96 protein-coding genes and 1 riboswitch (2 of these 97 running past the window's edge) are annotated in these 115343 nt (G+C 28.3%); of the genes, 13 read left to right on the top strand and 83 right to left on the bottom strand.

Features of this window, described 5'->3' with window-relative positions:
• Window positions 1-742, top strand: the 3' portion of a protein-coding gene (locus ACQPUY_RS09765) for an aldehyde dehydrogenase family protein (protein ID WP_430841005.1). 740 nt of this gene lie to the left of the window's left edge; the window shows 742 of its 1482 coding nt (coding positions 741-1482); its start codon lies beyond the left edge, outside the window; it ends in the stop codon at window positions 740-742.
• Between the two features lie 85 nt (window positions 743-827).
• Here the strand turns inward: ACQPUY_RS09765 and ACQPUY_RS09770 are convergent, their stop codons facing one another.
• From ACQPUY_RS09770 to ACQPUY_RS09810, 9 genes are all read right to left on the bottom strand, one after another.
• Window positions 828-1439, bottom strand: a complete 612-nt coding sequence (locus ACQPUY_RS09770; protein ID WP_430841006.1) for a nuclease-related domain-containing protein — start codon at window positions 1437-1439, stop codon at window positions 828-830.
• A 373-nt stretch (window positions 1440-1812) separates the two neighbouring features.
• On the bottom strand, window positions 1813-2301 hold the full coding sequence (locus ACQPUY_RS09775; protein WP_430841007.1) for a CarD family transcriptional regulator: 489 nt from the start codon (window positions 2299-2301) through the stop codon (window positions 1813-1815).
• A 126-nt stretch (window positions 2302-2427) separates the two neighbouring features.
• Complete coding sequence (locus ACQPUY_RS09780) at window positions 2428-3324, bottom strand: GNAT family N-acetyltransferase (protein WP_430841009.1); 897 nt, start codon at window positions 3322-3324, stop codon at window positions 2428-2430.
• Window positions 3325-3465: 141 nt separating this feature from the next.
• Window positions 3466-4083 (bottom strand): YdcF family protein, encoded by a 618-nt coding sequence (locus ACQPUY_RS09785; protein WP_430841011.1) that lies wholly within the window; start codon window positions 4081-4083, stop codon window positions 3466-3468.
• A gap of 173 nt (window positions 4084-4256) precedes the next feature.
• Window positions 4257-6176, bottom strand: a complete 1920-nt coding sequence (locus ACQPUY_RS09790) for an ABC transporter ATP-binding protein (RefSeq protein WP_430841012.1) — start codon at window positions 6174-6176, stop codon at window positions 4257-4259.
• Complete coding sequence (locus ACQPUY_RS09795) at window positions 6166-7902, bottom strand: ABC transporter ATP-binding protein (protein WP_430841014.1); 1737 nt, start codon at window positions 7900-7902, stop codon at window positions 6166-6168. The genes ACQPUY_RS09790 and ACQPUY_RS09795 overlap by 11 nt, the downstream gene beginning before the upstream one ends.
• A gap of 85 nt (window positions 7903-7987) precedes the next feature.
• Window positions 7988-8419, bottom strand: a complete 432-nt coding sequence (locus tag ACQPUY_RS09800; protein WP_430841016.1) for a MarR family winged helix-turn-helix transcriptional regulator — start codon at window positions 8417-8419, stop codon at window positions 7988-7990.
• A 447-nt stretch (window positions 8420-8866) separates the two neighbouring features.
• Window positions 8867-14686: an InlB B-repeat-containing protein gene (locus ACQPUY_RS09805; protein WP_430841017.1), complete on the bottom strand. Its 5820-nt coding sequence runs from the start codon at window positions 14684-14686 to the stop codon at window positions 8867-8869.
• 517 nt (window positions 14687-15203) lie between these two features.
• Window positions 15204-16001, bottom strand: a complete 798-nt coding sequence (locus ACQPUY_RS09810) for a DUF368 domain-containing protein (RefSeq protein ID WP_430841019.1) — start codon at window positions 15999-16001, stop codon at window positions 15204-15206.
• Window positions 16002-16152: 151 nt separating this feature from the next.
• Here ACQPUY_RS09810 and ACQPUY_RS09815 point away from each other — a divergent pair, with 151 nt between their 5' ends.
• From ACQPUY_RS09815 to thiT, 5 genes are all read left to right on the top strand, one after another.
• Window positions 16153-17874 carry an ABC transporter ATP-binding protein gene (locus tag ACQPUY_RS09815; RefSeq protein ID WP_430841021.1) on the top strand — a complete coding sequence of 574 codons (1722 nt, stop codon included), beginning with the start codon at window positions 16153-16155 and terminating at the stop codon, window positions 17872-17874.
• 11 nt (window positions 17875-17885) lie between these two features.
• A complete protein-coding gene (locus tag ACQPUY_RS09820) occupies window positions 17886-19619 on the top strand; it encodes an ABC transporter ATP-binding protein (protein WP_430841023.1) in 1734 nt (577 codons plus the stop codon).
• An 825-nt stretch (window positions 19620-20444) separates the two neighbouring features.
• Window positions 20445-21791, top strand: a complete 1347-nt coding sequence (locus tag ACQPUY_RS09825) for an MATE family efflux transporter (RefSeq protein ID WP_430841025.1) — start codon at window positions 20445-20447, stop codon at window positions 21789-21791.
• A 236-nt stretch (window positions 21792-22027) separates the two neighbouring features.
• Window positions 22028-22597, top strand: a complete 570-nt coding sequence (locus ACQPUY_RS09830; protein ID WP_430841027.1) for a serine/threonine protein kinase — start codon at window positions 22028-22030, stop codon at window positions 22595-22597.
• Window positions 22598-22744: 147 nt separating this feature from the next.
• Window positions 22745-22846: riboswitch (TPP riboswitch) on the top strand.
• Window positions 22847-22907: 61 nt separating this feature from the next.
• Window positions 22908-23552, top strand: a complete 645-nt coding sequence (gene thiT / locus ACQPUY_RS09835) for an energy-coupled thiamine transporter ThiT (RefSeq protein ID WP_430841029.1) — start codon at window positions 22908-22910, stop codon at window positions 23550-23552.
• A 108-nt stretch (window positions 23553-23660) separates the two neighbouring features.
• On the opposite strand, the gene pulA is transcribed toward thiT, so the two are convergent.
• From pulA to ACQPUY_RS09865, 6 genes are all read right to left on the bottom strand, one after another.
• The gene (gene pulA / locus ACQPUY_RS09840) at window positions 23661-26519 is read right to left on the bottom strand and encodes a type I pullulanase (protein ID WP_430841031.1); all 2859 of its coding nucleotides are present in this window, start codon (window positions 26517-26519) and stop codon (window positions 23661-23663) included.
• Between the two features lie 247 nt (window positions 26520-26766).
• Window positions 26767-27735: a flippase-like domain-containing protein gene (locus ACQPUY_RS09845; RefSeq protein ID WP_430841032.1), complete on the bottom strand. Its 969-nt coding sequence runs from the start codon at window positions 27733-27735 to the stop codon at window positions 26767-26769.
• Between the two features lie 199 nt (window positions 27736-27934).
• Window positions 27935-30610 (bottom strand): immunoglobulin-like domain-containing protein, encoded by a 2676-nt coding sequence (locus ACQPUY_RS09850; protein ID WP_430841033.1) that lies wholly within the window; start codon window positions 30608-30610, stop codon window positions 27935-27937.
• Between the two features lie 59 nt (window positions 30611-30669).
• A complete protein-coding gene (locus ACQPUY_RS09855) occupies window positions 30670-36654 on the bottom strand; it encodes a M60 family metallopeptidase (protein ID WP_430841034.1) in 5985 nt (1994 codons plus the stop codon).
• 1325 nt (window positions 36655-37979) lie between these two features.
• Window positions 37980-38396, bottom strand: a complete 417-nt coding sequence (locus ACQPUY_RS09860) for a hypothetical protein (RefSeq protein ID WP_430841035.1) — start codon at window positions 38394-38396, stop codon at window positions 37980-37982.
• A gap of 18 nt (window positions 38397-38414) precedes the next feature.
• The gene (locus ACQPUY_RS09865; RefSeq protein WP_430841036.1) at window positions 38415-38753 is read right to left on the bottom strand and encodes an arsenate reductase family protein; all 339 of its coding nucleotides are present in this window, start codon (window positions 38751-38753) and stop codon (window positions 38415-38417) included.
• Between the two features lie 144 nt (window positions 38754-38897).
• Between ACQPUY_RS09865 and ACQPUY_RS09870 the strand changes: the two genes are divergently transcribed.
• The gene (locus tag ACQPUY_RS09870) at window positions 38898-39911 is read left to right on the top strand and encodes a hypothetical protein (protein ID WP_430841037.1); all 1014 of its coding nucleotides are present in this window, start codon (window positions 38898-38900) and stop codon (window positions 39909-39911) included.
• Window positions 39912-39958: 47 nt separating this feature from the next.
• On the opposite strand, the gene ACQPUY_RS09875 is transcribed toward ACQPUY_RS09870, so the two are convergent.
• The gene (locus tag ACQPUY_RS09875) at window positions 39959-41164 is read right to left on the bottom strand and encodes a DUF6398 domain-containing protein (protein WP_430841038.1); all 1206 of its coding nucleotides are present in this window, start codon (window positions 41162-41164) and stop codon (window positions 39959-39961) included.
• Window positions 41165-41390: 226 nt separating this feature from the next.
• On the opposite strand from ACQPUY_RS09875, the gene ACQPUY_RS09880 reads away from it, so the two are divergent.
• Window positions 41391-41993, top strand: coding sequence for a GerMN domain-containing protein (locus ACQPUY_RS09880; RefSeq protein ID WP_430841039.1), 603 nt, complete (start codon window positions 41391-41393; stop codon window positions 41991-41993).
• A gap of 95 nt (window positions 41994-42088) precedes the next feature.
• Here ACQPUY_RS09880 and ACQPUY_RS09885 read toward each other — a convergent pair whose 3' ends face one another.
• The 3 genes from ACQPUY_RS09885 to purB all read right to left on the bottom strand — a co-directional run bounded on the left by ACQPUY_RS09885 (window position 42089) and on the right by purB (window position 45184).
• A complete protein-coding gene (locus ACQPUY_RS09885; RefSeq protein WP_430841041.1) occupies window positions 42089-43333 on the bottom strand; it encodes a hypothetical protein in 1245 nt (414 codons plus the stop codon).
• 98 nt (window positions 43334-43431) lie between these two features.
• Complete coding sequence (locus ACQPUY_RS09890) at window positions 43432-43599, bottom strand: hypothetical protein (RefSeq protein ID WP_430841043.1); 168 nt, start codon at window positions 43597-43599, stop codon at window positions 43432-43434.
• A gap of 154 nt (window positions 43600-43753) precedes the next feature.
• On the bottom strand, window positions 43754-45184 hold the full coding sequence (gene purB, locus ACQPUY_RS09895) for an adenylosuccinate lyase (RefSeq protein WP_430841044.1): 1431 nt from the start codon (window positions 45182-45184) through the stop codon (window positions 43754-43756).
• A gap of 158 nt (window positions 45185-45342) precedes the next feature.
• On the opposite strand from purB, the gene ACQPUY_RS09900 reads away from it, so the two are divergent.
• Window positions 45343-45561: a DUF378 domain-containing protein gene (locus ACQPUY_RS09900; protein WP_430841045.1), complete on the top strand. Its 219-nt coding sequence runs from the start codon at window positions 45343-45345 to the stop codon at window positions 45559-45561.
• 170 nt (window positions 45562-45731) lie between these two features.
• Here the strand turns inward: ACQPUY_RS09900 and ACQPUY_RS09905 are convergent, their stop codons facing one another.
• The 37 genes from ACQPUY_RS09905 to ACQPUY_RS10085 all read right to left on the bottom strand — a co-directional run bounded on the left by ACQPUY_RS09905 (window position 45732) and on the right by ACQPUY_RS10085 (window position 87844).
• On the bottom strand, window positions 45732-45992 hold the full coding sequence (locus ACQPUY_RS09905; protein WP_136004919.1) for an HPr family phosphocarrier protein: 261 nt from the start codon (window positions 45990-45992) through the stop codon (window positions 45732-45734).
• A gap of 189 nt (window positions 45993-46181) precedes the next feature.
• Window positions 46182-46442 (bottom strand): stage V sporulation protein S, encoded by a 261-nt coding sequence (locus ACQPUY_RS09910; RefSeq protein ID WP_016206312.1) that lies wholly within the window; start codon window positions 46440-46442, stop codon window positions 46182-46184.
• A gap of 178 nt (window positions 46443-46620) precedes the next feature.
• Window positions 46621-48162: a ribonuclease Y gene (rny, locus tag ACQPUY_RS09915; protein WP_430841047.1), complete on the bottom strand. Its 1542-nt coding sequence runs from the start codon at window positions 48160-48162 to the stop codon at window positions 46621-46623.
• A gap of 306 nt (window positions 48163-48468) precedes the next feature.
• Window positions 48469-49515 carry a recombinase RecA gene (gene recA, locus ACQPUY_RS09920; RefSeq protein WP_430841048.1) on the bottom strand — a complete coding sequence of 349 codons (1047 nt, stop codon included), beginning with the start codon at window positions 49513-49515 and terminating at the stop codon, window positions 48469-48471.
• 171 nt (window positions 49516-49686) lie between these two features.
• The gene (pgsA, locus tag ACQPUY_RS09925) at window positions 49687-50277 is read right to left on the bottom strand and encodes a CDP-diacylglycerol--glycerol-3-phosphate 3-phosphatidyltransferase (RefSeq protein WP_430841159.1); all 591 of its coding nucleotides are present in this window, start codon (window positions 50275-50277) and stop codon (window positions 49687-49689) included.
• On the bottom strand, window positions 50261-51598 hold the full coding sequence (gene rimO / locus ACQPUY_RS09930) for a 30S ribosomal protein S12 methylthiotransferase RimO (protein WP_430841050.1): 1338 nt from the start codon (window positions 51596-51598) through the stop codon (window positions 50261-50263). The genes pgsA and rimO overlap by 17 nt, the downstream gene beginning before the upstream one ends.
• A gap of 84 nt (window positions 51599-51682) precedes the next feature.
• Window positions 51683-54070, bottom strand: a complete 2388-nt coding sequence (locus ACQPUY_RS09935) for a DNA translocase FtsK 4TM domain-containing protein (RefSeq protein ID WP_430841052.1) — start codon at window positions 54068-54070, stop codon at window positions 51683-51685.
• Between the two features lie 149 nt (window positions 54071-54219).
• Window positions 54220-54957, bottom strand: coding sequence for a ClpP family protease (locus tag ACQPUY_RS09940; protein ID WP_430841053.1), 738 nt, complete (start codon window positions 54955-54957; stop codon window positions 54220-54222).
• 46 nt (window positions 54958-55003) lie between these two features.
• Window positions 55004-56206 (bottom strand): aspartate kinase, encoded by a 1203-nt coding sequence (gene dapG / locus ACQPUY_RS09945; protein WP_430841054.1) that lies wholly within the window; start codon window positions 56204-56206, stop codon window positions 55004-55006.
• Between the two features lie 18 nt (window positions 56207-56224).
• Entirely contained in the window at window positions 56225-56551 is a 327-nt protein-coding gene (locus ACQPUY_RS09950) for a YlmC/YmxH family sporulation protein (protein WP_430841056.1), read from the bottom strand.
• 66 nt (window positions 56552-56617) lie between these two features.
• Window positions 56618-57925, bottom strand: a complete 1308-nt coding sequence (locus ACQPUY_RS09955) for a M16 family metallopeptidase (protein ID WP_430841058.1) — start codon at window positions 57923-57925, stop codon at window positions 56618-56620.
• A 133-nt stretch (window positions 57926-58058) separates the two neighbouring features.
• Window positions 58059-60167 carry a polyribonucleotide nucleotidyltransferase gene (locus ACQPUY_RS09960; RefSeq protein ID WP_430841060.1) on the bottom strand — a complete coding sequence of 703 codons (2109 nt, stop codon included), beginning with the start codon at window positions 60165-60167 and terminating at the stop codon, window positions 58059-58061.
• Window positions 60168-60247: 80 nt separating this feature from the next.
• Entirely contained in the window at window positions 60248-60511 is a 264-nt protein-coding gene (gene rpsO, locus ACQPUY_RS09965) for a 30S ribosomal protein S15 (RefSeq protein WP_136004902.1), read from the bottom strand.
• Between the two features lie 130 nt (window positions 60512-60641).
• Window positions 60642-61565: a bifunctional riboflavin kinase/FAD synthetase gene (locus ACQPUY_RS09970; RefSeq protein ID WP_430841061.1), complete on the bottom strand. Its 924-nt coding sequence runs from the start codon at window positions 61563-61565 to the stop codon at window positions 60642-60644.
• Window positions 61566-61576: 11 nt separating this feature from the next.
• Window positions 61577-62455, bottom strand: coding sequence for a tRNA pseudouridine(55) synthase TruB (truB, locus tag ACQPUY_RS09975; protein ID WP_430841063.1), 879 nt, complete (start codon window positions 62453-62455; stop codon window positions 61577-61579).
• The gene (locus ACQPUY_RS09980; RefSeq protein ID WP_430841064.1) at window positions 62455-63432 is read right to left on the bottom strand and encodes a DHH family phosphoesterase; all 978 of its coding nucleotides are present in this window, start codon (window positions 63430-63432) and stop codon (window positions 62455-62457) included. The genes truB and ACQPUY_RS09980 overlap by 1 nt, the downstream gene beginning before the upstream one ends.
• Window positions 63432-63782 carry a 30S ribosome-binding factor RbfA gene (gene rbfA, locus ACQPUY_RS09985; protein WP_430841066.1) on the bottom strand — a complete coding sequence of 117 codons (351 nt, stop codon included), beginning with the start codon at window positions 63780-63782 and terminating at the stop codon, window positions 63432-63434. The genes ACQPUY_RS09980 and rbfA overlap by 1 nt, the downstream gene beginning before the upstream one ends.
• A 17-nt stretch (window positions 63783-63799) precedes the next feature.
• Window positions 63800-65845, bottom strand: coding sequence for a translation initiation factor IF-2 (infB, locus tag ACQPUY_RS09990; protein WP_430841067.1), 2046 nt, complete (start codon window positions 65843-65845; stop codon window positions 63800-63802).
• Between the two features lie 15 nt (window positions 65846-65860).
• Window positions 65861-66175 (bottom strand): ribosomal L7Ae/L30e/S12e/Gadd45 family protein, encoded by a 315-nt coding sequence (locus tag ACQPUY_RS09995; RefSeq protein ID WP_430841069.1) that lies wholly within the window; start codon window positions 66173-66175, stop codon window positions 65861-65863.
• Entirely contained in the window at window positions 66168-66431 is a 264-nt protein-coding gene (rnpM, locus tag ACQPUY_RS10000) for an RNase P modulator RnpM (RefSeq protein ID WP_430841071.1), read from the bottom strand. Before rnpM ends, ACQPUY_RS09995 begins: the two co-directional genes overlap by 8 nt.
• A 12-nt stretch (window positions 66432-66443) precedes the next feature.
• Entirely contained in the window at window positions 66444-67541 is a 1098-nt protein-coding gene (gene nusA, locus ACQPUY_RS10005; protein WP_430841073.1) for a transcription termination factor NusA, read from the bottom strand.
• A 16-nt stretch (window positions 67542-67557) separates the two neighbouring features.
• Window positions 67558-68016, bottom strand: coding sequence for a ribosome maturation factor RimP (rimP, locus tag ACQPUY_RS10010; protein WP_430841075.1), 459 nt, complete (start codon window positions 68014-68016; stop codon window positions 67558-67560).
• A 256-nt stretch (window positions 68017-68272) separates the two neighbouring features.
• Window positions 68273-72607: a PolC-type DNA polymerase III gene (locus tag ACQPUY_RS10015; RefSeq protein ID WP_430841076.1), complete on the bottom strand. Its 4335-nt coding sequence runs from the start codon at window positions 72605-72607 to the stop codon at window positions 68273-68275.
• 128 nt (window positions 72608-72735) lie between these two features.
• On the bottom strand, window positions 72736-73785 hold the full coding sequence (gene ispG / locus ACQPUY_RS10020) for a flavodoxin-dependent (E)-4-hydroxy-3-methylbut-2-enyl-diphosphate synthase (protein ID WP_430841077.1): 1050 nt from the start codon (window positions 73783-73785) through the stop codon (window positions 72736-72738).
• A 13-nt stretch (window positions 73786-73798) separates the two neighbouring features.
• Entirely contained in the window at window positions 73799-74818 is a 1020-nt protein-coding gene (locus ACQPUY_RS10025) for a M50 family metallopeptidase (RefSeq protein WP_430841079.1), read from the bottom strand.
• 12 nt (window positions 74819-74830) lie between these two features.
• Window positions 74831-75991, bottom strand: coding sequence for a 1-deoxy-D-xylulose-5-phosphate reductoisomerase (gene dxr / locus ACQPUY_RS10030; protein ID WP_430841080.1), 1161 nt, complete (start codon window positions 75989-75991; stop codon window positions 74831-74833).
• A gap of 24 nt (window positions 75992-76015) precedes the next feature.
• On the bottom strand, window positions 76016-76972 hold the full coding sequence (locus tag ACQPUY_RS10035) for an AI-2E family transporter (RefSeq protein WP_430841081.1): 957 nt from the start codon (window positions 76970-76972) through the stop codon (window positions 76016-76018).
• Window positions 76973-77255: 283 nt separating this feature from the next.
• The gene (locus ACQPUY_RS10040) at window positions 77256-78050 is read right to left on the bottom strand and encodes a phosphatidate cytidylyltransferase (RefSeq protein ID WP_430841082.1); all 795 of its coding nucleotides are present in this window, start codon (window positions 78048-78050) and stop codon (window positions 77256-77258) included.
• A 16-nt stretch (window positions 78051-78066) separates the two neighbouring features.
• A complete protein-coding gene (locus ACQPUY_RS10045; RefSeq protein WP_430841083.1) occupies window positions 78067-78828 on the bottom strand; it encodes an isoprenyl transferase in 762 nt (253 codons plus the stop codon).
• Window positions 78829-78883: 55 nt separating this feature from the next.
• Window positions 78884-79441, bottom strand: coding sequence for a ribosome recycling factor (frr, locus tag ACQPUY_RS10050; protein WP_430841085.1), 558 nt, complete (start codon window positions 79439-79441; stop codon window positions 78884-78886).
• Between the two features lie 9 nt (window positions 79442-79450).
• Window positions 79451-80167 (bottom strand): UMP kinase, encoded by a 717-nt coding sequence (gene pyrH, locus ACQPUY_RS10055; RefSeq protein WP_430841087.1) that lies wholly within the window; start codon window positions 80165-80167, stop codon window positions 79451-79453.
• Between the two features lie 69 nt (window positions 80168-80236).
• Entirely contained in the window at window positions 80237-81148 is a 912-nt protein-coding gene (gene tsf / locus ACQPUY_RS10060; RefSeq protein WP_430841089.1) for a translation elongation factor Ts, read from the bottom strand.
• Window positions 81149-81231: 83 nt separating this feature from the next.
• Entirely contained in the window at window positions 81232-81933 is a 702-nt protein-coding gene (rpsB, locus tag ACQPUY_RS10065) for a 30S ribosomal protein S2 (protein WP_430841091.1), read from the bottom strand.
• A 223-nt stretch (window positions 81934-82156) separates the two neighbouring features.
• Entirely contained in the window at window positions 82157-82933 is a 777-nt protein-coding gene (gene codY, locus ACQPUY_RS10070) for a GTP-sensing pleiotropic transcriptional regulator CodY (RefSeq protein WP_430841093.1), read from the bottom strand.
• 198 nt (window positions 82934-83131) lie between these two features.
• Entirely contained in the window at window positions 83132-85222 is a 2091-nt protein-coding gene (gene topA, locus ACQPUY_RS10075) for a type I DNA topoisomerase (RefSeq protein WP_430841094.1), read from the bottom strand.
• Window positions 85223-85264: 42 nt separating this feature from the next.
• Window positions 85265-86305 carry a DNA-processing protein DprA gene (gene dprA, locus ACQPUY_RS10080; protein WP_430841095.1) on the bottom strand — a complete coding sequence of 347 codons (1041 nt, stop codon included), beginning with the start codon at window positions 86303-86305 and terminating at the stop codon, window positions 85265-85267.
• 12 nt (window positions 86306-86317) lie between these two features.
• Window positions 86318-87844, bottom strand: coding sequence for a YifB family Mg chelatase-like AAA ATPase (locus tag ACQPUY_RS10085; RefSeq protein ID WP_430841096.1), 1527 nt, complete (start codon window positions 87842-87844; stop codon window positions 86318-86320).
• 105 nt (window positions 87845-87949) lie between these two features.
• On the opposite strand from ACQPUY_RS10085, the gene ACQPUY_RS10090 reads away from it, so the two are divergent.
• Window positions 87950-88321 carry a YraN family protein gene (locus ACQPUY_RS10090; protein WP_430841097.1) on the top strand — a complete coding sequence of 124 codons (372 nt, stop codon included), beginning with the start codon at window positions 87950-87952 and terminating at the stop codon, window positions 88319-88321.
• A 1-nt stretch (window position 88322) separates the two neighbouring features.
• On the opposite strand, the gene ACQPUY_RS10095 is transcribed toward ACQPUY_RS10090, so the two are convergent.
• From ACQPUY_RS10095 to pta, 19 genes are all read right to left on the bottom strand, one after another.
• On the bottom strand, window positions 88323-89138 hold the full coding sequence (locus ACQPUY_RS10095; protein ID WP_430841098.1) for a ribonuclease HII: 816 nt from the start codon (window positions 89136-89138) through the stop codon (window positions 88323-88325).
• Between the two features lies 1 nt (window position 89139).
• Window positions 89140-90003 (bottom strand): ribosome biogenesis GTPase YlqF, encoded by an 864-nt coding sequence (gene ylqF, locus ACQPUY_RS10100; RefSeq protein ID WP_430841099.1) that lies wholly within the window; start codon window positions 90001-90003, stop codon window positions 89140-89142.
• Window positions 90004-90121: 118 nt separating this feature from the next.
• Complete coding sequence (gene rplS, locus ACQPUY_RS10105) at window positions 90122-90472, bottom strand: 50S ribosomal protein L19 (protein WP_430841100.1); 351 nt, start codon at window positions 90470-90472, stop codon at window positions 90122-90124.
• A 113-nt stretch (window positions 90473-90585) separates the two neighbouring features.
• Window positions 90586-91299: a tRNA (guanosine(37)-N1)-methyltransferase TrmD gene (gene trmD / locus ACQPUY_RS10110; RefSeq protein ID WP_430841101.1), complete on the bottom strand. Its 714-nt coding sequence runs from the start codon at window positions 91297-91299 to the stop codon at window positions 90586-90588.
• Window positions 91289-91786: a ribosome maturation factor RimM gene (rimM, locus tag ACQPUY_RS10115; protein ID WP_430841102.1), complete on the bottom strand. Its 498-nt coding sequence runs from the start codon at window positions 91784-91786 to the stop codon at window positions 91289-91291. Before rimM ends, trmD begins: the two co-directional genes overlap by 11 nt.
• 183 nt (window positions 91787-91969) lie before the next feature.
• Complete coding sequence (locus tag ACQPUY_RS10120) at window positions 91970-92209, bottom strand: KH domain-containing protein (protein WP_066893819.1); 240 nt, start codon at window positions 92207-92209, stop codon at window positions 91970-91972.
• A 47-nt stretch (window positions 92210-92256) separates the two neighbouring features.
• Window positions 92257-92502, bottom strand: coding sequence for a 30S ribosomal protein S16 (rpsP, locus tag ACQPUY_RS10125; protein WP_066893821.1), 246 nt, complete (start codon window positions 92500-92502; stop codon window positions 92257-92259).
• Between the two features lie 33 nt (window positions 92503-92535).
• Window positions 92536-93888, bottom strand: coding sequence for a signal recognition particle protein (ffh, locus tag ACQPUY_RS10130; RefSeq protein WP_430841103.1), 1353 nt, complete (start codon window positions 93886-93888; stop codon window positions 92536-92538).
• A gap of 19 nt (window positions 93889-93907) precedes the next feature.
• Complete coding sequence (locus ACQPUY_RS10135) at window positions 93908-94237, bottom strand: putative DNA-binding protein (RefSeq protein WP_430841104.1); 330 nt, start codon at window positions 94235-94237, stop codon at window positions 93908-93910.
• Between the two features lie 230 nt (window positions 94238-94467).
• Entirely contained in the window at window positions 94468-95382 is a 915-nt protein-coding gene (gene ftsY, locus ACQPUY_RS10140; protein WP_430841160.1) for a signal recognition particle-docking protein FtsY, read from the bottom strand.
• Between the two features lie 16 nt (window positions 95383-95398).
• The gene (gene smc / locus ACQPUY_RS10145) at window positions 95399-98962 is read right to left on the bottom strand and encodes a chromosome segregation protein SMC (RefSeq protein WP_430841105.1); all 3564 of its coding nucleotides are present in this window, start codon (window positions 98960-98962) and stop codon (window positions 95399-95401) included.
• A 186-nt stretch (window positions 98963-99148) separates the two neighbouring features.
• Window positions 99149-100186: an elongator complex protein 3 gene (locus ACQPUY_RS10150; protein WP_430841106.1), complete on the bottom strand. Its 1038-nt coding sequence runs from the start codon at window positions 100184-100186 to the stop codon at window positions 99149-99151.
• Window positions 100179-100877, bottom strand: coding sequence for a ribonuclease III (rnc, locus tag ACQPUY_RS10155; RefSeq protein WP_430841107.1), 699 nt, complete (start codon window positions 100875-100877; stop codon window positions 100179-100181). The genes ACQPUY_RS10150 and rnc overlap by 8 nt, the downstream gene beginning before the upstream one ends.
• A 126-nt stretch (window positions 100878-101003) precedes the next feature.
• Entirely contained in the window at window positions 101004-101234 is a 231-nt protein-coding gene (gene acpP / locus ACQPUY_RS10160) for an acyl carrier protein (protein WP_430841108.1), read from the bottom strand.
• 76 nt (window positions 101235-101310) lie between these two features.
• Window positions 101311-102312, bottom strand: a complete 1002-nt coding sequence (gene plsX, locus ACQPUY_RS10165; protein WP_430841109.1) for a phosphate acyltransferase PlsX — start codon at window positions 102310-102312, stop codon at window positions 101311-101313.
• Between the two features lie 55 nt (window positions 102313-102367).
• Window positions 102368-102553, bottom strand: coding sequence for a 50S ribosomal protein L32 (rpmF, locus tag ACQPUY_RS10170; RefSeq protein ID WP_008678357.1), 186 nt, complete (start codon window positions 102551-102553; stop codon window positions 102368-102370).
• Window positions 102554-102555: 2 nt separating this feature from the next.
• Window positions 102556-103065: a YceD family protein gene (locus tag ACQPUY_RS10175; RefSeq protein WP_430841110.1), complete on the bottom strand. Its 510-nt coding sequence runs from the start codon at window positions 103063-103065 to the stop codon at window positions 102556-102558.
• Between the two features lie 201 nt (window positions 103066-103266).
• Complete coding sequence (locus ACQPUY_RS10180; protein WP_430841111.1) at window positions 103267-104463, bottom strand: acetate kinase; 1197 nt, start codon at window positions 104461-104463, stop codon at window positions 103267-103269.
• A gap of 28 nt (window positions 104464-104491) precedes the next feature.
• The gene (gene pta, locus ACQPUY_RS10185) at window positions 104492-105493 is read right to left on the bottom strand and encodes a phosphate acetyltransferase (RefSeq protein WP_430841161.1); all 1002 of its coding nucleotides are present in this window, start codon (window positions 105491-105493) and stop codon (window positions 104492-104494) included.
• Window positions 105494-105715: 222 nt separating this feature from the next.
• Here pta and ACQPUY_RS10190 point away from each other — a divergent pair, with 222 nt between their 5' ends.
• The gene (locus ACQPUY_RS10190; RefSeq protein ID WP_430841112.1) at window positions 105716-106921 is read left to right on the top strand and encodes a nucleotidyltransferase; all 1206 of its coding nucleotides are present in this window, start codon (window positions 105716-105718) and stop codon (window positions 106919-106921) included.
• A 46-nt stretch (window positions 106922-106967) separates the two neighbouring features.
• Window positions 106968-108155, top strand: a complete 1188-nt coding sequence (gene ylbJ / locus ACQPUY_RS10195; RefSeq protein WP_430841113.1) for a sporulation integral membrane protein YlbJ — start codon at window positions 106968-106970, stop codon at window positions 108153-108155.
• On the opposite strand, the gene ACQPUY_RS10200 is transcribed toward ylbJ, so the two are convergent.
• From ACQPUY_RS10200 to ACQPUY_RS10225, 6 genes are all read right to left on the bottom strand, one after another.
• Window positions 108141-108677, bottom strand: a complete 537-nt coding sequence (locus tag ACQPUY_RS10200; protein WP_430841114.1) for an ATPase — start codon at window positions 108675-108677, stop codon at window positions 108141-108143. The two genes, ylbJ and ACQPUY_RS10200, sit on opposite strands and share 15 nt — an antisense overlap.
• A gap of 24 nt (window positions 108678-108701) precedes the next feature.
• Window positions 108702-109175 carry a pantetheine-phosphate adenylyltransferase gene (gene coaD / locus ACQPUY_RS10205; RefSeq protein WP_430841162.1) on the bottom strand — a complete coding sequence of 158 codons (474 nt, stop codon included), beginning with the start codon at window positions 109173-109175 and terminating at the stop codon, window positions 108702-108704.
• Between the two features lie 16 nt (window positions 109176-109191).
• Window positions 109192-109746, bottom strand: a complete 555-nt coding sequence (gene rsmD, locus ACQPUY_RS10210; RefSeq protein WP_430841115.1) for a 16S rRNA (guanine(966)-N(2))-methyltransferase RsmD — start codon at window positions 109744-109746, stop codon at window positions 109192-109194.
• Window positions 109747-109810: 64 nt separating this feature from the next.
• Window positions 109811-111841 carry an ATP-dependent DNA helicase RecG gene (gene recG, locus ACQPUY_RS10215; RefSeq protein ID WP_430841116.1) on the bottom strand — a complete coding sequence of 677 codons (2031 nt, stop codon included), beginning with the start codon at window positions 111839-111841 and terminating at the stop codon, window positions 109811-109813.
• An 85-nt stretch (window positions 111842-111926) separates the two neighbouring features.
• Window positions 111927-113570, bottom strand: a complete 1644-nt coding sequence (locus ACQPUY_RS10220) for a DAK2 domain-containing protein (protein WP_430841117.1) — start codon at window positions 113568-113570, stop codon at window positions 111927-111929.
• An 11-nt stretch (window positions 113571-113581) separates the two neighbouring features.
• Window positions 113582-113929, bottom strand: coding sequence for an Asp23/Gls24 family envelope stress response protein (locus ACQPUY_RS10225; protein ID WP_430841118.1), 348 nt, complete (start codon window positions 113927-113929; stop codon window positions 113582-113584).
• Window positions 113930-114167: 238 nt separating this feature from the next.
• Here ACQPUY_RS10225 and rpmB point away from each other — a divergent pair, with 238 nt between their 5' ends.
• Complete coding sequence (rpmB, locus tag ACQPUY_RS10230; protein WP_008678335.1) at window positions 114168-114359, top strand: 50S ribosomal protein L28; 192 nt, start codon at window positions 114168-114170, stop codon at window positions 114357-114359.
• A 234-nt stretch (window positions 114360-114593) separates the two neighbouring features.
• On the opposite strand, the gene ACQPUY_RS10235 is transcribed toward rpmB, so the two are convergent.
• Together ACQPUY_RS10235 and rpe are read right to left on the bottom strand one after the other, a co-directional pair.
• A complete protein-coding gene (locus ACQPUY_RS10235) occupies window positions 114594-115229 on the bottom strand; it encodes a thiamine diphosphokinase (protein WP_430841119.1) in 636 nt (211 codons plus the stop codon).
• Between the two features lies 1 nt (window position 115230).
• A protein-coding gene (gene rpe, locus ACQPUY_RS10240) for a ribulose-phosphate 3-epimerase (protein ID WP_430841120.1) crosses the window boundary here: on the bottom strand, window positions 115231-115343 show its end. 535 nt of this gene lie beyond the right edge of the window; 113 of the gene's 648 nt are visible here — the last part of the coding sequence; the start codon falls outside the window, past its right edge; it ends in the stop codon at window positions 115231-115233.

Below are 115343 nucleotides of genomic sequence, written 5' to 3' on the forward strand. Positions count from 1 at the left end.
ACCAGCTACATTAGAACTTGGTGGGAAATCAGCTAATATATTCTTTAGTGATGCAGATATGAATATTGCTTTAGAAGGAATTCAATTAGGTATATTATTTAACCAAGGTCAAGTTTGTTCTGCAGGATCTAGAATATTTGTACAAGAAGATTTCTATGATGAATTTATAGAAAAGGCTGTTGAAGCTTTTGAAAAAGTTAAGGTAGGTAATCCGCTAGATCCTAATACTCAAATGGGAGCTCAAATTAGCGAAGCTCAACTAAATAAGATTCTTAAGTATATAGAAATAGGTAAAAAAGAAGGCGCTAAAGTAATAACTGGAGGAGAAAGATTTGTTGAAGGTGATGCAAAGAATGGTTACTTTGTGAAACCTACTTTGTTAGTAGATGTAGATAATAACATGAGAGTTGCTAAAGAAGAAATCTTTGGACCAGTAGGTGTAGTTATTAAATTTAAGATAGAAGAAGAAGTTATTGCAATGGCCAATGACAGTAACTATGGATTAGGTGGTGGTGTATTTACACGTGATATAAATCGTGCTATAAAAGTTGCTAAATCTATAAGAACTGGTCGTGTATGGGTTAACACATATAACTCTTTCCCTGCTGGAGCAACCTTTGGTGGATATAAGGAATCTGGAATTGGTAGAGAAACTCATAAGAGTATTTTAGATGCTTATACTCAAAAGAAAAATATCTTAGTTAATTTATCTGAAAAACCTGGCGGAATGTATGTAAAATAATCTATATAATGAATTTTTTATAAATTTAGTTTTTAAAAAGGACAGCAGATAGTTTTGTATAAAAATAAAACTATCGCTGTCCTTTTTATGATATATTTTTAAGTATTCTTTTCACGTGTTTTTTTCTTGCTCTAAAACTATTAATATTTCCTTTTCTTATATAATCATATATTTCTCCTACTTCTTCTTTAGAAAGTTTTATATCTGATTTATATTTTCTTATAAATCTTTTTAATTTTCTTAATTGAATTACTGGAGTTTCACTATTAATTTTCTTCAGCTCAGACTTATTAGTAAAAACAATTACTGAAATGAAAATATTCTTTCTTTTAAGATATCTTTCTAAAGCTTTTATATGTCCATAATTTTGTCTTATGGGGTTATAGAATTTATTTTTTCTTTTATTTATACTTTGAGTCCAATATCTAGAATATTCTTCTCCATATATCTCACCACTATAGTCCTTTGTTTCAATAACAAATATTCCTTTTTTCCCTATTAATATATGGTCAATTTGGCTTGTTCCATTTTCTCCTTTTATCATAATATCATTCAAAAGCTTGTATCCTTTAATTTCACTTAATATGTTACTAACTTCTTGCTCACCTAAATTTAATTTAGCATAATGATTTCTTTGTTTTGATAAAATAAATATTATTATTGATATTATTCCTATTACTATTAAATTCAATAACATTTATGTTCTCCTATTTATCCTTTGTTTTTTCTATTTATAAGATCCATTCTATATATAATTTTAATTTTTGTAAATAACTATGATTTTTTTATTATTTCTAATATCATTTACGAGTATATTATTTAAGAGTTATTTGATCAAAAAAAGAGTTGATTATATTTATCATCCCAACTCTTCCAACTACTTTTAGTTTAATAGGGTTAATTCTACTAATTTTAGGTATGATTTTAAATAGTTTTATTAAATGTAAATAAATTTGAATGGATATATTGACTTTAAAATATCTGTAACAAAACAATTCTGTATCAGTCATTTTAAACAAAGACATACTTATAAAATCTTAAAAGAATTTTAAAACATACTAAGTTACATTTTAAATATTATTTTTAATATAATCTCCTACGTCATCTATATTAATTCCTAGCACTATTGCAACTTCTTGATATAACTGTTTTCTAGCAATAATCATAATATCTTCGTCTGTTTTGTTAAGTTTTTTACCTAAAGATATCTTCTCATTTTCTTCCAATTTTATAGAGTTTATAACCTTAATAATATCTTCAGCATTGCCACGTTTAATTATATCTCTATACTCTTGAGCTCTTTTTCTTGAATCTTCTATTTCAATAGTCTCATTTCTAGAGATTCCCTCTATTAAATTTCTAACTTCACTTTTACTCATAAGTTCTCTCATCAATATTTTATTATTATTTACTGGAATTTTTATTGTCATTCTGCTATTGTAAACTGGAGATAGAATATAATACTCTAACTCTTGATTTTTTAAAGACATCATTTCTATATCTTCAATCTGACACACCCCATTTGATCCATATACAACGTAATCATTTATCTTAAACATATTACTTCCTCCTTATGTAATTAATTTCATTTAAAAAGTAGTCCCTATAGTAAAAGACCTAAAGGAACTACATACTGTATATACATTATACCACAAAATCCTTAATATTTCTAATAATATGAATATTTAAATATTTATATTGTAATAATTCATAATAGATTGCTCTTTAAATCCACAATTTTTATATAAATTCAAAGCCTTTTTATTTCTAATTTCAACATCTAATTCAACATCATATATTTTATCTTTATTTAAATTATTTAAAGCTTCCATTAGAGCTGATTTACCATATCCATTGCCTCTAAATTCAGGAATAATTCCAAAACCACTAATAAAAGCTGAATTTAAATCTTTACTTACCTTTATCTTTCCAATTATTTTATTATTAAGGGTTATCAAATAAGTAATTATATTATTCTTTTCTTCATCTTCTGGCATAATTAATTCTTTCCATACGTCCCCAAAGAATATTTTATTTAAATTATTAATATCATCTATATTTTCATTTTTAATCTTAATTAAAGATATTAATTTATTTACTTTTTTTATATTGCAATTATTACATTTCATTCTGCATTCAGAAAAAGAATAAACTGCATTTTTATTATTTATAAATTTTATAGCAGAATATGATCTATCATCACAAAGAAGTAATATCTCATCAAAATTTCTTTTTTTACATTCATCTAAAGCTATATCAATAAGCTTATTAAAAACTCCTATTCTCCTAAAATTAGGATGAACAACTCCATTTATTTCAGCAGTATTACCTCCAAAATTTGAAATCCCTAAATATCCTATTAATTTGTCATTAATATAATATAAAAATTCATTAATCTCATTTGTATTATTTTCAAAATCCTTATTTATATTGTTTCTATAGTCTAATTCCAATTTCAAATTAACTTTATCTTCATTAATGGATATATCTTCTAATTCTTCTATTTCTTCTTTATCATTTTCGTCTATATACTTTTTTAAAATAATTTCTTGTGAAAATATCTTTTCTTTTATATCCCTCATAAATTATCTCCCATCTCATATTTAAATATCATTCTCTCTCATTAGCTTATATCTTTAAATTTACTATGTTATACCATATTATATATTAAACATTAATTCGTCCTTACTAATTTTATTAATTATGGACTATTTTATACTTATTTAAGAACTACTATTATACATCATATTATTTAGTATATCTTTAAATTGCCATCCACACCTTTCTAATTCTCCTAATACTAAATCAATTCCTTTCTTGCTTTTATACCAATTATCTTTTGATATATTATCTATATCTACTGTATGAATAATAAATTTAGTATCTTGATATAGAGACTCATAATACATAAGGCATCGTCTAGAGTGATATGACTTACAACATATAATTGCTTTATTAATTTCTATACCTAAAGAATCAGTTAATCTTTTAGAAAAAATAGCATTTTCATAGGTAAAGGTAGCTTTATCTTCTTTAAGTAAACTACTTTCTTTAACACCATTTCTAATTAAAACGTCTTTTAAAAATTCCCATTCTGTTTTGTATCCCTTATTATATAAATTGCTTTTGGATTTAGGCTCTTTAAAATATCCAATATTAATACCAAATGCCCCAGACGGTAATATTAAATTGCTATATCCATCATTCCATAACTTAGCAGCTTCTTCAGCTACTTCTGGATAGCTCCCTCCAGGAATAAATATAATATCTGCTTTTTCTAATTTATCTTTTACAAATATAAAATCAGTAATGTCATTAATATATTTTAACTTACTCTTCATTATTAAATCTCCCTAAGAATACCATTAATTAAATTATATCATATTTGTTATTTTTTATATTATTTATATCATTTACGAGTATTTTATTTAAAATATAACTACTAATTAATATATAAAAAAGTGTTAGAAAGATTATATTTATCTTTCTAACACTTTAACTTTAATTTTATATTTTATTCTAATTCAAAGGCCCCTGTATATAATTGATAGTACTTTCCTTTTTTATCAATTAAATCATCATGATTTCCACGCTCTATTATTCTTCCTTGTTCTAGAACCATAATTACATCTGAATTCTTAACTGTTGAAAGTCTATGAGCTATAACAAATACTGTTCTACCTTCCATTAACTTATCCATACCATCTTGAACTATTGCTTCTGTTCTTGTATCTATACTTGAAGTTGCTTCATCTAGTATTAATACTGGTGGATTGGCTATTGCAGCTCTAGCTATTGCAAGTAACTGTCTTTGTCCTTGTGAAAGATTTGCTCCATCTCCAGTTATTTTTGTATCATATCCATTAGGTAAATGCTTTATAAATGTATCTGCATTTGCTAATTTTGCAGCTGCATGTACTTCTTCATCAGTTGCATCTAATTTACCATATCTAATATTATCTGCTATTGTTCCAGTAAATAAGTGAGTGTCTTGAAGTACTATACCAAGTGATCTTCTTAAATCATCTTTTTTAATTTTATTAATATTAATTCCATCATATCTTATTTTTCCATCTTGGATATCATAAAATCTATTAATTAAGTTTGTTATAGTTGTTTTACCAGCACCTGTTGCTCCAACAAAAGCTACCTTTTGCCCTGGCTTTGCAAAAAGAGTTATATTATGAAGAATTGTTTTCTTTTCATTATATCCAAAATCAACATCATCAAATACCATATCTCCAAGCATTCTAGTATAAGTGATAGTCCCATCACTATGTGGATGCTTCCATGCCCATACTCCAGTACGTTCATTTACTTCTTCTATATTCCCATTTTTATTTATCTTAGCATTAACTAATGTAACATATCCATCATCAACTTCTTGCTTTTGATCTAGCATTTCAAATATTCTTTCTGCTCCTGCAAGCGCCATTATAACTGAATTAAATTGTTGTGACATTTGACCTATTGGTTGATTTAAAGTTCTTGTAAGTTGAAGAAAAGATGCTAATGATCCAATTGTAAATCCGCCAACTCCTCCTATTGCTAAAACTCCACCGAATATTGCTGTTAAAACATAATTTATATATCCAAGATTACCCATTATAGGCATTAAAATATTAGCAAAGGTATTTGCTTTATCTGCACTATCTCTAAGCATTTCATTTAATTCATCAAACTGAATTTTACTTTCTTCTTCATGACAAAAGACTTTTACTACTTTTTGTCCTTCCATCATTTCTTCTATATATCCATTTATTTTCCCTAAATCTTGTTGTTGCTTACCAAAGTACATAGCACTTTTTCCGCCTATATTTTTTATTGTTTGAAACATTACAAATATCATAAATAAAGCAACTAAAGTTAAAGGAATACTTAAAACTATCATAGATATAAATACACTAATAACTGTAATTACAGATGAAATAAGTTGTGGTAAGCTTTGGCTTATCATTTGTCTTAATGTATCTGTATCATTTGTATAAAGACTCATCACCTCTCCATGTGGATGAGTATCAAAATATCCTATCGGTAGTTTTTCCATATGTTCAAACATATCATCCCTTATTTTTTTAAGACTACCTTGTGCTATAAATACCATCATTCTACTATAAAGATAAGTTGATAAAGTTCCAGTATAGTATATAACCGCCATAAAGCCTAATATTTTTAATAATGGCATAAAACTAGGATTACTTTGTCCTAAAAATGGAGTTATATAATCATCTATTAATGTCTTTAAAAATAATGTGCTTGCTACAGTTGCAAGTGAACTTACTAATATAAGAAACATTACTAATATAAATTTGAATTTATATTCTTTAAATACATAATCTAAAAGTCTTTTTAAAGTTTTCATTGGATTTTTACTTTTTCTCATAGGCCCTGGTCCCTTTGGTCCAAAATTATTTTTCTTATTATTAGACTTCATCAATACCAGCTCCTTTCATTTGTCCTCTATATACATCTTTATATATTTCATTGTTTTCTAATAATTCTTTATGAGTACCAATTCCATCTACTTTTCCATCATCTAATACTATTATCTTATCTGCTTCTTCTACCGAAGAAATTCTTTGTGCAATTATTATTTTAGTTACATTTGGAATTGATTCTTTAAAGGCTTTTCTTATTAAAGAATCTGTCTTAGTATCTACTGCACTTGTTGAATCATCTAAGATTAATATCTTAGGATTTTTAAGAAGAGCTCTAGCTATAGTAAGTCTTTGCTTCTGACCTCCTGATACATTTGTACCACCTTGTTCTATATAAGTATCATATTTATCTGGTAGATTTTCTATAAATTCACTTGCTTGAGCTGCATTACATGCATTAATTATTTCTTCATCAGTAGCTTCTTTATTACCCCATCTTAAGTTCTCTTTAATAGTACCTGAAAATAATACATTTTTTTGAAGAACCATTGATACAGCATTTCTCAAAGTTTCTATATCATACTTTTTAACATCTACTCCTCCAACTTTAACACTACCACTTGTTACATCATAAAGCCTTGGTATTAATTGAACTAGAGTAGATTTTGCACTTCCTGTTCCACCTATAATTCCTATAGTTTCACCTGATTTAATTTTTAAATTTATATTATCTAAACTTAAATTTTCATCATCATCGCTATAGCTAAAGTTTACATTTTCAAATTCTATTGACCCATCTTTAACTTCAAATATAGGGTTTTCTCCATTCTTTAATGTACTTTCTTCTTCTAGAACTTCAACAATTCTTTCTGCTGATGATTTAGCCATTGTTACCATAACAAGAACCATAGATATCATCATAAGACTCATTAGTATATTACCTGCATAAGTAAATAAGCTCATAAGCTCACCAGTTGTCATAGTATTTGAAACTATAAATTTCGCTCCAAACCATGAGAACAAAAGAATTATTGTGTACATAGTAAATTGCATAACTGGTGCGTTTAATATAATTAACTTTTCTGCTTTTAAAAATTTATCATATAAGTTCTTTGAAGCCTTATGAAATTTATTAATTTCATGCTCTTCTCTTACATATGCCTTAACTACTCTTATTCCAGTTAAGTTTTCTTGAACACTAGCATTTAAATCATCATATTTTCTAAACACCCTTTTAAATATTGGATGTGCATTAGATATAATTAAATATAACGCTATTGATAAAAATATTATTGCTCCTAAGAATATTAATGCCATATTAAAGTTTATATAAAAACTCATAATCATAGCTGATATAAGCATAAATGGTGCTCTAACAAAAGTTCTTATTATCATAAGATAAGCATTTTGAACATTTGTAACATCTGTTGTTAATCTTGTAATAAGTCCTGCTGTAGAATACTTATCTATATTTGCAAAAGAAAAATCTTGAATATTATAAAACATTCCTTTTCTTAGATTCTTAGCAAAACCCGTTGAAGCTTTTGCACCAGTTCTTCCAGCCGCTGCACCAAAACTTAATGAAATGAAAGCCATAACTAACATTAGTATTCCAACTATTGTTACATACTTCATATCCCCTTTTTCTACTCCATTATCAACTATCATTGCCATTAAAACTGGAATAATAACTTCCATTATTACTTCTAAGGCTATAAATATAGGGGTTATTATTGAGTCTTTTTTATACTCCCCAATATAGCTGGCTAATTTTTTTATCATATTATTCCTCCTTTTGTATAAAATAAACTATAAATTAATTATAAATATATTTTGTTAGAACCCTAACAAAATATATAAATAAAAACTAATCACTTATTTTTTTAGTTAATCTTTCTAAAATAGAAATAAAATTATTTAATTCTTCTTCTGATAAATTTTTTTCAATAATTTCTTCTATTTCCTCAATTTCTTTATAAACTAATTTATGAACTTCTATTCCCTTATCAGTCATAATAATCTTTTTAAGCCTTGCATCCTCTGATACACTTACTCTCTTTATAAGCTCATTCTTTTCCATTAACGAAAGAACACTAGTTACAGATGAACGTCTAATATCAAATTCTTCTTCAATAGTTTTTTGAAATATATCTATTTTAGAAGAATTGTTATTTATAAAGCCTAAAATTTTTGCTTGCATACTACTAATCCCATATTCTAAGCCTACTTTTCCTATTCTTCTTTTAATCTTATGTGAAAGTATATTAATTTTTCTTCCAATATGCTTAACTTCACTCATTATTATCACCGCACTTTTGTTAGACTTCTAACTAATTATATATGTTATTTTTTTTTAAGTCAATAAACTTATATAAATTATATTCTCCAGAAAATAATATAATTATTAAGTCTAGAATTCGATTATCCTTATAAATATTAGAATCTTTACTTAATAAATCTAAATATATCAAAAAGAAAAATCACCCTATACCAAGATAAAGTGATTTTTACATATTAAAAGGATAAGTATGTTAACTAAAGCATATTTTCTTTTATTAGTTATTAAAATTTCTAATGACTTTTAAAAGAATTTATTAATATTAATATTATCATATTTTAATTATATTTATATTAAAGACATGTTAAAAATATTTAACGTACTTAAATCTTTTTAATTATACATATGATTTAACTTTTACTATTTTACTTAACTAATCCTATATATTTTATCTATTGAAATATAATATTATTTATATACTTTTTTTCTTAAATCCCAAAAGCAAACAAATCCAAGTAATAATATTATAAATGCAAAACTCATCATATTTAGTGCATCTCCAGTTTTAGGCAGGCTATCTTCTACTTCTCCAGTTTCTTCTCCATTTGGATTCGAAGGAATTACCAGCCCTTCTTTTTCTTTGAAGTTTGCAACTAATGTGACATCTTCGGTTACTGTAAATTTATAAGAAGATTCTCTACTCACCTCTTCACCTTCTATCGTCCAGTTTACAAATTCATATCCCTCATTTGCAGTTGCAGTAACTAATGTTTCTTTTCCTTGAAGTATATTTCCTCCACCTGTTACTACTCCAGCATTACTATTATTTGACTCTACTTGCACTTTACACTCTACAACTGGCACTTCTTTTTCTTTGAAGTTTGCAACTAATGTGACATCTTCACTTACTGTAAATTTATAGGAAGATTCTCTACTCACTTCTTCCCCTTCTATCGTCCAGTTTACAAATTCATATCCCTCATTTGCAGTTGCAGTAACTAATGTTTCTTTTCCTTGAAGTATATTTCCTCCACCTGTTACTACTCCAGCATTACTATTATTTGACTCTACTTGCACTTTATACTCTACAACTGGCACTTCTTTTTCTTTGAAGTTTGCAACTAATGTGACATCTTCGCTTACTGTAAATTTATAAGAAGATTCTCTACTCACTTCTTCCCCTTCTATCGTCCAGTTTACAAATTCATATCCCTCATTTGCAGTTGCAGTAACTAATGCTTCTTTTCCTTGAAGTATATTTCCTCCACCTGTCACTATTCCAGCATTACCATTATTTGACTCTACTTGCACTTTATACTCTACAACTGGCACTTCTTTTTCTTTGAAGTTTGCAACTAATGTGACATCTTCGCTTACTGTAAATTTATAAGAAGATTCTCTACTCACTTCTTCCCCTTCTATTGTCCAGTTTACAAATTCATACCCCTCATTTGCAGTTGCAGTAACTAATGCTTCTTTTCCTTGAAGTATATTTCCTCCACCTGTCACTATTCCAGCATTACTATTATTTGACTCTACTTGCACTTTATATTCACTTCTATTAGAAAGTTTAGTTGTAAATTTTGCATTTCCAAAGCTTATATGATCATTATAATCTACTTCACCTTTATCAGCATACAACATAATTTCCTTTGCATTTTTTACATCTAAAGAAACAAATTTCATTTTATCTGTTGAAGTCATCTCTCCTGAATTAAATTTCTCTTTTCCATCTATAAAAATTTTAATTGTTGCACGAGCCTCTGTTCCTTTTTGACTACCATCAATTCCTAAATACATTTCTAACTTATCAAAATCAAGATTTTCAATGTTATAATAAATTTTTGATGTAGCGTGAGTTCCAATTCCAATTTCAAATGGAATTATTTTATCATCTTCACCTATTAAAGTGATTCCAACATTACCTCCAACATCCTTATCCTTTTGTATTGTACCCCATCCAGAAAATGAATTATCTTCCCAATTCATACTAGACAGTGCAACACTTTCTATCCCAGCTAATGTAACTAAATAAACTTTTTTAACTTTTTTATCTGGAGACAAAACTTCAATTTCAATATTGTTTTCTCCAATAAACATGTCAATATCTTGCGTTAATGTTCCTTCTCCTAAATATATTTTTCCATTAGCTTTAAGACTTATTTGTGAATTTTTTTCTTGTGCTTTTAAATTTATAGTTATATTCTTATTTGATACATTACCTTTATATTCAGTAATATTAGGATCAAAGCCTTCTTCTAAATTAACGCCTGCTCCAAAATCTAAAGATTCTAAATTTGCATTATCAGCTTTTGGAATCTTTATATCAATTACATAAATTTTTTTGGGGCTTGATGTCTCAGGATCAACAATAATAGCTATTTTATTGCTTCCTTCCTTAACATCAATTTGAGATTTATTAGAATCTATCCAATTTCCATTTGAATTAAACATAACTTTAGCCCTTGAAGGTATGCCAATTGCTTCTACTAAAACAGATTTTGTTCCTTTTTCCGCTATATAAGTATAATTCGATTTATCTGGTTTAAATTCTTTTAACTCTTCTCCATCTATTTTGATATTATTTATTACATTAGTACTATCACCTGTACGAATAATTATGAAACGATATTCTCTAAATGAAATACCATCAACTGCTTGCACATTTGCTTCAATTACATTTAATCCTGATTTTAATGAAATATTTTCTTTACTAAAATCTGATTTTTTATTATCTATTTCTTCACCATTTACTATTACTTTAATATTGGCATTACTATCTTCTGTAGAAAAGCTTAAATTTACATTGTCTTGTTCAATAGTTGCTGTTGTAAAGTAATATTTATCATTTTTATCAAATTTATTAAAATTCCCAACTCCAATTATATCTGCACTTTTTAGATAAGAATTAGCACTACTTAATTCACTTACTTCAGTATCTTCATTTTCATTAAGAACTTTAATATAATTTGATGATTCTACTGCTTTACCATATATTCCTGAATTTGATTTTGGAATTACTACTGCCTTAATATACATATTATTATATTGGCTAGGAATGCTTATATTGTTTCCATGTAAATCTCCTACTAACTCATAAACTCCATCTGGTACTTTTGAAATAGCCCATCTTACAATGCTATCTCTTTCTTCAGATGATGATATAAAATCATATTGAGCTGAAACTACATTTCTTTCTTCATTATAGTTCAGTTTAATATTCTCCACACTTGGTGCAACTCCTATTTCAGTAAAAGGTTTATTTTCTCCATCAATCTTTAATTCACTAAATTCAAAAGGAGTATTTGTACCATTTCCACTTGCTGCAATGATTCCTATTTTAAAATCATTTCCTAGTCCACTATTTGTAACCCTTCTAATTTCTATCCAATTAACATAATCTTCACTATAGTATCCTATAAATTCATTACCTTTCTTCTCTAATTTATAGTATATTTCTTCAGCATCAATATTAGATTTTGGATTATCTTCATTTGGATTTCCTTTTTCTTCATTAACTACATGAATTTTTGGCGATCCATTAGCATGCTTTCTTTCAACAGACACATAATTATCATTGTCATTATAAAAAATTAATCCTGATTCATCCCAGCCACTTTTTGTTTTACCTTTTACTTTTAATGTAACTGAAACATTAGTTAAATCCTTATCTACTTCTGTAGCAATAATATTATTTGTTGTACCTGTAGACCATAAAGAACCACTTTGGGCTAAAAGCTGAATCTTATCTTCTCCTAAAATACTCCACTTTTCATTATTAGGATTAATTACAGTAAAATCTGAAGCTAAAGTTAATTTATTATCTTGAATGACTAATAATTTTCTTGATTCTAAACCATTAACTGTAGTTGCAATAACTTCTACTACTCCATTTTTATTTGTTGTTAATTCTCCTGTTTTAGTAATAGTAGCTGCATCAGTAGCTTGTCCAGTTTTAGAATCAACAACAGACCATGTAATTTCTTTTGATGCATTTTCCGGAGCTACATTTGCTATATAATTTATTTTATCACCTATATTAGCATTTTCTATATCACTATTTATACTAATATAATTAGGATAATTTACTCCGCTACCATCACTTACTTTAAAAGAAATAACATTAGATTCAAATTTACGTCCCCCTACGATTCTATAAGCTATCACATCTGCATTTCCTTGTCCCACTGCTATTACTTTACCACTATTAGAAACTGTAATAATATTTTCATCAGTACTTTCATAATAAATCTTACCAACAGGATTTAATAGATTTGTACTGCCATTTAAAACTATATTCTCTTTTTCTTCTATTTCTACATCATTACTATTCATATTGGATAATGAGGCATTTAATTTTAAACCACCATCATAAGAATTATTTTTTAATAATACATTCTTACAGCCATTAAATGAATATAAATTACTATTTAAAGATGCCCCACTAGAAGTTTCGTTTATCGTTACGCTTTCACCTACTTTTAAATCAGTATCTTCACTTTTTAAACTAACTTCTATATTAGGATCTAATCTATAAATCTCATTATTTTCAAAAGTCAAATTATTCACACTTTTTGCACCTAATACACTTGTATCTACCATATAAAATTTATTATTAGATATATTAATATTTTCATGAACTGTTTTATCAGTTGATACATTTGGGTTAGTTGGATAGATATATATTACTGGTTGTGTTACCGTCCCATTTCCAGAGCGTTTAAATATATTATTATGAATTGTAACATCTCTTACTGGTCCTGACTCATACCAACCTTGCGCATCATTTGAAATATATATAGCTGCCATACCCATACCATCAAAAATATTATTTTCAATAACTATAGGCTTTCTAGTTGTTACTAAAATTCCACGTGTTGGTGTTTCCTTAAATATATTATCACTAATTATAACACTAGGCGTATATGTAATATTTTCTACAACATACTGACCTGCTACAATCTCTCCTGGCATATCTTTATCTAAGGTAATTATAATATCAGTTAAACTTGAATTACTACTATTTCCTGTAGGTCCTTGAACCTCAACTACTTTAGCAACTGAACTCTCTACTGGAATCATATTACCTTTAGTCATAAATTCAACTTCATCACCTTCATAAAAATTAGGGAATCCTGCTGTTTCATTATGCATATATCTAACTTTAAATTTATTATTAGAAATTCTTTCTACTACTTGCAAAAATGTACCATGAACATTAATTGGATCATCGTGAGGATTTGAAAATGTTGAATTTAGAATTTGAACTAGTCCTTTACATCCAGACATTTGAATAAAATCTGCATACCCTGCAGTTGTCCTTCCACTTCCTTTAGGAGTCTCAAAGTCTACATCATTTATAGTAATATTCTCGCTTAATTGTCCTACAATGCCGAATCCATGTAAGAAATAGATATCTAAATTTTTTAATTCTACATCTTTACTTTGCCATATAAATGCACCTGCATGATCTCTTACAGTAGGTCTCATTTGATAGCATAATCCTATCTGAATACTTTCAGGTCTTGCTGTATAATTAAATTTCACTCTATTATTACCTAAATCTTCGATACTAGATATCCCACTAAATATTTGATTCGAATCTCTTTTGGTAAGTCCTGTTTTTAAATCATATATTTGAGTATAATTCATGCTATTTTTAGATGTCCAATACTCTTCTCCTGTATACGGACTTTTATCACTTTTCCATAGTAAGGAGGTTCCATTAATTTCATAATTATAACATTCTGGTATATAAAACGTAGCACTATTTTCTGTTATAGCTTCAACAGATATATCAATTACAGTAGGAACCTGAAAATCCACTTTATAATTTTGAAAAATTATATTTTCACAGTTAATTGCAGCGAACGTTGTCATCTTTCCATGAAAATTGAATAGAGAGTCATTTCCTTCAACAATAACATCTTTCATATCCTCTAGAAGAATCCCAATTTTCTTCATCTTATAATTTTGATCAACCCCTACAGTATTTGAAATATATAATTCTCTTTCTGCGGCCTTATCTGGATATATTTGATATTCTCCTTTAGGAAAATTAATTATAACTTTCCCATCAACTTCCTTAGCAGCTTCAATAGCTTTCTGTATAGCTACAGCACTATCTTTTGCTCCACTTGGATCAGCACCATAATCCACTACATTAATTATAGTTTCATTTTCTATAGATTCATCTTTTGCATAAACAACTGCATCAGTATAAATAAATAAATTTATAAATAACATTACACATAAACTGATTACAATTACCCTCTTGTTTATTCTCATATTATTTACCCTCCTTAACTAAATACTTATTAAACACATATATAAGCTTTAATTTGACCCCCCCTTATTTTTTCTAAAAACAACAACCTCATCTATTCAATAATTAAATTATGTCATTTAATTTATTTATTACTTTAAGTTCTTTTATAAGTTCAAGTATGATAAGTAATATTAGCTTCAACCACAACATTTTCTTCATAATATTCCCAGTTATCGTTTACAATACTGATTATAAACTATCATTTCTTTATTTTATATATAAAATTCTTATCAATTATATCAAAATTCTTAAGTAAAAATTTCATTGCTTTATATCTTAAAATAGCATTATCTATACTCTAACAAATAATTAATAAAAATCAAAAATTAATTATATTTAACATTAAAATATCCTAGTAAAGCAAATTAGTATCTTTACTAGGATATTTTAATTCTTATATTTAAATTTCAAATATACTTATTCAAACACACATAATATCATATATTTTTTTATATTCTGCATGCCAATATTTCTTACTTACTCATTTCTACTTATATAGTATGTAAATATAAAGCCTAAAATTCCAAGTATTATTCCTACAAGGCTATTTAACCCATCTACTCCTGGAAAAACTGAGAATACTGATCCCAATATAAATCCAAAAATTAAAATATAAGTTTGTTCTGGGAACTTAATTAGTAACATCTCAATTATTCTAGCTGTTAATAACGTTCCAATTATTCCACCTAATGCAATTGGAATTAATACTGGAATATTAAACTGTACAACGGCTGTTATAACAGTATTATAAAGTCCCAATACGTATAGCATAAATGATCCACTTATTCCTGGTAAAATAAGTGCAACTGCGACTACTACCCCTCCAATGAAAAGCCAAATGAAATTTACAAGGCTTAACGATGTAATTATTGCTGAAGCATCGTTATTAGGCGTTCCCATCATTAAAACTATTATGATTCCTAAGATTAAATATACGATACTTTTTTTATTAAATCCTTTAACTGTAGCTTTTCTAAACATAAGTGGTGCTCCACCTAAAATTACTCCAATAAATAAATATCCTACAGGAATTGGATAATTATCAAATAAAGCTTTTACTATATTACTAAATAAAAATATTCCAACCACAGCACCAATTCCAACTTGTAACAATATTTTGTACTGGTTTTTAAAATCCTTTAAAATATTATTAACTGCATGAAGCAATTTATCGTATATTCCAAGTATCATTGCAATAGTTCCGCCACTTACTCCTGGAACAATTTGTGATATACTAATTGCTACACCTTTTAGAAAGTTTTTCATAAAATCCATTACTGCACCTCTATTATAAATAATATAATCTATAAAATATTATCACAGTATAGATTTATAAGTCAAAATTTTAATAAATATTTAAGATATTCTTTATTTTTAGTGATATAATGAATATTATTATAAAATTTTATAAAAAGGACTGATTTTATTGTTAAAGCTTATTTACTTTATGAAAGACTATAAAAAAGAAGCATTACTTGGTCCAATATTTAAATTAATTGAAGCTATTTTAGAATTACTTATTCCAATAGTTATGGCTAAAATTATTGATATTGGTGTTGCTAACAAAGACGTTAATTATGTTTATAAAATGGGTGGCATATTAATTCTTTTAGGTGCTGTTGGCCTAGCCTTTGCTATTACATGCCAATACTATGCTTCTATTGCCTCTCAAGGCGTAGGAACCTCAATAAGAAGTCAATTGTATAAACATATAAATACTCTTTCTTATACGGAAATTGATGAAATAGGAACCTCTACACTAATTACCAGATTAATTAATGATATAGATCAAATTCAAACAGGTATTGCTATGCTAATAAGGCTAGGCACTAGAAGTCCATTTATACTTATAGGTTCCATAATTATGGCTATATCTATTGACTTAAAACTTTCAATAATATTCTTAATAACTGCTCCATTAATAGCTTTAGTTATTTATATTGTTATGAGTAAGTCTCTTCCTTTATATAAAGTAATCCAAGGAAAATTAGATAATTTATCTTTAATTACTAGAGAAAATCTTGAGGGCTCAAGAGTAATTAAAGCATTTTCTAAAGAAGATAGTGAAAAGGAAAGATTTAAAGAAGCAACTATTGAATTAGCTAATACTTCTATTAATGTAGGAAAAATTTCAGCTTTACTTAATCCAATTACATATATGATTATGAATATAGCTATTATAGCTATATTATGGTATGGAGGTATTAGAGTTAATATAGGTTCATTAACTCAAGGTGAAGTAATTGCTTTTACTAATTATATAACTCAAATATTACTTTCACTAATAGTATTTTCTCAATTAATTGTAACCCTTACTAAAGGTGCAACTTCAGCAAACAGGGTTTTAGAAATACTAAATATTAAATCATCAATTACTGATAATGAATTTAAAGATAATATAGAAAAAGAAAATAATAATTCTTTAATTGAATTCAAAAATGTTTCTTTTTCGTATAAGGGTTCTAATGAATATTCTTTAAAAGATATTAATTTAACTATTAATAAAAATGAAACTATAGGAATAATTGGAGGAACTGGCTCTGGTAAAACTACATTAATAAGCTTAATTCCTAGATTTTATGACACAACTACTGGACAAGTACTTATTAAAGGTATAGATACTAAAAATTATAAATTAAAAGAACTTAGATCATTAATTGGAATAGTTCCACAAAAGGCAGTTTTATTTAAAGGCAGTATTTTAGATAATTTAAAATGGGGTAAGGAATATGCTACCTTAGATGAAGCAAAAGAGGCTTTAGAGATATCTCAATCTTATTCCTTTGTAGAATCCTTGCAAGAAAAATATAACGCTCCAGTACTTCAAGGTGGTAAGAATTTTTCTGGAGGACAAAAACAAAGACTTACTATTGCAAGAGCTTTAATTTCAAAGCCAGAAATTTTAATTTTAGATGATAGTTCAAGTGCCTTAGATTTTGCAACAGATGCTACTTTAAGAAAGTCTTTAAAAGAAAAAACTAAAGATATGACAGTTCTTATAGTTTCTCAAAGAGCTAGTAGTATTAAAAATGCTGATAAAATAGTAGTCTTGGATAATGGTGAAATAGCTGGAATAGGAACTCATGATTATCTTCTTGAAAATTGTGCAGTATATAATGAAATATATTCTTCACAATTAAATAATTAGGAGGTGAGCCTTTGAATACTACTATAATAAAAAGAATTTTAAAATATACAAAGCCTTATAATAAATATATAATAATTGCTTTTATAAGCGCTGTAATTAATATTAGTTTAACTCTATTAACACCTATATTAATTGGTAATGGTGTGGATCTTATTATAGGAAAAGGAAATGTTAATTTTTCTAAACTTATACACATATTACTTTTACTATTAATTAATTTATTATTTTCTGCATTATTTCAACTAATCATGACTAGATGTACTAATATTGTAAGTTATAAAACTATTAAAGATTTAAGAATAGATGTTTTCAATAAATTAAATGAATTACCACTAAAATATATAGATGGAAATTCCCATGGATCTATTATTAATGGTGTTATTAATGATATAGAAATAGTTTCTAATGGATTACTTCAAGGATTTTCCCAACTTTTCACAGGTGTTATTACCATAGTTGGAACCTTATTGTTTATGCTATCAATAAATATAAAAATTACTTTATTAGTAGTTATAATTACTCCAATATCTTTGTTTACTGCTTCTACAATAGCTAAGCATTGTCAGTCTATGTTCAAAAAGCAATCACAAGTTCGTAGTGAATTAACAGGCTATGTTGAAGAGATGATAGGAAACCAAAAGGTAGTAAAAGCTTTTTCTCATGAAGATAAGGCTCAAGAAAATTTTGAAGAAATTAATAAGATGTTATACACATATGGTCAAAAAGCTCAATTTTACTCTGCTCTTACAAATCCAGCAACTAGATTTGTAAATGGAATAGTTTATGCAGCTGTTGGAATTGTAGGTGCTGTTAGCGCTATTAACGGTAATTTATCGGTAGGTAATCTTTCAGCATTTTTAAGTTATGCCAACCAATATACTAAGCCTTTTAATGAAATTTCAGGAGTTATAACTGAATTACAAGCTGCTTTTGCATCTGCTAGTAGAGTGTTTAAAATATTAGACGAAGAACCTGAAGTTCAGGATAATGAAAATGCTATTAACTTAGAATCATGTGAAGGATCAATAATTATAAATAATCTAAGTTTTTCATACAGTGACGATAAATCTTTAATTGAAAACTTTAATTTAAAAGTTAAACCTGGAGATAGAATTGCAATAGTCGGTCCTACAGGATGTGGTAAAACTACTTTAATTAATTTACTTATGAGATTTTACAATATAAAAACAGGAGAAATTAAAATAGATAATATAAATATAGACAATATAACTAGAACTAGCACTAGAAGACTTTATGGAATGGTACTTCAAGATACATGGCTTTTCTCTGGAACAGTTAGAGAAAATATTGCTTACGGTAAAGAAGATGCTACTTTAGACGAAGTTATTGAAGCTGCAAAAGCTGCCAATGCTCATAAGTTTATTATGAGATTACCAAAAGGATATGACACTATACTTTCAGAAGATAGTTCTTTATCTCAAGGTCAAAAACAACTTCTATGTATAGCTAGAATTATGCTTTCAAAACCACCTATGTTAATTTTAGATGAAGCTACTAGTAGTATAGATACTCGTACAGAAATTTATATTCAAAGAGCTTTCAATAAATTAATGGAAGGTAGAACTTCATTTATCGTTGCTCATAGACTTTCAACTATTCGTGAAGCTGATTTAATTTTAGTTATGAAAGATGGAAAAATCATAGAACAAGGAAATCATAAAGATTTATTAAGCAAAAACGGATTCTATGCAAACCTATATAATAGTCAGTTTGCAATAGTATAAATGAATACTGATATTTATGAAAAAATAAAGTGGACACCTCATATTGTCTACTTTATTTTTTTACCTCTGTTAAAGAACGCTGTGGAAAATTTACTACACTCTATAAAGTTGCTTATAAAATAAGACTATACGAATAATTAAGGAGTGTTTATTATGCCGGTAGAGTCAGTAAAAAAGATTACCGAGGCTTTAAGAGCAACAGGAAAAGGAGAAATTCTCTAATACCTTGAAGAAGTATTCGTGTTGTCTCATTCGCTACGGAGGTTACAAATTAAGTTAAAGACAACAGGTTTTCAAATGGGAAAGTTTGTCCTCACTATGAACAGGATAAAATATACAGAAATGGACAATGTAATGTAAAACAAAGATACATCTGTATATATTGCCTTGAATAATATTATACCTGCTTTTATAATTGCAATTCTTCCTACAATGTATTATTGGATTAATTAAAAAGAGGTAAAATCACATTCTTAATAATTGAAAGATACAAATCTAATGCTGCTATATCAACACTATTCTTTAACATAGCCTATTTTTTCATATATATTTAATTTAAAAACTCTTCATTACAATATGGACATCTCCAAAATAAAATATTTATATTCATTATCTAATTTATATATCTAATTAATATCGCCAGTTTCACTTATTTCAGCTAAACATCTATTATCTTTATATAAAACTATATAAAAATCAGTATTTAACTTATTACAAAGTTTTTAAATTATTTTCTAATAAAGTTGATAAGAATTTACTATAATGATATGATTTATATTGCTGAAAAATTATATTTTTACAAAATAGAAAAAGGGGGAATAAAGCTTGACTAAAGATATGACAATGGGTAATCCTGTAAAACTAATTATAACCTTTTCAATCCCTTTACTTATCGGAAATATCTTTCAACAATTTTATAATATGGCTGATACCATAATAGTTGGAAGATATCTTGGTGTTGATGCATTGGCGGCTGTTGGTTCAACTGGCGCTATGGCTTTTTTAGTTAATGGATTTGTAATTGGTTTAACTAGTGGATTTGCTGTTTTAGTTTCACAAAAATTTGGGGCAAATGATGAAGAAGGTGTAAAAAAATCCTTTGCTAGTTCTCTAATCTTATCAATTATTATGACCGTAGTAGTAACTGTTATAAGTATGAGTTCTGCTAAACCTTTATTAATGCTTATGAACACACCTGATAATATTATGAAAGATTCATTATCATATATCATTATTATTTATGCCGGAAATATTGCAATTATTTTTTATAATATGCTTGCTAGTATATTAAGATCTCTTGGAGATAGTAAAACTCCATTATATTTTTTAATAATAGCTTCAATATTAAATATAGTTTTAGATATTGTATTTATTGTTAATTTCCATATGGGAGTATCTGGTGCTGCATATGCAACAATCATTTCTCAATCTGTCTCTGCAATACTATGTGCTTTATATATAGTAAAGAAATTTCCAATACTAAAGCTTAAGAAATCTCATTGGAAAATAAGAAAAAGATATGTTCAAAATCAACTTCGAATTGGTATTCCAATGGCATTACAATTTTCAATAACTGCCGCAGGAGCAATGGTCCTACAAGGTGCTCTTAATAATTTTGGTTCTAAAATAATAGCTTCTTATACAGCTGCTTCAAAAGTACAACAATTAGTTATGCAGCCTTCTGTTACCTTCGGTGTAGCAATGGCTACTTACTCTGGACAAAACTTAGGTGCAGGAAGAATTGATCGTATTAAAGAAGGCGTAAAAAAATGCATTATTATAAGTATTATAGTAAGTATAGCTTCATCTATAATTGTAATTTTATTTGGTGCTTCTTTTACAAAAATGTTTATAAGTGGTAATGATTTAGAGGTTATATCCTATTCAAGGCATTATCTAAATACTGTTTCATTATTTTACATACCATTAGGTCTGATCTTTATTTATAGAAATACTCTACAAGGAATTGGTGAAAGCTTTGTTCCTATGATGGCTGGCTTTGCTGAAATGGTGGCAAGAACAGTAGTAGCCTTTACACTACCATTATTAATCGATTTTACTGGAATTGCACTTGCAGACCCTGCTGCTTGGATAGCTGCTTGTGTGCCACTTATGATAACTTATTATAGAAGAATAAATATAATTATGAAAGAAAAACAAATTAATTTTTAAGAGAGGTTGTCCTAGCGACAACCTTCTTTATTTAAATTCTCTTAACATCTCTATATGTGGAATATCATCTTCTAAATACTTTTCCACTCCATATTATCACCCTTTTATCCTATAGTATTTTAGTAAATTATAACATATGCTTAAAATTCAAATCCACAATTTCAATATATTTACTTTAATAACATAATTAGTTTATTGGCATATAATAAATAAAAGTAATAATTAGGTGTGGTACTATGAGATACCTCTTAGAAGCAAAAGATTTTAAGTTATTAGGTTCAGGTGCAGAGGGTTCAGTTTATCTAACTCCTGAAGGATATGCATTTAAAGTCTTTAAAAATATAAAGAATGCTAAGAATGAGGATGAAATACTTAAACAAACTGCAGATAGCCCTTTTTTTCCAAAATCTATAGTTAGAGTTAGTAACATATTGATAAGAGAATATGTTGGTGGAGTGAATCTTATGCAATATATTTCTAAGCATGGCTTACCATATAATTTATCTAAGGAAATAATAGATTTATTGGAAGATTTAAAAAGATTTAAATTTAAAAGGCTTAATATTAGAAATGCACATATTTTTGTGAATTCTAAAGGAAAAATTAAAGTTATTGATCCAAGAAAACCTTATACTAAAGTTACTCCTTATCCAAAGGATATCGTAAAAATACTAGTAAAATATCGTGTTTTCGATAAATTTTTAAAAGACGTATTAGAATATAAACCTGAACTATTACCTTATTGGACTGATGCCTATAATTATCTTGCAAATCCTAGAAAAAAGCGTATATACAGATATGGCTAAAAGTAGATGTGATATCATACTGCTTGTTCTATTTTAAGTTCTAATAAATGCAATATGATATTACATTTTAAAATGTATTTTTATCCACAAATAATTATTATTGACTTTTATATCCAATTTTTTGTATAATCTATATATAATATAATAATTAAGTGCTAGGGGTGCCTTTTGGCTGAGAAATGATTTATCATTAACCCTCTTTACCTGATCTGGATAATACCAGCGTAGGCAAGACACGAAGAACATATTAGTGATAATTTTTTTATTAGTTGCTAATGTACCTCCTAGCATTATTGATGGAGGTTTTTTTATGACTAATTTTATTAATACATTAAAAGAAGGATTTACTGAAATTTTTAATAATCCTTTATCTCTAGCAACACTCATAGGTCTTGTTATTTTAATTTTAGCTCTTATCAAATTTAAGAAGATTAAATTAGATACAATGATAATGGCCAGAATTGGAATAGCCTTAGCTTTAGCAACAATACTCCACTTAATTAAATTAGTAGACTTACCTAATGGTGCTGGCAGTATAAACCTGGGTAGTATGGTACCTATTTTAATAATTGCATTCATGTATGGACCAGAGATAGGAATGCTTACTGGTTTCTTATTTGGAATAATATATTTAATTATAAGTCCCTATATATTGCATCCAATACAAGTATTATTCGACTATCCTCTTCCATTTATGGCTGTTGGACTAGCTGGTTTCTTCAAGAATAAAAAATTAATAGGTGCAACCTTTGGTATGTTTATTAGATTTATATTTCACTTTATATCTGGTGTATTATTCTTCGGACAATTTGCTCCAGAAGGTTGGTCTCCAGTACTTTATTCCTTCGCTGTTAATGGATCTATAGTTGGAGGAAACTTATTAGTAGTTTTAGTAATTCTTGCATTATTACCTGTAGCAAGGATAGTTGAAAAAAGTAATTCATATGCACACTAAATAAAAATATAAAGTAAGGCAGGAATTTAATTTTCTGCCTTACTTTTATAAATTAAATTTAACTTTTCTTTCAATTTTCACTGTTACTTTATAATTACAAGTAATCTATTATGAATACATAATTAAAATTGAAAAAGACTTTAAAGGAGGAATTTCATTATATTTAGCGCTTTTTATTCCATTTATATTTATTAAATCATTTATTGCTAGAATACACCATTGCCCACTTTTAGCAGGTTCTATATATTGATTTATATTATAATTATCTATAGAAGTAGCATTAAAAACTACAATTATTTCGTTTATATCTTCATTAATATTATTATTTTTATAATGCCACTTTATTACGCCCACTTTTTCATCGCCATTTAAAAAGCTAATATTAATATTGCTTACAGCCTCTTTTTTATCAAATCTAAATGCATTAAAGGATTTTCTAATTTCTATTAATCCTTTTATATATTTAAATACATCATAATATTTTGCCTTATCTCTCCAGAAAATTGCATTAATATTATCAGAACTTTTATAACTATTATGATCTCCATTTTTGGTTCTTAAAATCTCTGCACCACCTTGTATAAATGGTATACCTTGAGATAATAAAATTATTGAAAGTGCTAATATATTCCTTCTAACTAAAGGATTCTCGAATATATATTTTTCTTCTATTTTTCTATATTCCTCTGGTTTTATATTAGGATTTAAGCTTTTTTCAATTTGATCCCAAATAGTATAATTATCATGAGCATCAACGTAATTTATACTTTCTCCTGGATTTAATGTTAATGTATTTATAGAACCTTTTAGTCCCTCTATCATACTCCAAGCTGTTGGTCCATCATGCTGATTCCCGTTTACGAATCCAAATGAAGGAGTATTATTTCCTCTTATAAAATCTCTAAAAGTGTCATTAAATACTGAAAAACCTTGTCCTTTTTGACTTCCCTTATAAGTTCCATTTATTAAAGCAGATTCTCCGCCCCTCCACGGCTCACCATAAACCAAAATATTTTCATTGAATTTCTCTGTAGTTTTTACAATTTCTTTCATAGTATCTATATCTATTAATTCCATAAGGTCAAATCTAAAGCCATCAATATTATAATCCTTAATCCAGTGCCTTATAGAATCTAAAATAAATTTTCTAACCATAGGCCTTTCTGTAGCAATTTCATTACCACAACCAGAACCATTTGTAAGTCTCCCTCTAAAATTACTTCTAAAATAGTATCCTGGTACTATATTATCTAAATTTCTAGTTTCATACATATGATTATAAACAACATCCATTATTACTCTTATATTATTTTTATGAAGAGTACTTACTAGCTTTCTTAGCTCTATAATTCTTGCAACAGGACAATAAGGATCACTAGAGTAACTTCCTTCTGGAGCATTATAATTTTTAGGATCATATCCCCAATTTCTATTTCCTTTTTTATTTGATTTTCTTTCATCTACAGAGCCAAAATCAAAAATAGGGAGAATATGAATATGTGTTATTCCAAGCTCTTTTAAATGATCTATCCCAGTTTTTACACAAATCTCGCTTTCTTTCTCTTTATATAAGGCTCCTTCTTTAGATAACCCCAAATACTTTCCTCTTACCTCTTTATCAATTCCGCTATCTTCACTTATTGTAAAATCTCTTAGGTGTAATTCATAAATTATGCTATCTTCTTTTTTTAGTAGATCTGGTCTCTTATCTAAAAGCCAACCATAAGGCATAACTTTAATACTATTTATATCTACTAAATATCCCTTTTCACCGTTAATACCTACTGAAACAGCATAAGGATCAACTACATAATTTATTTTTATATATTCTATTCCGTCACTATCTATATCTCTTAAATAAATCTTATACATATAAAACTTACTTTCATTTGTTTTTCTATTAATTTTTAAGTTAAAAGTTCCACTTTCATTATCGCCTATCATTCTATAAGATAGTTTTTCTTTTATATCATACCAATTATCAAATATACATAGATCAACTTGAAATGCTGTAGGTGCCCATATTCTTAAATTAATATACTCTTTGCTAAAAGTCACTCCCATGTCATTTCCATCATAATAATACCTATCTAAAAATCTTCGCATTGTAACTTTACAGGATAAAAATGTATCACTTGCACGCACTTCAATTAAGTCACATGGAGAAACTTCTAAGTTTAAGTCGATAAACTCTACTTTTTTTAATACCTTATCAATTTTATATTCAATATTTTCTTTTTTTACTCCGTTTATATAAATATAAAATTCAGTTATATCTAAAGGCTCTCTTGATAAAAAAGCAACTATATAATTTTTATCATCCATTATCGCTATCTCTATTCTAGGCTTAATAAAATCTATTACCTCGTCTAAATCAGTAATTAATTTATTTTTTCCATAAACTATATAGCAATTTCTTATTTTCTTTGGAATCTCAAAAGTTACTGTTTGTTCAGACCAATCATTTCCCCAGTTTTCCCCCCAAGCTTTTCTTCTTGCTATTATGTTTTCTTCTTTAACAAAAGCACATTTACCAAAATCACTTTTTTCATTTAGTTCTACTTCATAGGAAATTCCATCACTAGAGAAGGCCCACAAATCCCATTTATATCCATTTCCAAAATAATCTCCATCATTTTTTATAAAATGAACTAAGGTTTCTTTCCTTTCTTTTAAGATAATATGAAATTTTCTAGAAGCCATATCTCCTGTATCTTTATCTTTACAAGTAACTTTTAAATATTTAGTGTCTTTTAAATAAAGACTAATACTAACTATATTATTTTTTAAAACTATTTCATTTCCTATATAATCTATTTCCCACATAACATTTTGAATTTCTTGTATTCCGTATATAGACTCTCTTAAGGCAATTAATTGTATCTCTTCTCCTAAGTAAAATTCATTGCAAGATGCTTTAATTTCTAATAAACCTCTATGATTTATATTTTCCATATAGCTACTCATGCCTTCAACTCCAATACTACTCTATTATATTTTATGTTCATTTATAATTATTGCCCCTAGATGTTTTATGTTAATCTTGCAATAATTTATTATTTTAATATAATACTATTTATAGGATTTAGGAATGAAGATAAAGCTTATGGATAAAAAAATTAAGGTGGATAATTATAATTGTTTCTATGTTACACCTTACAATTATAATTAATCCACCTATTTTCAATATTTTTGATGACTTTACTTAATTTCTTTATTTGATTTTATATTTTATTTTTCTTGCTCCTAATTTCATAATTTCAAAACAATTTTTATTTAATTTCTTTTTTGTTTGATATAAAAATAAAAATATACCAACTATTAATGGAATTATATAATAGCTTATACGATATAAAACTAAAGCTAGTAATGCCTCCTCTTTATTTATACCTAATGATCCAACTCCTAATATAAAAGAAACATCAAATCCACCAATTCCTCCTGGCATCATACTAATAATACCTATGGCCGATGATGTTACGTATATTGGAAATATCTTGTACAATGACAAATTAACACCTAATATCCTTAGAATAAAAAACAATAATAAAGCCATAGCAATCCATTCAAAAATTGAAAGTATCATTATCATAATGGTCTTTATAGCATTATCTCTTTTTTTCTTATTTCTATATCTATTTAAATTATATATAATAAGAATTGGTGCATATAAAGCCGATAATAGTATTCCTAATCCTACTAGGCCAATATTATTTAAGTTCTTTACATCTAATATATAATAAATGCAACAAATAACAGAAAACCCTGTAAAATTTAATAAAACTACTTTTGAAATTTCTTTAACTAAAACTGTTTTATCTTTAATATAAGGAGAGTAAAAATAGCTTTTAAGTGCTATTGCTGCTGTACCTCCGAAACCTACTATACTTGAAATAGAACTTGCTATCAAAGAAGACTTATAAAGTTCTTTATTATCTAATGAAATATTACAGGTATCCTTTATTATAAAATCATATAAAGACAATGGTAAATAAGATAATAATCCTAAAATAGCAATAATACTTAACCTAACAAAAGAAAGCCTGTCTTCATATGTGTAAAATGTATGTATATCAAAATCTGAAAATATCTTCTTAAACTGAAAAAGTATCACTATAAAGATAATAATCATTAGAATAATCTTAACCCATACTTTTGTTCTATTCTCTACATTCATCAACATATAAATTCTCCCTAAGATTTACGTGCACTAAAATAATTTCTAATACTTTTAAGTATATATCAATAACAATATAAATACAAAATATTTTTAATTTATATTACACAAACATTTTAGTTTTGTAATATTACTGCTTAATATAGTTTAATATTAATATAAAGAAGCTATATCAACTATTTAAGATATAGCTTCTTTTATAATATTATTTCTTCTTTTTATATAGTATTCCACCTATAGCTACTGCTACTAAAGCTAAGTATCCTAAAATACTTTCTTGTCCAGTTATAGGTAATTTACTACTATTATTTTCTTGTAATTCATTTTCAGAATTATTTTCCCCTGGAATAAATACATCTTCGGAGTTATTTTCTCCTGGAGTATTTGTATCTTCATTTCCATTTTGGTTATTATCTTGTCCTGGAGTGTTTGTATCTCCATTTCCATTTTGGTTATTATCTTGTCCTGGATTTTCTTCTGCTTTTAAAATTTTATCTAAGCTAATTATCATAGATTCATTATTATCTAAATTCTTAGCTATCTTTAAGGTTATATATCCTTCTTTGTTAGTTGATTCCTTAAATAATCTAATAAATCTAGACATTATAGAGTTATTCTCAAGTTTTATTTTATAAACCACAAAATCTCCATCATCATATTTTTCAAGTAATACTGGATTTAACTCTTTAATATCTGCTAAGAATTTATTAAAGTCCTCTACTGTTACATTTTGGACTTCCATTTCTACTGGTGAATCAGATTGACCACTTCCAGATACAGGAATAACTACATTTGTATTTATAACATCTTTTATGAAGTCTGTAACATTATCTTCATAATTAAGTATATCTATAGTTACACTATCAGATTTATTACTTCCATCCTTAGTTTTAGCTGTTATAGTTACTTGTCCTTCATTTTTAGCAATTATCTTAATATCATTTCCTATAGCTTCTATTGATGCTATATTTTCATCACTTGTTGACCACTCTATATCTTTTAATTCAGCTTTTTCGTCTACAGTTGCTGTTAAAGTCTTACTACTTCCTATATATAAACTATCAATTTTATTATTTATAGTTATACTTTCTGCTAATACAACATGCTTTTTAACTGTTACAGTTATTGTCTTTGTAGCCTTTCCTCCAAGACTATCTACTATACTATATGTAACTTTATACGTTCCTTCTTTAGTTACATCAACCGTATTTTCTGTAACCTTTATATCAGTTATATTTATATCTTCTTTATCACTTGCGCTAACGCCACTTAATGGATCAAATTCTTCTCCTAATTTTATAATCTTATCTTCTGCATTTATTTTTGGAGGATCATTTACTATTACAGTTATTGTCTTTGTAGTACTTGCTCCTTTACTATCTGTTGCGCTATATGTAACTTCATATTTTCCTGCTACATTATTATTAACTTCATTTCTTACAACATCTATATTACTTATAGGACCATCTTCAGCATCTGTTGCAGTTACTCCATTTAATGGATTAAAATCTTCTCCTAATTGTATTACTACATCATTTGCATTTATTACTGGAACGCTGTTAATTTGTTCTATTTTTGGATTTACAACAACTATGCTTTGAGCTCTTGTTGTTTTATTTCCACTATCTGTCGCACTATATATAACTTTATATACACCAGCTATTTTTGTATTTACATTGCTTTCAACAACTAATTCTATATCATCATCTTCATCCGATACTTCAACGCCAGCTTTGGGATCGAATTCATCACCAACTGTCAAAGTATAATCTTTAACTCCAGTTATTATTGGAGCTTTGTTTGCTTTTACTGTTAATTTAATAGTTTTTTCTGTTGTTCTACCAATACTATCTGTTGCAATATAAGTTATATTATATATAGTATCTACTGCTGGATCCAAGTTAAGCTCTTTATCTGACTTAACTTTGACATCTAAAGAAGTTCCAACAGCATCTACGGCCTTTATTCCATCCATTAAATTAAATACTTCACCTGCATTTATAGTAATATCTTCAAGTTCTTTATCATTTCTTGTTATTGTTGGACCTTTTTCCACTTCATTGACTTTAACTTGTAAATTTAAAGTTTCAGACTCTGCTCCAAAACTATCTTTAGCTGTTACATATAAGTCATATATACCAGCAGTAGTTGAAGTAAAATCTGTTATAACTTTATCATCTGCATCTTTAACTTCAAAAGTTATGTCATCTCCATCAATATCAGTAGCTTCTATATAATTATTTAATTCTTCCTTCGTTAATGAAACTTTTCCACCAACATTAATTTGTATATAATCATTATTCTTTTTCGTTATTGTTGGTGCTGTATTTATTGATAAGTCATTATTAGCTACTTCTACACCCATTACATACTCTTTGTTAGTATTACTTACATATTTATATTCTGTACCATCTTTATCAGTAATACTATATGTTCTATTAGTATTATTAGGATCTTTTTCTATATCTAATTCAAAAACTTCTACCTTATTTCCGTTTTTAGGTAGAGCTTCTTCTGATGTTATTAAAACATCTATTGTATTTGTATCTTTATTATAAGAATAATCCGTTAATATTTTATCTGATTTATCCTTATTTATTAAATCTTTTATAGGATTACCATTTTCCTCTTTTAAAACTACTCCATCAAGTTTTATACTAAATTGAAGTGCCTTTGGTATATCTTCTATATTATCTAAAGAAACTTTTACTGTATCTTCATTAATACTTTTTACATCTAATATAATTTTATCTGTACTACCTTCAGCTGCAACTGTTTTTATAATTTCAGGCGTAGCATATACTATTGCTGCTGCCGACGTTGCTGCTATTGTAGATGCTAGAGCAACTTTTAAAGATGGTTTTAACTTATTCTTTTTCATATTTACTTCTCCTTTCCTTAATTATAGGTGCTATCTCAAAAGAGATAGACACCTTTAACTTAACTTCTATTATTAAATGTATTTTTAATTAAATCACTATTTATTTCTACAACATTAGTAGAGCCACTTGATAAAGTTCTAGCCTTAGAAGAACTTAATTCTATTTCAGGTAAATCACTTAAGTTTTCAGGTAAATCATATAAGAATGTATCACTTACTAATCTTTGACCTACTGGTGCTCCTGTAGAATCTAATTTATTATATCTATAAAGTTCAGCCTTTATCTTAGTACCTTCTATATTACCTTCTTTTTGTTGGTCTGGAGTTATCCAATATAACCAAGTTCCTTTTGCAACTTCTCCAAGCTCTGAGTCTTCTGGTAATTCAGCTAGTAAAATAGCATTTGCTTCTTTTGCAAAGTTATCATCATTTTCATTTAATACTAATGGTACATTAAATGCAGGATCTCCTTTATACTCACCAGTAACTATTATTGAACCTGCTGGTATAACTTGCCCATCTGCATAAGTATAATCTGATTTTAATCTACCTACTCCATTTTTATAGATTTTATCTCCATTATCTATACCTATTTCTATGTTATCTCCTGTTGGTCCTAATATATCAAGCTCCGCTATAGAAATAGCCGTAGCTCCTTTAGCTACCAATTTAACATATTGTGCATCATATGACCATAATTGAGTATTTAAACTACTTCCTGATTCATTAAAGTAAATTGTATTTTCTTTACTTGTATCAAAAGTTCCTGAATGAGCCTTAGTCCAAGACTTTCCATCCTTACTTATATAAACTTCATATTTATTTATTGGTGAATATGTAGTTTCTGAACTTCTATTAAAGAAATTCTTTAATGAGAACTTCTTAGTCTCAGCTTGTCCTGGGTTGTATTTTAAGCCTATAACTGATTTAGAATCTCCTAAATCTATAGTTACATATGGATCTCCTGATACCACATTACCATTGTTATCAGTTGCCTTTGAAGCTGTATATATAGTTGAAGCATCATTATCATTTATCTTTTTAATACTTCCATCTTGAACTTGTCCATGTCCTGAATTCTCATCTGAAATATCTTCTGAGCTTCTTGTGTTTGTATCAAAGATCCAGTTGCTCTTAGCTATGCTTCCGTCATGATTTACTTTTACAGTTCCAATTGTAGTTTCTTCTGTTACATTTAAGTTATAGTCGTAAGCTTTAACCTTATATTCAAATGTTCTATTATTAACAGTATCTATTTCATCTACATAATTTGTTAATCCATTTTCACCATCTTTGTCTCTTTCAACAAATCCAACTACAACTTCTTTACTTCCTGAAGATGTTGATTCTTTTCTTATTATTTCATAGCCTAAAATTTTATCTGAATCCTTACTTACACTTAATGTTAAAGGAACTTCTTTTTGATTTAAATAGCTTCTATCAGTTATTTGTTTACCTGTTGAATCTAAACCAAAACTTGCATTTACTTTAGTATCAGTCACCATAGTTATAGCACTTGTATTACTTCCAGCAGCTAATCTAAGCCTTCTTGCTTCATCATTTAGATAGTAAATAGCCTTGTCTTCCTTTGGATATGACTTAGAATTTAAATATTCATTTGTCTTAGGACTAGCAACTAATCCCCATTTTTCAAAGAATTCTCTTAAATCTTTTCCTGCAGCATCTGAAGCTCTCATTATAAATGTTTGAGCTGTTGAATCATATCCTGCTTCTGAAGAAGCTGTTCCATTTATTCTAGTAGATCTATATAATTTAGCATAGAATGTATCATTTTCTAAATTATTATCTGTATTAATATCTAACATCTTATAAGTATAATCATTATCGTAAGCTAAATGTAATTGCCAGAACATTCCCAATCTAGCAAGACCATCACTTGCTAATCCTACACTATTAGAAGTTACCTTATCATAAACTTTCTTATATCCTGAGCCTTCTAATCTAGATTCATTTATATCATTAAATGTTTGAGTTATAAGTGCTAAAATATTATTAGTTGTTTCAGCATATGTTAAACCTGGCCTATCATGGACGTGTCCAATTTCGTGAGATATCCCCCATCCAAATAACTGTCCATTTGATGAATTTATTATATTACCATTTGAATCAAGCTCAAATGGAACCCCTGACATAGTTCCAGCAATAGAACCATATCCTATCCCAACATGATGAGATGATGCATACATAAATGCACCTGTAAACATTCTTTGATATTTAATATTAATACGATTTTTAGGTGCTCTATTTTCATTGTAATATTGATTTTCACTCTTTCCGCCAAGAACATCTAACTTCGTATCTGTTATTTTTCCATCTCCATCAAAATCTATTGCCTTTTCAAGTAAACCTTGTTGTGCATAAGAGATCTTCATTAATTGTTCCCATGCAAGTAATGTATTATAAAGTCTATCTACTTGAGCATCTTCATCTCCTGATAATCCACTTTGTATTCCATTAAGTACTTGATCAGCTGCAAGAGAAAGGGTAATTCTCTCTCCTTCTATATCTGTTGCATTTAGTATTGAAGTTTGTGGATCATATGTGTAAATGTTATTTACATTATCTTCTATAGTCGCACTAGATGGATATCTATTAGGTAAAGAATTTACATAAGTTCTTAATTCTCTAATATAAGTTTTTATTTTTTCTTTAACTTCAGCCTCTTTAGATTCATCATCTATAATATTATTAACATTTAAGTGTGGTATTTCTGTTCCTCCACTTATTCTTACTTTAAATGTGTTACTATCTGCGAAACCACTCTTAAGACCTATATATAGATTTCCACCTTTTTCATAGTTCATATCAAAACCAGTTTCAGGAATTTCTATTTCATTCTTTCCAATACTCAACTCATTTATTACCTTATAAGCTGTTCCACTTTCAGCATTAAATTGAGTTAATACTAAATCAAACTTTGTATCTTTTCTATTTTGGCTACCTATATATATAGTAACCTTATCTCCTGGTTTTACTGCTACTCCAAGAGCTTGATAATTATTAGTTTGTCCTATTGTATTTTGAGGAGCTAAATTATGTATTGTTGAATCTAAAGTTATTATATTATCATTTAATAATAAATCATTTAATAAATCTTGAGCTCTTTGTAGATTTTTCAATATCTCTTCCTGATTTGGATGATATTCAAGATTTATTGGATCAATAGTTTTTGCTCTCTTTGTAAGCTCATCTATCATTTCTTGATTTACATCATCCTTTAAAGATAGTTTTAAATCATCTGCAAATAAATTATCCACATCATTTTCTAAACTATCATACTCATAAAACTTCATTTCAGAAATACTTACTTTCCCTGATCCTGATCCCGGATATACTGATATATTAGCTTGTATTTTTTTAGCTGTTATAGGTTCAGATAATTTTAATGTTACCACCTTATCCTTATTGCTTAAACTTATTTTAGCATTTTTATATTCCCATTCTCCAGTTTCTTCATTTAAGAATCCTATATTAGCCTCATATGGCCAAGATGATATATCTAATCTTGTTATTAACCTTATAGTATCAATTTTATATTCTTTATCAAATGTCACTATTGGACCATTCTTACCATAAATAGATGTATCCCAATTTTTCCAAGTCCATGCTGTAGAATAATCATTATCTACAACTGATAACTCATTATCTATGAAATAATCATTATCTATTTTACCCAGATACTCTACTTTTTCTATATGTTTTGTTATATCATTTGGGCTATTTATAAGATTATAATTAGTTGTTATTGGCGGAACTAATGTAGTAGTAGAACCTATATAAACCTGTGATAATCCACCTGTTCCGTGATGATTAGTTGCTGTCATCATAATTTCATAACTAGTTGTATCATCTAATCCTGTTATTGTGTATGATGTTGCTCTTATAAAATCTAATTTATCAGTAACACCTGGTGCTAAATTCGAAACTCCTGTTGGAATATTATCTTCTAAGTTAGAATCAACATATTTTTCGCCATTATCATTTGCCTTTAACCACTCTTTAGTTCCAGCTTTTCTATAATATAATTCATAATCCTTTGCTTTTGCATGTGCTTTCCATGAAACTGTAAGTTGTTTATATCCACCTTTTACTTTAATTCCCTCTGGTCCTTCTGGTGCTGTTTCTGGTATCACTTGAACTTCTATTATTGAATCTTTACCAAAGCTACTTCCATTTTCTCCATCTGCACTTCCACTTAATTTTCCTGAACCAGAATCCCAAGCCATTGGATTATAATCTGAATCAACATTATCAGGCTTTCCATCTTTATCATTTGAATTATTAGTTAAGTTAGTATCTCCTGTTGCAGTTGCGCTATATCCTGTTTGCTCATCCTTATATCCACTCTTCCAATCACCTGACAATGATTGAATGCTAATTCTATAAATTCCATATGGAGATACCTTTTCTATTTTTAGAGAATTTTCACTAGTCTTGTATGTACTAACTGTATTATTACTTAAATTCTCAACCTTTATTTCATAACCTGTTACATTCGTTTCATGTTCCCAACCTATAGTCATAGCTTCATTTCCAACAGCAGTTGAACTAGTAAAATTACTTATAACAGGAATATTCATTTTTGGTTTTGGCATTTCTTTATAAACATTATTTAAAAACTCAACCTTAGCTATCTCTGCTAAATTCTTATTAGATCTACTTCCAGTAATTTTTATAGTAATCTTACTTACGGCTACTTGCTTACCTAAATCTATCTTTATTGTATCCATAGCTTGTCCATCTGCTGTTCTTGATGCCGATTTAGTTATGTTAGATTCATCAAATTTAACTTCTAAATCTTTTCCACCTTCACCAGCTCCAGGTATAACTATTTTTCCACTTGATGGTGAATTTTCACTTGGAGCTTGGATATTTATAGATTCAATAGTATTTGTACTTCTTGTTAAACCAGATAAATCCATTGGTATTTCTATTGGGTTATCTTCGCTTATTTCTGCTTTGGATTCTAATGTTACTACAGAATCTGTATCTTTTAAAATATCCTTAATATCACCATTACTTACTGATATATTTTCATTTAATGTTACATTAATATTTTCTGGATTTAATATCATATCAGTATCTTCTATTATAGCTTCTGCTTGAGATTTATTCATATTTTGATGAACATAAGTTAAATCAGTTATATCTACTTTTCCATCTCTATTTAGGTCATATTTAGAATCTGTAGAGCCATTCTTTATAGCAGACTTTAAGGCTTCATAGTCATCTTTATTTACAGATTTATTTCCATCTATGTCTCCTACTAAAAATGCTCCTAAATATTCTTCTTTCACATCATCTGAAGTATCTTCTGTTCCTTTATCATCTAATACTATTACATTATCTGATGTTCCAAGTAAAACTCTTTTAGATGTATTTTGAATCTCTATATTAGATACTGTTGTAGAAACATATCCACTTCCAGATATTTCAATAGTATAAACTCCAACAGGAAGTTTTTCAAATGTTAAATGATAAAAACTTAATTCAGTCGCATCATCTTTTAATGTTACTCTTTTTGAATCTAAAGCTTCTAATGAATAAGTTGCATCACCAATTGTTCCTTTAGTTGTGTCATTTCCTAAATTAACTGTTCCAATTTCTCCTGATGAACCTTTTAGTTTTACTGTTATATTAGTTTTATCTGAATTAGCAATCTTTATAGGTGTCGCAAAATTTAAATCTAATTCTAATTTTCCTGTTAAAGTATACTCTTCAGTTGATTGTACTTCTTCATTAGAAGTATTATTTACTTCTAATTTTTCATCATTTGATATATTTTCTTCTAAAGATAAGTCTTCATCAACAACTTGTGTTTCTACAATTTGGTTTCCTTCATTATTATTTTCTGAAGATACTGGTATTTCTTCACTATTTTCTTCAGTTACATTTTCAGAAACGATTTCATTTACAATCTCTACTTCTTTATTAGTAATTATAGTTTCTGCAAATGCTATGTTTTGTACTTGGCTCGTTATTAAAGCTGCTGCTACCATAGCTGATATTTTTCTTCTATTCATATTTTAACCTCCTTTATATTCTTTCATTCTGTTAAGTTACATTAACATTTCTTCTCTTATTTTTAGAAAATATACTAACTTTTCTAAAAATAAATTAACTCTAAAAAAGAGAGAGCACCCAATAAACAAAATGAATATCAGATAATCTAGTTATCAATCTCGTATAATATACAAGTTTATTATAGATAGCTAACAAATGAAGCTAAAAAATCTATTTTCATATCAACCTAACAGATTTATAATTTTTACTTTTAAAAATATACCATAATTTCGCAATATTTTTCAATATTTTTTATTCATATCCTTAATAATTTCGACATTTTTTTGTAATAAATTGTAGTGTTTTCTAATTATTTTTAATTATAACTATAAAGTATATTATATTAGCATTTCATAATAGTCATAAATGTAATGTTTCAGCACAAAAAAAGATGTCAACTTTTTCGACACCTTAAAAGAATTGATATTATTGTTATTTTGATAATTAATAATCTAATTACTATAATTTATTAATTTAATATTATTCCATTCATTTTTTATAATAATCCTATCCTTCATACCACATGATCAATCTTTTAACTTTGATTTTTTCACATAGCTATATGTTTTAAATTAATATAAACTAAAAGAGCTTTTAAAGTTTCACTAATTTTAATAGCATTAAATATGCCAAAACCTTAAGAAGCTCTTTTACGCCTTGGAAATCCCCTTTATTTCCTTAACTCTATAGAAATATTCATTTTTATGAAATATATTTCTCTTACATTAAAATGCTAAAATAAATTCATTGTAATCCGTTATTTGTCATTTATTTCTATCTTTTTGATACTGCAAATCAACTCATAATATACTTTTTCATACCCTTTATCTCTACCTTTTACATATTTATTATAGCATAAATATATAAAAATTCACTATTTATTCTTCCCTAGTCAGTAAATAATAGATATCCTGCTAAAATAGTTTTAAGTACATTACTATTTCTTTTAATTATAAAGTGATCTATATCCTTTACTAAGTTATTAGAAAAATTATCTCTAAAATCTGCATTCTTTACTAAAGATATTCCCTTTATTTATTGTTTTAAAACTACTTATACAATAAATATATCTTTTCCATATAATAAACTCCAAATTCTAAATTATAACCTTATTATATAATTAATTTTTATTTAACTTTATGAAAACACAAAAATTGATTTTATGTAACACTTATTATATAAGTTACATATATTTATACTAGCTATTAGCTTTAATGCTAATCCATATAAATTCATCTCCTTCATTAATTATAAAAAGAATCAAGGCTATTAGCTTTGATTCTTTTTATAATATAGATTCAAATTTTAAATTAACTTTTTTAAATGCAATTTCTTTAGATAACGATAATGTTTCAGGATTGATTCTTATCTTAAAAATATTAGGACATCTTTCCTGTCTCCATATTCTCATAAATTTAGGAGTAGCAGTAAAACTAGCATAATATTTTTCTTCAAATTCATCATAAAACTCTAAAAATTCTAATTGACTATGCCTATCTATAGATAAATAATCTTTATCTATATTATTAACTATTGGAACCAAATATCTTAAAGGAATTTCATAATTGAAGTTGCCTTTAATAACTTTTCCTTCTAATAAGGCTCTTCTTAAAAATATACATTTATTTAAGTCCTCGTCCTTTATATTAATCTTAAATATTGGATTATTATTTTTTCCTTTTTGTATTTTAATCCTAATCATTTGTCTCACCTTAAAATCTTATTCCCATTTATCCCAAATTTCTTTCTTATATCCCAAAGTAGCTGAACTTCCATTTCTCACAAGAGGTGATTTAAATAACTTAGGATTTTTAAGTAAAATCTCTTCTTTCATTTCAGTACTTCTTATTTTATCTAAATTTAAGCTTTTGAATTCCTTTGATTTTTCATTAATAAGGTCACTTATAGGAATATTCTTTTTAATAGAATTTAATTCACCTTTACTTAGGCCTTTTATATCTATATCTATAAATTGAAAACTTATTTTTCTTTCTTTAAAATATCTCTCTGCTTTTTTAGTATCAAAGCATTTTTTTCTGCCAAATATTTGTATATTCATATTTTTCTCCTTAATAATAAAAACTGCTTATTTATTATAACATAAAAATAAATTCATAAAGCTAATATATTTATTAAAATTAATCACTTTTTCTAGTAATAAAAGTATATTAATAATTAAGATTACTATTTAGGAATGATGTTTTTGAATTTTATACTAACTACTTTTAAAATTATTCTAATTGAATATCTTATTTTATTTTCTCATGAAATAGTACATTATATAACATCATTAATACTAGGATTTAAAGCTTCAAGTTTTTATTTATTTCCTTTAAATTTATATAAAAAAGATTCTAAAGTTAATATAAAAATAGTAACATTTAAAGATAACTTCGTAACTAGTAAAATACACTTTAATTCAATAAAAGTATCCTCTAAGCTTGAATATAATATTTTAATAAAAAAGCTTAGAATATTTTTCTGGGTTGGACCAATTTTTGATTTTATTGTTTTTATTATCTTATTTTCTATTGGAGTTAATAAAATCGAATATTCTTATTTAGCTTTAATTTCATTAATTCATTTTTCTTTATCTACCCTTAATTTTTTCAATAGTGATGGTAAATATGCTATTGGATCTAAAGAAGATAAACGAATTGCATTTGATGTTGCTAGAAGTGCTACCATATGTGGAAATGGAATTGTTTCAAATGAAAGTAAAAGAATACTTACAGATATGCATATAAAAATAGCTGAAAATATAAATTTAGATCTCTTTGATGTAAATGACTTATGGAATTTTTTAAATAACATATCCTTTTACACAAACTCACTTCTTAGTTATTTAAATAAAGATTTATTACTATTACATCCATCAACTTTCGAATTTTTATCTAGTCTAGAAAATGATTTTGATAATATTAAAAAATATGATTATAGACAAATTGAAAAGACATCTTTATCTTTATTATACTACTTTATATATAAAAAACTATTAGATAGGTCCTTTATTCCTAACAGTGATATTCTAGATAAAGTTTATAAAGGTCTAAATTCTAACTATTATAAAAGGATTCTTTCATTATATTTTAATAATGAAACAAGATATATAAAATATTTATCTGATGAAGATAATCTTCCATCTATTATTTCTTCATATGAAGGCTATAGTAAGCTACTAATAAATTTAGTTAATTTATATAATTATGAAATTTAAAAAGAAGTGTCTAATTTACATTAAGTTAGACACTTCCCCTTAGAGTATTAAAGCTTATCTCTTAATTCTTTTACCCAAATTCTAGATCCGTCTACTGAATTCCAAGCAAGCTCTGAGTTTTTAATATAATAAATTGCATCTTCCTCTGAACCTAAGCTCTTTAATTCTGGTTGAATTTTTGGAACTTTTTTTTGCTTGGTTATATAATCTACAACAAAAGGATTTGAAGCATTAGCAATTCTTAAAGCTCTTTCTGCTTCATTTAATTTACCTAATTTAAATAAGTAAAGTGCTTTTGAAAACTTAGTTGATGCTAAATAATCATCTTTATACATTGATAAAACTTCTTCAACCTCTTCATCCAATCCTTCAGAAATTAGCCAAGAAAGTAAAGTTCCTCTTATTAATAGTCTATCTTCAGGACATAATCTTATTAAATCCTTAAATTCATCTATAGCCGCTCTTCTTTCATTAATACTCCATAATAAATTTCCTAGTCTATATTTTGCACTATAATAGGGTTTTGTTATTTCTAAATCTAAATACTTTCCTATAAACTTATCTATGTTTTCTTCTCCGATAACTTCTTTAGATACTTCAACAGCTTTTTTAGCTAATCTCTTTTGTCCATCAACATTTAAGGAGTTATCGTAAGATAATATAATATAAGCTTCTGCACATTTTTCACTAATTTTTAATGCTTCCTTAGCCAACTTTACTTTTTGCTTAAAGTTCTTTTGACTCCAAGCATCATTAGCAACCTTATTAGCTTCAATTAAATTTTCATCTTCTTCAATTGTAAGTTCAACTGAAGCTTCAATTTTTTCTTCTATTTTAACTTCCGCTTCAATATCAATAGCAACTTCATCCTCTGCTACATTATTATCTTTATTATTTAAAGATAATAACCACTTATCATCTTCAATATTTATCATATTTCTTACTTCTTTAGATTTTGAAAGTCCTGTACTACTACTTACATTAAATAATTTATAAAAATCTGAAGCCTTAATATCAATAGTAGATTTATTTGTAAATAAACCATTTTTCAATCCTAATGCATGTACAATTCCGCATGCCCAAGAATTAACTTTACCTTTACTTAAGTTAGAGTTTTCTAATTTAAATATTTCTTTACATAAGTTTTCTGCAAGAAACAAGTATTCTTCACCTAAATTATTTTTACAAACCTCTTCAATAATACTTATAATTTCTAAATATCTTTCGTTATTTACTCCAGTTGTTTTTTGCATTACTTATTTTCTCCTTTTTCTTTATGGTATCTAAACTTTTATAAACTATGTTTAAGCCGATGTTTTATATTATATGATATTTATATATTTTTTTCAAATATAACTGTAAATAATAATCTAGATATTTAAAATAAATTAGTTAATTTGTAAGAGTATTTTTATTATGATATAATTTACTTAACATAATATTATTATCCTAAGGATATTAAGATTGGAGGAATCTTATATGAAAAAGAAACTAATTGCAATACTACTTTCGTTATCTATTCCATTCTCATTAATTTCTTGTAATACTAATAGTATTACTAATGAAGAAAATAGTAATTCTACTATAAGTGATAATAGTACGAGCTCTAAAGAAGAAGTAGAAAATAACGAGGTAAATAAAGATACTGATCAAAGTAAAGAAGAAAATGTAAAAGTTTATTATTATGATGGTGTATCTGATAAAGTTGTTTACATAAATACTACTATTGAAGTTGAATCAGATAAAATAGCTGATTCTCTAATTGATGAATTGAAAAAATCACCTAATAGTGATATTCCACCTGCTTTATCTAGTGAAGTAACATTAAATTCATGTACTGTTGATAATGAAAATTCTTTAGTAACACTTGATTTTTCATCTAACTTTGTAGAAGCACAAAACTTAGGCGCAGGCGCAGAATCAAGCACACTTACTGCTATATGTAATACATTTGGAAGCTATTTCAATGTAGAAAATGTTATAATAAATTTAGATGGAAAGCCTTATTCATCAGGACATATTATAATGTCCGAAGGAGAAGCCTTTAAAGTAGATTTGAATAGTGCTGTTGAATTAAAATAAATTGAGATATTATTAATCCCCAATTAGAAATTGGGGATGTCCATTTTTCTCTTAATCATCATAGCATTCTAAACTTCTTATAGACATTACATTTTTTAATATTCTATTCCTTGTCTATAAAATAAATCATCAGAAATAACAGATACTCCCCTTACTTTACTATTCTTTTTAAGTTTTTCTTCTTTTAGAGGATTTATAGGATATGAATTGCCATTATACTTTAATACTCTTAACTCTTCTTTCCCTCTATTCATTACCTTTACTATTAAATCTTTGTATCCATTACTAATATTCTCTGATACAATTATAGGATTTATAACATTCCTTATTCTTGATGTAATAATATAACTATTATTTTTCTCTTCTATCACTACTAAAGTTCCACCATTTTCTGTGCAAAATTTAGGCCCTTCTAAATAAACTAATATTTGATATTTATTAGAATTTTTTAATTTAATTCTGTTATATAAATATCTTAACTTATCATTATTAGGATTTAATAAAAACTCTTTTTCTAACACTTGTTCAATTCTTAAATTTGCCTTATACTCTGATTCTATAAAATCGATATTTGAAAAATCTATTGCCTCATCTTTAGTTCTATTTTCTCTAATACTTTTATTATAAACCTTACTACTTAAAATAGATACAATAGTATCTACTTCTTCAAACTTCATATCCTCAAACCTTAATACAGTTATTATCTCACCTAAAATATCATTAATGTTCTCTCCTATTATTCTTTGCTTTATCAATAAATCGAATATTTCTTCATTTTTGTTTTTAACTGAAGCTATATCATGTACTGATAAAATATCCCCAATTAATATTTTTTTCAGATCTCCATTTTCATTATATTTTTCATCAATATACTTTTTTTCTTTATATCTAATATCAATTCTATATTCTTCATTCTTTTTATTATTAATTAAATTAACTATATACCTATCACTATACACAACTTTAAATTTATCTTTATTATATTCATTACTATCAAAGATTTTAATAAACTTATTTCTATCTAAAGTATATATTAAAGCAGTAATACCTTCTTCATTTTTATTTTCTATACTAAATAGTATCTCATTTTGGTTATTAAAATTATATTTTTCAATAATAATTCTAGGATTATATCCTTCTATGCCTTTTAAATCAATGATAGAGTTTTCTCCGTTATTCCCATCAGAAATAATTATCTCCATGTCTTTATAACAAGCGTTCTTTCCTGAATCTTCTACATTACCGACTAAATATACTATTTCTTCATTTGTATTTCCTTTTATGTTAGCAACCTTAGTTATTATTACTTTCTTTAAAGTTTTTCTTATATTTATATTCATCTCTCCCCCTTATTTATCAATATAATATATATTATTATTTATTACTTTTTTTGTTATATAAAATAAAAAAGTTTTCTAAACTATTAGGTTTCTCTATATTAAAATTTACCCTCTCCATCACAAATAGGGCATGAAAAACTTCCCTCTCCTTCACAAGTTAAACACTTTTTATTAGGTCTATTTTCAATACCACAATCACACCTTATTCTACCTGTTCCATTACAACTTATACATTTACTAATGTAGTTATACTCATTTAACTCCATAACTTATCCTCCCTTATCTATTTATTAATTATCGACAAGGATATATTTTTTATTCAATTTAACAAAATAGTTCTATTTCCTATTGTAATTTACTGAAAAATAAATATTTAAATAATAAAAAACCATAATTTAAAAATTATGGTTTTTTATAAAACTATACATTTATTTCACTTTTTATTTCTAATGCATCCTTATTATCTTCAATAATAGGTTTTATATAGACATCTATAAATTCTACTACTTGACTAGGTGCTCTACCAACAAACTTATTTGGATCTATAATTTTTATTATTTCTTCTTTACTTAACATAAAGCTACTATCATTTATTATTCTATCTATAAGATCGTTATCTAAGCCTTCTCCTTTTACTCTTTGTGCTGCTGCCATAGAATGAACTCTAATCTTTTCATGTAGCTCTTGTCTATCTCCACCCCTTTTTACAGCTTCCATCATTATATTTTCTGTAGCCATAAAAGGTAACTCATTATTAACATGTGCACTTATTACTTTTTCATATACTACCATATTTTCAGCAATATTTATATATAAATTTAATACTCCATCTAAAGCTAAGAAAGCTTCTGCTACTGCAATTCTTTTATTAGCTGAATCATCTAATGTTCTTTCAAACCATTGAGTAGCTGCTGTTATTGCAGGATTTAATGAATTTACTATTACATATCTTGCTAATGCACTCATTCTTTCGCTTCTCATAGGATTTCTCTTATAAGCCATTGCTGATGACCCTATTTGATTTTTTTCAAATGGTTCTTCAACCTCCTTCATACTTTGAAGTAATCTTAAGTCATTACTGAATTTATATGCACTTTGTGCAATTTCTGATAATCTATTTAAAACAATGGAATCTAATTTTCTTGGATAAGTTTGACCTGTTACACCATAACTACTTTTAAAGCCCATTTTTTCCGCAACTAATTTATCTAAAGCTTTTACTTTTTCTTCATCATTATTAAATAAAGTCATAAAGCTTGCTTGAGTTCCTGTTGTTCCTTTAACCCCCCTTAACTTTAAAGTGGATAATAAGAAATCTATATTTTCTATATCTAGTAATAAATCTTGCATCCAAAGAGTTGCTCTCTTACCAACAGTAGTTAACTGTGCTGGTTGAAAATGAGTAAAGCCTAAAGTAGGCATATCCTTATATTTTATAGCAAAATTTGATAAGTGATTTAAAACTGTTACTATCTTTTTCTTAATCAATAATAAAGCATTTTGCATTATTATTATATCTGTATTATCACCTACATAACAACTTGTAGCACCTAAATGGATTATTCCTTTTGCATTAGGGCATTGTAATCCATAGGCATATACATGGCTCATAACATCATGTCTAACTTCTTTTTCTCTTTTAGTAGCTTCATCATAATTTATATTATATATATTAGCTTTAAGCTCATTTATTTGATCTTCACTTATATTTAAACCTAATTCTTTTTCTGCTTCTGCCAAAGCTACCCAAAGCTTTCTCCACGTTGAAAACTTCATATTATCTGAAAATATGTAGCTCATTTCCTTTGATGCATATCTTGAGTTTAATGGCGAATTATATAAATCTCTCATCCTTTGAAAACCTCCGAATAAATATTATTTTTTTTATATTTTCATTCGTATTATAGCATAAATTTTTATTTTTTTCAGCTTTTTTAAATTATTTTAAGTTATATTTTTATCTTTTCCTAATATAATATACTGTACTAATTTATAAAGGAGGAAAAATAATGTATAAAATAACTTTAGTTGATAAAATATCTTTTATATTAGTTTTAGCTGGAGCAATAAACTGGGGACTTATAGGATTATTTAGTATAAACCTTATTACTATATTAGTAGGCGGTTCTGTATTATTCCAAAGACTATTATATACACTCATTTCCATTGCTGCTATAGATTTAATAGTTCTTATTTTTAAATGCAATCCTTTTAAATTGACTACATAAAAAAACACTTCTATATAATTTTGCTTATCCAATCACACTCGTTCCAAGTCATCGCAAAATTAATAGAAGCACTTCAAATCTAAAGACAGGCAATTATAAAACGTTATTCACAAGGTAACATTTTTATAATTGCCCAAATAGCAAAAAAGTGCCTTATGGCACTTTTCTTATTAGTCTTCTAAGTTAGCTATTAAGTTAGCTATTTCTTCTACTGCTAAAGCTTCGTCATCTCCGCTTGCTAAAACAGTTATAGCTGCTCCTTTAGTTACTCCTAAAGAAAGAACTCCTATTAAACTCTTAACGTTTGCTTTCTTTCCGTTAAATTCTATGCTTACATCTGACTTGAAAGATGAAGCTTTTTTAACTAATAAAGTTGCTGGTCTAGCATGTAAACCAGTTCCGTTGTTTACTACAACTTCTTTAGATACCATTTATATACACCTCTTTACTTTGATTTTAAAATAGTTTCCTATTTAACTATTTCATTATATATGGAATTCAAAAAAAATTCAAGGCTTATACAGAGCTAATTTTAGTAATAATAGAAAAGGGCTACATAAAATGTAGTCCTTTTCTATTTCCCCTAAATAAATTTCCTCCCTAATATATTATTATTAACATTACCTTGGTTGAACGATTAACTTTATTGCAGTTCTTTCTTCACCATCTATTTCGATGTCAGTGAATGCTGGAACACAAACAATATCTTTTCCGCTAGGGGCAACGAAGCCTCTTGCTATAGCAATTGCTTTTACTGCTTGATTTATAGCGCCTGCTCCTACTGCTTGGATTTCTACTATATTCTTTTCTTTAATAATGGCAGCTAATGCACCTGCCACAGAATTTGGATTTGATTTTGTTGAAACCTTTAATACTTCCACTTTATTTTACCTCCTAGATAAAAATCGTTTACAAATTTATTCAAGAATTTACTCTTGCTATATATATATTCTATATAATTCTTTAAAATCCTTTTTTTATTTTTAATATTTAATATTTTTTAATATATTAAATATTAAAAATAAAGTACATCTTGCTTAAAGCAAAATGTACTTTATATTATTTAGCGTAATCTACCGCTCTTGTTTCTCTTATAACATTAATTTTAATCTGACCTGGATATTCTAATTGTTCTTCTATATTCTTAGCTAAATTTCTAGCTAAATCTACAGATCCAGCGTCATCTAACTGATCTGGTTTAACCATAATTCTAATCTCTCTACCAGCCTGAATCGCATATGACTTTTCTACACCTTCATAAGAATTTGCAATTTCTTCAAGTTTTTCTAATCTCTTAATATATGCTTCTAAAGTTTCTCTTCTAGCACCTGGTCTTGCTGCTGATATTGCATCAGCTGCTTGAACTAACACAGCTTCAAGTGTTAACATTTCAACATCTCCATGGTGAGCTGCTATTGCATTTGCCACCACTGGTGATTCTCCATATTTCTTTGCTAAATCTCCACCTATAACAGCATGGCGACCTTCATCCTCTTGTGTTGCTACCTTACCTATATCATGTAATAATCCTGCTCTCTTAGCTAGATTTACATCTAAGCCTAATTCTGCAGCCATAATACCAGCTAAATATGAAACTTCAATTGAATGCTTTAACACATTTTGTCCATAACTAGTTCTATACTTTAGTCTACCAAGTAATTTTATAATTTCTGGATGAACTCCATGAACTCCAGTTTCTAGAGTCGCTTGTTCTCCTTCTTCTTTAATGTCGTTTTCAACATCTTTAGTAGCTCTTTCTACCATTTCCTCGATTCTAGCTGGATGAATTCTACCATCCACAATTAACTTTTCTAATGTTATTTTAGCAATTTCTCTCCTTACAGGATCAAAACTTGATAATATAACAGCTTCCGGAGTATCATCTATAATTAAATCTACTCCTGTTAATGTTTCAAGAGTTCTGATATTTCTACCTTCTCTACCTATAATTCTACCCTTCATTTCATCATTTGGAAGGGCAACAACATGTACTGTTGATTCTGATACATGATCTGCTGCACATCTTTGAATTGCAGTAGTTATAATTTCTCTAGCTTTTTTATCTGCTTCTTCTTTAGCTTTAGATTCTATATCTTTGATCATTATAGCAGTTTCATGAGTTATTTCTCTTCTTACTTCTTCTAAAAGAATCTCTCTAGCTTCATCAGTAGATAAAGCCGCAACTCTTTCAAGTTCCTCTCTTCTTTTAGTGTGAAGTTCCTGTACATTTGCTTCCATTTCATCGATTTCTTGTAATCTTTTATTTAGAGCTTCCTCTTTCTTTTCTAAAAGATCTGCTTTTTTATCCAAAGATTCTTCTCTTTGAATTATTCTTCGTTCAAGTCTTTGAATTTCATTTCTTCTCTCTCTTGAATCTCTTTCTAAATCATTTCTAAGTCTATGAACTTCTTCTTTTGCTTCTAAAATTGACTCTTTTTTAGTAGCTTCTGCCTCTCTTTTAGCATTCTCTAAAAGGGTTTCAGCTTCTCTTTCTAAGCCCTCTATTTTCTTTTTAGAAGCACTTTGTATAGCTTTATAAAGTGCTAAGCCTGATACAGCTAATACTACAAAATAAATTATTATACCAAGAATCTTATCCATAACAACACCTCCTCCATTCATATAAATTATTATATTTAACTGAAAATGTAGAGGCATCATACTTAATCTAACTGATATATGAAATATGATAAAACCAGTATTTGTTATTATTTTATATTAAAATTAAAATTATGTCAAGTTACATACATAATACAAAAGCATCATTAGCCCCAAATATTTTAATAATATAACTTATTTTTTCTTTATTTTTAAAATAAACTTAAAAATCGATAGTATAATTTTATTATACTATCGATTATATTATTATCATATTTATCTAATTATATTCATAGGAACCAATATTTATTACTCATTTTTACTATCTTTATTTTTATCAACTGCAACTTCTTCAATTATTGGTAATTCATATTTGCTTCTTATCTTATTTTCTATTTCTAAAGCAATTTCAGGATTATCTTTTAAGTATTGTTTTGCATTTTCTCTTCCTTGACCTAATCTAATATCACCATATGAGAACCATGCACCACTCTTTTGAACTATTCCCTCTTTAACACCTACATCAACTATATTACCAGTTCTAGATATACCTTCATTATACATTATATCAAACTCTGCTTGCTTAAATGGAGGAGCTACCTTATTTTTCATTACCTTAACTCTTGTTCTGTTACCTACTATGCTTTCTCCTTGCTTAATTGAATCAATTCTTCTAACATCAAGTCTTATAGAAGCATAGAATTTTAGTGCTCTACCACCTGTTGTTGTTTCTGGGTTTCCGAACATAACTCCAACTTTTTCTCTTAATTGGTTAATAAATATAGCTACACATCCTGTTTTCTGAATAGTTCCTGTTAACTTTCTTAGTGCTTGAGACATAAGTCTTGCTTGGAGACCAACGTGAGAATCTCCCATTTCTCCGTCAATTTCAGCTCTTGGAACTAATGCTGCTACTGAGTCAACAACTATAACATCTATAGCTCCTGAACGAACTAAAGCTTCTGCAATTTCAAGACCTTGTTCACCCGTATCTGGCTGTGAAACTATAAGATTTTCTGTATCAACACCTAGATTTCTAGCATAACTTGGATCAAGAGCATGTTCAGCATCTATAAATGCAACTGCTCCCCCTCTTTTTTGTGCTTCTGCAGCAATGTGTAATGCAACTGTTGTCTTACCTGAACTTTCAGGCCCGTATATTTCTATTATTCTTCCTTTTGGGACTCCCCCTACACCTAAAGCTATATCTAAATCAAGACAACCAGTTGAAATAGCTTCTATATTTAATGAGCTATTTTCTCCTAATTTCATAACTGATCCTTTACCAAATTGTTTTTCAATTTGACTCATTGCATTTTCAATAGCTTTTAGCTTATCCATATCTATATTTCCCATATAGCACCTTCCTCTCTAATAGAACACTTGTTCTGTATCTAAATTATAAAGCATATATCGACTATAGTCAATATATTTAATAATGATATTTATTATTTTCAGAGTAAAAGTTCCAACTCCAAGAGAAGGAACTCTTTATTTAAATTATATCCATTTTTTTGTAATTATAAACTATTTATTTGGATTTATTATCTTAATATTTTTTTTAAAATAATCATAACCTGATAATATAGTCATAACTACCGCTAATAATAATATAACTCTTGGTCCATAAATAATAATATTTTTGATAACCGTACTACTTCCAACTAAAGAAATTAAATACTTAGATGATCCTATGTTTACTTGAATCAATAATGCTATAATTGCAATAATTTGAGTTACTGTCTTAACTTTTCCCCACATACTTGCCGCAATAACTTTACCTTCAGAAGCTGCTATTGTTCTAAGACCTGATACTGCAAACTCTCTAGATAGAATTATTACAGTAGCCCAAGCTGGAACAACTTGAAGTTCTACTAATGATATTAGAGCTGCTGTAACTAAAAGCTTATCTGCAAGCGGATCCATAAACTTACCAAAAGTCGTTACTTGATTTCTACTTCTTGCTATATAACCATCTAATTGATCTGTTAATGAAGCAATAATAAATATAAAAGTAGCTATAAAAGTTCCATATGGTATATTTCCTACTGCTATAAAAATTAAAAATAACGGAACTAATAATATTCTTAACATTGTTAGCTTATTTGCTAAATTCATCATATACCTCTCCTACTAGATCATACTCTAAAGCTTCCTTAATTTTGACCTTTATGATATCACCTTTTTTAATATTTTCAGTACTATCAACTAATATTGTTCCATCAATTTCAGGCGCCATTTCTGAACTTCTTCCAATGAAAAATTTACCTTTTCTTCCTTCTATAATAGTATCATAAATTTTTGAAATTTTCAATTTGTTTAAGTCTTCAACAACCTTTTTTTGAATTATCATAAGATTATTTTGTCTATTAGCCTTTATATCTTCATCTATTTGGTCTTCCATATTAGCAGCCGGTGTACCTTCTTCTTTTGAATATTTAAACACTCCTACATTATCTAGTTTATATTCTTCTAAAAATCCACATAACTCTTTAAAATCATCTTCAGTTTCTCCTGGGAATCCTACTATTAATGAAGTTCTTAGAGTAATTCCAGGAACTCTTTCTCTAAGTTTATCAATTATACTTACTATAGTTTCTTTATTTGTTCTTCTTGCCATTTTCCTTAAAATATTATTACTTATATGTTGTATTGGTAAATCTAAATATTTAACAACTTTATCATTTGTAGCTATTTCTTCTATTAATTCATCCGTTATTTCTTCTGGATAACAATAAAGTAGTCTAATCCATTCTATCCCTTCTACATTTGATATTTCCCTAATTAATTCATGTAGTTTATTTTCTTTATATATGTCCATTCCATAATAAGTTAAATCTTGTGCTATTAAAATAACTTCTTTTACTCCATTCTTAGAAAGTAATTTAACTTCATCTAATATAGCTTCTTTTTCTCTACTTCTAAACTTACCTCTAATCTTAGGAATTATACAATAAGTACAATAATTATCACAACCTTCTGCAATTCTAACATAAGCTGTATGTTTATCTGTAGTTAATAATCTTATTCCTTCATTAATATTTTCATCACTATAATTTGCTGCAAATAATTTTCTTTCACCTTTTATAAAATCTAATATTAACTTATGGATTTTCATATAGTCATTAACTCCCATAAGTATATCTATTTCAGGCATTAATTCTAAAAGTTCTTCCCCATACCTTTGAGTAAGACATCCAGTTGCTATAAGCATTTTACACTTATATTTTTCTTTATATTCTGCCATCTCTAAAATAGTATCTATAGATTCTTGTTTTGCACTTTCTATAAACCCACATGTATTTACTATTATAATTTCAGCTTCCTTAGGATCATTAGTTATTTCATAAAATTTATTTATAGTTCCTAAAATAAGCTCAGAATCAACTCTATTTTTATCACAGCCTAAGCTTACCATACCAACTTTATATTTTTCCAAAGTGATTTCCTCCTATGTATTAGATATTTACTCATTTAGTCTAAATCTTATTTTAATGTAGAAAAATAAGATTTACAAGTTTTTTTAATCTTCTAATTTCATTTCTTCTTTTGATACTAAAACCTGTCTTGGCCTACTTCCATCTTTTTCAGAAATTATTCCTCTATCCTCAAGTTCATCCATTATTCTTGAAGCTCTATTAAAACCAATCCTTAGCTTTCTTTGTAAAAATGATGTTGATGCTTGATTATATTCTACCACAACCTTTATTGCCTCATTAATTAATTCATCTCCATCATTTCCATCTGATGTTTTTTCAGTATCTTTACTTTCATTTTCAATATGCTCAATAATTGATTCTTCATAATCTATTACAGCTTCTTCATCTTTAATGAAGTTCACAACATTTTCTACCTCTTCTTCTGATATAAATGCTCCCTGAACTCTAATAGGCTTATTTTCTCCAATTGGACAATAAAGCATATCTCCTCTACCTAATAACTTTTCTGCCCCGGTTTGATCTAATATAGTTCTAGAATCTATTCCTGAAGAAACTGCAAATGAAATTCTAGATGGTATATTTGCTTTAATAACTCCAGTTATTACATCTACAGAAGGTCTTTGTGTTGCAATTATTAAATGCATACCAGCTGCTCTTGCCATTTGTGCTAATCTACATATATAATCTTCCACATCATTTGGACATGCCATCATTAAATCTGCAAGCTCATCTACAATAATTACTGTATAAGGCAATTTCTCTTTTATTAATCCCTTATCAAATAATGCATTATAACTTTCTATATTTCTCACTGATGCATCAGCAAAAAGCTTATATCTTTTATTCATTTCATTAACTGCCCAATTTAATGCAGCTGCTGCTTTTTTAGGATCTGTTACAACCGGTATTAAAAGATGAGGTATTCCATTATAAACACTAAGTTCAACCACCTTTGGGTCAACCATTAATAATCTAACTTCCTTAGGACTATATTTATACAATAAACTTACTATAAGAGTGTTTATACAAACAGATTTTCCTGATCCTGTTGCCCCTGCAATTAGCATATGTGGCATTGTAGCCAAATCTCCTACAACACACTTACCTGCAATATCTTTTCCTAATGCAAAAGCTAATTTTTTATTTGTTGTTTTAAATTCCTTCGAGTCTAATACTTCTCTTAAAAAAACAGCAGTTTGTTTACTATTTGGAACTTCAATACCTATTGCTGCCTTTCCTGGAATAGGAGCTTCCATTCTAACTCCACTTGCTGCAAGTCCTAAAGCTATATCATCCTGCAGATTAACTATTTTGGAAACCTTCACTCCTGGACTTGGTTGAATTTCAAATCTAGTAACAGATGGCCCTTTAGTTACTTGTATTACCTTCGCGTCTACACCAAAATCATTTAAAATTCCTTCAAGTTTTCCCGCATTTTCTATAAGTTCTTTTTTATCTTCGCTTTTTAGTTTCATTTTACTATTAATATTTAAAAGTTCAACTGATGGATGAACATAAACCTTTTCTTCTTTTTTATCATCAGTTAAACTTTCTTCTATTTCTTTGCTTACTACATCTTTAACTGAATTGTCTAATTTTTCTTTTTTTCTATGTTTTTCTTCAAATATAGGCTGATTATTTACTTCCTGTTTTTCTTCATCAAAAACTTCTATATTGAAAGGATTATCTCCTTTCATCTTACTTTCATCTACAGAAGCTTCTAGCATGCTATCATCTAATGAGGAGTTCTTCATAAAATCTAATATTTTTATTTTGTTATTTATTCCATTTATGAAATCTTCTCTTTCATTTTCTTCAACTTTCGGAATAACATCTACTAAAGATACCTTTTCTTTATTTTTATCATCTTTAGAGTTCTTAACTTCTACTTTAGTGTTTTTGTTGTTAAACTTTCCTTTAAACATAACAACTATATCATGTAGAGTAATATCACATATAAGAGTAATACCTATTGATATTAAAGCTAAATATAAAATATAAGATCCTATAAATCCAACAAGCTTACTTAAAGGATAAGTTATTAAGTGACCTAAAAGCCCTCCATGAAGACCTCCAAATTTAACTATTTCAAGCCAAGTTTCTGAAAACCCTTCCTTAACATCTAAGACATTTAAACTTCCAGTTGAACATCCTAACATAATTGAAATAATAATCAATGTTAATCCGAATACTCTTCTTGTTATTTTTATATTTCCTTTTGAAGCTATAATATAATACCCAAAATATATTAAGTATAAAGGAAGTATAAAGGCACTAATCCCTATCATCTTATATATAATATCTCTTGAGATAGTAGATAAAACACCTGCCCAAGTTGTATAAATAGCTACAGATAAAATAATACCTACAGCTATATAAATAATCCCCTTAATATCACCATTTTCATTTTTACTATTTTTCTTGCTAGTGTCTTTTTTGTTTGTATTTCCTTTTCCCTTACTCTTAGACACAGAATCACCTCGCTATTTTCCCATTTATTGTAAGTTAATTCTTTACATAATAATATTATAAACTTTAATAAAAAAAAAGCAATTTAAATAAAAATTCAATCATTTAAATCACTTAACTAAAAATATTTTTTAATTATTATATATAATTATTATTCATTATTTCCTTCTCTCTCTTTTATAAGACTTTTTAATTTGCATAAGGCATCCTTTATGCCTCCCTCTTCATCTATAAGTCCACAATTAACTGCTTGTTTTCCTATTAATATAGTTCCCATATCATTTAAAAGTTCATCTGACTTTAGCATCATTTCCTTTAAATCTTTCTTATCAATTTTAGAAGTTCTTACTATAAAATTATCTATTCTTTCTTGCATCTTTTGAAAATAATTAAATGTTTGAGCTACTCCTATTACAAAGCCATTCATTCTGATTGGATGAACTATCATAGTTGCAGATGGTGTTATAAATGAATAGCTAGAAGAAGTTGCAAGAGGTACTCCAATTGAATGTCCACCACCAATAACTATAGAAACACTTGGTTTTGATAAAGAGTTAATCATTTCAGATATAGCTAATCCCGCTTCAACATCTCCTCCAACTGTATTTAAAATTATTAATACACCCTTTACTTTATCATTTCTTTCCATAGATATAAGCTGTGGAATAACATGTTCATACTTTGTAGATTTGGTTTGAGCTGGTAATACTTGATGGCCTTCTATTTGACCAATTATAAGTAATATTTGAATACTTTCATCTTGAGATACCCCATTTGAAGATCCAAATTCTATTATTTCTTCTCTTTTTTCTTTAGCCTCACTTAATTTTTCATCTTCTTTTTCTATATTTTTATTTTCATTTATTAATGGGTTAAATATTTCTTGCATAATAAAATCCTCCTATACAATATTATTTTGTACAAGAGGATTTATTTTATTCACCTAAGTGAAAAGCCTTATGAAGTAAATTAAGTGCATCATCTACATGCCTTGATTTAATTAAACACCAAATAGTCATATTTGAATCTGCCGTTTGAAGAATTTCAATAGAATTTTCAACTAAAGTATTCATTATCTTAGCCATTATCCCAGGAACTCCTCGCATCCCAACTCCAACTAATGCTATTGTACTACAACCTTCTGTAAGATTGTAATTTATCTTTATATTATTTAAAACAGCTTCAACACTTTCTTTTTTCCTTGAATCAATAGTAAATATTTGTTCAGTCGGAAATATATTTATTAGATCTAAGCTTATATTATTTTTTGCTAAAACATCTAATAAATATCTATAATTTTCATTTTCTTTGTTGTCTTTTAGTTTTATAGTTACTTGGATTCTATTATTTAAATGAGTTATTCCAGAAACTACCTTACCATTATTTTTATCACCATAGTTGTTTATTAAAGTACCTCTACAATTACTCATGGTATTTTTAATTAATATTGGAATATTAGCATTTCTTGCCCACTCAACAGCTCTAGGATGTATTACCTTAGCACCTTGATCTGCAAGTTGAAAAATCTCATTATAACTAATAGAATTTATTAAAGCTGCTTCTTTAACTATTCTAGGGTCTGCTGTCATTATTCCATCTACATCTGTGTATATTTCTATTTCTTCCGCATTTAAAGAATCCCCTAATATACAGGCAGATGTATCACTTCCGCCTCTTCCAAGAGTGGTTAAATATCCATCTTTAGTAACGCCCTGAAATCCAGTAACTACTGGTACTTTTCCTAATTCTATTATTCTCATAATATTTTCAGTATTTGTATAAACTAATTCAGCTTCTGAAAAATTTTCATTTGTCACGATACCTGCCTGACCACCAGTAAGTGGAACCGCTTGTATACCTTCATTAATTAATATATTACTCATTACAACTGAGCTTATTATTTCTCCACAGCACATAAGCATATCTAAAGCTTGTAGGTTATTTCTCTTAAATTTATTATCTACTAAAGATAATAAAGTATCTGTAGCATAAGGTTCCCCTTTTCTTCCCATAGCAGATACGACTACTACAGGAGAAAAGCCCCTACTTATTGCATCCTTAACCTTTGATACTACTTGACTTCTTCTTTTCTCAGTAGAAACTGAAGTTCCACCAAACTTTTGTATAATTATTTTCAAGCAATAACCTCCCTAAGTTTATGCTCTTGCCCTTTTTATCTTTTCTTTATCAGCTGAAACTACAATTACATTAGTTCCAATTTTAGTAATATAGTTCCACGGGATTTCTACATATTCCCTGCCACCAAAAAATCCTAGTTTACTTCCAGCAACAGCAGCAACTATAAATTGTAAATTTCCATTTTCATCAATAATAAAATCTAAAGCTTGTTGAGTATCATATTTTTCTGCTTCTTCAGTGTTAAAAATTTCATACCTTTCTAAATCACTTAAAAGCCTATATCTAGATTCTCTCTTTGAATCTTCTTCGTAATAACCGTCACTTTTCTTATCATTTCTTAACATAAGATTCACCTCCATACTTTCTTATGTAAATCTTATGATAGAAAAGCTTATTTTATTACATATAAATTATACTCTTGAAATTACCTCTTTATTAGAAGTATCATAAGCTTTAATATTAGGCTCTATAATATTATTTAACTTTTCATATTCTATATCTTGACCTACATAAGCTGAGCTTATAATGCCTGGTTTAAAACATGTATCTAATACATAATTTATGTCATCACTATTTATATTGTTAATTCTTTTTATAACTTCCTCTTGAGTTTTAACTTTATTTTGAAGTAACATGTTCTTTGCATTAGAAAACATTCTTGAAGATGTACTTTCCAGACCTAATATATAATTAGCTTTAATTTTTTCTTTATTTATTTCTATAAGTTCTTTAGATATACCTTTTTCTGCAAAATTCTTAAGTTCTTTACTAATTACACTTAAAGCTTTCTCTGCAGATTGCTTACTTACTCCTGTATATATACTATTAATTCCAACACCTAAATAAGGTTGACCATAAGAATAAATAGTATAGCAAAGTCCTAATTCCTCTCTAACTTTTTGAAATAATATTGATGAAGCACCACCACCAAAAACATTATTTAATAGAACTAATGAATAAGCCTTTTCATGTGCATATGGTAGTCCTTTTAAAGCTAAGTTTATATGAAGCTGCTCTATTTGTTTATTAGTGTACTTGCTTTCAGTTAGTAAAATAGGAGTTTCATACTTTGGAACATAATTCTTATCACCTTCCCAAGAGCCAAAATGTTCTTCAAGAGTTTTCATTAATTCTTTTTCATCAAACTTACCACATACAGAAATAACTGAATTTAGTGGATTATAATGAGATTTTACAAATTCCTTTATGTTCTTACTATTAAATGATTTTATATTCTCTATACTCCCTAATATAGGGTATGATAATGGATTATCCCCAAAAATTGCTTTAGCTTGATTATTATCTAAAACATCCTCAGGAGCATCTTCACTCATGTTAATTTCTTCAATTACAACTCCTTGTTCTTTTTCTATTTCTTCATCATCAAACTTAGAGTTTATTATCATATCTGATAATATTTCTATAGATAAATCTAAATGAGTATTTAGTGCTTTTATATAATAGCAAGTTGCTTCTTTACTAGTATATGCATTTATTTGACCACCAACATTTTCTATTTGCTGAACAATATCTTTAGATGACCTTTTTTCAGTTCCTTTAAAAAACATATGCTCTATAAAATGAGAAATCCCATTTTGGTTTAAATCCTCATTTCTTGATCCATTTTGAACCATAACTCCAACACTAATTGAATTTACATGGTCTATATATTCTGTAACTACCCTTAATCCATTTTTTAATTTATAAATATTATACATACCGTCTCCTTTATACAATTATAATATTATTTATATTATTATTATTCTATTTTATTATATACTTATGTAGCTATAAATAAAATTTTATCATATAAAGAAAAAAAGGCAATAAATTGCCCTTTGATAACACTTTTTATTCAGTTTTTTCTTCTTCTGAAGTATCTATTATAGCATCTTTTCTTGAAAGATTTATTCTTCCTTGATTATCTATTTCAGTTACCTTAACTAATATTTCGTCACCAACTGAAACAACATCCTCTACTTTGTTTACTCTTGCCTTATCTAATTTAGAAATATGGCATAAACCTTCTTTATTTGGAAGAATTTCAACAAAAGCACCAAAAGTAGTTATCTTAGTTACCTTTCCTAAGTAAACTTCACCAACCTTAACTTCTTTTGTTAATCCCTCAATAATAGAAATAGCCTTATTAACACCTTCATGATCTGGTGAAGATACAAACACTGTACCATCCTCTTTTATGTCTATTTTAACACCAGTTTCTTCGATAATCTTATTAATTACTTTACCACCAGCACCTATTATATCTCTAATTTTTTCTGTATCTACAGTGATTATAGATGTTTTAGGAGCATATTCAGAAACTTCTTTTCTTGCTTCTGGAATACATTCTTTAATTTTTTCTAATATTTCTAACCTTGCTTTTCTAGCTCCTCTAATAGCGTCTTCTATAACCTTAAAGCTTAATCCTTTAATCTTAGTATCTACTTGAATAGATGTTATTCCTTCTACAGTTCCTGCAACTTTGAAGTCCATATCTGCAAAAAAGTCTTCAATACCTTGTATATCAGTTAAAACTTCTTCTCTTGTTAAATCTTCTGAAGTTATAAGCCCCATTGCAATACCTGCTGCTGGTCTCTTTAATGGAACCCCTGCATCTAATAAAGCTAAAGTACTTCCACATACTGATGCTTGAGATGTTGATCCATTAGAACTTAAAACTTCTGAAACTAATCTAATAGTATATGGGAATTCTTCTTCTGAAGGTATTAGTGGTTCTAAAGCTCTTTCAGCTAAAGCACCATGACCTATTTCTCTTCTTCCAGGTCCTCTTAATGGTTTAACTTCACCAACTGAATATCCTGGGAAGTTGTAGTGATGCATATATCTCTTTGATTCTTCTTCACCTATACCATCTATTATTTGAATATCACCAACTGCACCTAAAGTTGCAACAGTCATAACTTGAGTTAACCCTCTTGTAAATAAACCTGTTCCATGAGTTCTTGGTAAAATTCCTACTTCACAAGATATTGGTCTAATTTGATCAAAAGCTCTTTCATCTGGTCTTCTATGGTGATTTAAAAGCATATCTCTTACTACTTCTTTTTGTAAGCCATATATTATTTCTTTTATATCACCTATGTTATCTGGATACTTTTCTTCAAACTCTGCATAAACTTTTTCACTAACTTCATCCATTGCAGCATTTCTTTCATCTTTATCAGTAATCCACATAGCATTCTTTATCATACCATTAGCAAATTCTCTGATTTCAGCTTCTAATTCTTTGCTTGGTTTGTATAACTCTGGAACTAATTTTTCTTTTCCAAACTTTTTCATAGCTTCTTCTTGGAATTTTACTATGTCTTGACAACTATCAAAGCCAAATTTAATAGCATCAAGCATTAAATCTTCTGGTATTTCCTCACCACCAGCTTCAATCATCATAACTCTTTCGCTAGTTGCACAAACAGTTAATTGAAGAATACTTTCTTCTCTTTCTTTTGATGTTGGATTTAAAATGAATTTCCCATCGATTAGACCTACTTGCACAGCTGCAACAGGTGTTGTAAAAGGAATGCTTGATAAACATAATGATAATGACGCTGCATTAATTGCTAGAATTTCTGGTAAATTATCTTTTTCAACTGATACTACAGTACATACTACTTGCACATCATTTCTATATCCCTTTGGAAATAAAGGTCTTAATGGTCTATCAACCGCTCTTCCAAATAATATAGCATTTTCTGAAGGTCTTCCTTCCCTTTTTATAAATCCTCCTGGGATTTTTCCTACTGAATATAATCTTTCTTCATATTCAACACTTAGTGGAAAGAAATCTATCCCCTCTCTTGGTTTTTCTGAAGCATTAACATTAGTCAAAATTACTGTATCCCCATAGCTAACAAAAGCAGCTACATTTGATAGCATACCAATCTTACCAAACTCTAACTTTAGTTCTCTGCCAGCTATTGTTGTTTTCATTACATTGTTCATTTTGTAACCTCCTTTCAAGGCTTCTACTTATCATTTAAAATTGTTAAAATAATAGAGCGGCTTAAAAACCGCTCTAAAAACTATCTTCTTAAGCCTAATTTTTTGATTATAGCTCTATATCTTTCGATATCTTGTTCAGCTAAGTAGTTTAGAAGTCCTCTTCTTCTACCAACCATCATTAAAAGACCTCTTCTTGAGTGGTGGTCTTTCTTGTGCATCTTTAAGTGATCAGTTAAAGAATTAATTCTTTCTGTTAATAAAGCTATTTGCACTTCTGGTGAACCAGTATCTCCTTCGTGTCTTCCGTGTTCTTTAATAATTTCTTGCTTTCTTATTGCGTCCATTTATTCGCACCTCCGTAATATTATCCCCTATATCCATGAAATGAGATGGCATCCTCATATCTTAGAATTAGGTTCTTCCTTGCTATTATAACAAATCATATTATTATTGTAAATTATAAATTCACAATAATTAAATTATTATATCTTTATTTTTTATAAACTCTTCATCTTTTCTGATTTGTTCAACAAGCTCATCCAATGTATCAAATTTAAGTTCATCCCTTATTCTTTCTACGAAATAAACTTTAATCTCTTCCCCATAAATCATTTCATCGAAGTTTAAAATATACGTTTCTATAGTTAATTCTTTTCCATTTACCGTTGGATTATACCCAACTGAGGTAAGTCCTTTAAATATACTTCCTTTATATTTTACATTTGTATAGTACACACCTTTTTTAGGAATAACCATTTTACTATCAAATTCTAAATTTGCTGTTGGAATTCCTATTGTTCTACCAAGTTGCTTACCATGAATTACTTTTCCTTTTATTAAATATGGCTTTGATAACATATTGGTAGCCTCAGAAACATTTCCCTCTAATATACAATTTCTAACTCTAGTACTACTTATAATATCTCCTTTGTATGTATATGGATCTATTATATACAATTCATATCCATATTTACTTTGAAGATCTTTTAGTAGGTCTACATTTCCTAAATTTTTATGACCAAATCTAAAATTAAAACCTACTACTATTCCCTTTACATTGTAGTCTTCACAAAGTAATTTTATAAAATTTTCTGCCTCTATTGACATAAATTCTTTTGTAAAAGTTCTAAGTACTACTATATCTACATTTTCTTCATCTAAATATTCAAGCTTTGTATCCAAATCCATAATCAACTTAGGTACACTATCAGGCTTTACAATTGTTTTAGGATGATTTTTATATGTAAAAACCATACTTTTACCATTCTTTTCTTTAGCAACTTGGACTGTCTTTCTTACAAGTGATAAATGACCATAGTGAAGTCCATCAAAACTTCCTAATGCAACATAATTATCACTTTCCTTATCATTCATAATAATATCATCTATTACTATCATATCCTGCTCTCCTAATTAATTAACAATTTCTCTATCTTAAAGCCTTGATGATTACTTTTACCAAGTCCAATGAATTTTCCGTCTTCATCATAAACTCTATATAGTTTTTCCACTTCAACTTTTTCTTTGGTAAATCTTTTATCAAAAACTCTAACTCCATTAATTAAAAGCCTACAATACTTGTTTAAAACTATCAATTTATCATAAGCATCTAAAGCTTCTTCAATACTTATGATAAATTTATTAATATTATCTGAGTTAATATCAGATATATTTATTGATTGCTCTTCAGAAAACTTAGAGGTTTTAGTTCTTTTAAGCTTAGTCATAGCCGCGCCAACTCCTAAAGCCTCACCAATGTCATAACAAAGACTTCTAATATATGTTCCTTTTGAACATGTAACCTTCATACTTATATTGGGATTATCTACTTTGATATCTTCAATATTGTATATTTTTACAAGTCTTCCCTCTCTTTCAACTTCAATGCCTTTCCTCGCTAACTCATAAAGTCTTACGCCATTTTGTTTTAAAGCTGAATACATTGGAGGAACTTGACTATATTCTCCCTTAAAAGAATCTATAGTCTTTAAAATTTCTTCATTATTAATATTAGATGGATCATTTTCTTCAATTATTTCTCCTTCTAAATCATAGGTAGTAGTTTTAATTCCAAGCTTAAACTCTACTTCATATACTTTATCAGAATTCATAATATAATCAATAATTTTAGTTCCCTTACCAATACATACCGGAAGAACTCCGGAAGCTTCAGGGTCTAAAGTACCTGTATGTCCAACCTTTTTTGTTCCTGAAACCTTTTTAATTATTCTTACCACATCAAAGGAAGTCATACCAGTATTTTTAAAAATACTAATTACTCCATCCATTATAACAACTCTTTCTCTATTTCTTCTAATATTTTATTTTTAGCTTCTTCTAGGCTCATTCCATTTAATGTTATACCTGCTGCTTTAATATGACCTCCGCCACCTAGCTTTTCAGCAATTTTTCTAACATCAAAATCATTTTTAGATCTTAAGCTTGCCTTTGCTCCATTATCAGTTTCCTTTATTAACACTGCAACTTCTACTCCCTTTATTTGCAAACCAAAGGATATTATATCAGAGGTATCTCCAATTTCTATTCCAAGTTCTTCTCCATAAGATTTTGGTATCTTAATTAGAGAAACTTTTCTATCAAATAAAAGTTCCATATTATTAATGGATTTTCCTATTAACCTAATTTTTTCAAAGCTTTTATTATCAAAAAGGCTTTGATAGATAAAGGTGTTGTTTACTTCAATTTCTTTAAGCTTTGATGCTATTTTATGAGTTCTAGAAGTTACATTTGAGTGTCTAAATCCCCCTGTATCAGTTACTAAGGATGTATAAAGACAGGTTCCAATTTCATAAATATCTTCATTATCTATTTCAAACTTTAAATTTAACTTTTCTAAAAGTTCGTAAATTATTTCTGCTGTTGCTGCTGCATTAGTATCTACATAATTTAATTTACCATATCTATCATTTGAAATATGATGGTCTATATTAATTATAGTTCCTTTAAAATTCATTAAATCTGCTGATATACGTTCAAAATTACCACAATCTACAACAACCACTATATCTGTATCTTGACTAGGTGTTGTTACTAACCCATTTCCCTCATTAGCACTTTTTAAAAATTGAAGATTATCTGAAATTATATCTTTTGAAATTAAATAAGCGTTTTTATTTAAATATCTTAATCCATTTAATAGTGCAAGTGCACTACCTACTGCATCACCATCAGGTGATACATGGTAGGTAATGCCTATTTTATTACTATTTAATATTAGTTTACTAATATCTTGTAAACTATTCATTACTTTTCCTTAACTTTATCTATAAGTTCTTCTATTCTCATACTATAACTTATAGAATCATCTAGTTCGAATATTATTTGAGGAGTATTTCTTAAATTCATTCTTTGACCTACTTCTCTTCTTACATATCCGCTTGCACTTTTTAATGCAGCAAAGGTTTCATTTTTTTCTTCTTCATTTTTACCAAAAATACTTACAAATACCTTTGCATATTTCAAATCCTTACTAACTTTTACTGATGTAATTGACACCATAGCAGTCATTCTAGGATCCTTAATTTCATCTCTTAAGATAACGCTTATTTCTCTTCTTACTTCTTCGTTTATCCTTCCGCCTCTATAATTAGCCATTTAAAATCACCTCTTTATTAAAGCTGCTTTCTTTCAACTGCTTGCATACTAAAGGATTCTATTATATCGCCTTCTTTAATGTCATTAAATTTATCTACACTTAAGCCACATTCATATCCAGAATTAACTTCCTTTGCATCGTCTTTAAATCTCTTTAATGACGCTAAAGTAGATTCGAATATAACTATTCCATCTCTTATAATTCTAACTTCTGAATTTCTTAAGATCTTACCATCTATAACATAGCATCCAGCAATTGTTCCTATATTAGAAATCTTATATACCATTCTTACTTCTGCTTTACCATTTATAACTTCTTTGTATTCTGGATCAAGCATTCCAATCATAGCTGATTTAACATCTTCGATTGCATCATATATAATTCTGTAAGTTTTAATTTCAACACCATCTTTATCTGCAACTGCAATAGCATTTGAATCTGGTCTTACATTAAATCCTATTAATAAAGCATTTGATGCTGTAGCAAGAGTTACGTCTGTTTCAGTTATAGCACCAACTCCACCATGTATAACTCTAACTTTAACATCTTCAGTAGATAATTTTTCTAAAGATTGTTTTATTGCTTGAACTGATCCCTGTACATCAGCCTTTACTATTATTCCAAGTTCTTTAACAGTTCCTTCTTGAATTTGACTATATAAATCTTCAAGGGAAACTCTATTAGCAGAATGGAAACTTTCATCTTTAATTTTTTGTTTTCTAGCTTCAGCCATATTTCTTGCTGTTTTTTCATCTTTAACAACAGTAAATCTATCGCCAGCTGCTGGAACTTCTGAAAGTCCTAAAATTTCCACCGGTATTGAAGGACCTGCACTCTTTATAGATTTACCTTTATCGTCAAACATAGCTCTTATTCTTCCATAAGTGGATCCTACTAAAATTGAATCACCAACATGTAATGTACCATTTTGAATAAGTAATGTTGCAACTGCTCCTCTTCCCTTATCAAGCTTAGCTTCTATTACAGTTCCTTTAGCCTTTCTCTTAGGATCAGCTTTAAGCTCTGCCATTTCAGCAGTTAATAATACCATTTCTAACAATTGCTCTAAATTTTCTCCAGTTTTTGCAGATACAGGAACGCATATAGTATCTCCGCCCCAATCTTCAGCTACTAATTCATATTCAGTTAATTCTTGCTTAACTCTATCAATATTCGCTCCAGGTCTATCAATCTTATTTATTGCAACTATCATAGGAACATCAGCAGCTTTACAGTGATTTATAGCTTCCTTAGTTTGTGGCATTATTCCATCATCTGCTGCAACTACTAATATAACTACATCTGTAACTTGTGCTCCTCTAGCTCTCATTGCTGTAAAAGCTTCATGCCCTGGAGTATCTAAAAATGTTAACTTTTCTCCATTTAAGTTTACAGTATATGCACCTATATGTTGTGTTATCCCACCTGCTTCATGTGCTGTTACATTAGCTTTTCTTATAGCATCTAAAAGTGAAGTCTTACCGTGGTCAACGTGACCCATAACTGTAACTATTGGAGGTCTCTTAACTAAGTTCTCTTCAACTATTTCTTCATCTTCAACTACTTCTAGCTCTTCTTTTTCCTCTTTTTTAGCAACTAAGCATTCATATTTTTCACATACTTTTTCAGCTGTTGCAAAATCTATTTCTTGATTTATTCCGGCCATAACTCCAGTAAATATAAGAGTTTTTATAACATCCGCACTAGGCTTACCAAGTTTTTCTGCTAATTCTTTTACAGTGATAGTTTCACCAATTTCAACTACCCCTGATCCACCTTCTCCAATAGCTCCAGCTGATTCATCTGTTTTCTTTTTCTTTTTCTTCTTAGCCTGATTATTAACTTCTTCAGCTAATATTTCTTCATATTCATCTACTATAGTTTTATTTTTAGCTGCATCTGTTTCTCCAATTAATTCTTTAATTAACTCTGCATCCTCATCTTCTATAACGCTCATATGATTTTTTACATCAACGCTAAATTCATTCATTAATAATTCTATAAGTTCTTTTGAGCTTATTTCAAGCTCTTTTGCCAATTCATACACTCTGATTTTTGACAATAAAATCACCCCCGGTTAATTTTTGTTATTTTTATCTTCGTAAAGGGTATAAAGTTTGTTAGCCATATTTTTATCAGTTATTGATAATATTTTAACTTCTTCTCTTCCAATAGAAGCTCCTAACTCTTCTTTTGAAAAGTCTTCTATAAATCTGATATTTTTTAATATACAATGATTTTTAAATTTCTTTTTAGTACTGTTTGAAGCATCATTAGATATTATAAATAGAAACATTGCTCTCCTATTTCTTTCTTCATCACATTTACTATACCCTTCAATTACATTTCCTGCTCTTTTAGCTAAACCTAGAAAGTTAAAAAAATTATTCATTTATTTCTTCCTTTAACCTATTATATATTTCTTCATCTATAGCTATATCTAAATTTCTTGAAAGCCTCTTTGTTTTAAAAGCTTTTTCTAAGCACTCTATGTTTTTACAAATATAAGCTCCTCTTCCTGACTTTTTACCAGTTAAGTCAACAGAAACTTCACTTTCAGGACTCTTTACTACTCTTATAAGTTCCTTTTTAGGCTTCATTTCCATGCATCCTGTACACATTCTCAAAGGAATTTTCTTTACTTTCATAAGAAACCTCCCTTATTCTAAAATTTCAATATCTTCAGATAGTTCTTCTTTTTCTGCCTTTAATGCCTCAGCTTGTGATTTACTCTTTATATCTATTTTCCAATTAGTTAATTTTGCTGCAAGTCTAACATTTTGTCCTTCCTTGCCTATAGCAAGTGATAATTGGTTGTCATCTACAACAACTTTAGCTGACTTGCTATCTTCAGAAACTGAAACCTCTAAAACTTTTGCAGGGCTTAAAGATGCTGCTATAAATTCTTCAGGATTTTTACTCCACTTAATAATATCTATCTTCTCACCTTTAAGCTCATTGACTATATTTTGTACCCTAATTCCTTTAGGTCCCACACAAGCTCCCATTGGATCTACATTTTCATCATTTGAGTGAACTGCTATTTTGCTTCTTGAACCAGCTTCTCTTGAAATACTCTTAATTTCAACAACACCCTCATAAATTTCAGGCACTTCTAACTCAAATAATCTCTTTACTAGACCTGGATGTGTTCTTGACACTACTATTTGAGCTCCTTTTGATCCATTCTTAACTTCTACAACATATAGCTTTACTTTTTCATTAAACTTATATTCTTCTCCTGGAATTTGTTCATTTGGACCAATAGATGTTTCTATTCTTCCAAGATTAACAAATACATTACCTTTATCTTTTCTTAATACAGTTCCAGTAATAATATCATATTCTAATTCTTTATATTCTGAATATACTATATTTCTCTCTGCTTCTCTTATTCTTTGAGTAACCACACCCTTAGCAAGTTGAGCTGCAACTCTACCAAAGTTTTTTGGTGTTACTTCTAAATCTACTATATCATCAAGATCATATCTTGGACTTACTTCCTTAGCTTCTTCTAAGCTTATTTCAGTTACATAATCATATACATCTTCAACTACTACTTTTTGAGCATATACATGTATTTCACCTGTTTCTCTATTTATGCTTACTTTAACGTTTTGTGCTGAAGTAGTTGGACTAGCATAATTTTTTTTGTATGCTGCAACTAGTGCATCTTCTATAGTTGTAAAAAGTAAATCTTCGCTAATTCCCTTATCCTTAACAATTTCTTTAAGAGCAGCTATAAACTCTTGGTTCATTTTAATATCCTCCTTATTATATTTCCCCTTCTAAATTTGCTGATTTTATTTTATCCTTTGGAATAGTAAATAATTTTTCAGATTCAACTACAACTGAATCTTCATTTACTTCTTTTAATGTTCCTTTAATATTTTTCTTACCTTCAAATGACTTGGTAAATCTAATAAGAACCTCTTTGCCAATTTGCTTCTTATAATGGTCATCAGTATATAATCCTCTATTTAAACCTGGAGATGATACTTCAAGAAAATAAGCAACTGGAATTGGATCCTCTTCATCCATTATATCACTAACTCTTCTTGATAACTTTTCACAATCAGTTAAAGTTATGCCACCATCCTTATCAATATATATTCTTAAATAATATTCTCCATTTTCTTTTACATACTCAATGTGATAAATTTCATAACTTAATTCATCAGCTATAGGTCTTACTAATTGATAAATTTTTTCTATTAATGCATCAACTTTCATATTAACCTCCTTTACCTATTCAGTTTTATTTAAAAGTTTTACTAATTAACTTTTCTATAAAAAAAGCAACTAAATGGTAGTTGCAATTAAATAGAAAGAGCGGGTAATTATCATTCCCACTCCTAACTCCTAGCTATTAGTAAATCACTTCTTTTCTTATCCTATCACAATTTCCTAATTAATACAAGGGGGTAGTAAGTATTTTATTATTCCCATTATATTAATTACTTTCCCAATATAATAATTATTATACTAATTAGAATAAAGATAATTGGTTTGTTTCAGACATTCCTTCTAAACATCCATGATTGCTTAAAGTTTCAATAACTGTCTTTGAAACCTTTGCTCTAACTCTTAAATCTTCTTTTGAAATAAATTCCCCTTGTTTCCTAGCTTCAACTATACTTTTAGCAGCATTATCTCCAACACCTTGTAGTGCACTTATCGGTGGTCTGATTCCATCTTCTTCTATTGTAAATTTAGTAGCTTCAGAAATATATAAATCTACTTTTTTAAATTTAAGACCTCTTACATAAAGTTCATAAGATAATTCTAAAACAGTAATTAATCCTTTATCCTTTGCAGTAGCCTTATTTCCTAGTTCATATAATTCATCCAGCTTTGCTTTTATTGCTCCAGGCCCTTTACAAATTAAATCTGCATCAAAATCATCTGCTCTAACCGTAAAATATGTTGCATAATATGCTTCTGGATAATGAACCTTAAAATAAGCAATTCTAACTGCCATCATTACATAAGCAACTGCGTGTCCCTTAGGAAACATATACTTAATTCTCTTACAAGATTCTATATACCAATCTGGAACATTATTTTCTCTCATCAACTTTTCAAATTCTTCTGTTAATCCCTTACCCTTTCTTACACTTTCCATTATTGTAAATGCCATCTTAGGTGGTACTCCTGCATACATTAAATAAACCATAATATCATCTCTTGTAGAAATACAATCTTTAAGTGTAGTATATCCTTCTTTTATAAAATACTGTGCATTATTAAGCCATACATCCGTACCATGAGAAAGGCCAGAAATTCTAACTAAATCTGCAAAACTCTTAGGCTGCGTATCAACAAGCATCCCTCTAACAAATTTAGTTCCAAATTCAGGCAGTCCATAACTACCAACTTCACATCCAAGTTCCTCTTTAGTTACTCCTAAAGCATCTGGGGATGTAAATAACGAAATAACTTTTTCATCATTTAGAGGTATAGTCTTTGGATCTACTCCTGTTAAGTCTTGAAGCATCCTAATCATGGTAGGATCGTCGTGCCCAAGTATATCAAGTTTTAAAAGTCTACCGGATATTGAATGGTAATCAAAATGTGTAGTAGTAACATCAGAAGTTGAATCATCAGCTGGCCTTTGTATAGGCGTGAAATTATATATCTCATTATCACTAGGAACAACCATAATTCCACCTGGATGTTGTCCGGTAGTTCTCTTGATACCTGTACATCCAATAGTTAATCTTTCAATTTCTGCACTTGAAGCTCTTAATCCTCTTTCATCTAGATATTTTCTTACATATCCATACGCAGTTTTTTCAGCTACAGTACCTATAGTTCCAGCCTTAAATACATACCCCTTACCAAATAAAACTTCTGTATATTTGTGTATTTCACCTTGGTTATCTCCAGAGAAATTAAGATCTATATCTGGCTCCTTATCTCCTTCAAAACCTAAGAATGTTTCAAAAGGTATATCGTGACCATCTTTTATATATTTTGTTCCACACTTTGAACAATTTTTATCTTCTAAATCTGCTCCTGAGCTAACAGATCCATCCAAGAAAAATTCCGAATTCTTACAATTAGGGCAAACGTAATGTGGAGGAAGTCCATTAACCTCTGTTATATTTGACATTGTTGCAACAAAAGATGAACCAACAGATCCTCTCGAACCAACCAAATATCCATCAGATAAAGATTTAGCAACAAGTTTTTGTGCAATTAAATAAAGAACAGCATATCCATTATTAATAATAGAATTTAATTCTTTATCTAATCTTTTTTGAACTATTTCAGGTAATGGGTCTCCATAAATAGAGTGAACCTTTTTCATAGTCATTTCTCTAATTTCTTCATCAGCACCTTCAATCTTAGGAGGGTATGTTTCGTCTGGTATTGGTTTTAAAACATCTATAGAATCTGCTATTATACCTGGGTTAGTTATTACTACTTCTCTTGCTACCTTTTCCCCTAAATACGCAAATTCCTTTAGCATTTCTTCTGTTGTCTTTAAATATAATGGAGGCTGATTATCAGAATCTGAAAATCCTTGTCCTGCCATTATTATTCGTCTAAAAACTTCATCTTGTGGATCTAAAAAGTGTACATCTCCAGTTGCAACAACTAATTTATTTAATTCTTTTCCTAGCCTATATATTCTTTCATTTAATGCTCTTAGTTCATCTTCATCTTTAACATTACCTTTTTCTATAAGATAACTATTATTTGCAATAGGTTGAATTTCTAAATAATCATAAAAACTCATAATTTCTTTAAGCTCTTCATCTGATTTACCATCTAGTGCAGCCCTATATACTTCTCCTGCTTCACATGCAGAACCTATTATTAACTCATCTCTTACTTCCATCAACCTGCTTTTTCTAGTTCTTGGATTCTTATGAAAATTATCTAAATGAGCTTCAGAAATCAATTTATATAAACTTTTCATTCCTGCTTGAGTTTTTGCAAAAATAATTATATGAAAAGTTTTTTCTTTTTTAATATCCATTTTTTCAAGGAATTCCTTATTTAATTCCTTAATATTATTAATATTTAATTCTTCTATCATCTTTTTTATAGAAATTAAGAATATATCTGCGGTGGCCTTAGCATCATCTACTGCTCTATGATGATTTTCAAGAGAAACTCCTAAATACTTAGCCACTAAATTTAGTTTAACCCTTTTTAAATCTGGATATAAAAATCTCGCCATTGGCACAGTATCCACAATTGTAGATGTAAATTTTAAACCTAAGTCATTACAGTTTTTCTTAATGAACCCTGTATCAAAAGCAGCATTATGAGCAACTACTGCACATCCGTCTATAAACTCCATAAATTTAGGTAAAACTAACTCGATTGGATCTGCATCTTTTACCATTTCATCAGTTATGCCTGTAAGTTCAGTTATTTTATATGGTATTTTACATTTAGGATATATAAATTCACTAAAAGTATCAATAACTTCTCTGTTTTTTATTTTAACAGCACCTATTTCTATAATTTTATCATTCTTTGCTGAAAACCCTGTAGTTTCTATATCAAAAACTATAAAAGTATCATTAAAATCCTCATGTTTATCATTTATAGCAATAGGAATTCCATCATTAACTAAGTATCCTTCTACTCCATATAATACCTTCATTTTATTTTTTTTAGCTGCAATTTGTGCATCTGGAAAAGCTTGAACTACCCCATGATCTGTGATTGCAATTGCTTTATGTCCCCATTTAGCAGCTCTTTCAATTAATTTCGTAGCAGAAGTTACTCCATCCATAGCACTCATAGTAGTATGACAATGAAGCTCTACTCTTTTTTCCTCTGCTCCATCCATTCTGTCTATTTTACTCATCTTTAGAATATCTCTACCCATTATTACTACTTCTCTTGAATATGTATCATATACAGCTTCTCCTCTTACCTTACAATATAACCCCTTCTTTACAGCTTCTAAAACCTCTTCTGTTTCTTGAGGTCTTAAAAAGCACTTTACAGTTATAGAACTAGTATAATCTGTAATGAAGAAAGTAAGAATAGTTTTTCCTGTCTTAGTTTCTACAATATCTGTCTTAAATACTTCTCCAATTACTGCAACTAATCCTGATGTTTCATCAATTTCCTTAATTGGTATTGCTTCTTGACTTATTGATCTTCCTAAAATGCTATTTTCACTTTTAGCTTCTCTTTTAAACTCACGTTTTTCATAAGTTTTTTTAGTTTTCACGCCTTGTTTTTCTTCAGCCTTTGTCTTTTTAGTTTCTGATTCATTTGAAATAGTTCTTCCACTAAATATCTCTTTTAATACTTCTCTCTCTTGCTCTAATTTTTCTTCATAATTATTTCCTGATTCTAAGCTACTATCATATATCAACTTTACTTTTGATTTCAATCCAAAAATACTTTCTATATTTAGGGAAATTTGCTTAGGTATTCCTCTTGAATTTAAATGTTCGTTAATCTTATCATACCCACTACTTATAATAACGCTATTTCCATCTACTTTTTTTAATCCTTTTGTTAATACTGATTTTGCTAAAGGTACCTTCTTCAAAATATTTCCTATAACTTCAGTCCAATGTTTCTCTATTACTTCTTCAAGAGATAAGCTTGAAACATCTCTATAAAATAACACCTCTATATTAATATCTATATTTAAAGCATTTTTAATAGCTCTTATTACTTTATCCTCTTCTTCATTATTTAATCCATCTTTTCCTCTAAGTACAACTTTTAATACATTACTTTTTCTCAAAAATTGGAATTTAACTATATTTATTTCTTTATCTTCCAAAGTATCATCTTTATTTATTTCTTTTTTTATAAGTTTTAAAGCATTTTCACTCAATAAAACACCCCACTTTTAATATCCAATCGTCAATTATATTTAGTATAAAAGGGAAAATTGACAATGTAAAATGACTATTAAGTATTATATCACCTTAACATTTCATTATTCATTGTCAATTAATTCTATTACATGTTTTCTATTTCTTTCATTAATTCTTCAATTAAGTCTTCTTCTTTTACTTTTCTAACTATAACGCCTTTTTTAAATATTAAGCCTTCGCCTCTTCCTCCAGCTATTCCAATGTCAGCTTCTCTGGCTTCTCCAGGACCATTTACTGCACATCCCATTACAGCAACCTTAATATCTTTATTTATATTTTCTAATCTTTTTTCAACTTCTTGAGCTATTTTTATTAAATTTATTTGTGTCCTTCCACAAGTAGGACAAGAAACAAATTGTAATCCACTTTTTCTTAATTTTAATGCTTTTAGTATTTCCTTAGCAACTTTTATTTCTTCAATTGGATCACTAGTTAAAGAAACCCTTATAGTATCTCCAATTCCTTCAGCTAAAAGAGTTCCAAGTCCAATACTTGATTTTATTGTTCCTCTAAATGGAGTCCCTGACTCAGTTACTCCTAAATGTAAGGGATAATTACAACTTTCGCTCATTAATCTATAAGCATCTATCATCATAGTTACATCTGAAGATTTAATAGATACAACTATATCATGAAAATCTAACTCTTCTAAAATTCTAACATGCTTTAAAGCTGATTCAACTAGTCCCTTTGCAGTTGGCTTTCCATCTCTCTCTAATATATCCTTTTCTAATGAGCCTGAATTAACTCCAATTCTAATTGGAATATTTTTAGCTTTTGCCGCTTCCACCACGATTTTCACCTTTTCAGTGCTTCCTATATTACCAGGATTAATTCTTAAAGCTGATACTCCGTTTTCAATTGCAGCTAATGCCAACTTGTAATCAAAGTGTATATCTGCAACCACAGGTATTGGTGATTTATCACATATTCCTTTTAACGCTTCTGCCGCTTTCATATCAGGAACAGCACATCTTATAATTTCACAACCAGCCTCATATAAAGTATTAATTTGAGCTAAAGTTGCATCAACATCTCTAGTATCTGTATTTGTCATCGATTGTATAGATACAGGTGAATCCCCACCTACATAACAACTTCCAACCTTAACTTTTCTTGTTTTCTTTCTTTCCATTTTCTTACCTCTCCTATAGCTGTATAGGGAACAATATGTCCTTTATAGTTACTAAAATCATAAGTCCAAACAAAAGCATAATTCCCACATAATTAATTGCACCAACTATTCTATCCGGAACTTTTCTTCTTGTAATTAGCTCAATTAATAATATTACTGTCCATCCACCATCTAAAGCTGGGAATGGTAACATATTAAATACAGCTAAATTAATACTTATAAACGCTATAAAGTACATAAGATTCCATATACCATTTTTTGCGGCTTCACCGGACATTCTAATAATAGAAACAGGACCCCCTACATCCGTTTTAAAATTAACTTTACCAGTAACCATCATTTTAAGACTTTTATAAGTTTGATTAACTACTGCTATCGTTTCTTTGAAGCTTTGTTTAAAACTTTGAACTATCCCTGGATTATCTACTCTTTCAAATCCAAATCCAATCATATATCTTTCGCTTCCATTCTCCTCTACTAACTTAGGAGTAACGACAATTTCCTTATTCTCCCCAGCTCTTCTAACTAAAAATGTAATTGGTTCATCCTTAGCTAAATTTATTCCTATAGTTAAATCATCTGCTGAAAAAACCTTACTACCATTAACTTTTAAGAATTCATCTCCTTCTTGCAATCCAGCCTCTACAGCAGGCATATTCTCTATCAAACTTGCTACCTTAGGCAAACTATAACCAAATTTATTTAAAAATACTGTAAATATAATTATAGCAAGTAAAAAATTCATAAAAGCGCCTGCTATAATTACACTTATTCTTCTAATAGGCGATTTAGAAGAAAAACTTCTTTCATCCTGAACTTCTTCATCTTCCCCCATCATTTTAACATATCCGCCAATTGGAAACAAACCTATTGAATATTTAGTTTCTTTTCCATCAACAGAAAAAATTTTAGGACCCATTCCTATTGCAAACTCTTCAACCCTTATGCCATTAACCTTTGCCATTATAAAATGTCCAAGCTCGTGAACTATTATAAGTAAACTAAAACCCAATAATGCGTAAACTATATACAATATAAATTCCTCCTAACTCCACCTTGCCCTTATATACTCTCTAACCTTACCATCCAATTCAATTACGTTATCTAAAGTAACCTTCTTTTCTTTTTCATCTTTAAATACTTCTAGTGCTTCCTCTATTATTTCTGGTATATTTATAAATTTTATTTTTCTTTCTAATAACAAGGCTACAGCTTCTTCATTAGCGCCGTTTAATATACATGGAGCTAACCCACCTTCAATTCCAACCTTGTATGCAAGCTTTAAACATCTAAAGGTATCTAAATCTGGTTTTTCAAAAGTTAAACTTCCAACTTCATAAAAGTTTAGTCTTTTTGCAACAGCATCTTTTCTTTCTTTTTTATTAATTGCATATTGTATTGGCAATTTCATATCTGTTGATCCTAATTGAGCTATAACACTTGCATCTTTGTATTCTACCATTGAATGGATTATACTTTGAGGATGTACTACTACCTCAATATCTTCATATGGACAATTAAATAAAAAATGAGCTTCTATAACTTCCAATCCTTTATTCATAAGCGTAGCTGAATCTATAGATATTTTTTGACCCATATTCCATTTTGGATGCTTTAAGGCATCTTCTACAGTAACATTTTTTAGATATTCAATGTCCTTTCCTCTAAAAGGTCCTCCAGAAGCTGTTAATATTATCTTGTTTATATCTTTTTCAGTATATCCATTTAAAGCTTGGAATATAGCACTATGTTCTGAATCAACAGGTAAAATATTTACTCCCATTTTCTTAGCTTTTTCCATAACTAATTCACCAGCAACTACTAAAGTCTCCTTATTAGCCAATGCTATATCCTTTTTAGCTTCAATTGCTTTAATAGTTGGTCTTAAACCTATCATTCCAACAACTGATGTTACAACCATGTCTATCTCAGTTAATGTAGCAATTTTCTCTAATCCCTCTATACCTGAATAGACATTTATATTAAGGTTATTGGATGTACAATATCTCGAAATATCTTTAGCACTTTTTTCATCCATCATAGCTACGTATTTAGGACTAAATTCCTCTATTATCTCTACTATTTTATTTACAGATGAATTAGCACTAATACCTATTAGTTTTATTTCATTATTAGAATTTCTAATTACATCTAAGGTTTGAGTACCTATTGAGCCTGTGGCCCCTAAAATTGAAATATTTTTCATATTTGCCTCCTAGTTTCTTTTGATCTAACTACTGTAAATCATATCCTTTGCAATTATACTATAAATTGGACCTGATATTATACCAATAAATCCAAACATATTTACCCCTATATAAATAGATATTATTACAATTAATGGATGAATTTCAAGCTTACTACTTAAAAATTTTGCTTCTAAAATTTCTCTAATAAACCTTTCCAAAATGTACAATGAAATTAATCCTAGTACTAATAAATATCTCTTTATTATAATATTGTATATTATTATAGGTAGAAAAACAATTGTTGTTCCTACAAAAGGAAGTATATCTAAAATAGCACATAAGCTTCCTAAAAACAAACTATTATGTATTCCTAAAATTTTAAACCCAAATGTTATTATAAAGGTACTTAAAAATATCAATCTAAGTTCTATCTTAAAAGCTTCCTTTAAATTTTCCATTTTGTCAAAAAAGCTCATTATAATTTTGGGTGGGAATAAATGATTTAATAAATCGTAGATTTTATCTTTATCTGTTAATATAAAGTAATTAATAATATTAGCTAATAAGTAAGAAATAACACCTTCTCCTGTTAAAATAGCACCTTGCATTATCATATTACTATTTAAAAATCTACTTAAATTTTCTAATGTTTTATTTATATCTAAATTTAATAACACTTTAATACTATTTATAAAAGTATCTACATCCATTCTATTATTTATATAAAATTTATAAAATAATTCAAGTATTCTATTTCCAAAGTAAAAAACTATTACAAATAAAAATAAATTTATTAATAATATACTTATAATAGCACTAATGGATTTTGGAAAATTACATTTTAATATAAATTTATATATGGGATGTGTTGTAAATACCATAACCAATACTAGAAAAAAAGATTTAAAATAATTCTTAATTATTATAGTTATAGCTGAAACTATAATAAATGTAATTATTAATTTTATTATTTTGCTATATGTATTATAAAATTTCATGGCACTACTCCTCGTATAATTTCATACTATAGATTATATTAAAGTTTTTTATAATACATGACTTTTACAGTAATTAATATAAAAAAGTACTTCTATATAATTTTGCTTATTCAGTCGCAAGCTCCAAGTCATCTCAAAATTAATAGAAGCACTTCAGAACTAAAGGAAGGAAATTATAAAATGTTATTCACAGGGTAACATCCTTATAATTTCCTAAAGAATAAAAATAATAAGGAGCTAGTTCAAACTAACTCCTTACCTTTATTTATATAAATATCAAGTATTAAATTCCTATAATAAAAGTTAAATAGTAAAATACTACAGCCGAATTAAATAAAATTGAGTCAAACCTATCTAAAATTCCACCATGACCAGGTATTAAATTACTATAATCCTTAATACCAACATATCTTTTTATAGATGATGCAACTAGATCTCCAAATTGACCCATTATTCCGCATAAAGCTCCTATTAAAAAGAAATGAATTATTTGAACTTCCGGAACATAGGAAGCAACTATAATTCCAAATATTCCACAACCAATAGTACTACCTAATAAACCTCCTATTGAACCTGCAATAGTTTTTTTAGGACTAACTTCTGGACATAATTTTTTCTTTCCTAAATATTTTCCTGAATAATATGCAGCTGTATCACACACCCAAGATCCTATAAATATAAGCCAAACTAGAAATTGTCCTGAGACCTTATTATTTACTAAAGGAATAAAGCTAAATAAAATTCCTACATATAAAAATCCTAATAAGGTAATCGCAGAGTCTATAAATGTATACTTTAAATTAATTACTGGTACTACTAATAAAACTATAGTTGCTAATACAACTATATACATTATATATTCAAAATTATTTCCAATTAAATAAAATACAATTAGAAGTATATATCCGATTATAGGAATTGGATTAAACTTCTTTTCTTTTAAAGCTTTATAAAACTCATATAAACCACATACTGATAAAACTATAGTAAATGCCTTAAGCCATATACCTCCTAGTAATATAAACAGTATAAATGGTGCAATCATAGCTGCTCCTATATATCTATTATTTAATTTCATTTCTCCACCTCAAATACTATACTCCGCCATATCTTCTATCCCTATGTTGATAATCATATATGGCCTTTCTTAAGTGTTCTTCTTTAAAGTCGGGCCAACAAACATTAGAATACCAAAACTCTGAATATGCACATTGCCATAATAAGAAGTTACTAATCCTTTGTTCTCCTGATGGTCTAATAATCAAATCTGGATCTGGTATATTAGAGGTATATAAATATTTTTCAAGTAATCCTTCATTTATATCACTAACACTTATATTTCCATCTTCAACTTCTTTTGATATCAATTTTACTGCTCTAATTATCTCATCTCTTCCACCATAATTAAATGCTATATTTAATACTACTCCAGTATTATTTTTAGTTATTTCAATAGCATTTAAAACTTCTTTTTGAGCATCTATTGGAAGTTTAGTTATATCACCTAATATTTTAATAACTACACCATTTCTGTTTAATTCAGCTAACTCACTTCTTAGATATTCAACTAATAGCTTCATCAAAGCCGAAACCTCATCATCAGGTCTTTTCCAATTTTCAGTTGAAAATGCATAAAGAGTTAAAAATTTAATTCCTAAAATATGCGCTTCCTTTATAACTCTTCTAATTGTTTCTACACCAGCTTTATGCCCAACGGTTCTTGGAAGCTTTCTCTTCTTAGCCCATCTTCCATTTCCATCCATTATAATTGCAACATGCTTAGGTATATTATCTTTATCTAAAACTATTTCTTTTTTTTCATTTCTATTTTTACTAGTTTTAAAAACATCTAACATAATTCTATGTTACCTCCATCATTCTATATGGAAAAAACCTGCTGAATTGCAGGTTTTAAATTGACATAATCTCTTTTTCTTTTGCCGCAACTAAAGTATCCACTTCTTTAACGTAAGTATCTATTATTTTTTGAACTTTATCTTCAGAATTCTTAAGTTCATCTTCAGTTATATCACCATCTTTTTTAAGAGCCTTAACCTTATCATTAGCTTCTCTTCTTATAGATCTTAAAGCAACTTTTGCTTCTTCTCCAGTCTTTCTAACAACTTTAACTAAATTTTTTCTAGTTTCTTCTGTTAATTCTGGTACTACTAATCTAATTACACTACCATCATTAGATGGGTTAATACCTAAATCTGAAACTAATATTGCTTTTTCAATTTCTTTAATTAAACTTTTTTCCCAAGGTGAAATTACTAACACTCTTGGTTCTGGTGCTGATATATTAGCTACTTGACTTAATGGACATGGACTTCCATAATAATCAACTTTAATTCTATCTAACATTGTTGGGTTAGCTCTACCAGCTCTTAAAGTTGAAAGATCAGATTTTAATACTGAAATAGTTTTTTTCATTTTTTCTTCTGCTTTTATAATAGTATCCTTAATCATAATAACCTCCTATTTTTTAGATGACACTAAAGTTCCTATTTTTTCACCAGAAATAGCTCTTTTTATATTTCCCGGTTCCTCTAATCCAAATACTAAGATTGGAATATTGTTATCCATACATAAAGATGTTGCTGTTGAATCCATAACTTGTAGTCCTTGTTCAAGAACCTCTATATAAGTAAGTGTATCATATTTTTTAGCATCTGGGTATTTATATGGATCTTTATCGTAAACTCCATCAACTTTCTTAGCTAGAAGTATTACATCTGCTTCAATTTCTGCTGCTCTTAAAGCTGCTGTAGTATCAGTTGAGAAATACGGATTTCCTGTACCTGCTGCAAATATTACTACTCTTCCTTTTTCTAAATGTCTAACAGCTCTTCTTCTTATAAACGGTTCTGCTATTTCTTTCATCTCTATAGCAGTTTGAACTCTAGTCATTACGCCATGTTGTTCAAGTGAATCCTGTAGTGCCAAAGCATTTATACAAGTAGCCAGCATACCCATATGATCAGCTTGTGATCTATCCATACCTTCACCACTTCTACCTCTCCAAATGTTTCCACCACCTACTACTAAGCCAACTTCCACACCCATATCTACTAAATCTTTAACTTCTAATGTAATTCTTTTTATTATATCAAAATCGAATCCAAATCCATTTACTCCTGCTAAAGCTTCACCAGAAACCTTAAGTATCACTCTTTTATATTGACTCTTTCCCATTCTTAGTACCTCCATATATATTAGGTTGTTTCCTAAAAAAAGAGAACACAATATGTGTTCTCCTTTGTATTACTTACTCATCTTAGCTACTTCTTCAGCGAAGTTATCTTCTACCTTTTCGATACCTTCTCCTCTTTCGAATCTTACAAACTTATTTATAGTTATAGGAGAACCAACTTCTTTTGATTTTTCTTGAAGATATTTGCTTATGCTCTTATCCCCATCTTTTACCCAAGCTTGATCTAAAAGACATACTTCTTTGTAGTATTTTTGAATTCTTCCCATTACCATTTTTTCTACAATGTTTTCTGGTTTTCCTTCATTTAAAGCTTGAACTCTGTAGATTTCTTTTTCTTTTTCTAAAGCTTCTGCATCTACATCTTCTCTGCTTAAGAATGCTGGGTTAGCAGCAGCAACTTGCATACAAACGTCTTTAGCAACTTCCTTTAATACAGCCACATTATCAGCTTCGCAGTTTAATTCAACTACAACACCTATTCTTCCGCCCCCGTGGATATAGCTTTCAACTACACCATTAGCAACATTGAACTTTTCAAATCTTCTTACAGTCATGTTTTCACCTAACTTAGCTATTAAAGCAGTAAGTGCTTCAGAAACTGTACTGTTAGCATCGTACTTTTCAGTTACGAATTCTTCTACAGTTGTAGCTGAACTAACAGAAGCCATTTCAGCTAATCTAGTAGCAAAATTTACAAATTCTTCATTAGCAGCAACGAAGTCAGTTTCACAGTTTAATTCAACTATACCAGCTGATTTGTTATCTTCTGATATGTAAGTTTTTACTATACCTTCTGCAGCAACTCTTCCTGCTTTTTTAGCAGCAGCAGCAAGACCCTTTTCTCTTAATATTTCAACAGCTTTTTCCATATCTCCTTGAGCTTCTGTTAAAGCTTTTTTGCAGTCCATCATTCCTGCACCAGTTTTTTCTCTTAATTCTTTAACTGATTGAGCAGTTATCATAATGTTAATTCCTCCCAACTTATTGTAAACCTTATTATTTAGGTTAAAAGGTAAATGAGACCTCTCACCTACCTTTTATTTTATTATTCAGCTAATTGTTCGCCTTGTCTTCCTTCGATTATACCGTCAGCAATTTTTGCAGTTATTAATTTAACAGCTCTTATTGCATCATCGTTACCTGGAATTACGTAATCTACTTCTTCTGGATCACAGTTAGTATCTACTATACCTACTACTGGAATTCCTAAAATCTTAGCTTCTGAGATAGCATTCTTTTCTTTTCTTGGATCAACAACGAATATAGCTCCAATGTTGCTAGCATCTAAGTTCTTAATTCCACCTAAGTTCTTTTCTAACTTTTCCATTTCGCCTTTTAGCTTAATAACTTCTTTCTTAGGTAAAACTTCAAAAGTTCCATCCTCTTCCATAGTCTTTAAAGCTTCTAATCTGTTAATTCTAGTTCTGATAGTTTTGAAGTTTGTTAACATACCACCTAACCATCTATTGTTAACGAAGTGCATGTTTGATCTTATTGCTTCTTCTTGGATAGCTTCTTGAGCTTGTTTCTTAGTACCAACAAATAAGATATCCTTTCCTTCTGCTGCAACTTCTTTAATGAAATCGTAAGCTTCATCTACTTTTTTAACAGTCTTTTGAAGATCTATTATATATATTCCATTTCTTTCTGTGAATATATAAGGAGCCATCTTAGGGTTCCATCTTCTTGTTTGGTGTCCAAAGTGTACACCTGCTTCTAATAATTGTTTCATTGATATAACTGCCATTTTTCTACCTCCTGGTTATTTCCTCCATTACCTTCTTATAAAGCTTCCTTTTTAGGCACCGTCTTTATAAATTGGATAATGTGTGTATTTCTTACCTTTGTTAGTATAACATAAGCTTATTATAGTATCAACATTTTTTTAATTTAAATCCTAATTAAAAGTAAATACTTTTTTAAGAAAAAAGCGTTAAATTACTTAAGTAATTTAACGCCCTTAGTTTATGTTAATTTATCTTTTTTAATTCATCTAGTAATTTTTCATTTAAAATCTTAATATGAGTTCCCTTCATACCAAGAGATCTAGATTCTATTACCCCTGCACTTTCAAACTTTCTTAATGCATTTACAATAACACTTCTTGTTATTCCAACCTTATCTGCTATCTTTGAAGCAACTAATAAGCCTTCATTTCCTTCTAACTCTCCAAAAATATGTTCAACAGCCTCAAGCTCTGAATAAGATAAAGTTCCAATTGCTAATTGAACTACTGCTTTCTTTCTAGCTTCTTCTTCAATTTCTACTTGCTTAGCTCTTAATATTTCTAATCCAACTATAGTTGCACTATATTCAGCAAGAACTAAATCTTCATCTGTAAAGTTTTCTCCAAATCTTGCAAGTATTAAAGTACCTAATCTCTCTCTATTACCTATTATAGGTACTATAGTAGTTATTTTATTTTCCATTATGCAGTTTCCTTCATCTTCAAAAACACATAATCCTTTATTAGATAAATTAGCCATAGTTTCATGGATATTTAATAAGCTTTCATTATAATCTTTTGGAAATCTCTTTTCATCTACCACTTGCTTTTTCATTATATCACATTCAAAATTTTTAGAAAATGTATAACCAAGTACTTTACCCTTTCTACTTGTTACATATACATTACAGGACAAAACATCACTTAGCAATTCACATATATCTTCAAAAGCTACTGGGTCTGTTCCAGACTTTTGTAATATCTTGTTTAACATTCTAGTTTTATTTAATAATGATGACATCAATTCTTCCTCCTATGAATACTCCATTAAATTTTTAGAAAATTTGAAATTATATAAATTTTCCAAAAACGTCTTTATTACTTATTTATACTATCATAGGAAGTTTCTATTTTCAACAAATTTCTTTGTATTTTCGACATTACTTTAAAAAAATTATTTATTTTGTAATTTTTTTAAACTGTAATCATTTTCTTTATTTTATTCTTCATTATTATCCTTAACTATGTTAACAATTTTATTACAGCTTGCATCTGAACATTGGGCATAATTCCCTTTGGTCTTACTATATTTTAACACCATATAGGATCCACAATCTGGGCATTTATCTTTTAATGGTTCATTCCAACTTACAAAATCACATGATGGATAATTAGCACATCCAAAGAATTTCTTACCTTTTTTACTCTTTTTGGCTAATACCTTTCCACCGCATTTAGGACATGGTGCTTCAATTTCTTCCACAATAGGCTTTGCATTCTTACATTCAGGATAACCAGGACATGCTAAAAACTTTCCATATCTACCATGCTTAATAACCATCATTCTGCCACATTTATCGCAAGGAACATCGCTTACTTCATCCTCTATAACTACCTTAGATATTTCCTTTTCAGCTTTTTCTAAAGCAATTTTCAATGGACTAAAGAACTCTCCTACTACTTTTTTCCATTCTTCTTGACCTTCTTCAATATAGTCTAAGTTCCTTTCCATATCAGCTGTAAATTCTACATCTACTATTTGCTCAAAATATTCACTCATAATGTTATTTACAATAAATCCTAGTTCAGTTGGAAATAAATTTTTCTTTTCTCTATTTACGTAATCTCTACTTAATAAAACAGAAATTGTTGGAACATAGGTACTTGGCCTTCCTATTCCCTTTTCTTCTAGCAATTTAACAAAAGAAGCTTCAGTATATCTTGCTGGAGGTTGTGTAAAATGCTGTTTACCATCTATATTTACCTTACTTAATTCATCATTTTCATTTAATTCTGGTAATGAAACATCTTCAGTATCCTCTTCTGTTAAATATTCGTAAAGCTTCATGAATCCATCAAACTTTATTCTAGATCCAGTTGCTTTAAATTTATAATCTCCATTCATGATTTCAATACTATTAGTATTTAACTCACAAGAAGCCATTTGACTTGCCATAAATCTATTCCAAATTAATGAATATAATTTATATTGCTCTGAAGTTAATGAATTTTTTGCAATTTCTGGAGTTATTTCAATTACTGAGGGCCTAATAGCTTCATGAGCATCTTGAATATTTTTCTTTCCTTTATATACTCTAGACTTACTTGGAGCATATTCTTTTCCAAAGTTAGAATTTATAAAATCTAAAGCCCTTTCTTGAGCTTCCTCTGAAATTCTAACTGAATCTGTTCTCATATAAGTAATTAACCCTACTGTTCCATGTCCTTTTACCTCTACACCTTCATATAAAACTTGAGCAATAGACATTGTCCTCTTTGTCATAAAATTTAACTTTTTTGATGCTTCTTGTTGAAGGGTACTAGTAGTAAAAGGAGGTAGTGGATTTTTTACCTTAGTTCCTTTTTTAACTTTAGTAACTATAAACTTATCCTTTTTAAGTTCCTCAATAATTTTTTCAGCTTCTACATTAGTACTTATCTCAATTTTCTTTCCTTTATATTGAGTTAATTTAATCGGAAACTTTTTCCTATCTTTAGTTGCTATACAATCAACAGTCCAGTATTCTTTAGGCTCAAACTTTTTTATTTCTTCTTCTCTATCACAAATAAGCTTTAGAGCAGCTGATTGAACTCTACCAGCACTTAATCCCCACTTAACATTTTTCCATAGAATTGGACTTATTTCATATCCAACAAGTCTGTCTAAGATTCTTCTTGCTTGTTGTGCATCTACTAAATTATTATTTATTTGCCTTGCTTCTTTAATAGATGATTTTACTGCAGTTTTTGTTATTTCATTAAAAACTATTCTACATTTTTTATCTTCTGGTATTTTTAAAATATTAGCTAAATGCCATGATATAGCTTCTCCTTCACGGTCAGGGTCCGTTGCAAGATATACTTTATCCGCTTTTTTAGCCGCTTTTTTTAATTTAGCAATTAAATCCCCTTTTCCCCTAATAGTTATATATTTAGGATTAAAATTATCTTCTATATCAACGCCTAATGTACTTTTTGGCAAATCTCTTATATGTCCCATCGATGCTTCTACTGTGTAATTCTTACCAAGATACTTTCCTATAGTCTTAGCCTTTGCAGGCGACTCTACTATTACAAGATTTTGTCCCATATATCAAACTCCATATTGTTTGGAGTTTACACCCCCTTTAATTCATATTGATTTAGCATAATAATTGCCTGGAAGACAAATAATTTCATTTCTATTTTGCATTTCAAATAATAACTCAAATAATACCTTCCTGTCAACATTTACAGATGTTATAATATCATCTATATGCTTAGGTTCACTATTTATCACCCCTAAAAGCATAGATTTATAACTATTTTTCACCTCTATTATATCACTTTCTTTTCTTATATTAAAAAAATCATATAAATCCTGCATTTCAGTAAAAGGTGTTGCGCCATCCCTAATTAATTTATTACATCCCTCACTATTCCCATTTATAACTGGTCCTGGTATTGCCATAATATCTCTTCCTAAATTTAAAGCATAGTTCACAGTAATTAAGCTTCCACTTTTATCTGTAGCTTCTATTATAACTAACTTTTTACTTAATCCACTTATTATTCTATTTCTCCTAGGAAAATTATATGCAAATGGTGGTGTATTAGGTAGATATTCAGATATTATAAGCCCCCCAGATTTAAGTATTTCTTCATATAAATATTTATTGCTCTTAGGATAAACTACATCTATACCACATCCTAGAACACCTATGGTCTTTCCTTTAAAATTTATAGCGCTTTTTTGAGCTATAGAATCTACTCCAGCTGCTAAACCACTCACTACCGTTATGTTATTCTCACTTAATTCTTTTCCTATAATTTTGGCAATTTCTGCGCCATAAATTGTGCACTTTCTTGCACCTATTATAGCAGCTAAATCCCCTTTTAGTAAATCTAAGTTTCCTTTATAAAATAATACATATGGTGGATCATCTCCGTGATTTAAATCTTCTGGATACTGCTTTGATTTAATTGTAATATATCCAATACTATTATTATTTATGTAATTACTAAAGTTCTCAATTTTTTCTTCAGTAATTTCATCTAAAGCTTTCTTTTTAAACTCCTTTATATTATTCTTATTTTTTCTAATAGTTTCTTCATTTTTATATTTCTTAAGCAAATTAACTTTCTTTATATTAGCTAAATTTAATAGAATAAACCAAATCTCATCTTTTCTCATTTTAATTCCCCTTTAAACAATTTCCCCTTCTATATTTTTCCTATATCCTAAAGCCTCGAAAATATGATATTCGCATACTTCTTCACTACTATCTAAATCTGCTATGGTTCTTGACACTTTTAAAATTTTATCGTATCCCCGCATAGTTAAATCAAATTTTTCATAATAAGTTCCTAATAAATTCTTAGCAGAATTTGATATTTTAAATAAAATTTCTATATCTTTTCCCTTAACCTCTGAATTGTAATTATATTTTGTATTCTTATATCTAAAATTTTGTATTTCTCTTGCTTTAAGTATATTTTCCTTCATTTTTTCAGAAGTTAAATTATCAGAACTCTTACTTATATCTTCATATTTTAATCTAGGCACATAATTTAATAAATCTATTCTATCTAACAAAGCTCTAGATAATCTCCCCATATATCTTTTTCTTTCATTTTCGCTACAAACACATTTTCCATCTCCAATGCCACCTCCTAGATAAAGTCCACAGGGGCATGGATTACATGCTGCTATAAGCAAGAAGTTACTTGGTAGCTTATATGTGCCATTTAATCTGTTAATATTTATAACTTTTTCTTCTAAAGGCTCTCTTAAAACTTCTAATACATCCCTTTTAAATTCTAAAATTTCATCTAAAAATAATACCCCATTGTGAGCTAAAGTTATTTCTCCAACCTTTATCTCCTTTCCTCCTCCAGCTAAAGCAGTTCTCGTTATAGTATGGTGCGGGTTTCTAAAAGGTCTAAATATTCCATCTTTTCCAGAAAACAATCCAGAAGCACTATATATCTTTGCTATTTCCATTTCTTCATAATGATTTAAAGGAGGCATAATAGATGGCATAGCCTTAGCAAGCATAGTTTTTCCTGATCCTGGTGATCCATATAATAAAACATTATGCTTACCTGCTGCTGATATTTCCATTACTCTTTTAGATGCTCTTTGTCCTACTATCTCCCCATAATCAAAATAGTCTTTTCTTTCAATTTTCTTTTCATCTTCAAATATATAAGGTAATAAATCTTTATTATCAATAAAGGAAATCACCTCATTTAAAGTTTTAAAAGGATAAAAATTACCTATATTAAAATATCTAAGCTCATTTAAATTATTTAACGGAAATATAAAATTATTTTTTTTATTATTTTCTCCTTCAAAAATGATAGGTAGTATTCCCTTTATTTCTTTTAGATCTCCTGCTAAAGAAAGCTCTCCAAAAATAATAAAATCATTTAAATTTCTTTGTGCTATTTGATTTGATTTCATAAGTATACCTAAAGCTATTGGTAAATCTAATAACGATCCTATTTTTCTTATATCTGCAGGTGCTAAATTAATTGTTATCCTTCCTAATGGAAATTCATAACCACTATTTACTATTGCTGATCTTACTCTTTCTTTTGATTCTTTTACTGATGCATCTGGTAGTCCCACTATGCTAAAACTTGGCATTCCTTTGTTTATATCTACTTCAACACTTACAAGCATTCCATCTAATCCGTTATGTGTTGCACTTATAATTTCTATTGACAAATCACTCACCTCTTTAAAGATTATTGACAATAAAAAACATTTGTTAAACATTATTTTCATGAATTTTTTATAATATTTAGGTCAATATTCTTAATAGGTGATATTATGAAGAAATTTAATAAAGATATAGGCTCTTATGGAGAAGATTTAGCTTTAAGCTATCTCAAACGAAATAATTACTCTCTTATTTCAAAAAACTTTAGAACTTCAAATGGTGAAATTGATCTAATATGTAGATTTAAAGATATTATAGTTTTTATAGAAGTAAAAAGTAGGTACAGCTATCACTTTGGTACTCCTGGTGAAGCTGTTACCTACTATAAACAAAAACAAATTATAAATATATCAAAATACTTTTTATTTAAATATAAGTTATTAAATTATAATTGTAGATTTGATGTGATCGAAATTTATTTTAATAAAAATAATGAATTATATACTGTAAAACATATAGAGGATGCCTTTAGATCATATTAATTTACTCTAATATATTTTTCAAAAATGACATTCTATGTATTTTACAAGGACCAAAAGTCTTTAAACCTTCTATATGTTTTGTTGTCCCATAACCAGCATTTTCTTCAAAACTATAATGAGGAAATTCTTTTGAATATTCCTTCATTAAATTATCTCTATAAACCTTAGCTAAAATGGACGCTGCTGCAATAGATGCTGATTTTGCATCTCCTTTAATAACTGATTTATTTTCTATATTTACTCCTTTAACTAAATATCCATCTGATAAAACTAAATCTGGTTTTATACTCATTGAATTACATGCCTCTAAGAAAATATCATTATTACAGTAGGCTATTCCTTTTTCATCAATTTCAGTATTTGATCTTTCTGCAATATAATAGGCTAGAGCTTTATCCTCGATTTCCTTAGCTAGCTTTTCTCTTTTCTTTTCAGAAAGTTTTTTTGAATCATTAAGCCAAAGAATAAATTCATCTTCAATTACGTTTAAGTCTAAAATAACAGCACAAGCCACTATGGGTCCTGCTAAAGGTCCTCTTCCCACTTCGTCTACTCCAGCTACATATGTATAATTTCCAAAACCTTTATCAAAATTATACATCTTTTTTACTCTTTCAACTTCCTTCTTTATTTTATCTCTTTCTTTTTGAAGTCTTTCACTTAAAGCTTTAACATTTTTTCTTTTATCTAAAGCTAATTTATCAATTAAATACACAAGCTCTGCATTATATTTTTCTTCAATTATATTTATATTATCTACAAAGCTTTTGATTTCTTTATAACTTAAAGCTTCTATATCTTTATTTAATATTTCCATATTACTCCTCAACTTCTTCATTTGGATATTCTAATGAAATATTTCCTATTTTACCACCTCTAAATTCATCTAATAAGATTACCGCAATTCTATTATAATCTATATCTCCCCCCTTAACTAAACACCCTCTTTTTCTAGCAATACTATTTAAGGTTTCTAACGAATCTTCATTAATATCCGATATTTTATATCTTTCAATAAGATTATTTTTATAATGTTCTTGTAATCTCTTCACTAAGTTATATGAAAGTTCTTCTATATCCATAATTTCATCTTTTATAGCACCTGTAAATGCTAAATTAAGAGCAGTTCTATCATCTTCAAATTTAGGCCACAATACTCCAGGTGTATCAAGCATTTCAATATCCATTTTAGTTTTAATCCATTGCTTACTCTTAGTTACTCCTGGTCTATCCCCTGTTTTTGCAATATTATTTTTTGCCATTTTATTTATAAATGTAGACTTTCCTACATTCGGTATTCCAACTACCATAACTCTCATTTGAATTTTTACTAATCCCTTAGCTTTTAATCTATCATGTTTTTCCTTTAATAATATGTCTAAAGTAGGCTTAATTTGATTTAATCCTTTACCCGTTAAGCAATTCACTTCTAAAACTTTAACATTATCAGAAGATAGATGATTAATCCACATTTTAGTAGCTTTATTTTCTGATAAATCACTTTTATTCAAAAGTATTATTCTAGGCTTTCCTTCACACAGCTTATCTATATCAGGATTAGCAGAACTTCTTGGTATTCTTGCATCTCTAATTTCTATTACTGCATCTACCAGCTTTAAATTTTCTTTTATCTCTCTTTGAGTTTTTTTCATATGACCTGGAAACCAATTTATTTTACCCATTTTCATTTCCTCCGTACTAAACTTTTATTATTATTATATCAAAATTTGATTATATAAATCTTATTTTATAAAAAAAGAAAAAGGGACTTATAAAAGTCCCTTACTTAATCATTAGATACTATCTAACGTTTAATTCTTTAACTTTAGCAGCCTTACCTACTCTATCTCTTAAGTAGAATAACTTAGCTCTTCTAACTTTACCTTTTCTTACAACTTCCATTCTATCAATGATTGGAGAGTTCATTGGGAAAGTTCTTTCTACTCCAGTTCCGTAAGCAACTCTTCTTACAGTGAAAGTTTCTCTTAATCCACCGTTTTGCTTCTTAATAACTGTTCCTTCAAACATTTGGATTCTTTCTCTTGATCCTTCTTTGATCTTAACATAAACTTTAACAGTATCCCCTACGTTGAAGTTTGGTAGATCATTTCTTAATTGTTCTGCTTCTATAGCTCTTATTATTTCATTCATTGTGTAGTCCCTCCTTAAATTTTTATTAGACGTTCTTAACAAATCCTTGACAGAGGAGCGCCCGTACTAACACAAAGGTAATTCTAACATAATTATTCTTATTGTTCAATAATTTATTTATATTTTTCTAGAATTTTTTTATCCTCTTTAGTTAAAATAATTTTGTCATATAAATCTCCTCTTCTTTCTCTTGTAAGAATCAAAGATTTTGCCCTTCTCCATTTTCTTATATTTTCATGATGCCCTGAAAGTAATACTTCTGGAACCTTATCTCCTTCAAATTCTTCAGGCCTAGTATATTGAGGATATTCAAGCAAGCCATCTGAAAAAGATTCATCTTCATAGCTTTCCTCTTTTCCTAAAACACCACTTTTCAACCTTAAAATAGAGTCTATTACTGGAATAGCAGCCATTTCTCCTCCAGTTAATATGAAATCTCCCAATGAAACTTCTAAATCTATATGCTTATATACTCTTTCATCTATCCCTTCATAATGCCCACATACAAAAATAAGTTCTTCTTCCTCTGATAATTGCTTAGCCATTTCTTGATTAAATGTCTTTCCTCTTGGACCTAAGAATACTACCTTTCCCTTGTTCCCTTTTTTACAATATCTTATAGAATCCACAAGAGGCTGTGGTGTCATAACCATACCAGCACCTCCACCATAAGGATAGTCATCTACTTTTTTATGTTTATTTAATGTAAAATCTCTAATATTTATAGCTTTAATTTCTACAATTCCCTTTTCCTTAGCTTTGCCAATTATACTATGATTGAAAATATCAAACATTTCAGGAAATAATGTAAGAATATTAATCTTCATCTTGCCATTCTCCCACAGGTTTTATAACAATTTTTTTATTTTCTACATCTATATCCTTAACTATATCTAAAAGTACTGGTATTAAAAGTTCCTTTGGCTTTCTAATCCAATATACATCATTATTTTTTGTTTGTATTACATCGTAAACTTCTCCTAGGTTCTTTCCTTCAGTATCATATACATTACATCCTATTATATCTGCAATATAATAAGTATCTTCTTCTAAAGGAACTGCATATTCCCTTGGGATTTCCATATATTTATTTTTATACTTTTCAGCTTCTTCAATTGAATTTATTCCTTCAACTTTTACTATTACTCTATCCTTTTGAAATTTACAGTTTTCAATATTTCTTTTTACACCATCAATAAGTACAAATTCTAATTCATTATACCTTTTAGGATCATCTGTTAATGGTATAACCTTAACTTCTCCTTTTAAACCATGAGTATTAACTATTTTACCAACTCTTAAAATTTCTTTCATACTGCACCTCTTATAAACAAATTACTTTTACATTAGTTTATTATTATTTTAAAATATATAAAATTAAATATATTAATATTTCTAATATTTCCATTGTAATTATATAGATACATTAGAAGTATTACAACCTATTAATTAAAATATACCAATATAATTTTCTAATTAAAAAGAGTTAGGATACTCCTAACTCTTCTTATCAATAATTTCAACTACTACTTTTTTATCTTCTCTCATGGCTGCTGCTTTTACAACAGTTCTAATAGCTTTTGCTATTCTTCCCTGTTTGCCTATTACTTTCCCCATGTCTGCAGGAGCAACCTTTAGTTCCAGAATAATTGATTGCTCTCCTTGTATTTCATTTACATGAACTTCATTTGGATTATCCACAAGGGATTTAGCTATACCTTCAATTAATTCCTTCATATAAACACCTGTAATTAAATATAATTACAGAGTTCACCTCCTAAAAATTACTTATTTAATCCTGCTTGAGTAAATAGTCTCTTAACTACATCTGTAGGTTGAGCTCCATTTTGAACCCATTTAGTAGCTTTTTCTTCGTTGATTTTGATTTCAGCTGGTTCAGTTAAAGGATTGTAGTATCCAATTTCTTCGATGAATCTACCATCTCTTGGTGCTCTTGAATCAGCAACAACTATTCTATAGAAAGGAGCTTTCTTAGCACCCATTCTTCTTAATCTGATTTTTACTGCCATGTTTTTTCACCTCCTTTAAAAATATAATTTATATTAACTCATAAAAGGTAATTTACCAAAGAATCCTTTTTTAGATTTCTTTTGAAAAGACTTCATTTGTTTCATTTGTTTTCTCATCATATCGAATCCCTTAATGAGTTTATTAACTTCTTGTAGAGATGTACCTGACCCTTTAGCAATTCTCTTCTTTCTTGAAGATGAACCAGCTATAAGTTTTGGATTTCTTCTTTCCTTAGGAGTCATTGAAAATATAATAGCTTTAACCCTATTTAATTGCTTTTCGCTAGCATCAAAGTCTATATCTTTCATTTCCTTTGGTATTCCAGGTATCATTTCCATAATTTTACTTAAAGACCCTAACTTTTTCATTTGCTCCATTGCACTTAAGTAATCTTCATAAGTAAAATCATTTTCTAGCATTTTAGCACTTAATTCTTTAGCTTCATTATCGTCAAAGGCTTGCTGAGCTTTTTCTATTAACGATAGGACATCTCCCATACCTAATATTCTTGAAGCCATTCTATCAGGATAGAACACTTCAAAGTCACTCATTTTTTCGCCTACACCAATATATTTAATTGGTTTTTCTGTAATATGTCTAATTGATAAAGCAGCACCACCTCTAGTGTCACCATCAAGTTTAGTTAATATAACACCAGATACATCTAATGTATTATTAAAGCTTTCAGCCACATTTACTGCATCTTGACCTGTCATAGAATCTACAACAAGCAAGATTTCTTGTGGCTTAACTTCTGCTTTTATAGACTTTAATTCATCCATAAGAGCTTCATCTATATGAAGTCTACCTGCTGTATCTATTATTATCACATTATTTCCATTTTCCCTTGCGTGAGCTATACCAGCCTTTGCAATATCAACTGGACTAACTTTATCACCCATTTGAAAAACTGGAATATCAATTTGCTTTCCAACTACCTCTAATTGTTTTATAGCTGCTGGTCTATATATATCGCAAGCTACTAATAGAGGTTTTTTATTTTGCTTTCTAAGTTGTAGTGCAAGTTTTCCACTCATAGTAGTCTTACCTGCCCCTTGCAGACCAACCATCATTATTACAGTTGGACCTACCGAGTTAAAATTTAATTTACTTTCACTACCACCCATAAGTTCAGTAAGTTCTTCGTTAACTATTTTTATAACTTGTTGAGCTGGAGTTAAGCTTTCTAAAACTTCATTTCCAACACATTTTTCGCTAACTCTTGAAATAAACTGTTTAACTACTTTAAAGTTAACATCTGCTTCAAGTAAAGCTAACTTTACCTCCCTCATGACTTCTTTTATATCTTTTTCAGTTAGCTTTCCTTTACCTCTAAGTTTTTTAAAAGCTTCCTGCAATTTATCGGATAAACCTTCAAAAGCCATATTAAATCCTCCTATGATCTTATAACTCTTCTAATATAATTTTATATTTTTTATAATCTTCTTCTGTAATAGAATACTTTTCTTTTACCTCATTAAGAAGACTGATAATTATTTCTTCTTGCTTAAAACTTTTCTTAAGCAAACTAAGTTTATCTTCATAGGATAGAAATTGTTTATAGCATCTCTTTATTAAATCATGGATAGCTTGACGACTTGTGTTATTTAATTCAGCAATTTCAGCTAAGGATAAATCCTCATTATAATAAAGCTCCATAATTTTATACTGTTTTTCCGTTAATAATGGCCCATATAAATCCATTAATAATGAAATCTCAACCCTATCTTCCATTTCATCACCTTACCCACAAAAGAGATTTTAGCAAAACAATTCTATACTGTCAAGTATTTTCACTTAACACCCTATAAAAATTTTAATTATAAAATTTAAATGGATAATTCATAATTGTTAATTGATAATTAAGGAAATTATTTAGCAAGCTAAATAATAAAATCTAAGAAATTCAGATTCATCTGAATTTCACCATTAATTATGCATTAGAAATTATCCATTATTAATTATTAAAACAATGCTTCTGCAAAGCTCTCTGCATCAAATTCTTGTAAGTCCTCTATTCCTTCTCCTACACCTATGTATTTAACAGGAATGTTTAAAGAATTCTTTATAGATATAACTACTCCACCTTTTGCAGTTCCATCTAACTTAGTTAATATTATACCATCAATAGGGCAAGCCTCCATAAATTGTTTTGCTTGTATTACTGCATTTTGTCCTGTTGTTGCATCTAAAACTAATAATGTTTCTTTTGCAACCCCATCATATTCTCTATCTATTATTCTTCCTATCTTAGCTAATTCATCCATAAGGTTTTTCTTATTATGAAGTCTTCCTGCAGTATCACATATTAATAAATCTATATTTCTTGATTTTGCAGCATTAACCGCATCAAAAACTACTGCCGCAGGATCAGAACCCTCAGTATGTTTCACCAAATCTACACCTGCTCTCTCACTCCAAACTTCAAGTTGATCTATAGCAGCTGCTCTAAAGGTATCTGCTGCTGCAAGTAAAACTCTTTTTCCTTCAGCCTTGTTCTTTGCTGCAAGTTTTCCTATTGAAGTAGTCTTACCTACTCCATTTACACCTATTACAAGAAGAACCTTCTTCCCTGATTCTTCCTTTGATATTTCTTCTGTTCCCTCAAGTAACATATCTCTTATAACTTCTTTTAATGCTGGATATACTTCGCTTGGCTCATTAATTTTTTCTTTTCTAATCTTAGCTTTTAATCTATCTATTATTTCTATTGTTGTATCCATACCAATATCAGACATAACTAAAATTTCTTCAAGTTCTTCATACAAATCCTCATCTATAGTAATTGCTAACTTTAAAGTTTCATTTATTTTGTCTGTTAATGCGTCCTTTGTTTTTGAAAGTCCTGATTTTAAATTGTCAAATATTTTTCCGAATATAGCCATAACTAACCTCCTAATTTTCCTTACTTAAATCTACAAAAACCACTTTGGAAACCCCTTTTTCTTCCATTGTAACTCCATACATAACATCACTAGCCTCCATAGTCCCTTTTCTATGAGTAATAACTATAAATTGTATATTCTCTGAAAACTCTCTTAAAAACTCTGCATATCTATATACATTTGCATCATCTAATGCAGCTTCTATTTCATCTAATATACAGAATGGAGTAGGTTTCATTTTTAAAATAGCAAATAATAATGCTATTGCAGATAATACTTTTTCTCCACCAGACATTAAATTTATGTTTTGTAGCTTCTTACCTGGTGGCTGTACATTAATTTCAATATTAGCAGTAAGCTCATCACCTTCTCCTAAAATAAGTTCTGCATTTCCTCCTTTAAATAAATCTTTAAAGGTTTCATTAAAGTTTTTATTTAATACTTTAAAGTTATCTCTAAACAATTCCTGCATCTTTACAGTCATTTCATTAATTACTGTCATTAACTCTTCTTTTGCTTTATTTAGATCCTCTTCTTGAGAAGACATAAACTTATATTTTTCACATACTTCTTCATATTCTGCAATTGCAGCTAAATTCACAGTACCAAGAGCTGTAATTTCCGACTTTAATTTGAATATTTCATCTTTTATCTTAGATATACTATCTATTTGTATTGCGATCTCAATTGCTTCTGCTAATGTTAAGTTTAATTCTTCATTTAACCTTAAATAGTAGTTTTCTCTTTCGCTTTCTAACTTAGCAAAGGTTATTTCCTTTTTATTTAATTCAATTTCTAAAACTCTTACTTCTTCAATTAATTGATTTGCTTCACTATCTATTATTTTTAACTTATCTTTTAAACTTATTCTATTGGCTTCATCAAACTTAAAGATATCCTCCAACTGACTAAGTCTTGTATTTATCTTACCAATAAGGACTACTTTATCTTCAATAAGTTTTCTTAAATAATTTATATTATTTTCTTTTTCTTCCTTTTCTTTCTTAAGAGATAAGATTTTTTCTTCCTTTTCTTTCTCTTCTTTCTCTTTTCTCTTTATATCAGCTTCTCGTGAATAAACTATTTCATCTAACTTAGCCTTATCTATTTTAATTTGAATATTTTCATCCTTAATTTTATTAAATTCTTCCTTCTTATCTAATAAGTCTTTTTGAAGTTTTAATGCTTTATCTTTATTATTTAAATTATTTTCTTTAATAATCCTTAATTTATCTTCCTTAATACCAATTTCTTCTTTTAGCTTAATTAGATTTTCATTATTTAAAGAGATTTCTTTTTTAGAAACTTCTAGAGATTTTTTTAGTTTTACACTTTCATTTTCTAAAGCTCTAACTTCACTTTCAAATCTTGTTATATCGATATTTATTTCATGAATTTTATCACTTTTATTTAAATTATCTTCATCTATCTCTTTAATTTCAGCTCTTATTTTACCTAATAATTCAACTTCTGAATGGTATGTACTTTTATTATTATTTATTGATTCCTTTAACTCATGGATTTCTCTTTTTCTTCCTAAGATACTAGAATTATTCTTTTTATAAATACTACCACCTGTCAGAGCCCCACCAGGACTTATTACTTCACCATCCAAAGTAACTATTCTAAGTTTATAACCACCAACCTTTGATATTTTTAATGCTGCTTCCATATTTTCGGCTATAATTGTTTTTCCTAAAGAATAGTCCATAACTTCTTTAAACTTATTATCAAAGCTTATTAAATCTGATGCTAATCCTAAATATCCACTTATTTTTTTAATTTCATTTGAAATATTTAATCTGCTTCCTTTAATTATATTTAAAGGTAAGAAGGTTGCTCGTCCTAAAGAATTTTTCTTTAAATACTCTATTAAAAGCTTCGCAATATTTTCATCTTCTGTAATTACATTGGAAATAGCTCCACCTAAGGCAATTTCTATTGAAGTTTCATACTTTCTATCGACTGTAAAAACTTCTCCTAAAACTTTAGCACCTTTACCATAAGATATTTGTCCTTTCTCTATTCTATCCATTAATCTCTTAATAGATAATTGGTATCCTTCATAGCTTTTTTCTAAATCTTTAAGAGTTGTTAGCTTACCTTCTAAAATATTTATTTTTTTAGCAGTATCTTTTATAAGCCCTTCTTTTCTTGTAACTTGCCCACTTAGAGCCCCTATTTTTTTACGATTTTCTGAAACTACATTTTGAAGATTTTCTCTTTCAACTTTATGGGAACTTATATTTTCATTAATACTTAAAATAGTAGCTAAATTAATACTTATATTTCCTTCAATAGTCTTTAAGTTAATTTCACTAGTTGAATTTAGTTCTTCTTTATTTAATATTTCTCTATTTAATAAAGAAATATTATTATTAATTTCAGAAGTTCTTCTTAATAATTCAAATTCTTCTTCTTTAATTTTTGAAGTTTCTTCTTCTAAATTCTCAATTTCATGATTTAATTTATGAATTTCCTTTTCAAAATCTTTTATTTTATTTTCTTTACTAATTTGATCTTTTATTTTTTCTTCAAGCTCTTTTAATAAAATGGATTTTTCTTCCTTAGATTTTAAAATCTCTTTTTCTAAACTCTCAACTTCAAACAAATCTTTTTTTATTATTTCTTCAAAGTTATTAATTCTTTCTTTAAAAATTTCTATTTCTTTTAAGCTTTGGTTTACTTCTTCTTTTTTTGTATAGTACTCACTTTTCTCTGTATTATTTTTATTTTCTAATTCTTCTATTTTATTTTCTAATAATAAAATTTCTTCTTTAGATTTATTTAACTCTTTTCTTTTTTTATCTATATTTTCTTTTCTACTATTTATTTCATTATTTATCTCTTCAATCTCTGTATTAATAACCTTTATATTATTTACTAATAAAGAAACTTCTTTAATCTTCAAATCTTCAGCAAGGCTATTATATTTTAATGCCTTTTCCCTTTCTTCTTTCAAGGGTTCTATTCTTTCTTCATAGGTTGAAATTATATCTCTAATTCTCACTAAGTTATTTTCAGTATTCGATAATTTTCTTTCTGCTTCTTCTTTTCTAGATTTAAATTTAACAATACCAGCTGCTTCCTCAAGTAAAGCTCTTCTCTCTTCCGGCTTTCCACTTAAAATTGCCTCTATCTTTCCTTGACCTATAAGTGAATATCCTTCTTTACCTATACCAGTATCCATAAAAAGGCTATGAATATCCTTTAATCTACACTTTTGATTATTAATTAAATATTCAGTTTCTCCTGATCTAAAAATTCTTCTTGTTATAGTTACTTCTGAGTAATCAGTATCTAAAGAATTATCTGAGTTATCTAAAGTAAGAGAAACTTGAGCTAATCCAACAGGTTTCCTAAATTGAGTTCCGGCAAAAATAACATCTTCCATTTTTCCGCCTCTTAATGTTTTTACACTTTGTTCTCCAAGAACCCATCTAACAGAATCTGAAATATTACTTTTACCACTCCCATTTGGACCAACTACTGCTGTTACTCCTTTTTTAAATTTTAAATTGGTTTTATCTGCAAAAGATTTAAACCCTCTTATTTCTAGGGATTTTAAAAACATAGATACACTCCTTACCTAACCAATGATACTAATAAACTCATTGAAAACATAATAGCTAAAAATATAGTAATTACTTGCATCCACTTTTGTCTTGTTTTCTTTTTCATAATTACCACTCCTATTCTATTCTATTTTAGTTTATAGTAAAGATAATAAAATATCAATATAAGGTAGGCAAAATATTGCCTACCTTATACTTATCTCTTTAGTTTTTTTAACAATAATTATATTAATTTTACCTCTTTTTAATTTATCTTTAATATTAACAATAATTTTCCCATTATGATTATTTTTTAAATTATTAAAATATAACTTCTTATTTGCATAAAGCTTACTTAAATCTCTAGAATTTATTTCTATAATTATATCTTCATCCTTATTAACTACATTTTTTATATTATCACAAATCAAACTACCTTCAACAAGCTCTCTAAAAGCCGGATGAAATGGTCCAGCTACCAAATCTCTTCCCCATGTTATATTATCAGTAGGCTGAAGTCCTATTCTAATTATATTTACATTTGCTTTAGTATAAAGCTTATATAGTTCCTTAGATACATTTACTGCTTCTTCTAATGAATATGGATTATATTCCCCTCTTTCATACATCTTTTCCATAGGTGTATCTTTAATTACTAGAGAAGGATATATTCTACATATATCTGGCTTCATCTCTATAGACTTCTTTGCTGTTTCAATATCTTTATCAAAGTTATCTCCAGGTAGCCCAGGCATAATTTGATGTCCCAAGGTGAATCCATATTCCTTTATAAGTTTAGAAGCCTTTTCAACATCTTTTACAGTATGACCACGACCTGATAATCTTAATATTTCTTCATCTAAGGATTGAACACCAAGTTCTATTATATCTACACTATAATCTTTTAAATAACTTAATATATATTCATTAATAGCATCTGGTCTTGTTGACATTCTTATTTTATCTATCAGCCCATTATCCTTATACTCTTTAGCAACTGCTAATAATTCTTTTTGCTTATTTACATCTATTGCTGTAAAAGTTCCACCGAAGAAAGAAACCTCAACTGTAGAGTTATTATGATCTATCGTATCTAGATATTCATTCAATGTCTCTCGTACCTCTTTAGCAGTTACCTCATTTTCAACTTCCTTTGCAATCTTATCTTGATTACAAAATACACATTGATGAGGACAACCTATATGAGATATGAATATAGGTATTATATAATGTCTCTTATTCATCTATTCCTTCCAATCCTTTTAAAGCTTCTTTTGCTGCATTTTGTTCTGATTCCTTTTTACTATAACCTTCTCCTCTTCCAAACTCTTTATCTTCAATTACAACTGAAGTAAAAAACTTTCTTCTATGAGGAGGTCCTTCATACTTAATTAATTCATAAACTATTGATACTTCTCCTGATTTTTGCATCTCTTCTTGAAGTTTAGTTTTATAATCCAAAACTATATCATTATTAATTGCTTTATCTATAATCTCCTTAAAATGACCTAATATATAGTCTTTTGCAAATTCAAGTCCCTTATCTAAATATATACCTGCTAATAATGCCTCAACAGCATCTGCTATAATAGAAACTCTTTCTCTTCCCCCTGTTAATTCTTCACCTTTACTTATTCTAATAAAATAACCTAAGTTTAATTTTTTCCCTATTTCATAAAGAGAATTCTCGCAAACAATTAAACTTCTTATCTTGGTTAACTCACCTTCACTTTTATTCTTATAATTTAAAAATAAATATTCAGTTATACATAACTGTAATATTGAATCTCCTAAAAACTCAAATCTTTCATTATATTCTTCATCTCTATGTTGATTAGCATATGAACTATGGGTTAGCGCTGTCTTTAATAGATTTGGCTCATTAAAACTTAACCCTATGCATTCTTCAACTTCACTAATATTAAACTTCGCCATTTTTTCAACTCCTTGAAGTTTATTCTTCAATTTGCTTTTTAACTAAATTTAATAGAGCAAATTCAAGAATAAACTAAATTATATTATAAATATTAAATATAAAATCCCGCATTTTGCGGGATTAAATTACTCTTCAACGTGATTTTTTAAATACTTAACTACATCTCCAACAGTTTTAAAGTTTTCAGCTTCTTCATCTGGTATTTCAGTATCTAATTCATCTTCTAAAGCCATCATAAGTTCAACTAAATCTAATGAGTCTGCATTTAAATCATCAACGAAAGAAGAGTCCATTGTAATATCATCTTCATTAATACTTAATTTTTCTGCTATAATTTCCTTAACTTTATCGAACATCTAAATCACCTCCTAAATACATCATTTAGATAATATTATATATTATTTCTCTAGTCAATATACAGATTGGTATAAATTATATATTATTTTGTAGTTCTTCTTTAATTTTTTCTAATACATCATTATCATAGAAGGTTTTTGTTTGTCTTATAGCATTTTTAAATGCTTTCCCATCTGAACTTCCATGAGCCTTTATACAAATACCATCAACTCCCAAAAATGGAGCTCCACCGTATTCCTTATAATCAAACTTAATCTTTAAAGCCTTAAAAACAGGTTTTAAAAGTCCTGCCCCCAATTTGCTCATAAGTCCACCAGATAATATTTCTTCTTTTATCATACTTAGAAGTGTAGATGCCACGCCCTCATACATCTTTAATAGAGTGTTACCAACAAATCCATCACAAACTAAAACATTTACATCTCCACTGGATGTATCCCTTGGTTCTATATTTCCTACAAAATTTAAATCTTCTTCTTCTTTCAACAACTTATGAGCTACTTTTGTTAGTTCATTTCCTTTTTCTTCTTCTGCTCCAATATTAACAAGTCCTACTGAAGGATTTTCTTTTCCTAACACACCTTGATAATATATTTTCCCCATTTTTGCAAATTGAACTAAATAACTTGGTTTGCAATCAACATTTGCTCCAGCATCAACTATCATAAAGCTGCCATTTTTACCTGGCATTATAGGAGCAAGGGCTGGTCTTTCAATACCTTTAATTCTACCAACTATAAGAGTGCACCCCGCTAAAAACGCACCTGTGCTACCAGCTGATATTACAGCATCACATTCTTTATCCTTAACTAGTTTTAAAGCCTTACATATACTAGAATCTTTTTTCTTCTTTAAGGCCATTACAGGATGTTCATTTGGTGAAATTACTTCTCTAGCATCAACTATATTAATTAAAGATTTATCATAAGTATAATTCTTTAATTCTTCTTCTATTTTTTCTTTTGGTCCTGTTATAAAGTATTCTATTCCTTGGTATTCATGTAGAGCCTTTATGACTCCTTCAACTACAGCTTTTGGGGCATTATCTCCGCCCATTCCATCTATAGCTATTCTCATAATACCTTCACCCCTTTTCCTTATATATAAAGAAAAGAAAGTCATTTGACTTTCTTTATTCTTCTACTGAAGCAACTACTTCTTTACCTTTATAGAATCCACAGTTCTTGCAAACTCTGTGAGCTAACTTCATTTCGTGACATTGTGGACATTCAACTATTCCAGGTAAGCTCGCCTTAAAAGTTTGAGCTCTTCTTGAATTTCTCTTTGCTCTATATGTTTTTCTCGCAGGATTTCCCATTACTACACCTCCTTATTTCCAAACAACTCTTGCAACTTTGCCAGTCTTAAGTCTACATCATTTGTTTCACAATGACAAGCACCTTCGTTAAGATTTTTACCACATTGGTAACAAAGTCCCTTGCAGTTGTCTGTGCAAAGTCTCTTAATAGGTAAGGTTGAAATAATAACATTTTCAACGATATTAGCAATATCAAAGCTATCGCTATCTACAAAAATAATTTCTTCATCTTCTTGAAGTTCCTTATTATTTGTAAACCTTTCTTCTATATCAATATCTATTGGATAGATAAAGGTCTCTAAGCATCTTGAACAATGCATTTTCAATTTTGTTTCTATTGAAGCTTTTAGAGTTAAAACATCTCCAACAGAGATAACATTTCCAACTACCTTTAAAGCTTCTACAGCTTCTATATTTTCTCCATCAAAATAAAGTGGAGCTAATTCATATGTTATATTTACTTCTTTTTTTCTATTCTTTGATGAAATTAGGTCTGAAAATTGTATAATCATATGTATTTGCTCTAGATCATGTCCTCATATCCTTCAGGATACATTATGCACATTATGTGCATAGCTTGAGCCAAGCTTTATTTCACTCCTTAGATAAATATTTGCCGAATAAACACAATTTATTATATAAAGTGCATGATTAAAAGTCAAGCGATTTTATGTAAATAACTCAACTAATAATTATGCACTTAAAAAAATATATTACTTAATTAATTCAACAGTATCTCTAGCAATAACTAATTCTTCATTAGTTGGAATTACAAAAGCTTTAACTTTACAGCCTTCTTTAGATATTTCTCTAACTTTTCCTCTAACATTATTTCTTTCTTTATCTACTTCAACTCCTAAGAATTCTAATCCTTTTAAGATAGCTTCTCTAGTTTCTGGTCCGTTTTCACCAACACCAGCAGTAAATACTATTGCATCAACACCGCCCATTATAGCAGCATAAGCTCCAATTGTAGCTCTTACCTTATATTCAAATATAGAAAGAGCTAGCTTTGCTCTATGAACATCTTCTTTAAATGCAGCATCTTCAATATCTCTGAAGTCTGAGCTAATTCCTGATATACCAAGAACACCTGACTTTTTATTTAATAAGTCATTAACTTCATCTACTGATAATCCTTCTTCTTTCATTAAGAAAGTAACTATAGCAGGGTCTATATTACCACTTCTTGTTCCCATAGCTACTCCTTCAAGAGGTGTGAATCCCATTGAAGTATCTATAGAAACCCCATTTTTAATTGCTGCCAAACTTGCACCATTTCCTAAATGACAAGTAACAATCTTTAAATCCTTTATATCTTTTTCCATAACTTCTGCAACTTTTTGAGATACATATTTATGAGAAGTTCCATGGAATCCATATTTTCTTATTCCATGTTTTTTATATAAATCATATGGAAGAGCATAAAGATATGCTTCTTCTGGCATAGTACCATGGAAGGCAGTATCAAAAACAGCTACCATTGGTGTATTTGGCATAAGCTCTTCGCAAGCTTCTATACCTATCATGTTTGCAGGGTTATGTAGAGGTGCTAACTTAAAGCAATCTCTTATATAATCTTTAACCTCTCCATTTATAAGTACTGAAGATTTATACTTTTCTCCACCATGAACAACTCTGTGACCAACAGCAGAAATTTCATCCATTGATGAAATAACTCCATTATCCTTATCAACTAAGGCATCTAAAACTAATTTAATTGCAACTTTATGGTCTTCCATTGGTTGCTTAACAATATATTTATCTCTTCCTTCAACCTTTTGAGTTAAAACTGATCCTTCAATACCTATTCTTTCTACTAATCCTTGAGCTAAAGATTCCTCTGTAGACATATCAATTAATTGATACTTAAGCGATGAACTACCGCAATTGATAACTAACACTTTCATTTGTATTATACTCCTTTTCAACTAGCAATTATTTTTGTGCTTGCGCTTGAACAGCAGTTAATGCAACAACATTAACTATATCATCAGAACTACATCCTCTTGATAAATCATTTATTGGTTTTGCAAATCCTTGACACATAGGTCCAATAGCTTCTGCATTTGCAAATCTTTGAACTAATTTATAACCAATATTTCCACTTTGTAAATCTGGGAATATTAAGACGTTTGCCTTACCAGCTACCTTACTATTAGGTGCTTTTTGAGCTGCTACTTTATCAACTATAGCTGCATCTAATTGCAATTCTCCGTCTATTAATAAATCTGGTCTTAATTCCTTTGCAAGTTCTGTAGCCTTTCTTACTTTATCAACCATTTCGTGATCTGCACTTCCCATAGTTGAGAAAGAAAGCATAGCTACTCTTGGTTCTATCTTACAAAGATTTCTTGCCGTATCAGCTGTTGCAATTGCAATTGCAGCTAATTGTTCATAAGTTGGATTTGGATTAACTGCGCAATCTGAGAATAATAACATTCCATCTTCTCCATACTTAGAACCTGGTACCATCATTATAAAGAAACTTGATACTACTGAAACACCAGGAGCAGTCTTAATTATTTGTAATCCTGGTCTTAATAAATCTCCAGTTGTATGTATAGCACCTGAAACCATACCATCTGCATCATCTAGTTTTACCATCATAGTTCCAAAATATAATGGATCTCTAACTATTTTTTCCGCTTTTTCTAATGTCATACCTTTATTTTTTCTTAATTCATAAAACTCATTAACATAAGCTTCTAGTCTATCTGATTTGTTAGGGTCTATTATTTCAACACCTTCTAAATTAACTCCTAAAGCCTTAGCCTTTTCTAATATTTTATCATTGTCTCCTACTAAAACTACATAAGCTAGACCTAACTCTTGTATTCTTTGAGCCGCAACTAAAGTTCTTTCCTCATCTCCTTCAGGAAGAACTATTTTTCTTTTATCAGCCTTAGCTGACTCCCATAATTTATTCATAAGTTCCATATCATCTGCTCCTTTCAAAAAAATACAGTCCTCTTTTCATATACTAATATACTCCTATGTAACTATATTTTTCAACCTAAAATATTCAAAATATTTAATTCTTTATATTTAAAATATTCGGAATAATTAATAATATTATTATATAACGGTCTAAAACATTAACTTTTCTTATAAAAATATTATGTTATAATAACTTTATATTTCCCATTAAGGAGTGTATTTATGAATATAACAGGAATAATTACAGAATATAATCCATTTCACAATGGTCATTTATATCATTTAAATTCTGCTAAAGAGGTTACAAATTGTGATGGTATCATTTGTATAATGAGTGGTAATTTCGTACAAAGAGGGGAACCAGCTTTAATAGATAAATGGAAAAGAGCTGAAATGGCTTTATTAAATGGAGTTGATCTAGTTATAGAGCTTCCAACTTTTTATGCCTTATCTTCAGCAGAATTTTTTGCTAGTGGAGCAATTAAAATTCTTAATAGCATAGGAGTAGTAAATAATATTTTCTTTGGAAGTGAATCTGGAAACATAGAATTACTACATAAAATTGCTAAACTTTTAACATTTGAAAGTGATATTTTAAAAGATAGTATTAAGGAAAACTTAAAGACTGGAGTAACTTATGCAAAAGCTAGAGAATTATCTTTAATAAATATATTAAATGAAGATTCACTAGCAGAAGTTCTTTCTAACTCAAACAATATTTTAGGCATAGAATATATTAAGGCTCTTCTTAAAATTAATAGTACTATTATCCCACTAACTATGAAAAGAGAAGGTTCTAACTATAATGATAAAGAATTAAGTACAATTTTCTCTTCGGCAACAAGCATAAGAAAAAACTTGAAAAACGGTAAGGATCTTTCTTCATTAAATCCCTATATGCCTAAAGAATCTTTAAATATACTAAGCAACTTAATAAAAAGTAACTATCCTTTTGTTTTTGAAGAAGAAATATATAAATATGTTAAGTATAAACTACTTACTAATTGCGTAAACTTTAACAATCTTTTTGATGCAAAAGAAGGATTAGATAATAAATTTTTAAAAGAAATTTACTTCAGCTCATCTTATGAAGATTTAATTTTTAGAGTCAAAAGCAAAAGATATACTTATACTAAAATTTCCAGGCTAATTACTCAAATATTTTTATCTCTAGACAATTATTCTGCTAATGAATTAATTAAAGATACTAATTTATACGCAAGAGTACTCGCATTCAATAATACTGGAAAACTAATATTAAAGGAAATGAAAAAAAATTCCACTATTCCAATTATAACAAAAGTACCAAAAAATATTGATAATCCACTTTTAAGTTTAGATATTCAAGCAACTAAAGCTTATTCAATTTTAAACTCTAAAGTGAATCCATTAAGTGATTATTTTATATCACCGATAATAAAAGAATAATATTAAAAAGCCATAAGCATATAAATACATATAGGAGGTAGATATCATGATTAGTATTTATATTTTATGGCTCTTTATTTTTTTACTTGTAGCTATATTATTAAAGCTACTAGATATTAAAAAAAATTATATTATGTGTTTTTTCATTACAATCTTCATAATCATATTCGTAATTAACTTAAAATCTAGTATTGACGCTGCTATAAATGGAGCAAAGCTTGTGGTTTCAGCTATTTTACCAACAATATTTCCTTTTAGTGTAATATGCAATTTACTTATATGCTATGACGGAATAACTCTTTATTCAAAAATATTAGGTCCATTATTATGTAAACCATTGGGACTTTCAAAAAGTTCTTCTTTCCCTATAGCTGCAAGTTTTATTTGTGGATATCCATTAGGAGCTAAATATTCTTCAGATATATATAATTTAGGATATATACATAAGGATGAATACGAAAGACTATTAAACATAGCTTCTAATGCAGGTCCAATATTCATATTAGGGTCAGTTTCTGTTGCAATGCTAAATAATATTAAATATGGTTATATACTTTTAATTGCAAATTTTTTATCTTCATTACTAATAGGTTTTATAACTAAAAAATCATATATAAATTATAAAGTTGAAACTAATAAGGATTTAATCTTTCAAGAATCTAATTTTGGCACAAATTTAAAAAATTCTATAGAAGGTGCTATAAATACTACATTAAATGTTAGTGCATTTGTAATAATTTTTTCAGTAATTATAAGCATAATAAAAAGCAACACTTCTATAAGCGCTGCTCTTAACTTCTTAGAAAACTTAATTAATTTGCCTACAGGAATTATATACAACGTAATGCTAGGAAGTATAGAATTTACTAATGGTGCTAAATTAATATCCGAAATAAATTTATCTATTAGTTTGAAACTAAGCATAATAAGCTTTATATTATGTTTTTCAAGCTTATCAGTAATAGCTCAAGTAACATCTATAGTAGGTAAAGATAATCCTAATCTCAAAAAATATATATCGCTAAAATTTCTTCAAGGCATTATAGGTTTTATTATAACTTTCATTGCTAGCAATATAATTTTAACAACAGTACCTACATTTAATACTTCACCTAATTATAGCTACCATTCAGTTGTAAATAGAATTTTTATCCCAATAATTTTTCTTTTATGTACATCACTTTTTATTTCTATTGTATATAAATGCTTAAAAGAAAAACTACATTCCTCTTAATTCCGAAATGTTTTCTTTAATCTTTGAACCTGTACTAGTTAGATTTTCATCTATTTCCTTTGCAACCATCTCAAAGGATTTTTGCATATCCTCAATTAGTTTATTTCTTCTTTCTTCTATTTCCCTATCTAATTGAGATAGTATTTCCGTAGAATATTCTCTTGATCCTATTCTAATTGCCTTGGCATCTCTTTGAGCTAAGGCAATTATTTCGTTTGCTCTAACCTTTGCTTCCCTAACTAAATCATGGTTTTCTACATTTTGCTTCATCATTTCCATTATTTCACTTTTTGTTGATTCATATTGCTTTTGTGCATCTCCAAGTATTCTATCCTTTTCATTCATAACCCACTGAGCTTTTCTCATTTGATCTGGAATATAATTGATAATTTGATCAATTACTTCAAGAAATTCTTTCTTATCTATAACACTTTTACCTGTAATAGGAACTTTAGGCGCTGTTTCTATAAGTTCCTCCAAATATTCTAAAAGTTCAATAATATTAACTTCAACCTTATCCATCACTATTCCCCCTTGTACATATAATTAATACTTACTCATAACATCTGAAATCAATTCATCAGGTACTAGCCCTCTTATATTTCCACCAAACTTAGCAACTTGTTTTACTGAAGATGAGCTTACATAAGAATATGCTGATGAAGTCATCATAAATACAGTTTCAATTTCTGAATCAAGCTTAGAATTCATAAGAGCCATTTGAAACTCATATTCAAAGTCTGACATAGTTCTAAGCCCCTTTAAAATCACTTTAGAATTGTGCATTTTTGCAAAGTCAACTAATAATCCATCAAAACTTAAAACTTCAACATTATCTAGGTTTCTAGTAACTCTTTTTATTAATTCAACTCTCTCCTCAATAGTAAATAAGCATTTTTTATCTACATTAACTAAAATTGCAACTATTAGTTTATCATAAATTTTTGCTCCTCTAGTTATAATATCTAAATGCCCATTTGTTATCGGATCAAAACTTCCTGGATAAATCGCAATATTCATTTTTATCACCTTTTATTTACTCCTCATAATTATATAAACACACTGTTGTATTTCCATACTTTTTACTTTTTAATAACGTAATATCTTTATATCCTTTATAAATATCTTCTATAGAATCTATTTTAGTGACTATTATTCCATCTTTTTTTAACATATTATTATCTTTAATTATTTCTATAGCCTTAGGAATCATTTCCTTACAATAAGGTGGATCTATAAATATAATATCAAAACTTTTCCCCTTGTTACTTAACATATTTAAAGCATCATATGAATCCATATTAAGCGGAAAACAAAAATCTTGAAACTTTAAATTTTGTACATTTTCATTTAATAATGGGAAGGTGGTATTACTCTTATCCACTAGATAAACCTCTTTAGCACCTCTGCTTGCTGCCTCAAGTCCAAGACTTCCTGTTCCTGCGAAAACATCCACAACTACAGCATCTGGTATATAATTTTGAATTATACTAAACATAGCTTCTTTTACCCTATCTAAAGTTGGTCTAGTTTCCATATTTGCAGGAGGTATTAACTTTCTTCCTCTTGCCTTTCCTGCTATTATTCTCATGTAATTTCCTCCTTAGGTACTAATATTACAATTTTAACATAATATTTATTTATATACAATTTTTTTAATTAAAACAAATATATCGACTATATCTTTCAATAGACTTAGATATTTCACTACATAATTTTACATTTCTTATTTCATTTGAATTAATTAAATTATTAGCTTCATATCTTGCACATTTTAAAATATCTATATCTTCATATATGTCTGCTAAAACTAATCCTATATCACCACTTTGTCTAAGTCCAAACATTTCCCCCGCTCCCCTTAGTTTTAAATCTTGTTCAGAAATATAAAAACCATCTGTTGAGCTTGTCATAATTTCCATTCTCTTTTTTGTTCTTTCATTTTTAGCATTCCCTATTAATATACAGTATGATTCATATTCTCCTCTCCCAACTCTTCCTCTTAATTGATGGAGCTGAGCTAATCCAAATCTCTCTGAATTTTCTATTATCATAATAGATGCATTTGGCACATTTACACCAACTTCAATTACAGTAGTAGAAATTATAACTTTCACTTTATTTTCTTTAAATAATCCTATTATTTCGTCCTTTTCCTTCGGCTTCATTTTTCCATGTAAAATTTCTACACTTATATTTTTAAAAACATCTTCCTTTAACTCTTCATATAGTTTTTCTACTGAATTTAACTCCATCTTTTCATTTTCTTCAATTAAAGGACAAACTATATATACCTGTCTTCCCTTTCTAATCTCTTCAAGAGCTAAGTTATAAGCAGACATCCTCTCATTTTCAGAATAAAATCTAGTATCTATTTTCTTTCTTCCTGGTGGAAGCTTATCTATTATAGAAACATCTAAATCTGAATACATATATAAAGCTAAAGTCCTAGGTATAGGAGTAGCTGTCATTACTAACACATCTGGCCTTCTACCTTTATTTATTAACTTATTCCTTTGCTCAACGCCAAATCTATGTTGCTCATCAGTTATAACTAGACCTAAATTTACAAATTCAACATCTTCCTGAATTAATGCATGAGTTCCAACTACTAACAATGGTCTTCCTTCGGATATCTTTTCCTTTATACGTCTTTTTTCTTTCAAACTAGTACTACCAGTTAAAAGCTCTATATCAATATTAAAGTTATTAAAAATCTTTAAGGCCTCTAAGTAATGTTGATTTGCTAATATCTCTGTTGGAGCCATCAAAGCTCCTTGATATCCATTTTTAATAACATTAAATAAGGCTATTAAAGCAACTATAGTTTTACCACTACCAACATCCCCCTGAACTAATCTATTCATAGAATACTTGCTTTTTTGATCTCTTAAAATATCTCTTACTACATTAGTTTGAGCATCTGTTAATTTAAATGGTAATGATTCTTTTAAATTTGTTAATTCCTTATGCCACTGAAAAGATATTCCATCATTACTTCTTAGTTTACTTTTTAATAGTAAAAGCTTCATAGAATATGTAAATAACTCTTGAAACTTTAGTCTTGATATAGCTTTATTCAACTCTATTTTTCCCTTTGGAAAATGTATTTCTCTAATAGCTGTATCTAAATCTATCATATTATATTTATCTAAAATATCCTTAGGTAAATTGTCAGTTATGATAACCTTATCTAACACCTGATTAATTATCTTACCTATTATTTTATCATTTAAATCTCCCTTTAATGGATACTTAGGTATTATTTCACTCTTTTTAGCATCGTTACATCCAACCATTGGATTTATAACTTCTAATAAATTACCTACCCTTTTAAACTTACCAACTAAATCATAGGAATTATTAAGTCTAAATGTATTTTTTATATATTTTTGATTAAACCATTTTCCTAAAACTATATGTCCTTTATAGTCAAATTTAACAGTTGATAATATTTTACCATTTTTAGTCTTTATATCTCTATCGTAGCCTATTACCCTACAAGTTAAAATTTGCTTATCCTCTCCATCTATTTCATTAAAATCTACATCACTTTTAATAAACTCATAATCTCTTGGAAAATATAAAAGTAAATCATATAAAGTAAAAATTCCACATTTATTAAGCTTTTCAGTAAGCTTTGGTCCTACTCCTTTTAAAGCAGAAACTTCCATTGATATATTCATTTGCTCACCTCAAAATTTTATTCAATAAATATTAAAGCACAAGTTACTGCTTATGTAAATAAAGTAGTAACTTGTGCTTTTAAAATTATTCTACTGAAATTAAGAAATAATATAAAGGTTGAGCTCCTCTATAGCATTGAATATCTAGATCTTCATATTTTTCTTCTATCTTACTAACAAAATCATTTGCTTCTTCTTCTGAAACATCCGAACCATAGAATATTGTTATAAGTTCGCTTTCATCATCTATCATTTCAGCAAGGACTTCTTCTGCTACGTCACAGTAAGATGAACCTACCTTTTTGATTTTTCCTTCAATCAAACCAAGCATATTGCCTTCTTTAATTTCTATTCCATCCATTTCCGTATCTCTTACTGCATAGGTTACAGAACCTGTTTTAACCATTTCAATAGCATCCTTTAAGCTAGCTTCATTTTCTTCTACTTCACTTTCCGAATTGAACATAGTTATACAAGTTATTCCTTGTGGAATAGTAGTTGTTGGGATAACTCTAACATCTTTATCTGAAATTTCTGCAGCTTGATTTGCTGACATTATTATATTCTTATTATTCGGTAAAACAAATATATGCTCTGCATTTAACTTAGAAATACATTCCATTATATCTTGAGTTGAAGGATTCATAGTTTGACCACCTTCAATGACATAGTCTACTCCTAAATCCTTGAATATATTAGTTATACCTTCTCCCATTGCAACAGCTACAAAAGCATATTTCTTACTTTCAACCTCTGCTACTTCTTCTTTTTGAGCATCTTTTAGCTTATACTCTTCCTTAGATAAAAGAACTTCTCTATGTTCTTCTCTCATATTATCAATTTTAATCTTAGATAATTCTCCAAGCTTAACAGCTTTAGCTAATACAGCCCCTGGATCATTTGTATGGATATGAACCTTTATTACATCTTCATATCCAACTACTACTTGTGAATCTCCCATTGGAGTTATATCATCTCTAAATTTATCTGCCTTGCTAGCATCTGCTAAAATAATAAATTCTGTGCAATATCCAAATTTAATATCTATATCCTCAGTGCCTTGGGCTCCTTGCATCTTAGATTCTGATGGTTTAATATCTTTTATTTCAGCTTTTATATCATCTCTTAACGCTTCATGCATTCCTCTTAATATAATATATAATCCCATTCCACCAGAATCAACAACTTTTGCCTTCTTTAACGCTGGTAAAAGTTCCGGTGTTTTATCAAGCATAACCTTAGCTGCTTTTACTACAACATCAATTAAGTCAACTATATCCTTAACATCTGTATCTATAGCCGCTTCTGCCGCTGCTCTTATAACTGAAAGTATAGTTCCCTCTGTTGGTCTCATAACAGCCTTATAAGCTGAATTACTTCCTTCTTTTAATGCTATAGCAAATCCTATAGCATCTACTGAACTCTTACCTTCTAAGCCTTTTGAAATTCCTCTTAATATTTGAGAAAGAATAACTCCTGAGTTACCTCTTGCTCCCATTAAAGCACCTTTTGCTAGCTTCTTTGAAACATCTCCGATAGAATCTGAATTCATACCTTCTATTTCTTTTACTGCTGCCTTAAAAGTAGCAGACATATTAGTTCCAGTATCTCCATCAGGAACAGGAAATACATTCAATGAGTTAACGTACTCACTTTCTTCTAATAATCTATTGCTAGCATTAACAACCATGTTATAAAAATCATGGCCATTTATTGTCTGATATTTCATCTTTTTACCTCCTAGACTCTAACTGCTTGAACATTTACTGTAACAGATGAAACTTTTAATCCAGTAAAGTTTTCCACACTATAACGTACCTTTTGTATTATGTTATTTGCTATTTCAGAAATCTTAGTTCCATATTCAACCATAACATATAATTCTACTATTAATTTATCTTCATCAAAATTTAACTTAACACCCTTGCTTAAATTTTCTATTCTCATTAATTCCCATAATCCTTCAGTGGCGTTCTTAGAAACCATACCTACAACTCCATAGCACTCCATAGTTGATAATCCAACTATTTTTGCTAGTACCTCTTCAGAATAATGTATATTTCCAAGTTCATTTGAATATCCTACCATACAAAATCCTCCTTATAAATATCTATACACTATATTTTATATTACTTATATTTATTATTCAAGTAAATATTACATAGCTTATTATATGAAGATTTTATAATATATATTAAATTTCTCATATTAAAAGTTTTTTTTACTTTTTTATGATTTTTACTTGCTTTTCTAAGGCTTACTATGTTAAAATTTAATCTGTCCTATTGAAGAGAAATTATCTTCAAAAATAAGGAGGTGTTTTCAAGTGGCAAGAAGATGCGAAGTTTGTAATAAAGGGGTTGTATCTGGAACTCAATACTCCCACTCACATCGTCAATCAAAGAGAACTTGGGCTCCTAACATAAAGAGAGTAAAGGCTTTAGTTAACGGAACACCAAAGACAGTTCATGTATGTACAAGATGCCTTAGATCTGGTAAGGTTCAAAGAGCAATATAAGTTCAAATAAAAAATGCAATTGATTAGTCAATTGCATTTTTTATTTTTACATATCTTTTTATTTAGTTCTATTCTTTTTCATATGTATTATCTTTTCTTCCTAAAAAATTTAATTAGATTAGATAAAAACTTAGGCAGTTTTATAGCTATTATCTTCATATTTATCCTCCATAAAAAAATCACTCATCTCTTTATATACATTGTATGCAAATAAATAAAATGAGTGATTAATTTTTAATCTTTTGTATAAAGTATCATTACTATTCCACTGTCAAAAGTTATATTTATATCTTCTTCAGTAAATTCATTAGATGTTGTTAAACTATCACCTAATTTTAAGTTATAATTGCTTAAATTATACTTAGAGCCCTTAATAGAAAAGTTTTTAACTTCGTCACAATATGCATGAAAAGAAATAGTATCTCCTTTACTACCCTTTAATCTTATAGACTTATCAGTTAAAAATATATAATTATTATCATCAATTACCTTAACATTAATAGATTTCTTAAGACCTCTTAGCATAAGTCCCAAATTACTTAATGAATGATCATATCTGGTACCAGTAGCACCTAATAATATTATTTCATCTGCACCCTTTTCTACAGCTAAATTATAAGCTAATTCTGTATCTGTATAATCTTTTTCTCTCTTAAACCTTATTTTTTCTCCAGATTTAGACTCAATAGAATTTATAACATCCATATCAGCAGAATCAAAATCTCCTAAAATATAATCTGGAGTAATATTGTATTTATATAATACTTCGCAACCTTTATCAGCACCTATTATTAAATCAGTATCCTTAAGCTCTTTTAGAAATAAAGCTTTTGATGGTTCTTTTCCTCCAGATATAATTACAGCCTTCATTTTATTCGCCTCTTATTGCTTCTATATTTTCTTTAAGATTTCCATCTCCAAATATAGCAGATCCTGCAACTAATACATTTGCTCCTGCTTCAATTATAGATTTAGAATTATTCT

The organism is Clostridium nigeriense, from assembly GCF_050585245.1.
Taxonomy (GTDB): domain Bacteria; phylum Bacillota; class Clostridia; order Clostridiales; family Clostridiaceae; genus Clostridium; species Clostridium nigeriense_A.

Excerpts from the sequence above, each read along its gene's own strand:
- ACQPUY_RS09770 (WP_430841006.1), bottom strand. The coding sequence starts at position 1,439 with ATGTTATTGAATTTAATAGTAATAGGAATAATATCAATAATAATATTT.
- ACQPUY_RS09775 (WP_430841007.1), bottom strand. The coding sequence starts at position 2,301 with ATGTTTAAGATAAATGATTACGTTGTATATGGATCAAATGGGGTGTGT.
- ACQPUY_RS09780 (WP_430841009.1), bottom strand. The coding sequence starts at position 3,324 with ATGAGGGATATAAAAGAAAAGATATTTTCACAAGAAATTATTTTAAAA.
- ACQPUY_RS09785 (WP_430841011.1), bottom strand. The coding sequence starts at position 4,083 with ATGAAGAGTAAGTTAAAATATATTAATGACATTACTGATTTTATATTT.
- ACQPUY_RS09790 (WP_430841012.1), bottom strand. The coding sequence starts at position 6,176 with ATGAAGTCTAATAATAAGAAAAATAATTTTGGACCAAAGGGACCAGGG.
- ACQPUY_RS09795 (WP_430841014.1), bottom strand. The coding sequence starts at position 7,902 with ATGATAAAAAAATTAGCCAGCTATATTGGGGAGTATAAAAAAGACTCA.
- ACQPUY_RS09800 (WP_430841016.1), bottom strand. The coding sequence starts at position 8,419 with ATGAGTGAAGTTAAGCATATTGGAAGAAAAATTAATATACTTTCACAT.
- ACQPUY_RS09805 (WP_430841017.1), bottom strand. The coding sequence starts at position 14,686 with ATGAGAATAAACAAGAGGGTAATTGTAATCAGTTTATGTGTAATGTTA.
- ACQPUY_RS09810 (WP_430841019.1), bottom strand. The coding sequence starts at position 16,001 with ATGGATTTTATGAAAAACTTTCTAAAAGGTGTAGCAATTAGTATATCA.
- ACQPUY_RS09830 (WP_430841027.1), top strand. The coding sequence starts at position 22,028 with ATGAGATACCTCTTAGAAGCAAAAGATTTTAAGTTATTAGGTTCAGGT.
- thiT (WP_430841029.1), top strand. The coding sequence starts at position 22,908 with ATGACTAATTTTATTAATACATTAAAAGAAGGATTTACTGAAATTTTT.
- pulA (WP_430841031.1), bottom strand. The coding sequence starts at position 26,519 with ATGAGTAGCTATATGGAAAATATAAATCATAGAGGTTTATTAGAAATT.
- ACQPUY_RS09845 (WP_430841032.1), bottom strand. The coding sequence starts at position 27,735 with ATGTTGATGAATGTAGAGAATAGAACAAAAGTATGGGTTAAGATTATT.
- ACQPUY_RS09850 (WP_430841033.1), bottom strand. The coding sequence starts at position 30,610 with ATGAAAAAGAATAAGTTAAAACCATCTTTAAAAGTTGCTCTAGCATCT.
- ACQPUY_RS09855 (WP_430841034.1), bottom strand. The coding sequence starts at position 36,654 with ATGAATAGAAGAAAAATATCAGCTATGGTAGCAGCAGCTTTAATAACG.
- ACQPUY_RS09860 (WP_430841035.1), bottom strand. The coding sequence starts at position 38,396 with ATGATTAGGATTAAAATACAAAAAGGAAAAAATAATAATCCAATATTT.
- ACQPUY_RS09865 (WP_430841036.1), bottom strand. The coding sequence starts at position 38,753 with ATGAATATACAAATATTTGGCAGAAAAAAATGCTTTGATACTAAAAAA.
- ACQPUY_RS09875 (WP_430841038.1), bottom strand. The coding sequence starts at position 41,164 with ATGCAAAAAACAACTGGAGTAAATAACGAAAGATATTTAGAAATTATA.
- ACQPUY_RS09880 (WP_430841039.1), top strand. The coding sequence starts at position 41,391 with ATGAAAAAGAAACTAATTGCAATACTACTTTCGTTATCTATTCCATTC.
- ACQPUY_RS09885 (WP_430841041.1), bottom strand. The coding sequence starts at position 43,333 with ATGAATATAAATATAAGAAAAACTTTAAAGAAAGTAATAATAACTAAG.
- ACQPUY_RS09890 (WP_430841043.1), bottom strand. The coding sequence starts at position 43,599 with ATGGAGTTAAATGAGTATAACTACATTAGTAAATGTATAAGTTGTAAT.
- purB (WP_430841044.1), bottom strand. The coding sequence starts at position 45,184 with ATGAGAGATTTATATAATTCGCCATTAAACTCAAGATATGCATCAAAG.
- ACQPUY_RS09900 (WP_430841045.1), top strand. The coding sequence starts at position 45,343 with ATGTATAAAATAACTTTAGTTGATAAAATATCTTTTATATTAGTTTTA.
- ACQPUY_RS09905 (WP_136004919.1), bottom strand. The coding sequence starts at position 45,992 with ATGGTATCTAAAGAAGTTGTAGTAAACAACGGAACTGGTTTACATGCT.
- rny (WP_430841047.1), bottom strand. The coding sequence starts at position 48,162 with ATGGATAAGATTCTTGGTATAATAATTTATTTTGTAGTATTAGCTGTA.
- recA (WP_430841048.1), bottom strand. The coding sequence starts at position 49,515 with ATGGGAAATATAGATATGGATAAGCTAAAAGCTATTGAAAATGCAATG.
- pgsA (WP_430841159.1), bottom strand. The coding sequence starts at position 50,277 with ATGAATTTAGCAAATAAGCTAACAATGTTAAGAATATTATTAGTTCCG.
- ACQPUY_RS09940 (WP_430841053.1), bottom strand. The coding sequence starts at position 54,957 with ATGCAAGAAATATTTAACCCATTAATAAATGAAAATAAAAATATAGAA.
- ACQPUY_RS09950 (WP_430841056.1), bottom strand. The coding sequence starts at position 56,551 with ATGTTAAGAAATGATAAGAAAAGTGACGGTTATTACGAAGAAGATTCA.
- ACQPUY_RS09955 (WP_430841058.1), bottom strand. The coding sequence starts at position 57,925 with ATGTATAATATTTATAAATTAAAAAATGGATTAAGGGTAGTTACAGAA.
- ACQPUY_RS09960 (WP_430841060.1), bottom strand. The coding sequence starts at position 60,167 with ATGAACAATGTAATGAAAACAACAATAGCTGGCAGAGAACTAAAGTTA.
- rpsO (WP_136004902.1), bottom strand. The coding sequence starts at position 60,511 with ATGGACGCAATAAGAAAGCAAGAAATTATTAAAGAACACGGAAGACAC.
- ACQPUY_RS09970 (WP_430841061.1), bottom strand. The coding sequence starts at position 61,565 with ATGATAGTAATAGATGATATTATTATGAATGATAAGGAAAGTGATAAT.
- truB (WP_430841063.1), bottom strand. The coding sequence starts at position 62,455 with ATGGATGGAGTAATTAGTATTTTTAAAAATACTGGTATGACTTCCTTT.
- ACQPUY_RS09980 (WP_430841064.1), bottom strand. The coding sequence starts at position 63,432 with ATGAATAGTTTACAAGATATTAGTAAACTAATATTAAATAGTAATAAA.
- rbfA (WP_430841066.1), bottom strand. The coding sequence starts at position 63,782 with ATGGCTAATTATAGAGGCGGAAGGATAAACGAAGAAGTAAGAAGAGAA.
- ACQPUY_RS09995 (WP_430841069.1), bottom strand. The coding sequence starts at position 66,175 with ATGAATAATTTTTTTAACTTTCTAGGTTTAGCTAAAAGAGCAGGAAAT.
- rnpM (WP_430841071.1), bottom strand. The coding sequence starts at position 66,431 with ATGAAAGTAAAGAAAATTCCTTTGAGAATGTGTACAGGATGCATGGAA.
- nusA (WP_430841073.1), bottom strand. The coding sequence starts at position 67,541 with ATGAACCAAGAGTTTATAGCTGCTCTTAAAGAAATTGTTAAGGATAAG.
- rimP (WP_430841075.1), bottom strand. The coding sequence starts at position 68,016 with ATGAAAGTTGATGCATTAATAGAAAAAATTTATCAATTAGTAAGACCT.
- ispG (WP_430841077.1), bottom strand. The coding sequence starts at position 73,785 with ATGGAAAGAAAGAAAACAAGAAAAGTTAAGGTTGGAAGTTGTTATGTA.
- dxr (WP_430841080.1), bottom strand. The coding sequence starts at position 75,991 with ATGAAAAATATTTCAATTTTAGGGGCCACAGGCTCAATAGGTACTCAA.
- ACQPUY_RS10035 (WP_430841081.1), bottom strand. The coding sequence starts at position 76,972 with ATGAAATTTTATAATACATATAGCAAAATAATAAAATTAATAATTACA.
- ACQPUY_RS10040 (WP_430841082.1), bottom strand. The coding sequence starts at position 78,050 with ATGAAATTAAATAATAGATATATAGGAGCAGCTATGATTGCACCATTT.
- ACQPUY_RS10045 (WP_430841083.1), bottom strand. The coding sequence starts at position 78,828 with ATGTTAGATGTTTTTAAAACTAGTAAAAATAGAAATGAAAAAAAAGAA.
- frr (WP_430841085.1), bottom strand. The coding sequence starts at position 79,441 with ATGATTAAGGATACTATTATAAAAGCAGAAGAAAAAATGAAAAAAACT.
- pyrH (WP_430841087.1), bottom strand. The coding sequence starts at position 80,167 with ATGGGAAAGAGTCAATATAAAAGAGTGATACTTAAGGTTTCTGGTGAA.
- tsf (WP_430841089.1), bottom strand. The coding sequence starts at position 81,148 with ATGATAACTGCTCAATCAGTTAAAGAATTAAGAGAAAAAACTGGTGCA.
- rpsB (WP_430841091.1), bottom strand. The coding sequence starts at position 81,933 with ATGGCAGTTATATCAATGAAACAATTATTAGAAGCAGGTGTACACTTT.
- codY (WP_430841093.1), bottom strand. The coding sequence starts at position 82,933 with ATGTCATCATTATTAAATAAAACTAGAATGTTAAACAAGATATTACAA.
- topA (WP_430841094.1), bottom strand. The coding sequence starts at position 85,222 with ATGGGACAAAATCTTGTAATAGTAGAGTCGCCTGCAAAGGCTAAGACT.
- dprA (WP_430841095.1), bottom strand. The coding sequence starts at position 86,305 with ATGAGAAAAGATGAGATTTGGTTTATTCTATTAAATTTAGCTAATATA.
- ACQPUY_RS10090 (WP_430841097.1), top strand. The coding sequence starts at position 87,950 with ATGAAGAAATTTAATAAAGATATAGGCTCTTATGGAGAAGATTTAGCT.
- ACQPUY_RS10095 (WP_430841098.1), bottom strand. The coding sequence starts at position 89,138 with ATGGAAATATTAAATAAAGATATAGAAGCTTTAAGTTATAAAGAAATC.
- ylqF (WP_430841099.1), bottom strand. The coding sequence starts at position 90,003 with ATGGGTAAAATAAATTGGTTTCCAGGTCATATGAAAAAAACTCAAAGA.
- rplS (WP_430841100.1), bottom strand. The coding sequence starts at position 90,472 with ATGAATGAAATAATAAGAGCTATAGAAGCAGAACAATTAAGAAATGAT.
- trmD (WP_430841101.1), bottom strand. The coding sequence starts at position 91,299 with ATGAAGATTAATATTCTTACATTATTTCCTGAAATGTTTGATATTTTC.
- rimM (WP_430841102.1), bottom strand. The coding sequence starts at position 91,786 with ATGAAAGAAATTTTAAGAGTTGGTAAAATAGTTAATACTCATGGTTTA.
- ACQPUY_RS10120 (WP_066893819.1), bottom strand. The coding sequence starts at position 92,209 with ATGAAGGAATTAATTGAAGGTATAGCTAAATCCCTTGTGGATAATCCA.
- rpsP (WP_066893821.1), bottom strand. The coding sequence starts at position 92,502 with ATGGCAGTAAAAATCAGATTAAGAAGAATGGGTGCTAAGAAAGCTCCT.
- ffh (WP_430841103.1), bottom strand. The coding sequence starts at position 93,888 with ATGGCTTTTGAAGGTTTATCCGATAAATTGCAGGAAGCTTTTAAAAAA.
- ACQPUY_RS10135 (WP_430841104.1), bottom strand. The coding sequence starts at position 94,237 with ATGGAAGATAGGGTTGAGATTTCATTATTAATGGATTTATATGGGCCA.
- smc (WP_430841105.1), bottom strand. The coding sequence starts at position 98,962 with ATGTTTTTAAAATCCCTAGAAATAAGAGGGTTTAAATCTTTTGCAGAT.
- ACQPUY_RS10150 (WP_430841106.1), bottom strand. The coding sequence starts at position 100,186 with ATGAATAAGAGACATTATATAATACCTATATTCATATCTCATATAGGT.
- rnc (WP_430841107.1), bottom strand. The coding sequence starts at position 100,877 with ATGGCGAAGTTTAATATTAGTGAAGTTGAAGAATGCATAGGGTTAAGT.
- acpP (WP_430841108.1), bottom strand. The coding sequence starts at position 101,234 with ATGTTCGATAAAGTTAAGGAAATTATAGCAGAAAAATTAAGTATTAAT.
- plsX (WP_430841109.1), bottom strand. The coding sequence starts at position 102,312 with ATGAGAATAGCTATAGATGGAATGGGCGGAGATAATGCCCCAAAAGCT.
- rpmF (WP_008678357.1), bottom strand. The coding sequence starts at position 102,553 with ATGGGAAATCCTGCGAGAAAAACATATAGAGCAAAGAGAAATTCAAGA.
- ACQPUY_RS10175 (WP_430841110.1), bottom strand. The coding sequence starts at position 103,065 with ATGATTATACAATTTTCAGACCTAATTTCATCAAAGAATAGAAAAAAA.
- ACQPUY_RS10180 (WP_430841111.1), bottom strand. The coding sequence starts at position 104,463 with ATGAAAGTGTTAGTTATCAATTGCGGTAGTTCATCGCTTAAGTATCAA.
- pta (WP_430841161.1), bottom strand. The coding sequence starts at position 105,493 with ATGGAACTTATGAATAAATTATGGGAGTCAGCTAAGGCTGATAAAAGA.
- ACQPUY_RS10190 (WP_430841112.1), top strand. The coding sequence starts at position 105,716 with ATGAATATAACAGGAATAATTACAGAATATAATCCATTTCACAATGGT.
- ylbJ (WP_430841113.1), top strand. The coding sequence starts at position 106,968 with ATGATTAGTATTTATATTTTATGGCTCTTTATTTTTTTACTTGTAGCT.
- ACQPUY_RS10200 (WP_430841114.1), bottom strand. The coding sequence starts at position 108,677 with ATGGATAAGGTTGAAGTTAATATTATTGAACTTTTAGAATATTTGGAG.
- coaD (WP_430841162.1), bottom strand. The coding sequence starts at position 109,175 with ATGAATATTGCGATTTATCCAGGAAGTTTTGATCCGATAACAAATGGG.
- rsmD (WP_430841115.1), bottom strand. The coding sequence starts at position 109,746 with ATGAGAATAATAGCAGGAAAGGCAAGAGGAAGAAAGTTAATACCTCCT.
- recG (WP_430841116.1), bottom strand. The coding sequence starts at position 111,841 with ATGAATATATCAATGGAAGTTTCTGCTTTAAAAGGAGTAGGACCAAAG.
- ACQPUY_RS10220 (WP_430841117.1), bottom strand. The coding sequence starts at position 113,570 with ATGAAATATCAGACAATAAATGGCCATGATTTTTATAACATGGTTGTT.
- ACQPUY_RS10225 (WP_430841118.1), bottom strand. The coding sequence starts at position 113,929 with ATGGTAGGATATTCAAATGAACTTGGAAATATACATTATTCTGAAGAG.
- ACQPUY_RS10235 (WP_430841119.1), bottom strand. The coding sequence starts at position 115,229 with ATGAAGGCTGTAATTATATCTGGAGGAAAAGAACCATCAAAAGCTTTA.